This window comes from Rosistilla oblonga (assembly GCF_007751715.1).
GTDB classification, from domain to species: Bacteria; Planctomycetota; Planctomycetia; order Pirellulales; family Pirellulaceae; genus Rosistilla; species Rosistilla oblonga.
In genome coordinates, this window is the sequence record NZ_CP036292.1 from 5,709,479 (window position 1) to 5,824,821 (window position 115,343).

At 57.9% G+C, this 115,343-nt stretch carries 84 protein-coding genes and 1 tRNA gene (2 of these 85 running past the window's edge); 47 read left to right on the forward strand and 38 right to left on the reverse strand.

Annotated features, from left to right (window positions below):
- From CA51_RS20205 to CA51_RS20215, 3 genes are all read right to left on the reverse strand, one after another.
- Positions 1-215 carry the 5' portion of a Tle-like phospholipase domain-containing protein gene (locus CA51_RS20205; protein WP_145122994.1) on the reverse strand. Its footprint begins 2,338 nt before the window's first position, so 215 of the gene's 2,553 nt are visible here — the first part of the coding sequence; the start codon lies at positions 213-215; the stop codon falls past the left edge of the window.
- Positions 216-521: 306 nt separating this feature from the next.
- Positions 522-1,595: an ankyrin repeat domain-containing protein gene (locus tag CA51_RS20210; RefSeq protein WP_145122995.1), complete on the reverse strand. Its 1,074-nt coding sequence runs from the start codon at positions 1,593-1,595 to the stop codon at positions 522-524.
- A 3-nt stretch (positions 1,596-1,598) separates the two neighbouring features.
- On the reverse strand, positions 1,599-5,294 hold the full coding sequence (locus tag CA51_RS20215; RefSeq protein ID WP_145122996.1) for a Tle-like phospholipase domain-containing protein: 3,696 nt from the start codon (positions 5,292-5,294) through the stop codon (positions 1,599-1,601).
- A 521-nt stretch (positions 5,295-5,815) separates the two neighbouring features.
- Here CA51_RS20215 and CA51_RS20220 point away from each other — a divergent pair.
- The gene (locus CA51_RS20220) at positions 5,816-8,128 is read left to right on the forward strand and encodes an O-linked N-acetylglucosamine transferase, SPINDLY family protein (protein WP_197451346.1); all 2,313 of its coding nucleotides are present in this window, start codon (positions 5,816-5,818) and stop codon (positions 8,126-8,128) included.
- Positions 8,121-8,816 (forward strand): glycosyltransferase family protein, encoded by a 696-nt coding sequence (locus CA51_RS20225; RefSeq protein WP_145122998.1) that lies wholly within the window; start codon positions 8,121-8,123, stop codon positions 8,814-8,816. The genes CA51_RS20220 and CA51_RS20225 overlap by 8 nt, the downstream gene beginning before the upstream one ends.
- A gap of 274 nt (positions 8,817-9,090) precedes the next feature.
- Here the strand turns inward: CA51_RS20225 and CA51_RS26545 are convergent, their stop codons facing one another.
- The 3 genes from CA51_RS26545 to ltrA all read right to left on the reverse strand — a co-directional run bounded on the left by CA51_RS26545 (position 9,091) and on the right by ltrA (position 11,374).
- On the reverse strand, positions 9,091-9,336 hold the full coding sequence (locus CA51_RS26545) for a group II intron maturase-specific domain-containing protein (RefSeq protein WP_145122999.1): 246 nt from the start codon (positions 9,334-9,336) through the stop codon (positions 9,091-9,093).
- A gap of 25 nt (positions 9,337-9,361) precedes the next feature.
- Entirely contained in the window at positions 9,362-10,180 is an 819-nt protein-coding gene (locus CA51_RS20235) for an IS5 family transposase (protein ID WP_145123000.1), read from the reverse strand.
- A 78-nt stretch (positions 10,181-10,258) separates the two neighbouring features.
- Positions 10,259-11,374, reverse strand: coding sequence for a group II intron reverse transcriptase/maturase (gene ltrA / locus CA51_RS20240; protein WP_197451347.1), 1,116 nt, complete (start codon positions 11,372-11,374; stop codon positions 10,259-10,261).
- A 784-nt stretch (positions 11,375-12,158) separates the two neighbouring features.
- On the opposite strand from ltrA, the gene CA51_RS20245 reads away from it, so the two are divergent.
- From CA51_RS20245 to CA51_RS20260, 5 genes are all read left to right on the forward strand, one after another.
- The gene (locus CA51_RS20245; RefSeq protein WP_197451348.1) at positions 12,159-13,214 is read left to right on the forward strand and encodes a Gfo/Idh/MocA family oxidoreductase; all 1,056 of its coding nucleotides are present in this window, start codon (positions 12,159-12,161) and stop codon (positions 13,212-13,214) included.
- 154 nt (positions 13,215-13,368) lie between these two features.
- On the forward strand, positions 13,369-13,785 hold the full coding sequence (locus tag CA51_RS20250; RefSeq protein ID WP_145123002.1) for a secondary thiamine-phosphate synthase enzyme YjbQ: 417 nt from the start codon (positions 13,369-13,371) through the stop codon (positions 13,783-13,785).
- 51 nt (positions 13,786-13,836) lie between these two features.
- Positions 13,837-14,394 carry a molybdopterin adenylyltransferase gene (mog, locus tag CA51_RS20255; RefSeq protein WP_145123003.1) on the forward strand — a complete coding sequence of 186 codons (558 nt, stop codon included), beginning with the start codon at positions 13,837-13,839 and terminating at the stop codon, positions 14,392-14,394.
- 88 nt (positions 14,395-14,482) lie between these two features.
- Complete coding sequence (locus CA51_RS25960; protein ID WP_197451349.1) at positions 14,483-15,403, forward strand: hypothetical protein; 921 nt, start codon at positions 14,483-14,485, stop codon at positions 15,401-15,403.
- The gene (locus tag CA51_RS20260) at positions 15,400-16,074 is read left to right on the forward strand and encodes a class I SAM-dependent methyltransferase (RefSeq protein WP_197451350.1); all 675 of its coding nucleotides are present in this window, start codon (positions 15,400-15,402) and stop codon (positions 16,072-16,074) included. Before CA51_RS25960 ends, CA51_RS20260 begins: the two co-directional genes overlap by 4 nt.
- Before the next feature lie 501 nt (positions 16,075-16,575).
- Here CA51_RS20260 and CA51_RS20265 read toward each other — a convergent pair.
- Positions 16,576-16,648 (reverse strand) — tRNA-Glu (locus tag CA51_RS20265).
- Positions 16,649-16,914: 266 nt separating this feature from the next.
- Positions 16,915-17,112 carry a carbon storage regulator CsrA gene (gene csrA, locus CA51_RS20270; RefSeq protein WP_145123005.1) on the reverse strand — a complete coding sequence of 66 codons (198 nt, stop codon included), beginning with the start codon at positions 17,110-17,112 and terminating at the stop codon, positions 16,915-16,917.
- A 444-nt stretch (positions 17,113-17,556) separates the two neighbouring features.
- On the opposite strand from csrA, the gene CA51_RS20275 reads away from it, so the two are divergent.
- The 19 genes from CA51_RS20275 (at position 17,557) to CA51_RS20365 (ending at position 45,337) form a co-directional block, all read left to right on the forward strand.
- The gene (locus tag CA51_RS20275; protein ID WP_145123006.1) at positions 17,557-18,144 is read left to right on the forward strand and encodes a pyroglutamyl-peptidase I; all 588 of its coding nucleotides are present in this window, start codon (positions 17,557-17,559) and stop codon (positions 18,142-18,144) included.
- 446 nt (positions 18,145-18,590) lie between these two features.
- Entirely contained in the window at positions 18,591-19,952 is a 1,362-nt protein-coding gene (locus tag CA51_RS20280) for a sigma-54-dependent transcriptional regulator (protein ID WP_145123007.1), read from the forward strand.
- Positions 19,953-20,217: 265 nt separating this feature from the next.
- Complete coding sequence (locus tag CA51_RS20285) at positions 20,218-21,645, forward strand: glycosyltransferase family protein (protein ID WP_145123008.1); 1,428 nt, start codon at positions 20,218-20,220, stop codon at positions 21,643-21,645.
- Positions 21,590-23,542 (forward strand): MutS family DNA mismatch repair protein, encoded by a 1,953-nt coding sequence (locus CA51_RS20290; protein ID WP_145123009.1) that lies wholly within the window; start codon positions 21,590-21,592, stop codon positions 23,540-23,542. The genes CA51_RS20285 and CA51_RS20290 overlap by 56 nt, the downstream gene beginning before the upstream one ends.
- Before the next feature lie 166 nt (positions 23,543-23,708).
- Positions 23,709-24,446: a TetR/AcrR family transcriptional regulator gene (locus CA51_RS20295; RefSeq protein ID WP_145123010.1), complete on the forward strand. Its 738-nt coding sequence runs from the start codon at positions 23,709-23,711 to the stop codon at positions 24,444-24,446.
- On the forward strand, positions 24,443-25,810 hold the full coding sequence (locus CA51_RS20300; RefSeq protein ID WP_145123011.1) for an efflux RND transporter periplasmic adaptor subunit: 1,368 nt from the start codon (positions 24,443-24,445) through the stop codon (positions 25,808-25,810). The genes CA51_RS20295 and CA51_RS20300 overlap by 4 nt, the downstream gene beginning before the upstream one ends.
- A 40-nt stretch (positions 25,811-25,850) precedes the next feature.
- Complete coding sequence (locus CA51_RS20305; protein ID WP_145123012.1) at positions 25,851-29,069, forward strand: efflux RND transporter permease subunit; 3,219 nt, start codon at positions 25,851-25,853, stop codon at positions 29,067-29,069.
- A 162-nt stretch (positions 29,070-29,231) separates the two neighbouring features.
- On the forward strand, positions 29,232-30,515 hold the full coding sequence (locus CA51_RS20310; protein ID WP_145123013.1) for a prepilin peptidase: 1,284 nt from the start codon (positions 29,232-29,234) through the stop codon (positions 30,513-30,515).
- Positions 30,516-30,664: 149 nt separating this feature from the next.
- The gene (locus tag CA51_RS20315; protein WP_145123014.1) at positions 30,665-31,351 is read left to right on the forward strand and encodes a cytochrome c3 family protein; all 687 of its coding nucleotides are present in this window, start codon (positions 30,665-30,667) and stop codon (positions 31,349-31,351) included.
- A complete protein-coding gene (locus CA51_RS20320; protein WP_197451351.1) occupies positions 31,348-34,695 on the forward strand; it encodes a TAT-variant-translocated molybdopterin oxidoreductase in 3,348 nt (1,115 codons plus the stop codon). The genes CA51_RS20315 and CA51_RS20320 overlap by 4 nt, the downstream gene beginning before the upstream one ends.
- Positions 34,696-34,805: 110 nt before the next feature.
- The gene (gene nrfD, locus CA51_RS20325; RefSeq protein WP_145123016.1) at positions 34,806-36,224 is read left to right on the forward strand and encodes an NrfD/PsrC family molybdoenzyme membrane anchor subunit; all 1,419 of its coding nucleotides are present in this window, start codon (positions 34,806-34,808) and stop codon (positions 36,222-36,224) included.
- 139 nt (positions 36,225-36,363) lie between these two features.
- Positions 36,364-38,061 (forward strand): quinol:electron acceptor oxidoreductase subunit ActD, encoded by a 1,698-nt coding sequence (locus CA51_RS20330; RefSeq protein ID WP_145123017.1) that lies wholly within the window; start codon positions 36,364-36,366, stop codon positions 38,059-38,061.
- Positions 38,062-38,182: 121 nt separating this feature from the next.
- Positions 38,183-39,427, forward strand: coding sequence for a hypothetical protein (locus CA51_RS20335; RefSeq protein WP_145123018.1), 1,245 nt, complete (start codon positions 38,183-38,185; stop codon positions 39,425-39,427).
- Between the two features lie 125 nt (positions 39,428-39,552).
- Positions 39,553-39,867 carry a hypothetical protein gene (locus CA51_RS20340; protein WP_145123019.1) on the forward strand — a complete coding sequence of 105 codons (315 nt, stop codon included), beginning with the start codon at positions 39,553-39,555 and terminating at the stop codon, positions 39,865-39,867.
- The gene (locus tag CA51_RS20345) at positions 39,842-40,753 is read left to right on the forward strand and encodes an SCO family protein (RefSeq protein WP_145123020.1); all 912 of its coding nucleotides are present in this window, start codon (positions 39,842-39,844) and stop codon (positions 40,751-40,753) included. Before CA51_RS20340 ends, CA51_RS20345 begins: the two co-directional genes overlap by 26 nt.
- A gap of 12 nt (positions 40,754-40,765) precedes the next feature.
- Positions 40,766-41,821: a cytochrome c oxidase subunit II gene (locus CA51_RS20350; RefSeq protein ID WP_145123021.1), complete on the forward strand. Its 1,056-nt coding sequence runs from the start codon at positions 40,766-40,768 to the stop codon at positions 41,819-41,821.
- A 105-nt stretch (positions 41,822-41,926) separates the two neighbouring features.
- A complete protein-coding gene (locus CA51_RS20355; RefSeq protein WP_145123022.1) occupies positions 41,927-43,639 on the forward strand; it encodes a cytochrome c oxidase subunit I in 1,713 nt (570 codons plus the stop codon).
- Between the two features lie 121 nt (positions 43,640-43,760).
- A complete protein-coding gene (locus CA51_RS20360) occupies positions 43,761-44,918 on the forward strand; it encodes a cytochrome c oxidase subunit 3 (RefSeq protein ID WP_145123023.1) in 1,158 nt (385 codons plus the stop codon).
- 71 nt (positions 44,919-44,989) lie between these two features.
- Entirely contained in the window at positions 44,990-45,337 is a 348-nt protein-coding gene (locus CA51_RS20365; RefSeq protein ID WP_145123024.1) for a cytochrome C oxidase subunit IV family protein, read from the forward strand.
- A 481-nt stretch (positions 45,338-45,818) separates the two neighbouring features.
- Here the strand turns inward: CA51_RS20365 and CA51_RS20370 are convergent, their stop codons facing one another.
- The 5 genes from CA51_RS20370 to CA51_RS20390 form a co-directional block, all read right to left on the reverse strand.
- Complete coding sequence (locus CA51_RS20370; RefSeq protein ID WP_145123025.1) at positions 45,819-46,505, reverse strand: hypothetical protein; 687 nt, start codon at positions 46,503-46,505, stop codon at positions 45,819-45,821.
- 675 nt (positions 46,506-47,180) lie between these two features.
- Positions 47,181-48,773, reverse strand: coding sequence for an arylsulfatase (locus CA51_RS20375; protein ID WP_145123026.1), 1,593 nt, complete (start codon positions 48,771-48,773; stop codon positions 47,181-47,183).
- Positions 48,774-49,100: 327 nt separating this feature from the next.
- Positions 49,101-50,360: an outer membrane protein assembly factor BamB family protein gene (locus CA51_RS20380; RefSeq protein WP_145123027.1), complete on the reverse strand. Its 1,260-nt coding sequence runs from the start codon at positions 50,358-50,360 to the stop codon at positions 49,101-49,103.
- A 50-nt stretch (positions 50,361-50,410) separates the two neighbouring features.
- A complete protein-coding gene (locus CA51_RS20385) occupies positions 50,411-52,624 on the reverse strand; it encodes a serine/threonine protein kinase (RefSeq protein WP_145123028.1) in 2,214 nt (737 codons plus the stop codon).
- A gap of 1,116 nt (positions 52,625-53,740) precedes the next feature.
- The gene (locus CA51_RS20390; protein WP_231745804.1) at positions 53,741-54,277 is read right to left on the reverse strand and encodes an EF-hand domain-containing protein; all 537 of its coding nucleotides are present in this window, start codon (positions 54,275-54,277) and stop codon (positions 53,741-53,743) included.
- Between the two features lie 254 nt (positions 54,278-54,531).
- On the opposite strand from CA51_RS20390, the gene CA51_RS20395 reads away from it, so the two are divergent.
- The 3 genes from CA51_RS20395 (at position 54,532) to CA51_RS20405 (ending at position 56,878) form a co-directional block, all read left to right on the forward strand.
- Entirely contained in the window at positions 54,532-55,122 is a 591-nt protein-coding gene (locus tag CA51_RS20395; RefSeq protein ID WP_145123029.1) for a hypothetical protein, read from the forward strand.
- Between the two features lie 168 nt (positions 55,123-55,290).
- A complete protein-coding gene (locus CA51_RS20400; RefSeq protein WP_145124272.1) occupies positions 55,291-55,851 on the forward strand; it encodes an ECF-type sigma factor in 561 nt (186 codons plus the stop codon).
- A gap of 172 nt (positions 55,852-56,023) precedes the next feature.
- Positions 56,024-56,878, forward strand: a complete 855-nt coding sequence (locus CA51_RS20405) for a YitT family protein (RefSeq protein ID WP_145123030.1) — start codon at positions 56,024-56,026, stop codon at positions 56,876-56,878.
- Between the two features lie 21 nt (positions 56,879-56,899).
- Here CA51_RS20405 and sugE read toward each other — a convergent pair whose 3' ends face one another.
- Both sugE and CA51_RS20415 read right to left on the reverse strand, forming a co-directional pair.
- On the reverse strand, positions 56,900-57,214 hold the full coding sequence (gene sugE / locus CA51_RS20410; protein ID WP_145123031.1) for a quaternary ammonium compound efflux SMR transporter SugE: 315 nt from the start codon (positions 57,212-57,214) through the stop codon (positions 56,900-56,902).
- 45 nt (positions 57,215-57,259) lie between these two features.
- Positions 57,260-57,496, reverse strand: coding sequence for a DUF3565 domain-containing protein (locus tag CA51_RS20415; protein WP_197451352.1), 237 nt, complete (start codon positions 57,494-57,496; stop codon positions 57,260-57,262).
- Between the two features lie 302 nt (positions 57,497-57,798).
- On the opposite strand from CA51_RS20415, the gene CA51_RS20420 reads away from it, so the two are divergent.
- Positions 57,799-58,731, forward strand: a complete 933-nt coding sequence (locus CA51_RS20420; protein ID WP_145123032.1) for a histone deacetylase family protein — start codon at positions 57,799-57,801, stop codon at positions 58,729-58,731.
- 32 nt (positions 58,732-58,763) lie between these two features.
- Here CA51_RS20420 and CA51_RS20425 read toward each other — a convergent pair whose 3' ends face one another.
- Together CA51_RS20425 and CA51_RS20430 are read right to left on the reverse strand one after the other, a co-directional pair.
- Positions 58,764-61,469, reverse strand: coding sequence for a bifunctional acetate--CoA ligase family protein/GNAT family N-acetyltransferase (locus tag CA51_RS20425; protein ID WP_145123033.1), 2,706 nt, complete (start codon positions 61,467-61,469; stop codon positions 58,764-58,766).
- Positions 61,470-61,499: 30 nt separating this feature from the next.
- The gene (locus tag CA51_RS20430) at positions 61,500-62,411 is read right to left on the reverse strand and encodes a sugar phosphate isomerase/epimerase family protein (protein ID WP_145123034.1); all 912 of its coding nucleotides are present in this window, start codon (positions 62,409-62,411) and stop codon (positions 61,500-61,502) included.
- Positions 62,412-62,765: 354 nt separating this feature from the next.
- Between CA51_RS20430 and CA51_RS20435 the strand changes: the two genes are divergently transcribed.
- The 6 genes from CA51_RS20435 to CA51_RS20455 all read left to right on the forward strand — a co-directional run bounded on the left by CA51_RS20435 (position 62,766) and on the right by CA51_RS20455 (position 67,512).
- Positions 62,766-63,104, forward strand: coding sequence for a cupin domain-containing protein (locus CA51_RS20435; RefSeq protein ID WP_145123035.1), 339 nt, complete (start codon positions 62,766-62,768; stop codon positions 63,102-63,104).
- A 328-nt stretch (positions 63,105-63,432) separates the two neighbouring features.
- Complete coding sequence (locus tag CA51_RS25965) at positions 63,433-63,582, forward strand: hypothetical protein (protein ID WP_197451353.1); 150 nt, start codon at positions 63,433-63,435, stop codon at positions 63,580-63,582.
- A gap of 56 nt (positions 63,583-63,638) precedes the next feature.
- A complete protein-coding gene (locus tag CA51_RS20440) occupies positions 63,639-64,814 on the forward strand; it encodes a PAS domain-containing sensor histidine kinase (RefSeq protein WP_145123036.1) in 1,176 nt (391 codons plus the stop codon).
- Positions 64,815-64,862: 48 nt separating this feature from the next.
- On the forward strand, positions 64,863-66,275 hold the full coding sequence (locus CA51_RS20445) for a sigma-54-dependent transcriptional regulator (RefSeq protein WP_145123037.1): 1,413 nt from the start codon (positions 64,863-64,865) through the stop codon (positions 66,273-66,275).
- Positions 66,276-66,370: 95 nt separating this feature from the next.
- Complete coding sequence (locus CA51_RS20450) at positions 66,371-66,706, forward strand: hypothetical protein (protein ID WP_145123038.1); 336 nt, start codon at positions 66,371-66,373, stop codon at positions 66,704-66,706.
- A 248-nt stretch (positions 66,707-66,954) separates the two neighbouring features.
- Positions 66,955-67,512 carry a hypothetical protein gene (locus CA51_RS20455; protein ID WP_145123039.1) on the forward strand — a complete coding sequence of 186 codons (558 nt, stop codon included), beginning with the start codon at positions 66,955-66,957 and terminating at the stop codon, positions 67,510-67,512.
- Positions 67,513-67,532: 20 nt separating this feature from the next.
- On the opposite strand, the gene CA51_RS20460 is transcribed toward CA51_RS20455, so the two are convergent.
- The 3 genes from CA51_RS20460 to CA51_RS20470 form a co-directional block, all read right to left on the reverse strand.
- Positions 67,533-68,651 (reverse strand): carboxylate-amine ligase, encoded by a 1,119-nt coding sequence (locus tag CA51_RS20460; protein WP_145123040.1) that lies wholly within the window; start codon positions 68,649-68,651, stop codon positions 67,533-67,535.
- A gap of 434 nt (positions 68,652-69,085) precedes the next feature.
- On the reverse strand, positions 69,086-70,324 hold the full coding sequence (locus CA51_RS20465) for an amidohydrolase (protein WP_145123041.1): 1,239 nt from the start codon (positions 70,322-70,324) through the stop codon (positions 69,086-69,088).
- 16 nt (positions 70,325-70,340) lie between these two features.
- On the reverse strand, positions 70,341-71,249 hold the full coding sequence (locus CA51_RS20470; RefSeq protein ID WP_145123042.1) for a sugar phosphate isomerase/epimerase family protein: 909 nt from the start codon (positions 71,247-71,249) through the stop codon (positions 70,341-70,343).
- A gap of 263 nt (positions 71,250-71,512) precedes the next feature.
- Here CA51_RS20470 and CA51_RS20475 point away from each other — a divergent pair, with 263 nt between their 5' ends.
- On the forward strand, positions 71,513-72,319 hold the full coding sequence (locus CA51_RS20475) for an MBL fold metallo-hydrolase (RefSeq protein ID WP_420821473.1): 807 nt from the start codon (positions 71,513-71,515) through the stop codon (positions 72,317-72,319).
- A 17-nt stretch (positions 72,320-72,336) separates the two neighbouring features.
- Here CA51_RS20475 and CA51_RS20480 read toward each other — a convergent pair whose 3' ends face one another.
- Positions 72,337-74,040: an arylsulfatase gene (locus tag CA51_RS20480; protein ID WP_231746212.1), complete on the reverse strand. Its 1,704-nt coding sequence runs from the start codon at positions 74,038-74,040 to the stop codon at positions 72,337-72,339.
- Between the two features lie 683 nt (positions 74,041-74,723).
- Positions 74,724-77,003: an nSTAND3 domain-containing NTPase gene (locus CA51_RS20485; protein ID WP_197451354.1), complete on the reverse strand. Its 2,280-nt coding sequence runs from the start codon at positions 77,001-77,003 to the stop codon at positions 74,724-74,726.
- A gap of 648 nt (positions 77,004-77,651) precedes the next feature.
- On the opposite strand from CA51_RS20485, the gene CA51_RS20490 reads away from it, so the two are divergent.
- The gene (locus CA51_RS20490) at positions 77,652-78,608 is read left to right on the forward strand and encodes a nitrilase family protein (RefSeq protein WP_145123044.1); all 957 of its coding nucleotides are present in this window, start codon (positions 77,652-77,654) and stop codon (positions 78,606-78,608) included.
- A gap of 30 nt (positions 78,609-78,638) precedes the next feature.
- Here the strand turns inward: CA51_RS20490 and CA51_RS20495 are convergent, their stop codons facing one another.
- From CA51_RS20495 to CA51_RS20505, 3 genes are all read right to left on the reverse strand, one after another.
- Complete coding sequence (locus CA51_RS20495) at positions 78,639-79,178, reverse strand: DUF2179 domain-containing protein (RefSeq protein WP_197451355.1); 540 nt, start codon at positions 79,176-79,178, stop codon at positions 78,639-78,641.
- A 597-nt stretch (positions 79,179-79,775) separates the two neighbouring features.
- Positions 79,776-81,029 (reverse strand): outer membrane protein assembly factor BamB family protein, encoded by a 1,254-nt coding sequence (locus CA51_RS20500; RefSeq protein ID WP_145123045.1) that lies wholly within the window; start codon positions 81,027-81,029, stop codon positions 79,776-79,778.
- 172 nt (positions 81,030-81,201) lie between these two features.
- On the reverse strand, positions 81,202-81,777 hold the full coding sequence (locus CA51_RS20505) for a helix-turn-helix domain-containing protein (protein ID WP_145123046.1): 576 nt from the start codon (positions 81,775-81,777) through the stop codon (positions 81,202-81,204).
- Positions 81,778-82,543: 766 nt separating this feature from the next.
- Between CA51_RS20505 and CA51_RS20510 the strand changes: the two genes are divergently transcribed.
- The 4 genes from CA51_RS20510 to CA51_RS25970 all read left to right on the forward strand — a co-directional run bounded on the left by CA51_RS20510 (position 82,544) and on the right by CA51_RS25970 (position 89,368).
- A complete protein-coding gene (locus CA51_RS20510) occupies positions 82,544-83,704 on the forward strand; it encodes a phosphonoacetaldehyde reductase (protein ID WP_145123047.1) in 1,161 nt (386 codons plus the stop codon).
- Positions 83,705-83,746: 42 nt separating this feature from the next.
- The gene (gene phnX / locus CA51_RS20515; RefSeq protein ID WP_145123048.1) at positions 83,747-84,589 is read left to right on the forward strand and encodes a phosphonoacetaldehyde hydrolase; all 843 of its coding nucleotides are present in this window, start codon (positions 83,747-83,749) and stop codon (positions 84,587-84,589) included.
- Positions 84,590-84,641: 52 nt separating this feature from the next.
- Complete coding sequence (locus CA51_RS20520; RefSeq protein WP_145123049.1) at positions 84,642-86,783, forward strand: alkaline phosphatase D family protein; 2,142 nt, start codon at positions 84,642-84,644, stop codon at positions 86,781-86,783.
- A 470-nt stretch (positions 86,784-87,253) separates the two neighbouring features.
- A complete protein-coding gene (locus tag CA51_RS25970; RefSeq protein WP_197451356.1) occupies positions 87,254-89,368 on the forward strand; it encodes a 3-keto-disaccharide hydrolase in 2,115 nt (704 codons plus the stop codon).
- Positions 89,369-89,849: 481 nt separating this feature from the next.
- Here CA51_RS25970 and CA51_RS20530 read toward each other — a convergent pair whose 3' ends face one another.
- The 10 genes from CA51_RS20530 to CA51_RS20575 form a co-directional block, all read right to left on the reverse strand.
- Positions 89,850-91,292: a DUF1501 domain-containing protein gene (locus CA51_RS20530; protein WP_197451357.1), complete on the reverse strand. Its 1,443-nt coding sequence runs from the start codon at positions 91,290-91,292 to the stop codon at positions 89,850-89,852.
- A 13-nt stretch (positions 91,293-91,305) separates the two neighbouring features.
- Entirely contained in the window at positions 91,306-94,479 is a 3,174-nt protein-coding gene (locus CA51_RS20535) for a PSD1 and planctomycete cytochrome C domain-containing protein (protein ID WP_145123050.1), read from the reverse strand.
- A gap of 145 nt (positions 94,480-94,624) precedes the next feature.
- Positions 94,625-96,475, reverse strand: a complete 1,851-nt coding sequence (locus CA51_RS20540) for a CocE/NonD family hydrolase (protein WP_197451358.1) — start codon at positions 96,473-96,475, stop codon at positions 94,625-94,627.
- A gap of 176 nt (positions 96,476-96,651) precedes the next feature.
- A complete protein-coding gene (locus CA51_RS20545; protein WP_145123052.1) occupies positions 96,652-97,899 on the reverse strand; it encodes a hypothetical protein in 1,248 nt (415 codons plus the stop codon).
- 30 nt (positions 97,900-97,929) lie between these two features.
- Positions 97,930-100,884 (reverse strand): PQQ-dependent sugar dehydrogenase, encoded by a 2,955-nt coding sequence (locus tag CA51_RS20550; protein ID WP_145123053.1) that lies wholly within the window; start codon positions 100,882-100,884, stop codon positions 97,930-97,932.
- Between the two features lie 380 nt (positions 100,885-101,264).
- Entirely contained in the window at positions 101,265-102,242 is a 978-nt protein-coding gene (locus CA51_RS20555; RefSeq protein ID WP_145123054.1) for a DUF1207 domain-containing protein, read from the reverse strand.
- Positions 102,242-104,740: a hypothetical protein gene (locus CA51_RS20560; protein WP_145123055.1), complete on the reverse strand. Its 2,499-nt coding sequence runs from the start codon at positions 104,738-104,740 to the stop codon at positions 102,242-102,244. The genes CA51_RS20555 and CA51_RS20560 overlap by 1 nt, the downstream gene beginning before the upstream one ends.
- A gap of 1,171 nt (positions 104,741-105,911) precedes the next feature.
- On the reverse strand, positions 105,912-107,198 hold the full coding sequence (nhaA, locus tag CA51_RS20565) for a Na+/H+ antiporter NhaA (protein ID WP_261343089.1): 1,287 nt from the start codon (positions 107,196-107,198) through the stop codon (positions 105,912-105,914).
- A gap of 77 nt (positions 107,199-107,275) precedes the next feature.
- The gene (gene rnk, locus CA51_RS20570) at positions 107,276-107,710 is read right to left on the reverse strand and encodes a nucleoside diphosphate kinase regulator (RefSeq protein WP_145123056.1); all 435 of its coding nucleotides are present in this window, start codon (positions 107,708-107,710) and stop codon (positions 107,276-107,278) included.
- A 442-nt stretch (positions 107,711-108,152) separates the two neighbouring features.
- Entirely contained in the window at positions 108,153-108,533 is a 381-nt protein-coding gene (locus CA51_RS20575) for an amidohydrolase (RefSeq protein WP_231745805.1), read from the reverse strand.
- 112 nt (positions 108,534-108,645) lie between these two features.
- Between CA51_RS20575 and CA51_RS20580 the strand changes: the two genes are divergently transcribed.
- Together CA51_RS20580 and cls are read left to right on the forward strand one after the other, a co-directional pair.
- Complete coding sequence (locus tag CA51_RS20580) at positions 108,646-109,245, forward strand: hypothetical protein (protein WP_145123057.1); 600 nt, start codon at positions 108,646-108,648, stop codon at positions 109,243-109,245.
- A 32-nt stretch (positions 109,246-109,277) separates the two neighbouring features.
- A complete protein-coding gene (cls, locus tag CA51_RS20585; RefSeq protein WP_145123058.1) occupies positions 109,278-110,741 on the forward strand; it encodes a cardiolipin synthase in 1,464 nt (487 codons plus the stop codon).
- A gap of 55 nt (positions 110,742-110,796) precedes the next feature.
- Here cls and CA51_RS20590 read toward each other — a convergent pair whose 3' ends face one another.
- Positions 110,797-111,144: a hypothetical protein gene (locus CA51_RS20590; protein ID WP_145123059.1), complete on the reverse strand. Its 348-nt coding sequence runs from the start codon at positions 111,142-111,144 to the stop codon at positions 110,797-110,799.
- A 539-nt stretch (positions 111,145-111,683) separates the two neighbouring features.
- On the opposite strand from CA51_RS20590, the gene CA51_RS20595 reads away from it, so the two are divergent.
- The 3 genes from CA51_RS20595 (at position 111,684) to CA51_RS20605 (ending at position 113,888) form a co-directional block, all read left to right on the forward strand.
- A complete protein-coding gene (locus CA51_RS20595) occupies positions 111,684-112,640 on the forward strand; it encodes a GGDEF domain-containing response regulator (RefSeq protein ID WP_145123060.1) in 957 nt (318 codons plus the stop codon).
- A 63-nt stretch (positions 112,641-112,703) separates the two neighbouring features.
- The gene (locus tag CA51_RS20600) at positions 112,704-113,486 is read left to right on the forward strand and encodes a class I SAM-dependent methyltransferase (RefSeq protein WP_145123061.1); all 783 of its coding nucleotides are present in this window, start codon (positions 112,704-112,706) and stop codon (positions 113,484-113,486) included.
- A 93-nt stretch (positions 113,487-113,579) separates the two neighbouring features.
- Positions 113,580-113,888, forward strand: a complete 309-nt coding sequence (locus CA51_RS20605) for a zinc ribbon domain-containing protein (RefSeq protein WP_145123062.1) — start codon at positions 113,580-113,582, stop codon at positions 113,886-113,888.
- A gap of 177 nt (positions 113,889-114,065) precedes the next feature.
- Here the strand turns inward: CA51_RS20605 and CA51_RS20610 are convergent, their stop codons facing one another.
- Together CA51_RS20610 and CA51_RS20615 are read right to left on the reverse strand one after the other, a co-directional pair.
- Complete coding sequence (locus CA51_RS20610; RefSeq protein WP_231745806.1) at positions 114,066-114,587, reverse strand: ATP-dependent metallopeptidase FtsH/Yme1/Tma family protein; 522 nt, start codon at positions 114,585-114,587, stop codon at positions 114,066-114,068.
- 19 nt (positions 114,588-114,606) lie between these two features.
- Positions 114,607-115,343: the 3' end of a beta-propeller fold lactonase family protein gene (locus tag CA51_RS20615; RefSeq protein ID WP_145123064.1), read on the reverse strand. Its footprint extends 1,081 nt past the window's final position; the window shows 737 of its 1,818 coding nt (coding positions 1,082-1,818); the start codon falls outside the window, past its right edge; its stop codon occupies positions 114,607-114,609.

Sequence of the window (115,343 nt, forward strand, 5' to 3'; positions counted from 1 at the left end):
TTATTGACGTTAATCGTGAGGTCTGAACTGTATCCACCGATATCGAGGCGAACATTCATTGTATCCGACGCCGTTCCGTTTCCGGGCCATGGTCCGTCGTCAAAAATTGTGCCGAGATGCATTTGGAATTCATCTCCCATCAACCATCCATCATACTCAAAGGCGTACTGCTCATTGGCATCGAAAGTGCCGCTGAAGTCCTTGTCGACATGCACGACCACGTCCGTTGGCGGAACCAGTGTCCCGTCGCATTTCGGTCCATCGATCTTGCCTCGGATTCCTAGCGCCCCGCCTTCGTCAATCGATAGTGTTGGTCCGCTTCCCGACGAATTGGATTCCCAGAATTCGTGTTCAGTCAGCGAATAGCTGCCGGAAGTTGGGCACCCACCCGATGAACCTCCACTACTGCCGCCCGTGACACCGCCGCTGCTGCCGCCGGATGATCCTCCACTACTGCCACCAGATGATCCATCGCTACTGTCGCCGGATGATCTGAGATGGCAAGGCGACGGGCGAGCTACCTAGTCCGCATTCAGGTCAGCGGATGGAGGTTCGACAAGGGGCTGGTTCCAGAAGTGGCGTTCCTGCTTGGCTTGTTCGATCGATTCGCCGTGATCGGTGAGCCATGTAACGAGTTCTTCATAACCTTGTCGTTGTTGCTTGTCGTACATTTGAATGTCGTCTTCGGCGCGTTCGACGTAGTGAATGAGTTTTAAACGCAACGGGTTGCCAGTTTTTTGATTGATGCATGGCACGGAAGGGTCGGCACCGTTTTGGAGCAGCAGCAGTGCGACGTCGAATTGCCGCCCCTTATCAACCGCCCAAATCACGGCTGGCATACCCCAACTGGAAATCGCATTGACATCGAATCCTTCGGCGATGAGTTCGCGAATCCGCTGCACGCAATCGTCGCAGCCTTTGGCTCGTTGATCGATCAGTTGGTGCAGTGCATCGGGCGATTGGACCGTGATTTTGGATCCGGATTGAGATGTTTTGTTGGTCGGACCTGCGTTTCCTGTTGAGCGTGCTTCACGCTCCGCGATTTCTTGGTCACGAAGTTTGGCGTACTGGGATAGGGAGGTACCAGCATAGAGCTCCTTCCATCGTGCAAAATCGGCTCGCACTTCCGTGAATGATTCGCCGCGCGTCTCCAATAACTTGATAAGTCGCGCATGATCACGGCGTTGTTCAGGTGACCATAGACCCGCTCTGCGTTCCTCCATGACGACGAAATGTGCGAGTCGATGATTGGAATTCCGCTTGTAAATATCATATTCGGCGCCAGCACTAACAAGCATGATGGCAATGTCGTATTGTCCTCCCCAACCTGTGGCTAACACGGCTGGTGTGTTCCCGTTGTGGTCGAGTTCATTCAAATCGCCACCCTCGTCGATGAGTTCTTTGATTCGATCTAAACGGTGTCTTCCACCTGCACGAATGATATCGTGAAACGAGTGGTCATCCCATCGGTTCATTTTGACCTCAGGAATACTTTCATTCGATGGTGATCGCGTTGTCAGCGAATCGATTGCCCGATCACAACCGATAACACAAAGAAGCAGAACGGACAATATCAAAAGTGTTTTCGTGCGCATGAACTAACCTGGAAGCGTGTCTAATGGCAATGGAACACCGTAAATATTCCAGCCCGTGGACTCATCAACCATGAGACCATATTGGTAGTAATCCGTCGTATGCGCGGCAGACATAAAAATTAGCGGAACGGCTCCAGCGAGAATTGCATTTAACACGCTGCTAGGTGCTAGAACCCCCGCAAACAACGTATAAGCTAACATTTCAGCATCCAATGGCCCATCCAAAACGAATCGATTGCCGATCGCAGGCTGAAATAGGTCAACTGTGGCTGAGGAAAGTGTCGGAAAAAATGTTGCCAAAATATCGTAAAGATCTGCGGCAGGAACTTGATCTTGAATGAAGCTGAGGATATCCCAGTCCAGGTAATATGCATCCACATACCAAGGCGCATTATTATAATTGTATAGCGCACCAGGATAAATTTCTTGGTCGGTATGTGCGCCGGCGACAGGATCCCAGACTAGTAGTGTTTCACGGCGCAAACCGGCAGAATTAAAAGTATAGGCGTTTTGACCCGCGACGACTGCGCCTGCGGATGCCAAACCACCGCCAAGAGAGTGGCCCGTGAGATACATACCATGCTCGAAAACGGTTTGTGTAAAGTTCATTTCAAATGCAATCTCCATTGCCGCATCGTATTGAAGAGATGGAACGGTCAGGTTTTGCCTTAAATTGTCAATCCAATCTTCACTATCGTTGGTTCCTGCAAAGGCCAAAACATATTGCCCTGTCACGTGATCACGGTAGATGGCGGTCTCTAATCCTGGCACGGACGTTGTCCCTCCGATCAGGTCTAGGATATCGCTGCCTTCGCCAAACAATGCGTCCAACTCATCTGACGGCAACCGCTTCAAGGCGTATTGCGGCAGATCTGCTTGATCATAGACACCTTCAGAAGCCATCGCACTGCGCAGAACGACTTTTTGATTTAGATGGGGGTAAAATGTGTCTTCGTTGACGATCATGTATTTTACTTCGTCGAATGCAAGATCACCATTTCCTGGGTCGACCAGTGTAGCTCGAATCCGATCGTCCGGCTTTCCATTGTCAATGACGTGTTGCTTTGTATCGTGATTGGGGAACGTCGAGATTGCGTCAATGTAAATCGTAATTGCGCCATTGCCGGAATTGTAGTTTAGGTCCGATAACGAGTAGACGCTTCCGGGTATTAAACGATTTCCACCGTCGGGAACATCATCGTCCACGCGAGCCGGATCTGCCGCGTAAGTATTCCACATGTGAAGCACTCCCGATTGTCCAGCACCAGGGAAATTCAGGCGAACTTGAACGTCCTCAATTAATGGATTCAGGCCGGGAGTTAAGCGAAGCCGCAGCGGCGTGTAATGGGTCGCGGTGGGGAAGACGAACTTGCCTAGTCCGTAGTCATTGTCCTCCAAGTACTCTTCCCAGTCAGAATTGTCGGGGTAATTGGTCCCGTTGTTATTGTCGCTGTCGATATCCAGGTCGGGATCCCAAACGGTGACATCCAAATGGCCCAGTGGAATTTGCCAGTACGTTGCGCTCATGTCCGTTCCTTGCCACAGCAACGTGATTTGCGTGGTGCCCTGTTCAAGCCCTTCGATCCAAAAAGATTCCGTCCCCGCAAACCATGTCCCAGTCCCGTATGGAACTTCTGAGACCTTCGCTTGACTTCGCCAAATGCGAATACGTGAGAAGTCGAAATCTAAGTAGAATTCGCCGTAAGAATGATCAAATCCGGCTGGAAGAATTTCGTTCATGTCGAACTGAACCAAATCGGGATCGACGAATCCGGTTTCGTCGAGGTCGGTTACATCATTGTCGTTATCGTCGTTGTCGTTGACAGGAACATCCGCCTCACCGATCAGATACTGCGACGAGCCGGTATCATCGTCGGACAACGTGATTTGAACTGGGTACAATTGTGGTATTGGAAGTGATGTTGGTAAATCGAATTCTCGCGTAATTTCGAACTCACCGTCTGCGTTTGGTTGTGTTGAAGGAGTGGTGACACCATCTCCCCAATGCACGCTGAGCACCACATCATCCAACGGGCTAGGCTCACTGATACTGGACAGCCTTACCGATGCAACCAAGTCATCAGCATCAGTAAACCCGAAGGTGAAATTCGGTCTTGATTCGATCGTCGGTGCTACGTTTTCGACCTGCACCTCTTCAGTGACGACATTGCCGAACTCCAATTCAATCTTGAGAGCGTCGTTGGGGGTGGCATTTCCCGGCGACGGACCGTCATCCATGACTCTCCCTAAATTGACGTATCGCCATTCACTTCCATCGGTAATTTTCTGTATTATTGTTTCCTCTGCTCCCGGATCGAAAATGCCATCGAAATTTCGATCAATCCGTGCAATCAAATTCGGTGGCGCGACAAAGTTTCCTGACGAATCTCGTGGTCCGGAAATCTCCAAATATGCATATAAATCTGTATTCTCATTGATCTCATCTGCTTCATTCATGTAAGTGTCGTAAATCCAATGTTCGTCGATTTCATAAGTTGTTGGCGAAGTGCCACTACTGCCACCCGACAAGCCGCTACTGCCGTCTGTGAAACCTCCGCTGCTGCCGCCCGACGATCCGCCACTGCTGTCGCCGGTTGATCCTCCACTGCTTCCACCCGACGAGCCTCCACTGCTGCCGCCCGATGATCCACCACTGCTGCCGCCCGATGATCCACCGCTGCTGCCGCCCGATGATCCACCACTGCTACCGCCCGATGATCCACCACTGCTACCGCCCGACGAGCCTCCGCTGCTGCCGCCCGATGATCCACCGCTGCTGCCGCCCGATGATCCACCACTGCTACCGCCCGATGATCCACCACTGCTGCCACCCGACGAGCCGCCACTGCTGCCGCCCGATGAACCTCCGCTACTGCCGCCGGATGAACCTCCACTGCTGCCGCTTGATGATCCACCGCTGCTGCCACCCGATGAACCCTCGCTACTCCCCCCCGATGAACCGCCCGTTGAGTCCTCTTCGCTGCACGCTTCTTCCGCTTGCCAGTAGAGCCGCTCGGATTCGTTCCAGGCTGCGTCTAGTTCCTCTTCAGACGCCGGTGGTGTTTGGCTTTGAAGTGCTTGGAGGTACAAGTTCCAGGACTCCAAGGCGCTTTGGGCCGCCAGACAAGCTGCTTCCTCGGGGGTCGATGCGGATTGCGACGCCAACGCGGGGCCACCGGCCAACGCGACGATCGCTTCGCCGGATTGGAAATGAGGCACATCGGCCGACTCGAAAGAGACAGCCGAGTCGACATCGCTGCCGCTGGACGATGACGCCACGTCAACGGCTGGCATCACCGCCCCCATAACACCACGTTGCCCCAGCGCCGCAACGATCAGATCGGCGTCTGCAACCGTAAGCCAGGCATCCTCGTTGGCGTCCAACGCGGCCATCACTTGGTCTGCTGGCGAGACAGGCTGGTCACCTTGCCGTGCCAGGGCGTTGAGCACGATTAACGCATCGACCGGTGTAACCTGACGATCCCGATTCATGTCGAGGCGATCGAACGATTGCTGGGGTAGTTGCGTCGATTCAGCGTGACGTGGGGCTGAGTCAAGCGTGTCCTCAGTGATACTTGAAGTGACCGCAGCCTCGCTGGCACGCACTGGCCCGGCGAGCTCCGTTTCGGTTTCCACAGGCTGCGTGTCGTTGGTGGCATGCGTGTCGATCATTCCCGGCAGGGCATCAACGGCAAGCATCTTGCGCGACTGCAGCGTCTCGAACCGCAAACGACGCGGGCGTGGCGAGCTGGGGGGGGACGGGGGGTTTGCGCAGCGAGAGCGAGATCCGTTTCCATGTGTTCATCCCGCCTTCTGACATACCCAGGACCCTACATGTGTGTGATCAAGTGAACAGGTGTTATCCTATGGGTCTGCAGTTTAACTGTCAAAACAATTTTGAAAATTCTTCGTGTTATTCCGACGCAGCGATCGCAAACCCGTATTACCCCGGATTCGGTATGTGTTGATAGGGATGTTGTTTGTCTTGCCCATCCGATCAAAATGTGGCTTTTGAATCGCCTCAAACATATTTGAATAGCGGAGCGTTCATGTCGCGCACGATTCGTTGCATTCACCACCTTGCCCGATCGGGCGGCACCGTAATCAGTCGCTGCTTGGCAGCGATGCCGGGTGTCTGCCTGTTAAGCGAAATCAATCCACGATCGGTTAACCATTTCAACCCGATGCGCCAGGCTGCCCAATGGCATGGGTTAATCTCAATGGAAGAGGCTGAGGGGTTCGCGATCGAATCGGATGAGCAGTTCTGCGATGCGATCGAATTGCTGTTGCAACGATGCGACGCGCTGGGCAAGACGTTGGTGATCCGCGACTGGAGCCACGCCGATTTCCACGGCTTTCCATATTTCTCCGATTGCACTTACCAGTTGCGATTGCGTGAGGTGTTGCTGCAACGGTTTGATGTGCGCTCCGTCGCCACGGTACGGCATCCGTTGAATCATTATCTGAGCATGAAACAGCTGACCGTTCTGAAGAAGCGGTGGGACGACTGTCAAGTGCTAACGGGCATGCATCACTTTGCCGAAGAAATTCAATCGATGCCCTGGTTTCGCCATGAAGACTTTGCGTGTGATTCCGACGGCATCTTGCAACAAATCACGGTAGAGCTTGGAATTCCGTTCGCCCCAAGCTACCGAGACCTCTGGTGGAAGGGCAGCAAGATCACGGGGGATGGAACGCGGCAAAATGGACAGATCAGGGCGCCGATACGACGCAGCGTTCCGACTGAATTGTGGCCCGTGTTGTCCAACAGCACCCAGTTCCGGCAGACACTCGATCTGCTGGGCTACCGAATGCCACTGCCGCTAAAATCGCTCGGCTGGCGGGATGCGGAAGCTGACGATTCAGAATCTAGGAACCTGACCGAACGTGGCAATGAGTGTCTCAATGCCGGAGATTTCCGTACGGCGATTGCGTTGTACGAACGGCAATTGCGCAGGGATCCGATCGACGATGCAACGGCGAACAACTTGGGATTTTGCCTGATGCAAATCGGAGAGCACGAGGAAGCGGCGAGTCATTTTGAGGCGATCCTGAAGCGAAGTCCTGATAGCCCTCACCCTCTGCGAAACCTTGCCGCATGCCTGGAATCGCTCGATCGCCGGTTTGAAGCGATTCCTTTTTTACGGCGGCTGATTTCCATAAGTCCCGAGGAGCATTGGCAACGATTTCAGTTGGCGAAACATTTGCACGGCATCGGCGCGCTCGACGAGTCGCTGTCGCATCTGCGACTATTGTTTCGAGCGGGCTATCGGGCCGATGCTGTCGCGTCCGATTATCTCATGTTCCTCAACTACAGCGACTGTCAATCGGCGGAGCAAATTGCCAAGGAGCATTTCCGTGTTGGAATGCAGTTTGCCAGGCAGCCACAAGCGGCGAAGCCACGCGTCTTGCAAGCAAGGGATCGGCTGCGGATAGGATATCTCTGTAAGGACTTTTACACTCACCCAGTGGGCAAGCTGATCACGCCGATCCTCGAAGCACATGATCGACAGCAGGTTGAAATTTTTGCGTATCACGATGGAGAAAAACGGGACGCGTTGACGAAGCGAACCGAAGCGGCAGTCGAGACGTTTCGAGCGACGTGGGGTACCAACGACCGTGATCTCGAAGCAAGGTTGAGGGCCGATCAGCTCGACGTGCTGGTCGATTTGGCAGGGTTCTCAGGTGGTGGGAATCGGTTGCGATTGTTTGCCAGTCGCTGTGCGCCGCTACAGGTCGCTTTTCTGGGCTACCCGGCAACCGCAGCGGTCCCGGCAATCGACTTTCGAATCACCGACCATTACGCTGACCCACCGGGGCAAGCCGATGGTTACTACAGTGAACGCCCCTTGTACCTTGCGTGTGGATTTTTAGCATACCAGGCGCCGGATTGGATTCGGCAGATCCATGAAGAGCCTCGCAGCCGCGAGCGGTTACGCATCGGTTGTTTCAACAATGTGGCGAAGATTTCGCGTTCGGCAATGGCCTGTTGGGCTGAGATCTTGAAGCGTACGCCTGAAATTGATTTGACCTTGAAGTACGGTGATCGATACCAAGTCACGTTGGTTGCCGATCGGTTTCGAGAGATCTTCGCAGCCAACGGAGTCTGTCCAAGCCGGTTGGATTTCCGTCCGATGACGACGACCTATCACGATCACTTTCGCCAACTCGCGGAGGTCGATTTAGCTCTCGATTCGTTTCCGTACCAAGGGACAATGACCACGCTGGAGACGTTGTCGGTCGGCACACCGATCGTCTCATTGGCGGGGAAGTATTATGCCCACCGGGCGACCTCTGCGATGATAATTTGGCTGGGGATGGAGGAGTTGGTAGCGAGCGACGAAGACGAATATGTTGAAATTGCATGCCAGTTGTTGCGCAGTCCCGATCTGTTACGCGGGTTACGAGGGGAACTGCTGGAGCGATTTTTCAATAGTCCGCTGACAGATGTTCCGGGGTTTACGCAGGCGTTGGAAACCGAACTGTTGGCACAGTACCAAGCGTTTGCACCGGGGAGTATTCGCAATGGATGACCGATCGGGGATCATGCTCGTAGCAACCGGAGAAAGGTATCAATTGGAAGCGGCGCAGTGTGCGCAATCGTTTCGAAACCAGATGCCGTCGATTCCAATCTGTCTGTTCACGCGGGGCGTAGTGCCGAACGCAAATCCGTTCGACCAAATCCTACAACTCCCCGATGGCATTGATTCCTTTAGCGACAAGATCCTTGCGATGCAGGCGTGGCCGTTTGAAAGAATTTTATTTGTCGATACCGACACGTATTGTATCGAACCGGTGGCTGATCTGTTTTCGATGCTCGACCGCTGGGATTTAGCTGCGGCACATGCTCCGGTACGGCAATTCCAGCACGATCCGCCCGACGTTCCAGCCTACTTTCCCGAATGCAACACCGGCGTGATCGCAATCCGGCGCAATGAAAAGACGACAGCGTTTGTCGACAATTGGCTCGTATTGCACGCAGCCAATTGCGCGCGGATCGGACCGCGAGCAGCGGACCAGCCGAGTTTTCGTCAAGCGCTGTGGGAAAGTGATTTGCGTTTATTGACGCTCACGCCCGAATACAATCTGCGCACTTGCATGCACTACTTCATCGGCGGCAACGCGAGCGTGAAGATTGTGCACGATCGCGGCCGAGGACGGCAAAGGTTGCTGGAGCTTATTAAGAAACAACCGGTCAACAAGTTCCCGCGTGTTCGTTGAGGTGATGTTGCCGGAGGCGCAGAGCAATCGCATGTCTACCCCCGATTAAAACCTGCATAAATATTGTCGAGCACGGTCTCATCCCACTCGGCCCGAAGTCGTTCCACCGCGAATTGAGCCGCGATATCGGGGACAGCGGAACCCATTTCGTTTTCTCTCTCTCAGTCGAGTAGAGGAGGACGGCTTTCGCGGCCCTCCCCCCTCATCAAACCGGACGTGCGGATTTCCCGCATCCGGCTTACCGAAGGCATTTCATCGGGCGGCACTCGCAGGGTTAGCGAATTCCACATAGCTTCTCTAAACCCAGGTTGTAGTAGAGATGCTCGTAGAGGCTCATACCTTTGCCCGGACGACAGCCTCGTTGACTTCGACGACGCAGGTGAATGTCCATACGCCGAAACGTCTGGTAGTTCACCGACGCAAACGCCCGGCGGGGATGGCCGTAGCCAAAGTACCCGCTCCAGCCTCGCAACAAGCGATTCACTTCGTTGACAATCAGCGGTGCCGGCTTGAAACACATCCGTGGCGAGGTTAGGCACTGTTTATTAAAGCAGTTTGAGCACTCGCCGCATGGCGGCGAGTTGAACGAAAGCAAGGTACGAACAGGCAAGTTTATCGTATCGCGTCGCCACTCGGCGAGATTCTTTTAGCCAGCCGATCAGTCGTTCGATGATATTGCGGCGGCGGTAAGCTTCGCGATCAAAATTCGCATCCCGTGATTCGTTAGCCTTCGATCCGATGACCGGTTTGATCTGGCGGTCGCGGATGAACTGGCGAATCGCGTTACTGCTGTATCCCTTGTCTCCTGCGATCACTTCAGGACGACTGTCGTAGCGATGAAGACTTAGTTCACAGCTTGCGATGAGATTCTCAAGTTCCGTCGACTCGTGGCGTTGACCGCCAGTCGCCGTGATTCCGAGCAACGTTCCCTCGCCATCGCATAGCACATGAATTTTCGTCGAGTATCCGCCTCGAGAACGTCCCAGAGCCACTAATTCATCGTTCTTTTCGCTCTGCGGAATCATACCCGAAGCGCTGCGGTGAGCCCGAATGACGCTACCGTCAACGCACCAAAGCGACCGGTCAATCTTCTCCAGTGCGTCCAGTCGCTTCAGTAGTGTTTGATAAATTCTGGCCCAGAGCCCTTCCTTGGTCCATCGTCGAAATCTGGCGTAGACCGTTTGCCATTTCCCCAGTTGCTCAGGTAGATCTCGCCAGGGGCTTCCAGTCTTCGTGATCCAGAGTATCCCATCTATTACCGTGCGATGGTTGCTCCACCGTCGTCCCGGCTTACCGGGGCGCTGCTTGGGCAGCAGATGACGGATTGCATTGAACTCCCGATCTGTGAGACGATGGCGTGGCATTTGGCTTCCTCCTTGGAGCACTTTGGTAGGTACTCCGGGAGGTTGCCGAATGCGTTTCTGTTTGACCAGATCAGTTTGTTAAACAGTGCCTAGTTCGCGAAGCTTCATGCGAACTCGAGCCATCGCCGTGCGGCTCGGCCCCACGTGCAGATAGCGATCCGAATGCGGCAAGATGCTGCGTTCGTAGCGCATCGTGAACCCGAGAAAGTCCAAACCTTCACCAGCGATCTCTCCAAGGCGAACGACCTTGGTCTTCTCGCGGTTGATCGTCAGGCCGAAGCGGCCTTCCAGCGTCGTTTCGATCCACGATCTCAGACGATCGCCTTGGTAATAGGCGAGCACGACGAAGTCGTCCGCATAGCGGACCACTTCAGCCTTGGCCCAGTTTGCCGGGCCATCACTGCGGTAAAACAAAACCTCAAACCAGTGGAGGTAAAGATTCGCCAAAAGCGGCGAGATCACTCCACCTTGAGGCGTACCCGCAGTCGGCTTGTGCCGGGTTTTACGACCCGACTCGTCGACTTCTTCGATCGGGCTTTGTAGCCACATGCGGATCAATCGCAACACACTGCGGTCACTGATACGAAACTCCAGTGCAGCGATTAGTTTGTCATGTGGGATCGTGTCGAAGTAACCCTTTAAGTCCGCGTCGTACACCTCCCGTTTCCCACGCCCAAGATGCGAACGGATCGCATCGAGTGCGTCATGAGCACTACGTCCGGGCCGAAACCCGAACGAACTGTCACGAAAGTCCGCTTCAAAGATCGGTTCCAGAATCAGCAACGTTGCCATCTGGACCACTCGGTCGCGAACTGTCGGGATGCCCAGCGGACGCATGCGTCCATCGGGTTTGGGAAGCTGCACGCGACGAACCGCATCGGGCTTGTAGCTCTTGTTCCGCAAGTCGTCCTGGAGTCGTTGCAGAAAACCTCGCACACCATCTCCGGATTCTTCGATGTCGACAAACGTGACACCATCGACTCCGGGGGCGGACTTGGTCTTCCGAACGCGACGCCAAGCGGACTGCAGAACATCCGTCCGGTAGATTCGATCATACAGAGCGTAGAATCGAAACTTCGGTTCCTGCTTCGCTTTCTGATTCAGCTTCATTCGCAAACGCGAGACTTTCGGAGGCAGATCGGTTCGACCGCAGGGGTCGATTGGGTCAGCTTCGTCTTCCGTAGTGGACTTCATGGTCAAGCGGATCTCAAAACATCGTTGAATAAAACACATCCTCCGTCAGGCTCCTTCGCTCGTCGCGAGTTACCGCGAGTCGTCACTAATATGAGCCTGTCCGACTCCCGAACCGGTCTCTGCGTGGTTATGGATTCCCACGCAATGTTGAGCTGGGACTCGCCGGCTCGGGCCTCCCAGGTTCCTGACTGATCTTTCGGTGCCCGCTGTCGCCAATCACCCCGCCAAGTCGGATCGCTGCACGTGTTCGTTGCTGGGACGACCCGTGATGGCTTCACCCTCTCAGAAAGGCTGGCCACTTGGGATGAGTGTAACGAGGCTGAATCGGGTTCACGCTGACACATTACGGCTGACACCTTCGCACGGCCGAGGGCTCCGACGACCGGGTTACCGCGAGCACGCCGCCTCGTCGGCTACATGGCTAACGAACAATTACCATGCTCAACTCCTTTCATTTGAGTAGATCAGCCAGGCTTCGCCTGGCGCACCAGAGGCAAGAGCAATCCAGGGAGGCGCGCCACTCGCCCCGCCCCGACCCCGGCGCCATGAAACAGCCGCACGTGTCACAGGAGCCGGGGAGACGTCTCCGGCTCGCCTTTGCGGCGAAGCCACAGGGAACTGACATAGCTAACGTTGGCAGTTCTTCAAAACGGGGCGGAATGCAATGGGTTGGAGACCTTCCCAATTTTCGCGTGCTCTCTGATAACGCAAACCGCCCACAGCGACTATACTCATGGTCCCAACAGTAAACGTTGCCCGCCCTTTCCTTCAAAGGTATCCCACCATGCAGATCCCTACTCTGGCTCAACTTGCACTCATTCCCGCTCTGGCAGCCGCCGTATCGCTCAGCGCCGCAACCAGCGCGTCGGCCGACGAACCACTAAAAGTTGGCATCATCGGACTGGACACGTCGCACGTGACAGCGTTCAGCAAAGTCATGAACGATCCCAAAGCGACCGGCGATTTGGCGAAGATGAGCGTCGTCGCCGCGTTCCCCGGTGGCAGCCCCGACATCGCGTCGAGCCGCGATCGCGTCGAAGGCTTCACCAACCAATTGCGTGATATGGGTGTCGAGATCGTCGATTCGATCCCGGCTCTGCTGGAAAAAGTGGACGTTGTGATGCTGGAAAGCGTCGACGCCCGTCCCCACCTGGAACAAGTATTGCCCGTCTTCCAAGCCGGCAAACGCGTCTTCATCGACAAACCGCTCGCCGCTTCGCTTGTCGATTGCCTGGCGATCCAACAGCTGTCGAAGAAGTACGACGTGCCGTTTTTCAGCAGCTCGTCGCTGCGATTCAGCCCCGATATCTACCGCTTCCGCACCGGTGATCCGAAGGTCGGCGCTGTGTTGGGCGCTACCGTCTGGAGCCCCTGCTCGCTGGAACCAACTCACCCCGATCTGTTCTGGTACGGCGTCCACGGCGTCGAAACCTTGTACACGATCATGGGAACCGGATGCACGCAAGTCTCTCGCGTTTCGACAGCCGATACCGACGAAGCGACTGGCGTTTGGGAAGACGGCCGCGTCGGCACCTTCCGCGGACTGCGAGCGGGCAAACGAGGTTACGGCGGGATCGTGTTCGGCGAGAAATCGATCGCCGACGCTGGCACTTATGCTGGTTACCAACCGCTGGTTCAACGCGTTGCATCGTTCTTCTTGACCGGTGAAGTTGCCGTCGACCCAAATGAAACGATCGAGATGTTCGCCTTCATGACAGCCGCCGACGAATCGAAGAAGAAGGATGGCGCAGCGGTTTCGATCGCCGACGTAATGAAAGCGGCCGAAGCGCAAGTCGCCGACCGAATTGCGGAAGTCGAAAAGAAAATCGCGGCCAAATAAGTCGCCGCTGCGACCACGGCTGGCATCAAGCCGTGGTGCGGAACCGTATCGAAGTGCGTAGACTGTGCTGGCCGCAACGGGTTTGCGGCCAGTCCAGTCACCCGGCTCTGGACTGTCTGTCGCTTCGATCCCATCGATTCAGAAAGTCGCTGCCGTGTGGTTCCAAAAACAGATTGCCCTCGCTGCCAAACCGCGAGGCTTTCATCTCGTGACGCGTGAAATCTTGTCCGCGTTGCCCGAACTAGCCGAGGTCCAAGTTGGCCTGCTGCATGTCTTTATCCAGCACACCAGCGCTAGCCTGACGATCAACGAAAACGCCGATCCCGATGTGCGGACCGATTTCGAAATGGTCGCCAATCACCTGGTCCCCGAATCGTTGCCCTACGTCCATACGCTCGAGGGAAGCGACGACATGCCGGCTCACGTCAAAGGGGCGCTAATGGGATTCAGCCTCTCGATCCCGATCACCTCGGGGCAATTGGCTCTTGGAACGTGGCAGGGAATCTATCTCTGCGAGCACCGCAATCATGGCGGTCGCCGCCAACTTGTCCTGACGGTTCACGGCGAATAAGCCGCCCGCAACAGCGAGGCTCTCCGCGATCCAGATCAAGGGAAACGAAAGATGACACAACCCACCCCCGCGTCGATCGGTATCGTGACGGTATCGGATCGCGCCAGCCGCGGCGAATACCAAGATCGGGGCGGCCCGGCGATCGAAGCCTATCTGCAAGAAGTCCTGCAAAGCCCATGGCAGGCGATCCCACGACTGGTTCCCGACGACATCGATGCGATCGCCGACGCGCTGCAAGAATTATCCGAACAGGGATGTTGCTTGATCATCACAACCGGTGGCACCGGGCCGGCACTGCGGGATGTCACCCCGGAGGCGACCGAGCGCGTTTGCGACAAGATGATGCCCGGCTTTGGCGAACAGATGCGGCAGGTTTCGCTGCAGTTTGTCCCGACGGCAATCCTCTCGCGGCAGACCGCCGGGATCTGCGGCAGCAGCTTGATCGTCAACCTGCCGGGCCAGCCGAAAGCGATCGCCGAGTGTCTCGATGCTGTTTTTCCAGCGATCCCCTACTGCATCGATCTACTGGAAGGACCTCGCCTGGAGACCGATCCCGCCCGCTGCCAAGCGTTTCGCCCCAAGAGCAAACCGGCGACGGAGCCCCAGTAGCTGCCGAAACGGCTGGATTTACGTCGCCACAGCTGCCTGCTAATTTAGATTTCCGATTGAGGTCCGCCCGAACGAAAAAGGAAAACCGATGGCGACTGCTCTGGCCGACGGATCGCAAACGACCGACAGTCGGCTGATCGGTTCGCTGGAACTCCCCAACCGCCTCTCCCTCGACGCTCCGTCGGTGGCGGTAACGTGGCAATGGCTGCTGGCCACCGTCTACTCAAATCCCCCATCGACCGACGGCCCTTCGCGGGCGATCGATCGATCTCAAGCAGCCGCGATGGCGGTCATGTTCCTCACGGTTTGGTTGATCTACATGGCGGATCGGCTGCTGGATTGCCGGCGTTTGGATTTCAGTCGCGACGTTCCCGGTCGACACCGTTTCGCCAACCGCTACTCGCGAATCCTGTGGCCGATCTGGTTCGGGATGCTCGCCATCGACAGCAGCCTCGCCCTGCGGATGCTGGATCGGCAGCTGCTGTTTGCCGGATCGGGGCTGATGGGAATCGTCCTCCTCTACTGCTTGGCTGTGCATGGTTCCCGCTGGCTGCGAGGCGGCGTCCCCAAGGAATTTGTCGTCGGAACCGTCTTTGCCGCCGGAGTCAGCTTGCCGATCGCGGTGGCAGAGCTCTCGCTGCCGCTGGCCCTGACAACCTGCATGATGGCGGCGTTGTTTAGCCTGAACTGCTTGTGTGTCGCCAAAGTCCAAAGAGGCAGCGACCGCCAGCAGAAGATCGGATCGGCGATCTTGATGTTCCCTCGACTCGCGTCGCGGTTGCCGCTGATCGCCGGTTTGCTTTCGATTCTGGCGATCGCCCTGGGCTGCTGGGCCTTGATCCCAGCTGCGATTTCTGCGGCGACAGCGCTCAGCGCCGCCGGGCTGCTGGGAATCGCGTGGATTATCGACCGCGAGCGAAGCTGGATCGATGCAGCAAGCTGCGGCCCGCTCGCCGATTACGTGCTCCTTGCGCCGCTGCCGGTGCTCCTGCTGGCGAACTGGCTGTGAGCGATAAGCGGCGATCGGGGTACGACAGCTTGGCCCCGTGGTATCAAACGCTGGAACAGCTGCGGTTCGGCAGAGCGCTGCAAAATGGAAGAGTCAGCCTGCTGCCGGCGGTTCTCGAACACCTTCAGTCCCGATCGAGTGGCGACGATCCGGAAGTCCTGTTCCTGGGCGATGGCGACGGGCGGTTGCTGGACGCTTTTTTAACCAGCAGCCCGACGGCTCGAGTGACAAGCGTCGACATCAGCCCAAGGATGGTAGCGCTGCAGAAATCTCGAGTCGGCCAGCGGGGCAGGGCGGTGCGGTGGCATGTTGCCGACATCGAAGTCATCGAATTCTCGGCGGGCCGCTATGACCTCGTCGTGACTCCCTTTTTCCTCGACTGCTTCGATGCAGAGGAGCTCGGCCGTCTGATCCCCCGTATCGCCGGCTGGCTAACTCCCGCTGCCGCTTGGTACGTCGTCGACTTCCAAATTCCACCATCCGGTCTACGGCGGCTGTGGGGCCGATTCTGGCTTTCGATCATGCACACCTTCTTTCGCTGGCAAACCGGTCTCCGATCGCGTCAGGTGGTCGATCCGGCCCCCATCCTGCAGACGTGCGGCTTTTCCCCCAAGCACGACCAACAGGCTCACGCTGAAATGATTCGATCGACGCTCTACTGCCGCGGCTGATGAGCCGGCACCGGGCTGGCCTAAACGCCAGAACCTCGACGACGCACGAGAGCCCGATTCAACGAACTGCGATGAAACAAAGTGTGCTTCGAGATGTGCGTTCGTGCCGAACTGGCGCGCGACAGGCCGCGCGGCAGAACGCTTGCTATGCTCCACTCGGTTTCAGCAAAACAGGAATCAGAAAATCAATTCGCCAGAAGGGGCAGAGAACCACCGCACCCAAAAGACGAACCCGTTGAGCAAACTTCGTGGCAAAGCCTCAGCCAATCGCTGCCCCCCCCAAAGATGGCACAGCCTTTGCTTTAAGACTCCTCGCACACAAATCTCACAAAAAGGATGAGCGATGTCCGCGGGGCGGCAAAGAGAAGATCGACACTGGCCATGGCTGGCGAGCGGGAAGATATTCGGTGGCCAAGCGAACCGCGGCTGCGGAATAGGCACAAAAAAACCCAGCGTTTCCGGCTGTGGAAGCCAAAGAAACGCTGGGCTTAAGTCAATTAATGACCCCAATGGGGTTCGAACCCATGTTGCCGCCGTGAAAGGGCGGAGTCCTAGGCCGCTAGACGATGGGGCCGCGACAAGACAAGGTTTACCAAAGCGAGGGCCAGACCGTCAAGGGGCTCGGCACAAAATTCGCAGTTGGTTCCTGAAATTCGATATCGGTCGGGTTCAAGCGGTAACTTAAACCAATGGTTGTCAGATTCTATCAAAAAACGAAAACAGATCGTCATCCCCATCGAGTGGGTTATGACGCAGCGACTGCTGCGGTGGCAACGACTCAACCGCCCCCAGGTTTAAGTGGGAATGAGGTTTCATCGGACCGCATGGAAGCAGAGCGAATTAGCCATCGACCGATTCAGCGGAATCGTCTTGCTGGCTTCGTTGAATCGCATCGTAGACTTCGCGGCGATGAACTGGCACTTCGCGAGGAGCTTCCACCCCAAGCCGTACTTTATCGCCACGGATCTCGACGACAACGATACGAATATCATTGTTGATTACGATGCTTTCGTTTTTCTTACGTGATAGCACTAACATGGTGCATTCCTTTGTGACCGGCGTCACTCTCCTCTTAAGATCAAAAATCCCTACCCCGGTTGGGTGCAGGCTTGATGCCTTCGCTTAAATATAGGCCTCACCACGATAGGTTCTGAGCGTGAAACCGCTATTGTGACTCAATCTACTCTACGTCCACTTTAGGGAAAGTCAAGAATGTTTGTTTGTCAACCGGTCTTTTATTTTTATTTTCATTGAAGAATTGGCACGATTTTGCGCCAACCGCGTTGACTGAGCATGCTTTTGAGCTCCACGGAGCCTCGCCGCAACGGCACGATTTTTGAGGCATCCCAGGATAATAAAACGTCCTGCCGGTGACGGTGGGCTATGATTTGACCGGTCAACGACCTCGACGCCCGCGCCGCGAGGCGTGCTGCGAGAGGCCGCAAATCCTTCATAGCTCACCGAAAACGAAGCGCCACCGCGATGCCACGAGTTCTCCTAACCGCGTTTGAACCCTACGAAGAATGGCGTGAGAACAGCAGCTGGTTGACGCTGATCGAACTGACGCGATGGTTCGACGGGGGGGACGATGTCGTCACCCGCCGCTATCCCGTCGATTTTCAAGCCGTCAAACATCGGCTGGCTATCGATATGCAGCAGGATTTCGATCTGATCCTACACCTGGGACAAGCTCCCGGCGCCAGCGTGATCCGGCTCGAGAGCTTTGCCGTTAACATGGGAAGCAACCACTGTGAGCTGGTCGACGGGGGCCCTGCAGCGTACAAATCGCCGCTGCCGCTGACCGCTTGGGGCAAGAAGCTGCACGATCGGGGGGTCCCAGCCCAAGTCTCCTATCACGCCGGCACCTACCTCTGCAACGCGACTCTTTATATGAGTCACCACTACGCCGCTTGCGAGGGCCTGCAAACGCAATCGACCTTCCTCCATCTGCCCGTTGCGCCAAACCAAGTCGCGGCGAGGCAAAAACCAATGCCTTCGATGAGCGTTCCGCTGATGGCCGCTGGCGTGGCGATGCTGTTGGAAGAGTTTCTGCAACGCAGCTCCGCCTAACTCTCATCGCTAGAGCGCTTTCGCTCGCGATCTCGTCTTCCATCGATCGATCGCAACCGCGCCAGGCCAAGGCGCGCGTCCCCCAGAAAGTGTGCGTGCACATCCGCACCCCCAGCGCTCCAGACTGCACGGTTGGAGCGAACCGGAGGCGTGAGCCCCAAAATCGGCCTCCCAGCTGGAAGACTATTCTCAGCCCCCCTTCTTCTTTAGCGCTCGCTGCGCCGTGGGCATCCTCCGCTCATAATCTCGGCTCCCCTCGGAACGTTCGGCATCGAAGTTGCTCTAGGAGACCATCAGGCACGTCCCCCGACGGGATAGCATCGGCAAGTTCAAGATCCAGAGACCGGATCGGCCCACGGCGGGCCTGGCGTCTCGAACCTTGAAGTCCGGACGGGCCCCAAGCACACGAACCATCGCCTGCGACGTCTCCTGGAGCGGCTTACATTATGAATTCGATTCCCCACGCCCTTCGATCGACTCACGTGTTATTGGTCGACACAGATTCGAACCATTGCAGCGAAGTCACCGACCAGTTGTCGCAGCGGCAGTTCCACGTTTCGACCGTTGCCTCGGCGACCGAAGCAATTCAATTGACCTCCAACCAACGATGCGACGCCGCCGTCCTTTTCTGCGACGAACTGGAACCACAAGTATTGGACGACTTACGGCACCTGCAGTCGGCTCATGCGTCCCTACAAGTTATCGTTGTGTCGACAACAACTTCGATCACCGCGGCTGTCGAAGCGATGAAAGCCGGCGCCTGCGACTTCCTAACGAAGCCGATCTCGCCAAACGCTCTTGCACTAGCGATCCAGACCGCTGGGACCAACCGACCGCGATGCACCCACACTGCCTGCAGCCAACCCGCTGTCGTCCGCGAAAAGAAAAACAAAACATCGATCCTGGGCAAATCGGCGGCGATCGATTCGGTACTTCAATGGATCGCGCGGGTCGCACCAAGCGAGATGCCGGTCCTGATCGAAGGGGAAAGCGGAACCGGAAAAGAACTGGTCGCCCGTGAAATCCACGCTGCCAGCAACGTGGCAGACCAAGCTTTGGTGACGATCAATTGCGCGGCGGTCCCGGCATCACTACTTGAAAGCGAACTGTTCGGCCACGAAAAAGGGAGCTTCACCGGCGCGATCGCCACCAAACGTGGACTGTTTGAAACGGCTGACGGCGGCACGCTGTTTATCGATGAATTTGGCGAACTTGCTGGCGACCTACAAGCCAAATTACTGCGAGTGATCGAAGACGGCCGACTCCGCCGCGTCGGTTCGACTGAAGAGCGACAGGTGAACGTCCGCCTGATCGCCGCGACAAATAAAACGCTGATCGACGAGGTCCGCAGCGGTCGCTTTCGCGAAGACCTTTTCTACCGCGTCAACGTACTGGGAGCTCGACTGCCCTCGCTGCGCGAACGCACGGAGGACATCGGTTTGTTAGCTCAACACTTTTTAGGCGAAGGATGGGTGCTGGGCGATGGTGTTCTGGAACTGTTGCAACGATACACCTGGCCAGGGAATGTACGTCAGTTGAGCAACGTAATGGAGCGTTGCAAGGTTCTCGCCGGACAACCGGGAATCATCGCGATCGACGATCTACCGAGCGAGATCGTCGACGCCAGCGACCAACAGCAATTGGAGATCGGCGGCAACGTCGACCTGCACACGCTCAATCGCTCGCATGTCCTCAAAGTCCTCAAACAAAACCGTGGCAACAAAGCCAAATCGGCTCGCGTGTTGGGCATCAACCGGCGGTCGCTGTACCGGTTATTGGAAAAGTATAACGCGAAGCATTCCGCGTAGACCGGGTGGCGCCGACGGATTGGCGCTGCTTGGTCGACGCACCGGAATCGCACCGATGAGCGCAGTGTGGATCCTGCCCAGCGGCTGCGCGCGACCGGCAAATCCGGCGTAACCGGACTAGCTTCCCGAGAGATAACCTTTTCCATTCTGCTGGGGAACCCCTCAAGACGGTTGCTGGTTTTCCGCAGCTGTTTATCCTTTACAGTGAACAGTTTGAATTGTTTCACTGCGCAAGCCCGCCGATCAACGCGGGCACGGACGATCCATGAGCCAAATTCTATTCCACTATCAGCGCCCCGACCCAGTTACCTGGGTCTACCTGTCGTCGCTGCTGATCATTGGTCTATTTTTTGTTTTCTATCGGATCTGGAGCCTGCGGAACGTCGACATCCTGTTGCTGTTGCTGCTATCCCCTGGATTGCTGATGGTGCACGAGGGCCGACAGCTGCGAGTGGCGGGGGAGACGATCGTTGAAGCGACGCATTCGTCCCAGCCTCCGATGCCGCCGGAGATCGCAGAACGGATCGAGGTGGCGACCCCCGACGAATTGTTGGGGATGGCCGACGCAGCCACCCAAACACAGCCTCCCGAAGTTCTGGTGGCGGGAGTGAACGTGGCCGATGTCGAGCGGTGGGGCTTTATCTGGCTGCTGGGCGTCGCCGGGCTGATCTGCATCCGGATGATCCTCGACCCGATCCTGGTCCGGCGTCCGCTGCTGGATCCCAACCTGTCGACCGGCGGGCTGTCGTTTATTGGGATCGCGATGTTCATCTTTTTGATGGCCAACGTGATCACCAGCACCGCCGAAATCCAAGCGGCTCAGGGGCCCAAGCCGGGGCCGGGCTACCCGCTGGTCAATCGCTTGCCCGCGATTGCGACCACTCCCGACGCCGAAAACGCGGGCGTTGCCGAACCGGTTCGCTACGCCGGCGTGGCGCGAGCGTTGGCGATCGCATCGCAGCTGGCTGTCGCCCTAGGAGTCGTCTTTATCGGGCAGTTCCACTTTAAGAACATTCGCGCCGGAGTCGGTGCTGCGGCGCTTTACCTGCTGCTGCCCTATACCGCGCAGACGACAGGCCGAGTCGACCACGTGCTCCCCGCGGCGCTGCTGATCTGGGCCGTCTTCTGCTACCGCCGTCCGATCCTTTCGGGGATCTTCATCGGGCTGGCGGCTGGACTTGTCTATTACCCGCTATTCCTGCTGCCGCTGTGGATCAGTTTCTACTGGCAGCGCGGGCTGCGGCGATTCCTGTATGGCATGGGACTGACCGTCGCTGTCCTGGCGGCGCTGTTGTTCCTGGGCGAACGCGATCTGATCCTCGATCGCGTGCAACAGATGTTTGGCCTTTGGTTGCCCGTCACCAAGGGACTCGCGGGGATCTGGGGCTTGGGCTGGAATCCGATCTGGCGGCTGCCGATCCTGGTTGCCTTTGGCGTGCTGAGCGGCTTTTTCGCGTTTTGGCCTGGGCAAAAGAACCTCGGCACCTTGATGAGCTGTTCTGCGGCGGTGATGGCAGCGGCTCAGTTCTGGCACGGTTACGGGGGTGGGCTGTACGTTGCTTGGTATCTTCCACTAATGTTGTTGACTGTTTTTCGCCCCAACTTGGAAGATCGCATCGCGCTGAAAGTGATTGGCAATGGACGTAAACGTATCGGAAACCACGAGCTCGCCGCAGACAGCGAAGCCGCTTGACCCGCCAACCGCCAGCGAACCTGGCAGCGCTCGACAGCGTTATGTTCAGCGATTGGAAGAGCTAGCCGGTGAGGTGACCGCCTTTGAATCGCGGAATCGCCAACTGAATATCATCCGCGGGCTGCTCTTTTTTGGCGGCCTGATCCTGCTGATCGTCGGCTACGCCGCCGCTCAGGGATCCTTGCTGCTGGTCGTCCCCGGCTGGATCCTGATGGCCTGCTTCATGGTCGTGATCACGTGGCACGAATACGTTCGCGATTCGATGACCGCGATCCGCCGCCGTCGCTCGCTGTACCGACAACTGCTCGCCCGGCTCGACCGCCGCTGGTCGGAACTTCCCGTATTCGAGCTGCCCGACGACGTGCCGTGGATCGACCGCAATGGCCGTGCGGTCGCGAAAGACCTCGATCTGTTTGGCGTCGGATCGCTGTATCAACTCGTTTCGCTGGCCGGAACCCAGCCGGGCAAACTGACTCTCGCCCAATGGCTGTGCGGCCCGGCGATCCCCGAACAAGCTGCCGCGAGGAACCTCGCCGCTCGCAAACTCGCCAGCTTTCACCAGCAGCGGGAAACCTTTTATGCTCGCGCCCGCGACGTCGCCGGCCAGACCGCATCGCCTGAGAATTTTGAAAGCTGGGCCGTCGCACCGGCTTGGCTGGCCGGACCGCGAAGCTGGATGTTGCCGTTAGCGCGAGCGATCGCGATCACGCCGTTTATCGTCTGGCCGCTGTGCGCGATCGGACTGATCTCGATCTCCGTCGCCGCAGCGATCCAACTGGTGGCGATTGCGATTGCGATCGTCGTGACCGTCGGCTTCCTTGGGCCGGTCCACGAGATCTTCAAGTCGGTGGCGACGCGCCGCGCCGAAGTCGAAAACTACATCAATCTGTTCGAAGCTGCCGACTGGATTCCCGAAGAGATCGAGATGCTTGGCCCGGTCCGCCAGCGGATTCTCGATCCTCAATCGGGAGCGATCGCGGGGCTTCGCGCGATGGGCGGCTTGTCGATGATGACCGGATTGCGACACGCCCCGATGCTGTTCCTGCCCTACGTTCTGCTGCAATTGATCGGGCTGTGGGACGTCCATGTACTGGCGTTGATGGAGCGCTGGAAAGCTCGCTACGGCAGCGATGTGCCGGGCTGGTTCGACGCCCTGGGACAAATCGAAGCGATCCTCTCGCTGGCGGCGCTGGCCGACGAATATCCGCAGTGGGCCGCGCCAACTTGGAACCAGGCAGGGCCCGAGGGGAAGGTAGCCGCACGCAGCCTTGGCCATCCGCTGTTAAAAGACTCCGACCGCGTGGTCAACGATGCGGGGCTGGGGCCTGCCGGCACGCTGCTGCTGGTGACCGGATCGAACATGTCGGGCAAAAGCACGCTGCTGCGATCGTTGGGGCTGAACATCAAACTGGCCGGCGCGGGATCGGTCGTCTGCGCCGAGCAATTCGAACTGCCAGCCTGCGAAGTCGCAACCAGCATCCGCGTCGACGATTCGCTCCGCGAAGGCGTTTCGTTTTACATGGCCGAACTGAAACGGCTGCGCGAAGTCGTCGATCATGCAGAGCGATTGCACGCGTCGAAAGATCGGATGTTGGTCTATCTGTTGGACGAAATCTTGCAGGGGACCAACAGCCGCGAGCGGCAGATCGCCGTCTCGACCGTGCTGGATCACTTGGTCCACATGCAAGCGATCGGAGCGATCAGCACGCACGATCTCGAATTGGCTGACGATCCGGCGATGCAATCGGTCGCCACGATCGTCCATTTCCGCGAGCACATCGAAACCGACAAGTCGGGGCAGGAAACGATGACGTTCGATTACAAGATGCGCAGCGGCGTCACCCCGACGACCAACGCGATCCGGCTGCTGGAAATGGTCGGACTGGGCAAACGGTAACCGCCCACCGCCGCTCGCTTCTCGCACCGCCGCGAAACTGGACATTTGGGCAATTCAATCGTCGCGATTGCACCAAGAGTCAGCCGCAGCCTGCGTTTCCCTGCAAAAACCGCTCTCAAAAAATTGACGCCTTGTCATTTTTGACGCCGCGTCATATTTTTGAGTCATGCAAAGCCTGACTCCTAAACAGCAACAGATTCGCCAGCGGGAATCGCGAATCCTCGATCTCGCTCGTCCGATGATCGCCAGCGGCGGCATCTCGGTCCTCAGCATGGACGCCATCGCGGCGGAGCTGAAGACCGCCAAAGGAACCGTCTACAACCACTTCCCGAACAAGGAAGAGATCGTCCTGGCGCTGGCGATCCAAGCGGTCGAGTGCCGGTTGAGCCTGTTCAATCGCGCCGCAAGCCTCGACGGTTCCCCTCGCCAACGCGTCGCGGCGATCGGGATCGCATGTGAACTGTTCGTCGATCGCTTCAACGAACTGTTTCGCATCGAACAGATCATCCGCCACGATGCGGTCTGGGATAAGACATCGCCGAAACGGCAGGCGCTGCTGCGGGATTGCGAGTCGCGGTGCATGCACACCGTCGCCACGGTCGTTCGCGATGCGATGGCCTGCGGCGATCTGCAAACCCAGCAGACGCACGCTGTCGAAGACATCGTGTTTGGATTGTGGTCGCTTGTCTACGGCGGCCTGATGTTGGAACTGACAAGCCCATCGCTTGCCGATCTGGGGATCGAAAACGCTCGCCGCGCGATCCGCCGCAACTGCAACGGCCTGCTGGACGGCCTGCTGTGGCAGCCGCTACACGATCCGAAATCGTACGAGCGATGGATCAAGAAGGTGCGAACGAATCTGAACCAGTGGTTGGACAAAGAACACAAACTGGGTGAATCATGACCTCCGCACGAACCAGGTCGATGACGATGCTGGCGGCCATTCCGGTCGCCGGTTTGGCGATTTTCTTCGCCGCCAACAACTGGACCGGCGCGTCGCAAGGTCCTCCCGACGCGGCGGCAATCATCGCCTCGAGCGCCGGATCGCGGCCGCTGCCAGTAACCACACTTCAACTGGGGCAACTCGCCGCCCCGCCGCGGATCGACGATTACCGCGGCACGATTCAAGCGAGTAAAGAGGCCGACCTCGCGTTCCGACGCAGCGGCCGCGTCCTGTCGATCGCAGTCGAAGAGGGGGACATCGTCCGCCGCGGCCAAACGCTGGCTCAATTGGAAGTCGACGACCTCGACGCGATCGTCGAAGCGACCCAGGCGCGGATCGCCGAGGCCGAAGCGATGTTGGCCGAATTGGAAGCGGGGCCGCGAAAGCAAACGATCGCGGCGGCTGCGGCGGAGGTGAGCCGGTTGTCCGCAGCGGTCGAGCTGGCGCAGATCACAAGCGCTCGCGAACTGGAACTGCAGCGTTCGAACTCCTCCAGCATCCAGTCCTATGACAACGCGAGATTCCAGGCGGCGCAGCAGGAGTCGGCGTTGGAAGCGGCGGATCAACAACTGAAAGAGCTGCAAGCGGGCACGCGGCCGGAACAACTGGCCGCCCAGCGCGCTCGCGTGGCGATGCTACATGCGGAACTGAAGGGCTACCAAGTCGATCTCCGCGACGGCGGCATCGTCGCTCCGTTTGATGGCGTCGTCGGCCGGCGGTTCCTCGACGAAGGAACGATCGCCAGCCCCGATCGCATCGTTCTACGAGTGATTCAGACCGATCCGCTGGAAGCTAGATTTGGAGTCTCTCCCGAGGACGCACGAACACTTTCACCGGGGCAAGAGGTGGCGGTCACCGTCGGACCAACAACGATCCAGGCGATCATCGGCCGGATCGAACCGGAGCTCGATCGCAGCACGCGAACCCAAGCGGTGCTTGTCACGATCCCGCGCGAACAACAACGTCCCGATGGCAGTTATGCCGACGGGATCGTTCCTGGACGGACGGCCAGCCTTTCGCTAGGCGTCGCGCGGACCAGCGACAGCGATTCCTACTGGGTGCCGATCACATCGCTGGCTCGATCGACTCGCGGACTGTGGTCGCTGATGTTGGTTGTCGAAGACAGCCCGGGACACTTTGCCGTTCAACGCCGCGATGTTCAGGTTCTCGAAACCGATACGCGGCTAGCACGCATCTGCGGCGGCATGATCGCAGCGGGAGACCATGTGGTCGCGGCGGGACTGCATCGCTTAACGCCCGGCATGGCGGTCGCTCCCGTCGACAGGAAGACCCCTCACATCGTCGAAACGTTGTCGTTGAACTAGCCCACACATGCGAGGCCCGCACCTTCACCGCACAAAACCTATGAAGCAAACGCCAACTCCCGACGCCTCGCAGTCGCAAGACCCCAGCGAAACCCAACGCCATGGTTGGACCAATCGCTTGGTCCACGATAAGCGTTCGTTGATCTTGATCGTTGCGCTGGTGGCGGTTGCCGGTTTGTCGAGCGTGGCGATTCTGCCGCGGATGGAAGATCCGGTGCTGATCAAACGTGTCGCCTTGATCGTCACGCGGCTGCCCGGCGCCGACGCGTCGCGAGTCGAGGCGTTGGTGACCGAGAAGCTGGAAGATCGGCTGAGAGAAATCGAAGAGATCAAAGAGATGCGATCGCAGAGTCGGTCGGGAGTCTCGTCGATCTCGATCGAACTGCTGGATCAGGTGACCGAATCGGAGATCGTGTGGTCGAAGATTCGCAGCAAAATTGAAGACAGTTTGCCCGAACTGCCGGCCCAAGCGTCGCGGCCCGAGTTCGACGATCTTGAAGTCCGCGCGTACGCCCGGATCCTGTCGGTCGTCTGGGATCTCGACGCGCCCGTCGACTATGCCGTCTTGCGACGGAGTGCCAAACGTTTGCAGGACGCATTGCAAGGGATGCCGGGAACCGAATCGGTCGACCGCTTCGGCGATCCCGGCGAAGAGATCCTCGTGCAAGTCGATCCGCAGCGAGCCGCCGCACTGAACCTCTCCGCCGGCGATATCGCGGCGCAGCTGAAACACTTTGATGCGAAAGATGCCGCCGGGCAGATGCGTGGCGTGGGGCTGGACCTTTCGCTGGAGGTCGGCAACCAATTTGATGACCTCTCGGATGTCGGACGAGCCGACGTGCGGGCGGCTGACGGAAGGTTCGTTCGGCTGGATCAGATCGCCGACGTTTCGTTGGCCACACCGCAACCGATGCCTCGCGTCGGCTGGCACCGCGAGCGACCGGCGATCACGCTGGGCGTGCTGATTCGCCCCGAGACGCGCATCGATTTGTGGTCGGTTGCGGCCGATCGAGTAGTCGACGACTTTGCCAGCGAACTGCCGACGGGGCTATCGATCTGCCGAGTGATGGACCAGAGCGGATACGTCTCGGCGCGGCTCGAGAGTCTGCTGAGCAACTTGGCGATGGGAGGCATCGCGGTCTGTGCGGTGATACTGTGTCTGATGGGCTGGCGAAGCGCGATCGTCGTCGCGTCGGCGCTGCCGCTGACGATGCTGACGGTGCTATTTGGAATGCACATTCTGAAGATCCCCGTCCACCAGATGTCGGTGACGGGACTGATCATCGCACTGGGGTTGTTGATCGACAACGCGATCGTTGTCGCCGACGAGATCCAAGTCGAAATGATGCATGGGCTGAGCCCCAGCGATGCGGTCGCCAAGACGGTTCGCAAGCTGGCGATTCCGCTGCTTGGCAGCACGCTGACGACAGCCTTTGCGTTTGCACCGATCGTGTTGATGCCGGGTCCTGCGGGGGAATTTGTCGGTTCGATCGCGATCAGCGTGATCATGGCGATCTTCGCTTCGCTGTTCTATTCGCTGACCGTGATCTCCGCCTTTGCGGCCCTGTTCATCCGCGCTGACAATCCTAAATCGAAGCCGCACAGCGTGGCTCGCTTCTTGCAATCGGGCATCTCGCCAACGTGGTTGATCGGCGGATACCGACGCCTGCTGACGCACTTGATCTCGCATCCACGCTGGGCGATCGGCATCGCGGTGATCTTGCCGGTGGCCGGTTTCAGCGTCGCACCGACGCTGGCCGAACAGTTCTTCCCGCCGGCGGACCGCGATCAATTTCATATCGAAGTCGAACTGGCAACCGGCGTTTCGATCGACGACACGCAGCGCGTGGCCAAGTTGATCGATGAGACGTTGGCGGACGAAGCGATTGAGCAGATCGATTGGTACTTCGGCGAGAGCGCCCCGACCTTCTACTACAACGTGCTGGCGAATCGCCGCGGGACGCCGAACTTTGGGCAAGCGATCATTCGCGTCTCCGAAGGGGTTTCGGTCAACGCGATGATTCGCCGGCTGCAGACCTCGCTGGACGAAAAGGTTCCCGAGGCGCGGGTCTTGGTCCGGCAACTGGAACAGGGACCGCCGTTTAACGCACCGGTGGAGGTGCGGATTTTCGGCCCCGACCTGCTGAAGCTGCGCGAACTGGGAGAACAGGTCCGCGCGGTCCTGGCGGGCGTGCCCGAGGTGACGCACACGATGAGCCTGTTGAGCGAGACGCTGCCCAAGGTGCGGTTGCAAGTCGATCCGCAATCGGCGGCGATCGCCGGACTGTCGCCGTCGCAAATCTCGGCTCAAGTGCAAACCAACTTCGACGGACAACTTGCCGGTTCGGTGATCCAAGAGACCGAAGAACTGCCGGTTCGCGTGCGTGTCGAAGATCGGTCGCGGACCGAGATGTCGGGCGTCCGATCGATGGAACTGGCCGCGGTCGGTGAGGAGGGGGCGCGGATGCTGCCGTTGCGAGCTGTCGCCGATTGGTCGCTGGAACCGGAGACGGGAGTGATCGTGCGATTGGATCGCCGGCGAATGAACGAGGTCAGCGCATTCCTGACCGCTGGAACGCTGCCGGCCAGCGCGCTGGCGGAGTTCCAAAAACGATTTGAGGCGAGCGGATTTGTCCTGCCTCACGGATACGAGTTGGCGTATGGCGGTGAAGCCTCGAAGCGAAACGATGCGGTTGGCAACCTGATGGCCAGCGTCGGCTTGCTGATGGTGATGATGGTCGCCACGCTTGTCCTTTCGTTTGGATCGTTCCGCCTGGCGGCGATCATCGGCTGCGTCGGCTTCCTATCGATCGGACTGGGACTGGGATCGCTGTGGCTGTTCGGGTTCCCGTTTGGCTTCATGGCGATCATCGGCACGATGGGGCTGATCGGAATCGCGATCAACGATTCGATCGTCGTCCTGGCGGCGTTGCAAGAAGAACATGGCAAAGAGCCGGTAGGAACCGAGCCGATCGTGGAGACGATTGTCAGCTGCAGCCGGCATGTGATCGCGACGACGCTGACGACTGTCGCCGGTTTCATGCCGCTGATCTGGGCTGGCGGCGGGTTCTGGCCACCGCTGGCGGTTGCCATCGCCGGAGGCGTGATCGGCGCGACGCTGCTGGCGTTGGTCTTTGTCCCGTCGGCCTACCGGATTGTCTACTGCGTCACCTGCAGTGCGGCCTCCCGCGCGGCGCAGCTGCCCGCAGCGGCGACCGACGGCGAGGCGGAAGCTATCGAACTCGCCGGCATTCATTAGCCCAGCGGCCAGCGATTCGCGGCACCGTCGCGCGGCGGTGCCACTGGCGAACATAGTGTGTGTGCTTGCTTCGTGTTGCGGTTTGTGGAACCATTGTGGCTCGCGCCGCTCGCAGGGAGCGTCGCCTGCGCTCTTGGCCACACACAATCAGAATCATCCCGCGTGACTTATCTCTTGATCGTTCTGGTCGGTGTCGTATTGGGAGCGTTCATTAACTGGGCGATCTATTCTTGGGCCTGGTTTCCGCGAGCGATCAGCCCGTGGGGCAAAGCCGACGACCGGGCGCTGCCGCGAACCTGGACCGATCGGATCCCAGTCTTCGGCTGGTTCGGTCTGCGCCGCGAGACCGAGATCCACGGCCGAATCTTCTGGTTGCGGCCGATGCTGATCGAACTCCTCTTCGGACCGATGCTGGCGGGCCTATTTTGGTGGGAAGTTATCGAACTAGGGTTATTGCCATCGGGAGCCGCTGCGGGGATGCCGCCGGGAATGTTGGTGGTCACACAGCAGTGGATGCTGATCATGTATCTCGGCCACGCGCTGTTGATGACGCTGCTGATGATCGCGACCTTCATCGACTTCGACGAACAAACGATCCCCGACGCGGTCACGGTTACCGGCACGCTGCTGGCTCTGACGCTGCACGTGATCGCGGCGATGATGATGCCGCAGATCGGATCGCCACTCTGCTTACCCTGGGCAACCGAGGGCGGCTTGGCGGCGGTGATGTTCACAGCGCCAGCCCCCATCGAAACGAAATGGTTGACCCCAATGGGGCTGATCGTGGGTGAAGCGATCTTCGCGGCGTGGTGCTTCGCGCTTGCCAACCGCCGCTGGATCATGCGGAAAGGCTTCGTCAAAGCGATTCAATTTTTCGCCGCCGGGCTGGTGAAATACGAAACGATGCTGCTGGGTCGGTTCCGCACCAAGGTCTGGAAACTGCTGGTCGCGATCTGGTTGACAGGAAGCGTCGCGATCGCGGCTGTTTATTTTGGGCTAGGCGGCTCGGCTTGGCTGGCTCTGCTGAGCGCTCTGGTCGGCGTGGGACTTGGCGGTGGGCAGATCTGGGCGGTTCGCGTGTTTGCAAAACTTGGGCTAGGCAAGGAAGCGATGGGGTTTGGCGACGTTACGTTAATGGCGATGGTAGGAGGTTTTCTTGGTTGGCAAGCTGCGCTGTTTGTCTTTTTCCTGGCTCCCTTCACCGCGATCGCGATCGTCTTGGCCAGTTGGTTATTGACCGGCAATCGGATGCTTCCCTTTGGGCCCTACCTGGCCGCTGGGGCTGTATTAACCGTGGTTTTCTGGGACGCGATCTGGAATCAATGGGGTTCGGGCGTCTTTATTTTGGGGCCGCTAATCGGTGCGGTTCTGCTGCTTGCGTTGGTTGCGATGTGCGCGTTGCTGTTCCTATTTCGGGTCGTGGAGCAGAAGATCTTCGCACAGTAGTGCGGTCAAATGTCGCGAACCTCAGGTAGCCCTTGTAGAAGTGGGTGGTAAACAGCGATACTGCCCTCCACGTGGGCGCACGAAAGCGTTCAGTACCTAATCAAATTGTCTCTAACAGAGCCTTTAGCACTGGTTCTTTGAACAAAATTATGGATCGTTTTCTATTTCCCCGCTGGGTGAATCGGTTCCTGATGCTAATGGGCGCGTTGGTCGCAGGCGGTGGTGCCTACGCTGGCGTGGTGTTCATTGGCGCTACCGATCCCGGAACGTTGAATACCGGATACCAACCCGATCAACCCATTCCATTTAGCCATGCGATACACGCAGGGCAATTGCGAATGGATTGCCGGTACTGTCACAACACGGTCTTCGATGCGGCTCTCGCAGCGGTACCGCCGACAGCGACTTGCATCAACTGCCACAGCCCAGCCGACGAAGCGGGACAGACGGCGTTGTCGGCAGTTCACGCCGACAGCCCCAAGCTGAAACCGTTGCACCAGAGTTGGGAGACGGGCAAAAGCGTCGGCTGGAAACGCGTCCACAACCTGCCCGACTTCGTGTATTTCAATCACGCTGCCCACGTGAACTCCGGCGTCAGTTGCGTTCGATGCCACGGCCGCGTCGACAAAATGGATGTTGTCTATCAGGCAAAAGAACTTTCGATGGCATGGTGCTTGGACTGCCATCGCGGTGTCGATCCGGCGGACATCCGTCCCGTCGAATTCGTCACCAAGTTGGATTGGAAATCGGATGAGGATCCGATCGCCTTGGGCGAAAAGCTGATTAAAGAAAAGAACATTCACCCTCAGACCAATTGCGCTGTATGTCATCGATGAGCGAGACAACCGAACCAAAACCTCGTAGTCGCTATTGGCGTAGCTTGAACGAAATCAAGCAGACGCCCGATTTCGAGCAGTTTATGCACCGCGAGTTCCCCGTGGGCGCTTCCGAGTTTCCCGAGGGTGTTTCGCGCCGTCGCTGGATGAAGCTGATGGGTGCGTCGATCGCCCTGGGCACGCTCAGCGCAAGCGGATGCCGTTACGCCGAAGAAACGATCGCACCTTTTGTGATCCGTCCCGATGGACGCGTTCCCGGCGAACCGCACTTCACGGCAACGAACATCGAATGGGCTGGCCGCGTCTACAACCTGTTGATCACCGGCGTCGATGGACGTCCGATCAAGGTGGAAGCCAACGCGCAGCACCCATCGCCAGGTGTTGGTACCGACCCGTTCATCCAAGCGTCGATCCTACAGTTGTACGATCCCGACCGCATGGACGGCGTGATCTCGCGAGCCAAGGGGATGCGAAATCCTGGCACCGACGACTGGGACACGTTCACCGCGGCTGTCGATAACGCGATCGGCGTCAAGGGTTTTGGCGCCGTCCGCGACGGACTGGCTCGCAACGACGGCAAGGGCTTTGGCATCCTGATGCCGCCGACGCAGTCCCCTTCGGTCGTCCGTTTGCTGACCGAATTGCAAGCCAAGTTCCCGGCGATCACGATCGGTCGCTACGACGCAGTGCGCGGCGACGCGATGTCGCAAGCGACCGAAAAAGCAATCGGCCGCGTCGGCAAACCGATCCTCGACCTCGCCGCTGCGAAAGTCATCTGCAGCATCGATGCCGACATCCTCGGAACCGATCACGGCTTCATCGCCAACGCCGCCGGATTTGCCGATGGCCGATCGCCCGAAGTTGGCAAGATGAACCGCTTGTATTCGATTGAATCGAGCTTCTCCAACACCGGCATGGCAGCCGACACGCGTTATTCGCTGCAACCTTCGCAGATGCCCGCCTTCATCGCCGCTCTGGAAAAACAGATCGACGTGGCACTTGGTGGTGAGGCAAGCGAACAGGTCGCCGAATCGGAAGTCGGTTTCGACAAACTGCCGCCAGCTGAAAAGCTGACGCGTTTGATCCAAGTCATGGCCAGCGATCTGGTCGCCAGCAAGGGCAAGGCTTTGGTCGTCGTCGGCGATCACCTGGGTCCTGAAGCCCTGGCCGCCAGCATCCGCGTGAACAATAAACTCGGAAGCCTCGGCAAGACGATCCGCTTTGCCGAACCGATCGACAGCAAACTGAAGACCGTTGGCCTGGCTGACTTTGTCGCCAAGCTGAACTCGGGCGATATCGCATCGGTCGTCGTTTTGGGCGGCAACCCCGTCTTCACCTCCACCGGCGACATCGACGTTGCCGCGGCACTTGCCAAGGCGTCGGCGAGCGTTTACGTCGGTGAATACGACGACGAAACCGCTGTCGCTTGCCAATGGGTGCTGCCACAAGCTCATCCGTTCGAAAGCTGGGGCGATTGCCAAACCGACGACGGTTTCTACGGCGTCACTCAGCCGCAGATCCTGCCGCTGTTGAACGGCAAGACGATCGTGGAATACCTGGCTTGGTTCCTCGGCGAAGACAATCCCGATGCCGAAGCAATCGTTCGCAAGACGGCTGATGCCGCTGCAGGTGAATCGCTCAGCAACCGCCAATGGCGTCAATTGCTGCACGATGGTTTCGAAGCATCGATCAAAGCGGAGTTGCCAGCGGCATCTTATAGCGGCGGTGACGAACCGTTGACCGACGCTGCCGTTGTGCCGACCAGCGAATACGAAGCCGAAGGTGTCGACGTGGTGATCTCGGTCGCCGATGGCATCTACGATGGCCGCTTCGCCAACAACGCTTGGCTGCAAGAGATGCCTCAATCGGTGACCAAGTTGACTTGGGATAACGCCGCGTTGATGTCGCCTGCAACCGCCAAGAAAATCGGCGTCAGCCAAAACAAAATGGTCGCGTTGGGCGAAGGGGACTCGGCGATCGAGTTGCCTGTTTACGAACTGCCTGGTGCAGCAGCCGGTGTCGTAACCGTTGCGATGGGCTACGGCCGTCGTCGCGCCGGTGCCGTCGGTGGCAACGATGACCTCGGTACCGATCCGGTTGGATTCGACATCGCGGCTCTGCGAACTAGCAGCAGCCCGTTGATGGCCGCAGGCGTCACCGCCCGTCCACGATCGACGACCTACGAACTGTCGACCACTCAAGATCACTTTGCGATCGACGAACTCGGCTTCAACGAAACCGTTGACCGCAGCCACCGCCTGGTCCGCGAAGGCACGATCGAAAAGCTCGAAAAAGATCCCGAGTTCGTCAAACACATGGGTGTTCACAGCCCGGCGCTTAAGTCGCTGTGGACCGAACCGTTGGAGATGATCGAAAACGACGGGATCCAACGTCCGCAGTGGGGCATGTCGATCGACCTGAATCGCTGCGTCGGTTGCAACGCCTGCGTTGTCGCTTGCCAATCGGAAAACAACATTCCGATCGTCGGCAAGGAACAGGTCGCAATGGGCCGCGAAATGCATTGGATTCGCGTCGACCGCTACTTCAGTGGCGATCCCGAAAACGTCGACGAATCGCCGCAGATCGTTCAACAACCTGTCACGTGCCAGCACTGCGAAACCGCACCGTGCGAACAGGTTTGCCCCGTTGCCGCGACCGTACATACCGAAGAAGGCATCAATGCGATGGCTTACAACCGGTGTATCGGAACGCGTTACTGTGCGAACAACTGTCCCTACAAGGTACGCCGCTTCAATTACTTCAACTTCAACGAAGACGTCGGCACCGGCTACGGCATCGATGCGTTCCCCGACAAGATCGAGAACGCCAATCGCAAGCTGCAGCAACTGGTCCTCAACCCCGACGTCAGCGTTCGCGGTCGTGGTGTGATGGAGAAGTGCACCTACTGCATCCAACGCGTCGAACGCGGCAAGATCGAAGCTCGCAAAGAAGGCGGACGCCCGATCCAAGACGGCGACGTGGTCACCGCGTGCCAACAAGCTTGCCCAAGCAAGGCGATCGAATTTGGTAACTTGGCCGACCAAGAATCGGCGGTCTCGCTGGCTCATAAGGACAACCGAGCCTACTACATGCTGGACCAGTTGAACGTCAAGCCGCGGACCGCCTATCTGGCTCGCATCCGCAACACGCATCACCTGCTGATGACCCAGGACCAACTGGATCACTTGGCGGCTGAATCGCATGGCCATGGCGATCACGACGCCCACGGCCATGACGATGCGGGACACGGCGAAGAAGCTGGTCACGGCCACGGCCACGAAGAGAAGGCCGAAGCAAAGAAGTCGGCGATGCTACCCGTACTGGGCGATGTCGCTCGCGTTTAGAGTTTTGTGAGTTAAAGAAATAATGTCCCCAGGTCACGGCCTGGGAATTACCCAAACTGAATCGCGCCCCGGCATCCGCTTGGGCCCACGACACAGCAGTAGACAAAACAATGGCGATTGCCGTTCCCAACAAACTCGACAATACCTTGGAACAACCCGACCAACGCGCTCCGTTGGTGCTGGGGGATTCGACGACGTATCACACGATTACCGAATCGGTATCGACGATCGCCGAGCGGATGCCAAGTAAAGCCTGGATCGTGGCGTTCTTGATCTCCTCGCACGTCGCAGCATTTTTTGGGCTGTTGATCGCCTACCTGCTGTACACCGGTGTGGGTGTTTGGGGTAACCGCTCTCCAGTTTTCTGGGGCTGGCCGATTGTGAACTTCGTGTTCTGGGTCGGTATCGGTCACGCCGGTACTTTGATCAGCGCGATTCTGTTCCTATTCCGGCAGGATTGGCGAACGAGTATCAACCGCGCGGCCGAGGCGATGACGATCTTCGCCGTCGTTTGTGCTGGTACCTTCCCGGGTATCCACGTTGGTCGTGCCTGGTTGGCCTACTGGTTGTTCCCGTACCCGAGTTTGAACCTCTGGATGTGGCCACAATTCCGCAGCCCGCTGTTGTGGGACGTTTTTGCGGTCAGTACCTACGCGACGGTTTCGCTGTTGTTCTGGTACATGGGCATGGTTCCCGATCTAGCGACCTTCCGCGATCGATCGAAAAACAAATTCCGTCGCTTTGTCTACGGCGTCCTGTCGCTGGGATGGAGCGGTTCGGCTCGCCACTGGCACCGTTATGAAAAGGCGTACGCGTTGCTGGCCGCACTGGCTGCTCCGCTGGTCCTTTCGGTACACACGATCGTTTCGTTTGACTTTGCGGTCAGCCAAGTTCCTGGCTGGCACACGACGATCTTCCCACCGTACTTTGTTGCCGGTGCTGTCTTCAGCGGATTTGCGATGGTGGTCACGCTGCTGGTCCCCTGCCGCAGCATGTTCAAGTTGGAAAACTTGATCACGATCCGCCACCTTGAAAACATGAACAAGATCATTCTGGCGACAGGATCGATCGTTGGTTTGGCCTACGGTACCGAGTTCTTCATCGCTTGGTATGGTCAGGTTCCGGCCGAGAAGTTCGCCTTTATCAACCGTGCCTTTGGACCGTACTGGTGGGCTTATTGGATCATGGTTACGTGTAACGTGATCAGCCCCCAACTGTTCTGGTTCCGGTTCTTCCGAACCAACCTCGTCGCGATGGTGATCGTTTGCATCTTCGTCAACATCGGGATGTGGTTCGAACGTTTTGTGATCGTGGTCAGTTCGCTGTCACGAGATTATCTGCCTAGTGCCTGGGGATATTTCTCGCCGACGTGGGTCGACATCGGAATGCTGATCGGCAGCTTCGGGCTGTTCTTCACTCTGTTCCTGTTGTTCTGCCGGTTCCTGCCAATCATCGCGATGAGCGAAGTCAAAGCAGTCCTGGCTCACCAGTTGCACGTCAAACATGCACACCACGACGACAAGCACTAAGAAAACACCGGCCTAGGTGTCACCGACACTTTGGCTTTGAATAAGAACAACGGGTTAAACCCCGTACATAATTTTGGCCGTGGCAATCAACCGCCACACATATTTATCGCACCTCAACAGAACGGACGGTTTGCCGACGATGGCTGACTCCTCTGGCAATCAATCGAAATCCCGTGGTGTAGTTGCCGAATACGACACCCCCGATGCGCTGATCGCTGCGGCGAATCGCGTTCGCGAAGCGGGCTACACCAAGACCGATGCGTTCAGCCCCTTCCCGGTGCATGGCATCGACGAAGCGATCGGCATCAAGCCCACGATCCTGCCATGGATCGTGTTGGCCGCTGGCACCACCGGATGTTTGACCGGGTTGTCGATGGAAACCTGGATGAACGCGATCGATTATCCGTACATCATCTCGGGTAAGCCGTACATCAGTCTCCCCGCGTTCATTCCCGTCGCATTCGAGTTGACGATTCTGTTCTCCGCGTTCGCCGCCTTCTTCGGACAATGGGCCCTCAACGGCTTGCCGAAGTTCAGCAACGCGATGTTCACCAGCCCACGCTTCGACGCGGCGACCGATGACAAGTTTTTCTTGTACATCGATTCGGCCGACGCTCGCTTTGACGACGCTGGTGCTCGAGCCCTGCTTGACGATACCAAACCAAATGTTGTCGAAGACGTCTACGATGATAAATCGTCGCCCAATGTGCCACGGTTCATCTATCTCGCCGTCTTGGTCTTGGCTGTCTTGAGCATCTTCCCATTGCTGGTGATCGCCGACATGCGAGTCACGAAGAGCTCGAAGCCACGTTTCCATATTTTCTGGGACATGGACTTCATGCCTTCGAAGAAGCCGCAACAGAAAACGATCCTGTTTGCCGACGGCCGGACGATGCGTCCCAACGTTCCCGGTACCGTGTCGCGCGGCAACGGCGAATTCGACATCGACGACCAAACCGGCATCCAATTGGAAGCGATGGCCGGCGGTGGCCCTGACGGTTCGACGCAGCTTGTCGCTTTTGCCCAACAAGCCGACGGCGACGCCGCAGCCCAGACTCCTTGGGTGAAAGAGAATCCGCTGACGATCGACCGCGCTACGCTCGACCGTGGCCGTGAACGCTTTGATATTTATTGTGCAGTCTGCCACGGCCGCGATGGCTTCGGTGACGGCCTGGTCAATCAACGCGCAAAGAAGATCCTGGCCACCACCTGGACACAACCGACGTCGCTGCACGACGAACGACTCGCCGCCGACAAAATGCCCGATGGTCAGATCTTCAACACGATCAGCAACGGCATTCGCAAGATGCCAGGTTACGCGGGCCAGATCGCCGTCGAAGACCGCTGGGCCATCATCGCCTACCTGCGGGTTCTGCAAGCCAGCCGCGATGCGACGATCAACGAAATCCCGGCCAACAAGCGAGCTAAATTGGCTCGTGAAGCGGAACAGTTGAAAAAGCAAATCGAATCCGCCGAAGCTGAACGCGAGAAGCAGGCACAAGCGAAGAAATCGGCTGAGCCTGCAACAGAAGAAGCTGCATCCGAAGAGGCACCTGCCGCTGAAGCAAAGCCAGCGACTGAAGAAGCCAAGCCAGCTGCTGAGAAAAAGCCAGCTGCTGAGAAAAAGCCAGCTGCTGAAGAAAAACCAGCGACTGAAGAAGCTAAGCCAGCAGCGGAAGAGAAACCAGCCGCAGAAGAAGCCAAGCCAGCGGCTGAAGAGAAGCCAGCAGCTGAGGACGCACCAGCGGCGAAGGAAGAGCCAGCAGCGGAAGCGAAGCCGGAGGCTGCTGACGAACCTGCGGCCGATCAGGCGGCACCTGCTGACGACAAGAAGTAGAGAGTTCCCCAGGGGACGAACCAGACGCTGCAATCGGGCTGCTGATTGCGGCAAGCGAAACGATCTGCAATCCATCACTTAAGACGACGCCGAAAGTAACTCGGCCTTACCCAAAACAACGATGACAAAAGAACCAAACGATCGCACGTTGCAATTGCCCGAATCGCTCAGCGGCATCCAACTGCCTTTGCTGGCAGGTGGCGGAATCGCGGTGCTGGTTGGCGTGATCGCCGGCTTGATGTCACCCAATGGTGTCTCGCATTCGCTGCACGCGTATCTGACGGCGTTCACGTTTTGCCTGACGATCAGCCTAGGGGCAATGTTTTTCGTCATCATCCAACACTTAAGCCGCGCCGGATGGAGCGCTTCGGTGCGACGGGTCGCGGAGATCATCATGGCGGTCATTCCATTGATGGCGATTCTGTTCCTACCGATCGTGGTCTATGTATTGTTTTTCGATCATGGCGCGCTCTACCCTTGGAACGCCGAGGGATGGGGTGAACTGACGCCTGCCAACCACGAAAAGGCGAAGATCCTTAACCCGGTCGCCTACCTGATCACATCCGTTGTTGTCTTGGCAGTTTGGACGGTCATCGTTCGTTACTTCTGGACCAACAGCTGCAAGCAGGACGAAACCGGTGACATCGCCCTCACCGCCAAGATGCAACGCTGGAGCGGACCGGCAACGTTTGGGTTTGCGTTAAGCGTATCGGCTGCGGCGTTCGTCTGGATCATGTCATTGGATCCGCTGTGGTTCAGCACCATGTTTGGTGTCTACCTGTTCGCCGGATCGATGGTTTCGTTCTTCGCACTGATGTGCAGTTCGATCTACTTTTTGCAACAACGCGGCGTGCTGGTCGACGAGATCAACGAAGAACACTTCCACGACCTTGGAAAGTACACGTTTGGTTTTATCGTGTTTTGGGCTTACATTGCATTTAGCCAATACATGTTGATCTGGTACGCAAACATTCCAGAAGAAACGATCTGGTTCTTGCACCGACAGGGCGATGGCCTCGAAGGATGGTCGCTCGTTTCGCTGTCGCTTGTCCTAATGCACTGGTTGATCCCATTCTTCGCTGTCATGTCGCGACACATGCGTCGCTGGCCGAAGTGGATGGCATGCTGGGGTGTTTACATCTTGGCGATGCATTACGTCGACATGTACTGGGTGATCATGCCCGAAGCAGGCCACGAGAACCACCTAGTCTTTGGTGGTGCGATGGGACTGATTAGTTCGCTGTTGTGCGTGGCGGGCATGTTTGCCTTGTTCATCGGAGTCATGTTGCGAATCGGATCGGGGATTCCATTGGTTGCCGCCAAGGACCCACGTTTGCCACAAGCTCTGCAGTTTGAGAACATTTAATTAGTGACCCCCTTTACCGGGCTGGCCCTCGAGATGACGGCCCGCCCGTGGAGGACAGGTCGAGGCGAGACGACAATCGCCCCGCACTGAACACATAACCTTTTATTGAATAAGCGGCACTGGCTATGGCTCATTACGACGACTTGGACAACAAGCAGATCTACGCTTACAGCGCGATTTTTGTCGTTGGCACCGTGATCACGATCTTCTTCGTGTCGATCATCTTCCATTGGATGGATAACGGTGAGCAGACGCGAAAGATGCTCGAAACCGAATACAACCAGTTCAATCAGATCCTGGCTGAACAAACCGAAAGCTTGAACGAATTTGTGGTTGTCGATCCTGTTACCGGACGGTTCGGTATCCCGATCGAAAACGCCATCGATTCGGCGCTCAAGCAAGAGAAGAAATCCGATGAAGGAACCCGTGACGAAGCCTAAAAGACTGCCGTTGGCAATCTACTGTCTCGCCGCGATCTGTTGTTTATTCACAGATCAGCCTGCGGTTGGACAATTGATTAAGGACCTTCCAGCAAGCGTCCAAGAGGTCGGTGTCGAGCAAAGACTTGGCGAGACGCTGCCGCTGAACACCGTGTTCTTCGACGAACGCGGACAAAAGGTTCGCTTGAACCAGTTTTTTGACGGCCAACGACCCGTGTTGGTGACGCTCAATTACAGCGACTGCCCGATGTTGTGCAGCTTGCAATTGAACAAACTTGTCACCGCCTTGGACGAACTGGATTTGGAAGTCGGCAAAGACTTTCAGATCGTCACGATCAGCATCGATCCCAAAGAGACGCCTTTTAAGGCGCGAGAAACAAAGTCGAAGTACGTAAACATATTGCCTCGTGAAGGAGTTGCTGACGGCTGGCACTTCTTAACTGGCAACCAAGATTCCATTACAAAAGTTGCCGACGCGATCGGGTTTCGATACAAGTTCATCCCCGAGACCGGGCAATACAGCCACGCTGCAATGCTTGCCTTCTGCACTCCCGAAGGCATGATCAGCAGCTACCTATTACTGATCGATTACCCGGCGGACCAGGTCAAACTGGGCCTGCTGGCTGCTGGAGGCGGAAACATCGGCTCGTTGGTCGATAACTTCGTTTTGTATTGTTCTGTCTACAATCCTTTGGAAGGCAGCTATACCGCCAGCGCCTGGAAGATCATGCGGTTGAGCGCAGCGGCCACGGTCCTGCTGCTGTTGATCGGATTAGTTCCCTATTGGCTCGGACGACGCAAGACGTCGGCAGACCTCAGCAATCACGAATTACCTAACCAATCGCGAATGAACGTCCAGCAGAACGCTGCACACCATTCTCAATAGAGTTTCAAACTGATGCAAACATTAAAGAACCTCTCGTTCGTCCTCGCCGACGTCTCCGACGGTTTTTGGTTCCCCAAAACCGCGTCGAACTTCGCCACGGAAGTCGACTTCATGTACAAGGCGATCCTGTGGATCAGCGTCGCGTTTTTCGTGCCGATGATGATCTACATGGGTTGGGCGGCGTTCAAGTTCCAAAAGCCCAAGGGTGAAAAAGCCGAAGGCAAAGCAACGCACAACACCGCGCTGGAATTGGCTTGGTCGGTCGGCCCCTGCTTCCTGCTGATCTGGATGTTCTATCGCGGTAGCGTCGGATATCTGGACATGCGGCAACCGCCAAGCGATGCCCGTGAAGTCCAAGTCACCGCGCAAAAATGGTCGTGGTTGTTCGATTACGGCAGCGGGATCATGAATCCCGAACTGCACGTCGTCAAAGACCAACCGACCAAATTGATCATGCGATCCAAGGATGTTTTGCACGCGATGTACATCCCTGCGTTTCGCGTCAAACGCGACATCGTTCCAGGCCGGTACAACACGCTTTGGTTCACGCCAACGATCGGCACGGAATCGTTGACCGACGATGAGATGCAGTGGAAGAGCGATGATCCAGAAGAAGCTGGGAACATCTTGAACCAAGGCAAATACTTCGACTTCTACTGTGCGGAGTATTGCGGCAAAGATCACTCGATGATGCAGGGCAAGATTGTCGTCCACGAGACCCAAGACGAATACGACGCTTGGTTGGAATCGGCAAACCGCCGTCCCGACGATCAGACCCCCGAACAATACGGCGAGTTCCTTTATGCGACCCGCGGCTGCAAAGGTTGCCATTCGGCCGACGGGACCGCCGGTCAATGCCCAACGTTCTTGAACAGCTTCGGCGCCGAACACGAGATGGTTGACGGCAGCAAGGTTTCGGTCGACGAAAACTACATTCGCGAATCGATCCTGAACCCGAAGGCCAAGGTGGTTAAAGGTTATCCGCCGGTAATGCCGTCGTTCCAAGGCCAGCTGAACGACGACCAGATCGACTCCTTGGTCGCTTATATCAAGTCACTGAAAAAGTAAGTTGGAGAAACGACCAGCAGACGCCATCAAGCAATGCGTCGTGCGGGTTTCTTCGGTTCCGATTAACAATCACATACACCACGTTTGAAAAATGAGGACATGAGCATGTCAAGCGCAGCTACTGCAGACCATGCGTCCGACGACAATTATCTGACCAATACCAAAGGCATCATGTCTTGGATCGTCACACTCGACCACAAACGCATCGGGTTGATGTATTTGATTGGTGTGATGGTCAGCTTTGCCCTCGGGGGAACGCTGGCGTTGGTCCTGCGTGCTCACCTGTACAATCCGCAGGGCAGCTTCCTGTCTAACGACGCCTACAACCAGGTGTTCACGTTGCACGGTGCGGTGATGATCTTCCTGTTCATCATCCCAAGTATTCCGGCGGCGTTGGGGAACTTCCTGGTCCCTGTCATGCTGGGTGCAAAAGACGTTGCCTTCCCGCGATTGAACCTCAGTAGTTTCTACCTGTGGGCCGCGGGTGCGTTGTTCTTCCTGTTTGCACTTTGCACCACGGGCCTCGACACCGGGTGGACTTTCTACACACCTTACAGCACCACGACATCGACCTCGGTGATCGCGGCCACGATGGGTGCGTTTATCCTCGGGTTCAGTTCGATCTTCACAGGTTTGAACTTCATCGTCACCGTTAACACGATGCGTCCGCCGGGAATGACTTGGTTCAAGATGCCGTTGTTCTTGTGGGCTATCTACTCGACAGCTGTCATCCAAGTCCTGGCCACCCCCGTTCTTGGAATCACGCTGTTGCTGTTGATCTGCGAACGCTTGATGCACATCGGTATTTTTGATCCGGCGTTTAACGGCGATCCCGTCGCGTTCCAGCACTTCTTCTGGTTCTACAGCCATCCCGCTGTATACATCATGATTCTGCCCGCCTTTGGCGTGATCAGCGAATTGATGAGCGTTCACTGCCACAAGAGCATCTTCGGTTACCGCTTTATCGCGTTGAGTTCGATCGCGATCGCACTGTTGAGCTTCTTGGTCTGGGGACACCACATGTTCACCAGCGGCATGTCCGAGATCACCACGATTATCTTTAGTGCGTTGACGTTTACCGTTTCGGTACCGTCGGCGATTAAGGTCTTCAACTGGTTGGCCACGATGTACAAGGGCTCGATCAGCCTGACGACTCCGATGTGTTACGCATTGGCCTTCATGTTCTTGTTCACTATCGGCGGTCTGACCGGACTGTTCTTGGGAACCCTGACCACCGACCTGCACCTACACGACACCTACTTTGTTGTCTCCCACTTTCACTATGTGATGATGGGCGGAACCTTGGTCGCGTTCTTGGGCGGACTGTTCCACTGGTGGCCGAAGATGACCGGCAAGATGTTCAACGAGACCTGGGGTCGTATCTCCGCAGCGATCGTATTCATCGGATTCAACCTGACCTTCCTGCCTCAGTTTGTACTGGGCAGCCGCGGCATGCCTCGCCGTTACGCCACGTACGATCCCGAGTTCACCGGTTTGCACCGCATGTCGACCGTGGGTGCGTTCACCTTGGGACTTGGCCTGTTGGTCGCTTTGATCGTGCTTCTGCACTCGCTGTATCGCGGCAAGAAGGCACCACGCAATCCTTGGGGTGGTGCAACCTTGGAATGGCGATGTTCGAGCCCTCCACCTTATTACAACTTCGAACGTCCACCGGTCGTTGGAAACCCATATTACTTCGGCGACATTGAATATGACGCGAAGTCCGATGACTATGTGTTTACCGAACCAGAGCGTGAAGTGGTTCCGCAGACTCCCGATCCTGCTCCACAGCATGCCGAGTCGAAGAAAGACGCTTAACGAAGCGATCGTTTTGAATTGAAGATCAGCGAGTCGAGCTTGGAACCATATTCGACAGCCCCCTCCAGCTCGACTCACCAAATCAGTTTCCACCTAACACTAGAAAAAGAACGGCCAGCCAATGGCAACCGCTGAAATCGATCAACACGGCCACGCTCATGACGAGCATGAACACCCGTCGTTCCTGGCGCACCACTTCGAAACTCCCGAACAACAATACGATTCGGGCAAGCTTGGAATGTGGTTGTTCCTGGTCACTGAAATTCTATTTTTCAGTGGACTGTTCTGCGCCTACGCGATCTATCGCTCGCTGCGTCCAGAGGTCTACACCTACTGCAGCCAGTTCCTCAACACGGAACTGGGAGCGATCAACACCGGGGTGCTGCTGTTCAGCAGTTTGACCATGGCGTGGGCCGTCCGCGCAGCTCAACTGGAACAACACAAAACGACAGTCGGTATGCTGGCCGCAACGATCAGCTGTGCGATGATCTTTTTGGGTGTCAAAGCTGTCGAGTACTCGCATAAGTTTGATCTCGGCCTGCTGCCTGCCGGCTTCTATCACTACGATCCCGCGGCTCCACACCATGAAGGCCTATCGCATTATCTGGTCGCCTTATGTGTCGTACCAGCAATCGTGTTGGCTGGTATGATCTGCCTGTTGGCATACTCCAAGATCGTTGGCAACGTCTTCCTAACCAAATGTGCGATGCCACTGGTTGTTGCAGCTGCATGTTTCTTCGTTGGTGTTGGTCTGGGTACGGTCCTCGAGAACCGCGCTGCCGCCAAAGCCGCTGTAGCTCACGCTGCGGATTCCCATTCGGATGCGACGCATGAGGAAACTTCGCTAGAAGCCGACGTCGCCGCTGCCAAAGAGATCACGACAACTGCCGAGTCTTCGGTGCTTGGAATGCTGGCCACCGACGCAACGAACACCGGCGTCCGAGCGGAACTGGAAGCTCTGCAAGCTCAAGACTTGATGGCAACCGGTGAGTTCATCGAAGACTTCAGCGGTGAGGATCCGTTCTACGATCGCCCCGAATTGGATGTGAATTCGAACTCGTTGGCCGGTGTGTTTTTCAGCATCTACTACTGCATGACCGGCTTGCACGCGATTCACATTATCATCGGTATCGGCGTCTTGGTCTGGTTGTTGGTCCGTGCGGTTCGACAAGACTTCTGCAGTCAGTACTTTGGCCCAGTCGATTACGTTGGCCTGTATTGGCACATCGTCGACCTTATCTGGATCTACCTGTTCCCGCTGCTGTATCTGATCGGCTAAGCGACGAACCGAAATCCGACACATCCCATCACTTGATATTCCGTTTCGTTTAAAAGATAGGCGTTCTAAAAATGAGTTCACACAGCGAACACGATGACGGCGAATTTGCACATCCAATGCCGATCTGGATGTTGTTGGCCGTATTTTTCGCGCTCACCGCGCTGACGTTCATTACCGTCTTTCAGGCGAGTCTCCATCTCGGCAACTGGGAGATCTGGATCGCGATGACGATCGCTTCGGTCAAAGCGACTCTAGTGATGGCGTTCTTCATGCACATGTTGTGGGACAAGCCGTTTAACATTCTGATGTTCCTCAGCTCGTTCCTGTTCGTGACTTTGTTCGTCAGCTTCCTGCTGATGGACACGCACGCTTACAACCACAACGTGATCGTTAAACCAGTTGGCGAAGTCGTTCAGTAGCCGTCGAATCGACGACTCTTCTGCTGCGACCACGCAATACGCTCAACCGCGTCTCCACAAGAGACGCGGTTTTTTCGTTCGATCTCAGGTTCGATCTTTTTCCTGAATCAGACGGCCTGAATTCACCGCCTAAGCTCCTCCATTTCCGCCTATTGGCTTCGCTCCCATCAAAGTAGCCCGGCGGCCTGAGGTCATCCCCGCTGGCTTAACAGCAAGCAAGCGAGCACGGCTCGAAGATCATCCGCACTCGTCGACGCGAAACCGAGCAAGCACGTCTTACGTTGAAGAGTGTTCAACATGGAAGAGCGTGCAACCTGGAAGAGAGACTGCTTCGCATGAGCGATTTCGGCGAAGGAATCGCAGCCTATGGTCAGAAGGTACAGACATAAAAAACGGCTGGTCAATAGACCAACCGTTCGCTTCTGTTGCTGTGAGAGGAGATGACAATTCTCCTCGCTTCAGATCCTGTATTTCAGAACGCTTACTTGTCGCTCTTCTCGTCAGCAGGCTTGGCTTCCGCGGCTTCTTTTGCCTTGGCAGCAGCAGCTTCCGCTTCTTGTTTGGCTTTTGCTTCAGCAGCTTTTTTAGCTTCCGCTTCTTGCTTGGCCTTTGCTTCAGCGGCTTTCTTAGCTTCGGCTTCTTGCTTCGCCTTTGCTTCGGCGGCCTTCTTAGCCTCGGCTTCCTTCTTCGCCTTTACTTCCGCTTCCATCTTTGCTTTTTTGGCTTCGGCTTCTTTTTTAGCCTTCTCTTCAGCAGCCTTCTTCGCCTTCATGGCTTCTTCGTCGCGTTTCGCCTTGGCTTGTTCGCGTCGCTTCTTCTCTTCTTCCTTGCGTTTGTTCTCTTCAGCGATCTGCTTGCTCAGCTCGGCGTTTTTGCTGGTCAGCTGTTCCACTTTCTTGCTGGTATCGGCCAGCTGTTGCTTCACTTTCGCAAGAGCTTGTTCGTTTGCTTTTGTCGCGGCAGCCATCGCGGCTTTAGACTCTTTTAGTGCCTTCTCAGCGGCTTCGGCACGCTTGGTCTCTTTCAGCGAGTCGGCGATCAGTTGTTCCATTCGCGACTTCTGGGTGCCGACCAAAGTTTCGGCTTGCTCCAATGCTTGACTGGTTTCCGCAGCAGCGGTTTTCAGCTCAGCGACCTCTTTCCGAAGCGCGACCAATTCGGTCGTCAACAGGATGTTCAATTCGCTTGGGTTGTCATGAACGATGTTCGAAGAGGACGAACTGCAGCCCGACACAACGGATACGGGTTGCGAACAACCGCATCCGACGCGAGGCGCACAAGGGCCTTTGGCACTGCTCGTTTGAATCGTCATGGTCGCCAGAGCGACGGTGTACATTGCTTTTTTAATCATTCTCAATACTCCGCTTTGCCAACGCTGAATCGTTGTTCTTTGTGTGTAAATGCTCCCACGCAACATCGACTGGGCTGTTCTGCTCGAACCGCTAACGGTCCGACTGGAAGAATGAGAAAACCTATTCCTACGGCTTTCTCCGACGACTGAATTCTTCAGGTGGGAGAGTCGCATCCACTATGATCCGAGGGCAGAATCATTGCAAACCCTTAGGCAGCCTTTATCTTGGAAAGACTGGGGCGTCAAATCGGATGATGCAAGCTTTTCCGGCTGCCCCGATCCTGCCGATATTACAGCCATTTTGAGCCTCAAACCGGTGCTCCCCCAACACCTTCGCCACGTCCAGATTTGGATAGGATCCCGTCCCGCGAGATCGCCCCGCTTGAGCGCACCAATCCCCTCGCTGTGGTCCCAGGGCGCTGCGACTTCTGCCCCCTTAGCTCGCGACAGCCGAATCACCAGAGACCAAGTCGCTTCGGCTACCATCGAGAATCACTGCGGCTGGCGAGCGGTTTTGCTGAACTCTCGATTTTTGGATTCCCACAGCGCGACCAAACGCTTCAAATCCGCGGGCTGCCGATCCGCCAAGTCGTGTTGTTCGCTGCGATCGTCCGCCAGGTTGTACAACTCCCACGCCCCTGCTTTTCCAGCCGCGACAACTTTTAAATCCCCTTGCCGCAAACCGCGATTCCCTTCGTGAGACCACCACAAACACTCGCGGTCCAAAGACTGGTCTTGGCTGAAGAGCGGCAGCAAGCTTTTGCCGGGAGGCGATGGCGTGGCCGAATCTCTACTCGTCGGCGATGGCTCGACCTCAGCCAATTCCAACAACGTCGCGGCGACGTCGATCACATGCCCTGGCGTATGCCGCAGCGTTCCGCGGTCGGCGATACCTCCTTCTGGCCAATGGACGATCAACGGCGTGGCGATCCCGCCTTCATGGACCCAGGTCTTGTGACGGCGGAAAGGGGTATTGGAGACAGTCGACCAACCGGGGCCCAAGCAGAGATAGGAGTCGGCCGAACCGGGATCCGCTTGCGGATCGTGACCGTCGGCCCGGACCATGATCTCGGCGCTTGCACCGTTGTCCGACAGGAACAGGATCAACGTCTCTTCAAAGGCGTCCATCGATCGAATCTGATCCAACACGCGTCCCAGTTCCTGATCGATCCGATCGATCATCGCCGCGTGCACCTCCATCTTGTTCGCCTGAAACGCGCGTTGTTCATCGTTCAACGCCTCCCAGGCCAGCGGCAGGTTAACCTCGCCATCGCCCAACGTTTCCATCGCTTTGGGAAACGGATAGGGAGGTCCCAGTGTCCGCTCGACATCCGACAGCGCGACCGCGGGAAAGCCCAGTTGCTGTTGCTTGGCAAAACGTTCGGCGCGTATCTGTTCCCATCCCGATCGATAGCGATCGCGGTACTTGGCGATGTCCTCGGGCAACGCGTGCAGCGGGAAGTGGGGCGCGGTGAAAGCGAGGTACTGGAAGAACGGCGCGTCGGGATGTTCTTTTGCGTGCTGCTGCAGCGACGCGATCGCATGATCGGCGATCGCCGTCGTTCCATAAAACGATGTCCCCTTGGGAACCGCCGGCAGTTTGACATCGTCTTCGTAATGGACCAGCGGATTAAAAAACCGCCCCTGATCCTTCAGGCAATACGAACGGTCGAACCCACAAGCGATCGGCATCGAATCGATATGCCACTTACCCGAATGATACGATCGATATCCGGCCGGTTGCAGCAACGCGGGCAACAGCGGAGCCCAGGCGGGTCGCGTGCCGCGGCTCCCGCTCGGTACTCCCGGCACCTGATCGCGGCGGATTTGTTGAGCGTAGTAGCCGGTCAACAGCGAACCGCGAGTCGGCCAGCATCTTCCCGTGTTGTAGAACTGAGTGAACCGCAGCCCACCGGCGGCCAAAGCGTCCAGATGCGGCGTCGCGATCTCGCTGCCGTAACAGCCCAGATCGGAATAGCCCAAATCATCAGCCAGCACCAACAAGATGTTAGGCCGGGCGGCGGCAACGATCGGGGCGACCGAGCAGATCAGAAGGCAAAAGGTCCAACGAAAAAGCAGCGACATCACACAACACCTGACAGCAAGCGGAACAAGAGACCGATCCAGAATTAGTGTACCTCAACGTCAGGAGTCGCGCCCCGATGCTGTTCGCCCCGTTCCCGAAGGGACCGAAGATGGTAGCCGGAGGTCGTCGCGCAGCGGCGCACCTCCGGATTCCAACGGCCATAACGGACAACGCTCCCGAAGGGATCGCAGACGTTTGCAATCTGCGACCCCGCCGGGGTCGGCGATCATTCTTGCGATGCGCTCCGGTGGTGTTCGCTACGCTCAAACCACCGGCTACCCTCTGAAACCGCTCCGCGGTCCGCCAGCACTCGACCCCGGATCGCGTTACGACTTCGCCCCGATGCAATAGAGAGCTTGGTCGCTGCGTAAATAGAGCTTGCCGTCCGAAACCGCTGGTGAGGCGTTGAAATCGCTTTCGTCGTCGGCGATCTTGTTCTGTGCAATCGGTTCGAATTCATCGCCTGGATCGAAGACCAGCGTGCCGCTGCGACGCGTGACGACATAGATGTGATCGCCGATCAAAACCGGAGATGCATAGACAGGCCGGCCGCTCTGCAAATTGCCGACGCGTTTGCGATAGATCACCGCGCCATCCTCGGCCGACGTGCAATAGGCGATCCCGCGATCATCGATCCAATAGAACCGGCCATCATGCAGCAGCGGCGTCGCCACATACGAACTCGATTGGTTGGTCCACAGGACATTGGAATCGGAAACATCGTCTTTGCCTCCCGCTTTCACGGCGATGCATCCCGACGCGCGATAGCCGCCGAAACTGTAAACCGTTTCGCCAGCAACGATCACCGACGGAGTAACGTTTCCGGTCATCGGCGTCTGGGCGTACCATTTCAATTTCCCGGTACGCGGGTTCATCGACCACATCTCTTCGGGAACGCTGATCACCAGTTCGGATTCGCCATCGGCTAACGAAACGATCCGTGGCGTGCCGTAGGTCAGTTCGAGCATCCCCGCCTCCTGTCGCCACAGCTCTTTGCCCGTCGCTTTGTCCAACGCGATGATCGCTTTGCTCTCCTCTGCGGCGTTGACGATCACACTGTTTTCAAACAGCAACAGACTAGCGGCCGATCCCCAGCGTCGGTTGCTCGATTCCTTGCCGACATCGACGCTCCAGTTCCGCTGGCCGTCGAGTCCGATGCTATGGACGCCCCCTTTTCCGAGGAACACATAAACGTTTTCGCCATCGGTCACCGGCGTGTTGCTGGCGTAACCGTGTTCGGTGATGTATCCCTGGTAGCCGTCTTCGCGGTAATCGATCGGGAAATCGACCGACCACAATTGTTCGCCGGAGTTCTTGTCGAAGCAGAGAACCTGCCGCTTCGCATTGCCGTCGCCGTTGACGTAACAGGTCACAATCACGCGATTGCCGGTGATGATCGGACTAGAGGAACCCGATCCCGGCAGCTCGACTCGCCACGCCATGTTCTCCGTTTCGTTCCACGATGTAGCGACCGTATCGCTCGACCTCGCAACCCCTTGAGGTCCCAAAAATTGAGGCCAATCATCGGCGGATGTGACTAGGGGGAAAAGAAGCAGCGTTGCGGTCAATAGTGTTTGTCGAAGCATCGTCGGTCCATTCATTGGTGGAATCAGGTGGCGCTTGAAATTGTCGGCTTTCATTTTGACTTTGACTTAAACCCCAACTGGCGGCGTGCGTCTTGGTAAGTCAACAAAAATTCCACGGTTTCAAACCATGGCGCCGCCTGGGGACCAGCCTCCATTTGATCCGTTGGCAATGCGATTTCGACGGCGGCTTCCCGCGCCTTGGCTAGTTCAGCTTCGGCCTGATCGCGCTTGCCCACGTTGTCGTAAGCGATCGCCAAGCTGGCATGGATGATCGATTGCGAACGCCACCGATTTTCCTCGAGGACTTCCGTCCAAGACTGGATCGCCGCTTCGTTATCGCCAGCTCGCAGGTACGACAATCCGAGGATGTATAAGCAAATCTCGCGAGGCACCGTCGGTCGCCCTACATCGTGGCGGCGATCCGGCGGCGGCCTCCAGCGCCGCGTGTCGGATTCAAGGTGCCAAGCTTCACCGATTCGTGCGAGTTCATCGCGCGAGACCGAAAATGTGTAATCGGCCGATGCGGCGCAGTCGCGCAACAATTCCCAGTTCGGTCGCTCGTCGAGCGTGCCGAGTCTTTCGTCCAGCCGTTCGCAGATTCTTCGATAGTCGTTCGGTCGATCCGTCAACAAAAACAATGCCGGCGTTCCCCACCAGGACGACGTATTGGTCGGCGCTCCCAGTGTCAGCGCCTTGGCGTAGTCCTCCGCTGCCGCTTCCCAGTCGCTTCGTCCGGTATGGAATTGAGCCCGCGCAACCCACGGTTGGTAGTAGCCCGGTTGCAACGAGACCGCCGTGTCGAAATCGATCTGCGCCGCTTCGGTTCGGCCGGCGTTGACGTGCGATTGAGCGCTAGCGATCAACGAATTCGCTCGTGTAATGTTCTCGGCGAACTGCTCGATCTCCGCCTTGGCCGCAGTCGCTTCGCGAAGCGCCGCCTCCTTCTGATTCCGTTGGTCGATCGCCGCAGTCATCTGCCAAAGACTGACCGCCGAACCGATCAGCATCGTCACGCCGACCAACAGAACGGTGACCAACGCCGCGCGATGGCGGCGGGCGAATTTGCGAAACTGATACGTTCGCGACGGCGGCCGCGCTTCGATCGGCTCGGAATTCAGATAGCGTTTGATATCGGCAGCCAACGCGGCGGCCGATTCGTAGCGTCGCGTGCGATCCTTTTCCAACGCTTTCATCACGATCCAGTCGAGATCGCCGCGGATCGTTGCGGCCAAGCGGATCGGTTGCAGACGGCGAGTGGTAGCGACAGTCGAAAGGGCGTCGTTGAGCGTCGACAGACGCTTGCTTGGTTTGGGAGGATCCTCTTCGCGAATGATCCGCCGCAGTTCGTCGTAGCCAGCCGAATCCATCCGCTCGCGATCGAAGGGCGTCGCACCGACAAGCATCTCGTACATCAAGACTCCCAACGAATAGATGTCGCTGCGCGTGTCGATGTCCAGCCCACTCATCTCCGCCTGCTCGGGACTCATGTACAGCGGCGTTCCAATCATCGAAAAGAACCGCGTGTAGATCGTCTTGTCGGTCAACGTCTGCCCGATCGCTTTGGCGACACCAAAATCGATCACCTTCGCCACGGGCTTGGCATCGTGCAGCGTGACCATCACGTTGGATGGTTTGATGTCGCGATGGATGACACCTTTCTGATGGGCGTGGTGGACGGCGGAGCAGACGTCGACCAGCAGCGTCAACCGCTCCCGAACTGTCAATTGATGGTTGTCGCAGAACTCGGTGATCGGCAGGCCGCGAACCAGTTCCATCACGAAGTAGGGGCGATGATCAGCGGTCACGCCGGCGTCGAAGACTTGCGCGATGTTGGGATGATTCATCATCGCGACCGCTTGCCGTTCGGCCTCGAATCGAGCGATCACCTCTTTGGAACCCGATCCCGGTTTGACGATCTTCAACGCCACTTTCCGAGCGACCGGTTCGTCCTGCTGAGCGACGAAGACCAGCCCAAACCCACCTTCGCCGATCTGTTCCATCAACCGATAGGCATCGATCTGCAACCCGATGTGCTCAATCGGTTCAGCGGCAGGTGCCGCCATCGTGGCGGCGAGCCCATGGCCTCCGACGATCGGTTGGTCGAGCAATTTCGCTGGTTGATCGTGCGCAGCCAGCAACGCTTCGACCGAAGCGATCAACTGCAAATCGCCGTCGCAGGCAGATTGCAAATAAGCAGCGCGATCCTCGAGGCGCTCCAAATCGATCGCCTGCAGGAAGATCGCTCGTTCAGCCGGATTGGTCATCGCATCTCGTCTTACAGGGCGTCTCGTGTTGATCGTGAGCTACAGTCATCCAATATAGCGACTCGAAAACGCGGCCCGATGGGCACGCGGTTAAACGAGATCAACGATCCAAGTCGTTTAACCGCGTGGGCATCGCCCCGCGATCCCTACACCCTATCCACTCCAACGCGCGGCCCGATGGGCACGCGGTTAAACGAAGGCAACGGTCAAACTCGTTTAACCGCGCGGGCATCGCCCCACGCTCCCTACACCCTATCCACTCCAACGCGCGGCCCGTTGGGCACGCGGTTAAACGAAGGCAACGATCAAACTCGTTTAACCGCGTGGGAATAGCCCCCCGATCCATCTCCCTATCCCATCCAACGCGCGGCCCGATGGGCACGCGGTTAAACGAGGACAACGATCAACCTCGTTTAACCGCGTGGGCATCGCCCCGCGCTCCATCCACACCATCCAATCCAACGCGCGGCCCGTTGGGCACGCGGTTAAACGAAGGCAACGATCAAACTCGTTTAACCGCGTGGGCATCGCCCCGCGATCCATCTCCCTATCCACTTAAACGCGCGGCCCGATGGGCACACGGTTAAACGAAGGCAACGATCAACCTCGTTTAACCGCGCGGGCATCGCCCCGCGCTCCCTACACCCTTTCCACTCCAACCCGCGGCCCGTTGGGCACGCGGTTAAACGATAGCAACGATCCAAGTCGTATAACCGCGTGGGCATCGCCCCGCGATCCCTACACCCTTTCCACTCCAACGCGCGGCCCGATGGGCACGCGGTTAAACGAAGGCAACGATCCAACTCGTTTAACCGCGCGGGCATCGCCCCGCGATCCCTACACCATCCACTTAAACGCGCGGCCCGATGGGCACGCGGTTAAACGAAGGCAACGATCAAACTCGTTTAACCGCGTGGGCATCGCCCCGCGATCCATCTCCCTATCCACTTAAACGCGCGGCCCGATGGGCACACGGTTAAACGAAGGCAACGATCAACCTCGTTTAACCGCGCGGGCATCGCCCCGCGCTCCCTACACCCTTTCCACTCCAACGCGCGGCCCGTTGGGCACGCGGTTAAACGAGGACAATGCCAGGGGGACCTTCGCGCCGATTGATTATTGTGGGCGTCGTGGTCGATCGCCTTCCTCTTCGCCCGGAGCGCCGTGTCCCTGTGGGCCTTGGGGTGGCTGCTGCAACGCGACCATCTGCTCGTCGGTCAAGATCGCCGCGAGCCGTTTGTCGACAGTCGTCTGCAGCGCGGTCAGCTGTTTGCTCTGCCGATCGGTCAAGCTCAATGACTGCACAACGAAATCGGGGATCACTTGCCCGGGACGCGGCGGCGGTCCGTGTTGCCCACCGTGTTCAGGCCGTGGCTGCGTCATCTCGCCCGCACCAGGGCCGCCCTGCTGAGGCGGGCCTCCGGGGCCGCCTTGCCGACCGCCACGCATCGACTGCATCGCTTGCATGACCACCGAAAGTTCCTGTTTGGTCACGCTGCCGTCGCGATTCGTATCGGCGCGGTCAAACAGCTGGCTGATCATTTCCATTGGTGATCCGCCGGGGGGCCCACCGCGGCCTGGAGGCTGTGCGGAGACGGTGCTTGCATATGTGAGAATGCCGCTGATAGCGATCAAGCGAAGCGTTGAATTCACGATGAGGTCCTTGCGGAGAACTAAGAAGAGGGGGAGTCGTAAGACTCAATGCGTCGTCGCAAGGAGGAAAGGGACACGAATCTCTCAGCTTTTCAAAGGATTGTCTGATAGCTTTACTTCCAATCGGAATTCCAATGTTTTCCGCCATTTTCGCCGATGTTGGACAGCCGGGAAACACGAAAGTGCTTTCTGCAAACGTGCAAATTCTGCAAACGTTTGGTGCGCCTTCCATCCAAGAAATTGAGCAGCGACAAATGAGTATTTCCGCATCCGGGGCCACTTTCACTTCCCCCACAAACTTCGGCACTTCCTCCTCGCGAGGGCCCTCCGACGAGGAGAAGCAAGCGCATCTTGCGGCGGCATTGCAGTCGATCGGAGTCGATTCGTCGACGGCGTCGGATGTGTTGAGTCAGGTCGAAGAGACGCTGGAGTCGCTGCGATCCAACGGGTCGGCGACAAGTGAGTCTTCGATTCGAAGCGCCGTCGAGGAAGTGCTCGAAGCCAACGGCATCGACTCCGCAGATGTCGGCGCGGCGATCAAAGGGAACCGCCCGCCGGGACCACCTCCTCGCGGACCAAAACCAAGCGACGATGAGTCGACTGATCTTGAGTCGGTGCTGCTCTCATCGAATCTAGACGCGGGCACCTTGGATTCGTTGCTCTCCTCGATCGTCGATACGATCCAAGAGCTGAACAGCGACTCGTCGACCGAAGTCTCCGACGATTCGATCCGGTCGGCGTTGACTCAGGCGTTCGAAGCGAGTGGCGTCGACATCGATCTGCTGGAACAATCGTTGGGACAACCGATTGGATCCAGCGGAAGCCTTTTGAACCGACTCGCGTGACAGTCGACGACGATTTCCTACAATGGTTGAATGACCAGCAACAGTAAGAAGGAACTTTAGCGCCGAAGCGTTCCATGAACTCTCCGATGTTCTCCAAGCGAGCCAGCGGGGCTTTCAATCGGCAGCACTTAACCAATCCTCGCCGGAAACCATGGCATCATGAATATTGTGAAGCGCGACGTCACAAGAATCTTGTCGGCCATCCACGATGGAGATCGGCAAGCGGCCAGCGAGTTGTTGCCCTTGGTTTATGAAGAGCTTCGCAAACTGGCGGCCAGCAAGATGAATCAGGAGAAGTCGGGGCAAACGCTGCAGCCGACAGCCCTTGTCCACGAAGCGTTTTTGCGTCTTGTCGGTGGCGAGACGCCGCAGGAATGGGATTCTCGAGGTCACTTCTTTGCCGCGGCAGCCGAGGCGATGCGGCGGATCTTGATCGACAACGCTCGCCGCCGAGGCCGCAACAAACGAGGCGGCGATTATGTCCGACAGGAACTTCACGAAGAGAGTGCATTTGTCGATGCCGACGACGTCGACGATCTGCTGGCTCTCGACGATGCCCTCAACAAACTGGCCTTGGAAGACGCCGACCTGGCCAAGCTGGTCGAGCTGCGTTATTTCACCGGGCTGACGATCGAAGAGACGGCGCAAGTCCTGGGGCAGTCCTCGCGAACCGTCAAACGACACTGGGCCTTCGCCCGCGCCTGGCTGCAACGCGAGATCAATGCGTAGCCGCCGAGATCGCAATTTCTCCCAGCTCCCGCCTGCCTTACTCCCTGCTGCCCCGTAGTTGCGATTTCTCAAAACTGCATAATTGGAAAGTTGCCGCTGGCGACCGCCGTTCTTTAGGTTTCCGATTTGCCAGGTCGAGGGTTTAGTGTCTCGAGGAATTATTGATTACGCGATGATTGTGTCAGCAGGTCTGCTGTACGCGATCGCGCTGAAGTATTTTGTTCTGCCGTCAAAAGTAATCCTGACGGGCAGCGAAGGGATCGCGGCGGCTCTCTCTTATTACTTCGAAAACTACTCGCTGTTCATCGTCTTGTACCTGGTCTTCCAGGCGGCGCTGTTGGCGTTTGCATTCGCTCGCGTCGGCCGCACCTTCGCTCTCCGCTCGCTGATCGTTGTCGGCACGGTCGTCCTGGCGCTCGCCGGATTGCCCGAATTACAATTTGCCTCGCCCGAACCTCAAAACGAGCGGATCATCCTGGTCATCTTCGGCGGCCTGTTAGCCGGCTTCGCCAAAGCGCTGGCGTTCAAAAATCGCGGCTCCACCGGCGACGAAGATATCCTGGGCGCCTACTTTGCGATGAAGTACCTGAAGCCGGTCGGATCGATCGCGATCTTTGCCGCCGTCGGTTCGACAGCCTTTGGCCTCGGGATGGAACTGCTGAAACACGGGCACATCGAATCGGTCGTCAACACGCTGATGTACACCTGCATCTACATCTTCGCGTCCGCCGAGACGCTGAACAATCTGTACCACAAGTTCAAGATCACGATGCTGGTAATCATCACCCGCAATCAAGAGGCGATCGGCGAAGCGATCACCGCCACATCGGCACATCGCACCTACACCGTGCAGCCAGGAATCGGTGGCCACAGCGGCGAATCATTTTGGATGGTACGGACGATCATCACGCAAGAGGAACTTCCGCACCTGGTCGACGCTGTCGAGGAATCCGACCCAAGCAGCTTTCACTACAACTACGATATCGAAGGAATCTCCCGTCGCTACTACATCACGCCGATCAGTTAGCTGCGTGAGCGACGCGACGCATTACGCTGCCAATTTAAGTCCAACGATTCCACCGATGATCAGCCCGATACAGGCGATTCGGACCGCCGTCGCCGGTTCGCCAAACAACAAGATCCCCAGCGATGCCGTCCCAACGGCGCCGATCCCAGTCCAGATCGCGTAACCGGTTCCCAGCGGAATCTCTTTGATCGCATGCGACAGGAAATAGAAGCTGGCGATCATCAGCACGACAGTGATCATGCTGGGCACAAGCCGCGTCCAACCTTCGGTCTGCTTCAATCCGATCGCCCACGCGACCTCCAACAAGCCAGCGATCACTAAATACAACCACGCCATTGACTGGGTCCATTTCCGTTTAAGAGTGAGCCGTTTTTACGGTTTCTATTTTGCTTCGGGTCGCGCGTCGGCAGCGGCCCCTTCGTCGCACTTCTTGCATTGCAGCAGATGCCCGATCATCCCCGCGCGGCCCGCGGCGGTTGTCACCCAAGGGCGATTCATCCACGGCGGCGTATGGCGAACGTGTTGATTGTGACCACATCCGAGCTGAGCGACCCAATCGCCCTCTTCATCGGTGTGGTATCCAGTGATCGGTTGCTGCATCGATCGTCGCAGAAGCATCGGGAGAGTGGTGGGGAAGCCGACGGCAAACGCATCTATTTAGCTTTGAATCGTTCGCTGGACAACCCGAGGTCTTTGGGGGAGCGCTCCAACCGAAAGCTGTTTCGGCGACGGCGATGCCTGCGGCGGCTGAGCGTCAACCGGCAACGGCGGCGAAATCGACCGATCACTTCGACAGCGAACACGGTTCGGATCGCGAAACAAAGCGCCAAGCGATCGCTCGATAAGGCTGTTTCCAAAAAACGTCGCCTGCTTGATTGCGCGAAGTGCAGTTACGGCCGAGTCTGGTTAGAATACGCGGCATGACAATTTTGTATTACGATCCGGTTTTCATGGAACACCTGACGGGCGACCATCCCGAACGGGGCGGGCGGATTCTGCCCGCGGTGCGGAACTTGAGCTTTCTCGCTTTGGATTCGGCTTGCAAACGTCCGGCTTGGGAATCGGTTTCGAAAGACCGTTTGTTCTACGTCCATCAACACAAATACATCGAAGCGCTGCAACAGATGGCCGAGACCGGTGGCGGGTTGATCGATACCGATACCGTCATCAGCCCGAAGTCTTATGAAGTCGCATTAAAGGCGACCGGAGCGGTTTGCGACGCGGTCTGTCGTGTTGTCGCCGGCGAAGACAAGACGGCGTTTTGTCTGATCCGGCCGCCAGGACATCACGCCATGCCCGACCACGGTATGGGGTTTTGCTTGTTCAACAATATCGCCGTCGGCGCCCGCGTTGCGACCAACGAACTTGGAATCGAGCGGGTGCTGATCGTCGACTTCGACGTCCATCACGGCAACGGAACCCAAGCGATGTTCTGGGATGCCGCCGACGTCGGCTATTATTCGATGCATCGATCTCCCTTATATCCGCACACCGGCGCGGCGGACGAAATCGGGGCTGGCCCAGGCAAGGGAACGACGATGAATCTGCCCGTCGCCTTGGGAACGCCGCGCGAAGAACAGCTCGAGACGTTCACCGCCAGCGTGCACGCGTTTGCCGACAAGATCAAGCCACAACTGGTGATGGTCAGCGCCGGCTTCGACGCTCATAAAGAGGATCCGATCGGATCGCTGGGGCTCGAGAGCGAAGACTTTCGAACGTTGACGCGCGTGCTGCTGGACGTCGCCGACAAACACTCCGGCGGCCGATTGGTCAGCGTTTTGGAAGGCGGCTACAACGCCGAAGCGATGGCCGAGTGTGTGCCGATCCACCTGGAACAACTGCTCGAAGCGTAAGCTCTCGGCAGCAAATCACTTTCAGTCGACGTTCAGTCGGCGTCCAGCAAGCTCTTCTTGACCATCACGGTATCAAACGATTTGGAGCGATCGATTTCGAAACCGCGTCGCTGGAACATCTGGATCATCCGATGGTTCGACGCGGCGGTCTCAGCAACGACCGATTGGATGTTCCAACGTTTGCAAATCGTCAGGCACTTATCGGTCATCAACGACCCGAGTCCGCGTCCCTGCCAGCGATCGGCAACCAGGATCGCAAATTCCGCTTCATAATGATCGGCGTCGGCGACAAACCTAGCAACGCCCGCGATCTGCTTGACGCCGTCTTCGATCACCTCGACCACGATCGCCAGTTCGCGGTCGTAATCGATGAAGCAAAATCGAGACGCCATCGTATGCGTGGCGGTGCGAAACATGTAGCGGAACCGCTGCTGGATCGTTTCGGCGGAACAGCTTTCGATCAACCGATGCCACATCGGTTCGTCTTCGGGTTTGATCGGTCGCAGCACGACGGGAGTGCCGTCTCGCAATTCGATGTTGCGAATGAACTCTTCCGGATAGGGGCGGATCGCCAGATGCGCGAAACGAGAACTCGATTTCCGACGCATCTTCCCATCGAGGATGATTCGCGAATCGAGAGCGATCACATCGCGGTCGCTCGCCAACAACGGGTTGATGTCGATTTCGGCGATCTCGGGGCACTCCACGATCAACTTCGACATCCGCAACAAGCATTCGACCAACAGATCGACGTTCACTCCGCGACGACCGCGGTAACCTTTCAACAGAGGCCACGATTGCAGCGACTCCAACATCCGCCGCGCCAGTCGCTCGTTCAGCGGCGGCAGTTCCATGGCGTAATCTTGAACCAACTCCGCCGTGATCCCTCCCGCACCAACCAACAGCACCGGTCCAAAGACGGGATCGCGCTTCGCACCGAGGATCAGTTCGCGGCTGAGCGACGCAACAACCATCGGTTGCACCGTCACCCCACCGAAATCAAAGTCGGACCGATGTTGTGCGACGCGGCGGCCGATCTCTTGGTACGCTTCGCGAACTCGGTCGCCGCTTGTCAGGTTCAGCTCCACGCCATCGACGTCGGTCTTGTGCATGATCTGCGGTGAATAGACCTTTAAGACGACGGGGTAACCGAGCCGATCAGCGATCGCAACGGCTTCCTCCTGCGATCGAGCGATCTCGGTCTCGGCGACTCGAAAGCCATAGTTCTTGAGCACCAACTTCGATTCGTATTCGCTCAGCGGCGTCCGCTCGTCGGGCCGCGCGTCCACCGCGTCGACGACACATTTTCGCCGCTCGGCTTCGTCGACAGGAAAGGTCAGTGGCACCTCCAGCGGCGTTTCGCACAACATCTCGCGGTTCCGGCCATAACGGACCAACTGCATAAAGACCCGCACGCATTTTTCGGGCGTCTCGTACACCGGGACGCCGGCCTGTGTCAGCCGACGAATTCCTTCGGCCACACGAGTGCAGCCCATCCACGACGCCAGGACAGGTTTTGTCGTCGATCTTGCGGCGGCGATCACTGCGTCGGCAACGCCGCTGGGATCGGTCGTCGCTTGCGGTGCCAGCAACACCAAAACAGCATCGACGTTGCGATCGCGGATCACGGTTTGCAGCGCCGAAGCGTACCGCTGATCGCTCGCATCGCCGATCACATCGACCGGGTTGCAACGCGACCAAGCGGCTGGCAATTGAGCGTCCAACGCTGCGATCGTCGCGTCGGACAGCGGCGCCAGCTTTCCGTTCCGCTGCAGCAACGCGTCGGTTGCCATCACGCCCGGGCCGCCCGCGTTGGTGACAATCGCCAACCGGTCGCCGCACGGCTTGGGGTGGCGAGCCAGAAATTCGGCGCTGTCGAAGAGGTCGTCCAGTTCGTTTGCGCGAACGATTCCCGCCCGCGCGAAGGCCGCTTCATAGGCGCTGTCGACGCCGACCATCGCACCGGTATGCGATGCCGCCGCCGCCGCGGAAGCGTCGAACCGCCCCGACTTAAACGCGATGATCGGTTTGGATTGCGTGAACGCGCGAGCTGCCGAAAGGAACGCGCGGGCTTCGGTCAACGATTCGACGTACAGCACGATCGACTCGGTCCACGGATCCTCAGCGAAATAATCGATCAGGTCGGCGATGGTCACATCGGCCATATTTCCGATCGAGACAAACTGAGAGAAACCGACGTTCTGGTTGATCGCCCATTCGAGGATCGGTGTGCAGAGTGCACCCGATTGCGAAATGAAAGCCACGTTGCCCGCCGGAGGCATCTCGCTGGCGAGGCTTGCGTTGAGATGCCGATGCGGCGAGATGATGCCAACACAATTGGGACCGATGATTTTTGTCCCGGGAAAGGTCTTCGCGACCGCAACGATTTCGTCCTGCAACCGAGCCCCTTCGGCTCCGACTTCGCAGAAGCCCGCCGACTGAATGATGATCCCGCGAATGCCCGCTTGGCCACACTGCTTGACGACATCGGGAACCGTTGCCGCCGGGGTGCAGATGATGGCCAGGTCGGCCACTTCGGGCAGCGCGGCGACCGATGCGAAACAGGCCAACTGCTGGATCGATTCGTAGTTCCGATTGACCGGGTAGATTCGTCCACCGAACCCACCATCGATCAGGTTCTTCAGCGACAACCTGCCGACGCTCTCCGGCCGCTCACTGGCACCGATCACCGCAATGCTCTTGGGTGAAAAGATCTTCTTGAGGTGCTTTGAGGTCATCGGTGGAGTTCTTTTCCAATCACTGCGGGGTCAAATTCCCAGTAGGCGTCGGATTGCCCGACGGTCGTCGGCGACGGCTGCGATGCGTTGGGCAGCCAATTGCGGATCGCGATGATCGATGTATTCCATGTGCACCGAAACGGGGATCCCCGCGATCGGATCTTTCCGCAGCGAATCATAAAAGCTGTCGGCGACCAGCCCCGATCCCAACGGAACGTTCTCGACCTTCGCTTCGTTCCACCGAAAATCTTTGCAATACAACGCGCCGACATGCGCGCGCAACATGCTCCAATGTATCGGCCACGACATGCCGGCTTCAACGGTAGCATGGCGGATGTCGAACGCGACGGCCAATTGTTCTTTCGGCTGATCGGCGGCAATCCGGTAGAGATCCCACAGCCCTGCGCCGCAATACCGCGTGCCGGCGTGATTCTGGTAGAGCGCCGTGATCCCCAGCTCACGATTCAGCTGCACCAACTGCTCGACCTGGCGGGTGAATTTGTCCAATTGCGGCAGAATCGGCTGGTCGAGATCGTACCGATAATAAGCCATGCGGTAGTAGCGGATTCCCGCCTTGGCCGCCGCTCGCAATGTCGGTTCAGTCAACCGTTGATCGACGCTGTTGACATCGCTAGCAAACAGCACGACTTGCTTCTCTTTAGCAGCCAACGCATCGACCAGCTTAGGCAACTGGTCGGCAACTTTCGCCGGCTCCACCTGGCCCCCCTTGCGCACCGTCGCTTCGATCCCATCCCACTGCTGCTTGACCAACAGATCGGCCAGCTCTGGGAAACTCAACATCTGCAGCGGCTTGGCGAACACGCACAGCGGCCCCCAGGGAGACGGCGAATCGGCAGACGCCTTGTTTTCATCGGCCTGAGTCCAGCCAGCGGTCAGCCCCGCAGCGAGTGCGCCCAAAGCGACGCGTCGGTTGTATTTCATGTTATTGCAAAGAGAGTGTGAATCGCGGTGTCGTTGTAGTTCAAGAAAAGCTTTGAATAGTGTAACCGTTGCAGAGCCGGAGCGTTCAAATTTCCAGGCACGCATCGCGCGCAAATCAGAGCTTGAACTCGGCAGATTTTTGGCAACCCGACGCGTAAACGGGGCACCACGTGAATTCCTCGCTTACGCGCCGGGCTACCAATTCCTGTGACGCTTCCGTTTCGAAAAGTGATTTCGCCTGCGGCTAACTCCGACGCCGCTTGCCAATAGTACACACGCACGTATACATTAAATGATGGCTCGGCACGAACACACGCGCCGGCAACTCACCTCAATTTTTTGGAGCAGCATCGGATGGCAATCTCTCACGCAAAATCTGGCGAGATCATCGACGTCGGTCCCCTGGGCGACGAGCTTTCCGGGACGAAGACTTCCGCGCTGTTGAAGTCGGATGAAATGGAGCTGCTGCGATTGGTGCTGCCCGCTGGCAAGACGATCGCCGAGCACAAGGCGCCGGGCGAAATCACCGTGCATTGCCTCGAAGGTCGAGTGCAATTCACGACGCTCGGAGCGACGCTGGAACTGACCGCCGGCCGACTGTTGCACCTTCCCGCTGGCGAACCGCACGCGCTCCACGCCGTCGAGGATTCGTCGCTGCTGGTGACGATCGTGCGTCGTCCATCGAAAACGTAACCGACGCCGCGACGGCAAAGACCGCCACCGCAAGGCGATCCAAACCGGAGGCACTTCGCGCTGCGTCGTGCCTTGCCAGCGGTGAATGTGATGTTGGCGAAGCTGCAGAGATTGTGTCCTTAGCGAGCGCCATCGCCGACCCCAAACAGATGTCAACGCGACCGGACAGTGTCGCCAAGAGTTGACGCGATTTGTGTCGCCAAATCGCAATTCCACACAAACTTGGCGAATATGAGCCGTTTCTGGGATCTGGCATGTTGATTGCGTTGTAGTTGGGACGACACCAACGGGGGTGCCATTTCTTATCTCCGATTGAAAGAGTCTCGCTATGTTGATGCGCAATCCTGAAATGATGCTTGTCGATCCGCAGGACCGCGACGAAGAGATCCTCGCTTCGAGCGCCCGCGAAAATTTGCTCGGCCAGGTGATCGTAATCCTTGTGGTCGTGGTCGCAATTCTGTTGCGATCACTTTCCTAGTCGCGAGCTCGACTGACCGAGGGACGCGCACCGCTGCGGGTGCTAAAATAGACGCGATGAAAACCAAGCCGGAAATAAAATCCGAAGCCCGCGGAGAGATCAGCAACGACTACTTCCGGGCCATCGCGAACTACACCTACGACTGGGAAAGTTGGCTCTCACCATCGGGCCGACTGTTGTGGGTCAACGCAGCCGTTCACCGGATGACGGGATATTGGCCCGACGAATGTCTGGCGATGAAGGACTACCCGTTGCCGATGATCGCACCGGAGGATCGCGCTCGAATCTCCGCGATGATGCACCAAGCAAAAGCTGGGCAGTTCGGCAACGATGTCGAATTCCGCGCGATCCATCGCGACGGCAGCGTCCGCTGGATGGCAGTCTCCTGGCAACCGATGTACGACGAAGCGGGTAAGCACCTGGGCTTCCGAGCCAGCGCACGCGACTTCACCGAACGGCAAAAGCTGCGCGATCAACTGCGTCTGCACGCCGAACACTTGGAACAATTGGTGCAAGAGCGGACGGCGCGGATCGCTCAACTGGAACTGCATCGCCGGAAGATGGAAAAGCTCGCCGCGTTGGGGCAATTGGCCGCCGGAGTCGCTCACGAAGTCAACAATCCATTGGCGGGAATCCGCAATGCGTTTGCGCTCATCAAAGGCGATATGTCGCCCGAGCACGAGCATTACGAATTGCTGGAACTGATCGACCGCGAGATCGAACGGATCAGCTCGATCACACACCAGATGTATCAGCTGTATCGCCCTAGCGCGCAACATAAATCGCTGCTGACGATCGAACACACGATCGCCGACGTGGTGTCGCTTCTCGAACCTGTTGCGAAACAATTCGAGGTTCAGCTTGAATTCCATCCCGCGAAGCGTCCGACTGAAATCACACTTCCCGAAGGGGAGGTGAAACAGATACTCTTGAATTTGATCCGCAACGCGATCCAAGCGTCTCCGACTGGAGAAACCGTAACGATCGCTGTCGAATCGACGCAACTTGCGGTTCGGGTCGAGGTTTCGGACCGCGGCGAAGGGATCGCACCGGAAACGCTCAGCCAGATCTTCGACCCATTCTTCAGCACCAAGACGGGCCAACCGCGTCAGGGAATGGGGCTGGGACTATCGGTCTCGCGAAGCTTGATCGAAGCGATGGGAGGCTCGATCGAAGTCGACAGCGAAGTCGGGCGTGGATCGAAGTTCATCGCGGTATTCCGAAAAGACTAACCTCTGCCCCCGCATCGCCGGGGCCTCTCACAACACACAATCGAATCGATGAACCTATCTCCATCCGCCCGGATCTTGATCGCCGACGACGAACCGCTGTACCTGCGGACGACGGGCGAACTGCTGCGCAAAGCGGGCTACACCTGCGTATGCGTATCCGACGCTGGCGCCGCCTTGCAAGCACTACACGAGGCTCCGTTTGATCTTATCCTTTCGGATCTGAACATGCCCGGCAATCTGAAACTGGAACTACTGCACGAGGGGCGAGGCAATTGGCCCCAAATCCCGATGATCGTGATCACCGGCGTGCCGTCGGTCCCATCGGCCATCGAAAGCGTGCGGCTGGGAATCGCCGACTATCTACTGAAGCCGGTCAAATTTGAAGATCTGCTGGGAAGCGTGCGACGCGCTCTGGCCCAATCGTCTACGACATCCCACGCCGCCGCGGTCCCCGACGGTCAACGGCCGTTAAGCGAAACGTACCCCGAGATCATTGGTCGCTGTCCGCAGATGGTCGAACTGCTGGACATCGTCGACCGCGTCGCAGCGGTCGACACCAACATCTTGATCACCGGCGAGAGCGGCACGGGGAAGGAGGTGATCGCGCGGGCGATCCATCGACACAGCCCGCGGCGCGAGAATCGATTCCAAGTGATCGATTGCACCGCGATCCCCGAATCGCTGTTCGAATCGGCACTGTTCGGCCACGTTAAAGGCTCGTTCACCGGAGCGGTCCGGGACCAGGTGGGGCTGTTGAGCCAATGCGATCACGGCACCGCGTTCTTCGACGAGCTAGGCGAATTGCCCTCCACGTCGCAGGCGAAACTGCTGCGTGCAATTCAAGAGCAGACGTTTACGCCGGTTGGGCAGAGCACACCGATCCAAGTCGACACGCGATTCATCTGCGCCACCAACCGGAATCTGGAAATGGAAGTCGCCGCGGGCCGCTTCCGCCGCGACCTCTTCTATCGGCTGGGCGTGATCCACATCGAACTGCCGCCGCTGCGAGACCGCGGCGACGACGTGCTGTTGCTGGCCGAACGGTTCTTGCCTCAACTGAAGCCAGCAAATTCGACGGTCTCGCGATTCTCCGATTCCGTCTTGCAATGCTTCCAGCAATACGACTGGCCCGGCAACATCCGCGAACTGCGAAACGCGATCGAACGCGCCACGGCGCTGGCGCGGACCGATTGTGTCGAGATCGGCGACCTTCCCGAAGCCCTCCGGCAAGCCGCTTCCGGAGGGACGCGAAAATCAGCCGACGCATCGAGCGTTTCGGCACTAAAAAATGCATCGCGAGACGAAGCGATCGATAGCGCCGAACATGCCTACCTTGCCTCGTTGCTCGAAAAACACGTGGGCAACATTTCCCAAGCCGCCCAGCAAGCGGGACTCTCGCGGCAGGGGATGCATAAACTGCTGAAGAAGCATGGCATCGCTGCTGCGGATTACCGCAGATAACAACGTTCGCCGCATGTCGGCCCGCGATGGCACCACGATTGCTCTGCAGTATGTCGTGACTATTTCTTCACGCATCACTGACAGGGACGGTGCTAATGAATATGGATCGCTGGAGCCAAAAGAACGATTGGCTAAACCAATACAACGAGATGTTAGTCGAAGAAACACACGGCCTGGTGCAGCAGCTCTGGCTGGACGCCGAGGGCGATTCGGCAGTGGTTCATGGCAGGGCAGCCTCTTATTACGCTGTCCAGTTGGCGATCCGCGCCACGCAAACATTTGGCCACCGGCACCCCGTCTTTGACGAAACGCGGTTGTCGCTGACCGTAGCCCAACGGCAGCTCAAACTGACGATCCCGCATCGTCGTCGTAAAGGCAGAGCGTCAACACAGGCCGACACTCGCCAGCGCGAGTTGACACTCGTTTCGTAGCGACCGCTGGCGACGCGGCCCGTCGGCGCGGCATGCATTGGCAGGCCGCGCTTGCGAATACCGGCCCGCGACGTGTGCGGATCAAATTCGCCACCGCTAGCGGTCAGCCGAAGCAAATCGGGTTTTCCCAAGAATTGATCTGTACGCAGCGACAAACGACTTGGTACGGTGGCTCGCAAGATCCCGCACGCAGTTCGGGAGTATGAGGTGCCCGAGAGATCTTCAAACCATACCATGACTTGATTGCAATGCGTCATCAAACTTATTCGCTTGTTGCCCTGATCGCACTTGTGGCCCTGGCCACCGGATGCCGCCAGGGCACGCCCGTCCCTAATCCGCTGACCGCGCTCACGCCTGCCAGCCGTGTACCGCCACCAGCGACGGGCAGCTACCCGATCCCCGATCGCTACTACAAAGGCCAGCCTGCAGCCGGGCAAGCCAATGCGACCGCGGGTGGATCGGAAGTAAGTTTGGCTAGCAACAATGCAGCTGTTGGCAGCGGCGCGATCGGCAGTGGCGTCGTCCAATCGTCGTTTGTCGACCGCAACAATGCGGCCGCAGCCCCAACGCCAGCCCCAACGCCAGCCCCAACGCCAACCCCAAGCGTCACGCAAAGCGGTGGCGACCTGAGCGGTTTCCGCGGCTTTGCCGAAGCGAGACCAACAACTCCCGCTTCCAACTTTGCCCCCACACCGCAACCCGCGACGACCACGTCGCAGTACGCGGGCATGCAGGACGCTCCTCCCGCTCCCGCACCGGCGATGCCATCGACCTCGCCACTGAACTGGCAAAAACCAATTCAGTAACCGCCAACCGCGTCCCCCGATCAGATCAGCCGCGATCGATCGGTCAGCTCTCGGACGACTTCCGCTTTATCGCCACGCAGCTCCAACAGATCACGTTGCCGCTGTGCCCAACTGGGGCCTCGGGCGATCCTGGAAATCTCAGCCAGTTCGTCCTCGCAGCCCAATTCTTGAGCGATCGGTTTGAGCCACTCAGCCAAGCTGTCGGCTACTTCCTTCACCGGCTGGACTTCGTAGCTGTAGGTGTTGACCAGCCCGGCATCGATTCCATAGCGAGCGGCTCGCCATTTGTTCTGCTGGACCATCATCGGATGGCAATCGAACTGGTAGGTCCCTTCGTCGATCTCATCTGACAACTGCTTGACCAGACACTGGATCAGCGCCGACAGCGCGCAGACATCATCCATGCTGCCGGGCATGTCGCAGACGCGGACCTCGACGGTGCCAAAGTTATGGTGAGGACGAACGTCCCACCAGATCTCGCGGATCGAATTGATGAATCCGGTTTCGATCATGTGGTTGACCAACCAAACGTATTCGCTCCAGTTCCGCATCAGCGTCGGCAGGCCAGCCGTCGGCAGCCCCTCCATAATTTTGGAACGGTGCGAATGCAGGCCGGTGTCGCGATCCTCCCAGTAGGGACTGCTGCAGCTGAGCGCCAGCAGGGTCGGCAAGTGCTGCATGATCCGGTCGCAGATCATCACCGCCTTGTCACCCGAATCGACACCGATGTGAACGTGCAGCCCGAAGGTCGCCATCCGCCGCGCCATCTCTTGCAGAAGGACGACCAGATTTTGATACCGCTCGGTCGGCGTGATCACCTGATCTCGCCAATGGCTGAACGGATGCGTCGATCCCCACCACAACCGCATGCCCAACGCATCAGCTGTCGATTCCAAGACCTTTGCTTTTGCGGTGAGATCCTGCCGCACTTGAGCCACGGTGTCGCAGACCCCGGTGTTGATCTCGACGCAGTTTTGCATCAATTCGGGTTTGTACTGACCGGCGAATTCGGGCGGCAGTCGGCTGATTAAATCATCCGACCGGTTGGCCAACGCAAACGTATTGGCGTCGACCAGAGCGAGTTCGATTTCGACGCCGATCGTCTTGGAATCGTTGCCGTTGAAATGCAATTTACCCATGGGCCAGCGTTCCTCTGCCGAGCGGAGTAGTTATCGATTCAGCTCCGCCGGCGCGAGACCAACGTTTTGACGACGTCGGACCGGTTGCCTGCGGAGGCCTGAACAGCAAGCATCGAATATCTAGTTTAACCGCGTGGGCAACGCCCCGCGGTTTTACTGGCCGCGCGGCCCAGTGAACTCGCCGGTCAACGTTATTCGTTTAACCGCGCGGGCATCGCCCCGCGTTTTTGCTGGCGGCACGGCCCAGTGAACTCGCCGGTCAATGTTATTAGTTTAACCGCGTGGGCAACGCCCCGCGGTTTTGCTGGCGGCACGGCCCGACGAACTCGCCAATCAATGTTCTTAGTTTAACCGCGCGGGCAACGCCCCGCGGTTTTCAGGGCCGCGCGGCCCGATGGGCTCGCGGTTTGGCGAGGAAATACAATACGGTCTTCTCAGTCGCTGCGGCGGGGATCAAAGTATTCGATCACCGTCGCTGCCAATAATCGTACACCACCGGCGATCGCCCGTTGGTCGATATCGAAATGAGGCGAATGCAGCGGCTCTTGGCCAATCTGTTCGCTGCACGTTCCCAGGCGGAACATCGCGCCGGGAAGATGCTCCAGATAATAAGAAAAGTCTTCGCTCCCCATGCTGGGACGCGGGATCGGCTCAACCGCATGCTTGCCCAGCGTTTGCCGAGCCGCGTGGGAGATGACTTCAACCAATGCGGGATCGTTGTCGACAGCCGGCGCGGAGAAGCCGAGCTCAAAGTCGATTTCGCAGCCCGTCGCCAGCGTTACCGCTTCGCTAACCTTGCCGATCGTTTCAAGTGCGGCAGCTCGCGCGCCGGAATGAAACGTCCGCAACGTTCCTTCGAGGATCGCGTTATCGGGGATCACGTTGGCCTTGTTTCCCGCGTCGAAGCGGCCGATCGAGATCACCGTCGCTTCGTGCGGATCAAACCCTCGCGATACCGATCGGTAGACAGATTGCACCCACTGCGTCGCCGCATCGATCGGGTCGATCGTCTGATGAGGCCGAGCGCCGTGCCCGCCACGGCCGCGGAACTTCGCTTTGAACATATCGCAATTGGCCGTCAGCACGCCCGGGCTGATCCCGATCCGGCCGACGCTGCGACTGGGGTCGCAATGGATCCCAATAATCGCCGCCACATCGCGCAACGCGTGGTTGCTGATCATGTAGCGGGCGCCGACGGCCGTCTCTTCGGCGGGCTGGAAGATGCCGCGAACAGCAATCGGCCAGGGGAGATGATCGCCCGCCGCCAGTTGCTTCAGAACCCGCAGCGCACCATACAGCATCGTCGTGTGAACGTCGTGACCACAAGCGTGCATCACGCCTTCACAACTGCTGTGGTAATCGACCTGCTTGGCGTCCTGGATTGGAAGCGCGTCGATGTCGGCTCGTAGCGCGAGCCGAGGAAGATCGCTCGCCGATTCGGGAGCTATTAATTCGCAGGTCAGGCCGCGCTGTTGGTCCGCAATTTTCAGCGGCAGCCCGAGCCCTTCGACCAAACGGGCGACGTGGGTCGTCGTTTCGAACTCTTCGCCCGAGAGTTCCGGGTGCTGATGCAGATAACGCCTCAGCTGGAACAGTCCCTCGAGCGATTCTTCGACGGCGACGTCAAGCGGCCCGCGCCAGGCGGCGGGCTCGTGCGATGCCTGCGATTCCACGTTGCCTCGGTTGGTTTTATTCCATCATGTCGACAACGATGTCGGAGATGGTGTCCATGGGACGCGGTGCTACGGTCAAGCCAGCACCGGTGAAGATTGCGTCCAAAGCTTCTTGAGCCTTGTTGCTGACGGTCTCGCGAGTTCCGCCGCGGACGTTGCCGGGAGCGGAATAAGCGGAAACCGGACCGCTGTAATTGCTTGCTACCAGGTGCGTAGCCAGTCCAACGAAATCGATCTTTTCGTTGATCTCTGGCAACGTGCGGTCGGCACGCTTGATCGCGTCGGCTTCGGCTTCTTCGCAGATGCCCGACAGGCGAACGGCAAAGATCTTCTCGGCATCCAAAGCGGTCAACTGTTCCAGCGTTCCAGCACCAGCGAACCAGTTGAAGGTATCGATCAAGAAACCGATGTTGTCGCCAGCTCCTTTAACCAATGGCAGGAAGCCTTCGACGTTGCGGATGAATTCGAACTGCTTGCCTTCGCTCAATTCCGATGCGGCTTGGAAGCCAACCGCCAATTGGATCTCTTGTCCGCCAAGGCATTCGGCGATCTGGTTCAATCGCTTGGTGATCGCTTCGAAGTACTCGTGGTAGGGAAGACGATCGGTCGCTGCGGGAACAACAACGCTGGCAACTTTAGCGTTCAACTTGCCCGCAACTTCCGCTGCCGGATGCAATTGAGCAACTTGAGCTGCAAACGCATCGTCGTCGGCGTCGAGGTCGACGGGGACGTCAAATCCACTGACCACGATGTCCGCAGCGTGCAGAAAACGGGCGGCGCGATCGAAGTCGCTGCGTTGAACGCGGCGGTACATGTCGCTGAGATCGATGTCCAGTCCGCGGAAGCCGTAGGTGAGTGCCAACTCGATCAATTCGCTCTGGCGACCCGAAATCCCTAAACCCTGTGCTGCGAAATTCTTGTACACAGATCTACTCCGTACCAATTCTTATCTATTAACGTTTGTTCGTGTCGCCCACCGCGGGCAGTTGTTTTTGTCGATTCAGAACGCAGAAGTATGGCAAAAAGCACGCAAAACGTATAGTGGGTTTTGGCAAATCGTTGCGGTTCGGCGTGGAGAAAGCCGGTCCGATCCCGGTTGGAGCCGAGAGCAAACCCGGTTAGGCTTGCGAATTGCAACGATTCAGCGTGTTTCGTCCTCCTCGGTCGCTCAAATTTTTGGCCACAATCGTGAAAAAGAAACTGGTCTCCACCGACTTTTCGGGCCAGATGATCATGCTGGGAACCGGAACCAGCGTCGGAGTTCCCGCCATTGGCTGCGGATGTGACGTCTGCCAGAGCTCCAATCCGAAGAATAATCGGACCCGTTGTTCGGTCATTCTAGGGCTGCCCGAGGGGAATCTGTTGATCGATACCCCACCCGATCTTCGCGAACAATTGCTCCGCGAACGGATCGGGCTGGTTCACGCGGTCGCCTACACCCACGAACACGCCGACCATTTATATGGTCTCGACGATCTCCGACTGTTCCCCTTTTATGTCGGCCATCCGATCCCGATCTACAGCGAACCGCTGGTTCAGCAACGGATCTACTCCGCCTTCGACTACGCCTTCGCCGACCGCGACGACACGCATCCCGGTGCCCGGCCGTCGCTGACGATGCTGCAGATCGGGCTGGAACCGTTTGACGTTTTGGGTTCTTCAGTGACGCCGATCCGCTTGCGTCACGGGCCGCACTTCGATGTTTTGGGCTTTCGCGTCGGCAACGTCGCCTATTGCACCGACACCAACGAGATCCCCGACGAGAGTTGGCCGCTGCTGGAAGGGCTGGATGTGCTGGTCATCGATGCCCTCCGCTACACGCCTCACGCCACCCACTTTAGCGTCGACCAAGCGATCGAAGTCGCCCGCAAAACGGGAGCCAAGCAGACCTACCTAACCCACATCTGCCACGAATTGGATCACGACATCGACGACGCCAAACTGCCGCCGGGAATCAACCTCGCCTACGACGGGATGCGAATTCCACTGACGTAACGTCGGCCCGCTCTTATCTAATGTCCCAGTGGCCGTGGCTTCAGCGGAAACACGTTGGCCCGCTCGGCGTACGCCTGCCATAGCGCCGCCAGTTCTTTGACGATCTGCGGCTGCTGCGTCGCCAGGTCGTTCTGTTCGCTGCGATCGGCGGCGATGTTGTACAGTTCCCATTGTCCCTCAGCTCCCTTGGCGACCAGTTTGTAGTCGCCGCGGCGAACCGCTCGGTTCCCTTCGTGCTCCCAGTAGATCGCTTCGCGCTGCAGCGGTCGGCCGGCAAAGGCGGGCAGCAAGCTCTTTCCCTCCATCGGTTTGATCGACTGGCCCTCGTGAAAGGTCTCGGGATAGTCCGCCTCGGCGACATCGACAGCTGTCGCCATCAGATCGATCAAATGGCCCGGCGTCTTTTCCAGCTCTCCCCGTCGGTCGATCCTGGCGGGCCAATGGACGATCATCGGCGTCGAAACACCTCCCTCGTGCGTCCAGTGTTTGTATTCGCGAAACGGCGTGTTGGAGACAGTCGCCCAGCCGCGACCGTATCCGATATAGGTGTCCGCCGGACCCGCCATGACCCCCTTGCCGACGCGGACCGGATATCCGTCGCGCGTCTGTTTGGGCTGCATGTCGGGTTGCAGATAATCGTCAGCCAATGGCGGCAGTGTCGGCTTACGTTCTCGTTGTGGCCCGATCTTGCCACGGCCGTAGTTCTCCGCGCAACCACCGTTGTCTTGCAGATAACAGATCAGCGTGTTGTCGAACTGGCCGGTCGCTTTCAGCGAAGCGATGATCCGCCCGATCCCCTGATCCATGTTGTCGATCATCGCCGCATAGACTTCCATGTTGCGAATATCCCAGTCGAGAAACTTGGTCAGCTTCCAGGCGTCGGGGATCGGCCAATTGATCGTGCTCTCCGCATCGATCACTCCCAAATCGATCATCCGCTGGTACCGAGCGTCGCGGATCGCCTGGTACCCCGCGTCGTATTTGCCTCGATATTTGGCGATGTCCTTTTCCAACGCGTGCATCGGCCAATGCGCCGCGGTGTAAGAAACGTACATGAAAAACGGCTGCCCGTCGGCTTCTTCGCGATGCTCCTCGATAAACCGCACCGCGTGGTCGCTAATCGCGTCGGTGTAATAATAGGTCTCGGGCTGGTACTGCGGGTCGGCATAAGGGGAGATCAATTGGTTGTCGCGAGTCAACGAATTGGGATCGTAGAAGCTGCCGGCGCCGTGGATTGTGCCATAGAAGCGATCAAATCCGCGCTGCCGAGGCCAGTTGTGTTTGCCCGACTCCTCTTTAGGTCGAACCGTTTTGGTCACATGCCATTTGCCCGCCATATAAGTCCGATAGCCCGCCTGCCCCAACACCTCGGCGATCGTCACACAATTCCGATTCAGGTCGCCGCGATAGCCTTCGTGCCCGCGGTCGTCCATCATGTGACCGATGCCCGCTTGATGCGGATAGAGCCCCGTCAGCAGGCTCGCTCGCGTCGGACAACACCGCGCCGTGTTATAGAACTGAGTGAACCGAATCCCATTGTCGGCCAACGCATCCAAGTTGGGCGTCGCGATCTCGCTGCCATAACAACCGATGTCGGAGTACCCCATGTCATCGGCCAGGATGTAGATAATGTTCGGCCGATCACTGGCCTTGCTCTGCTCAGCCACCACATCGCGCTGCGCCCCGGCCAACAGGATGCCGACGATCCCAGCAAACGCCACAATCCGCAAGCGACTCCTCCAACAAGTCGTCCGACGGTGCGCAAACACTCCGCGAATTCGCATCGACGTGGAAACAAACAAACGCATACCGAACCCCTTAGAGTTTTGGATCGATCGGGAGAAAGCGACGACTCGATTCCGCAATTCACTCTCGCGACTGATCGATGAGGCATACCACCCCCATCGCGCCGGCAACTCGCCACATCCCCGAGCTTCAAATGAACAGACCTCGCGACCCAATAGTGTCGTTGGTCGCAAATCACAAATCAATTCGCTGGCGTACGCAACTGCCGGGCGTTTGTTGTTGCTGGCCCTCCAACTCTTTATGATTGTGTGGCAATTCAGACCGTCGCTACCAACCTTGGCGGGGAATGCACAAGAGCCGAGGACGGGCTCCGTTTCTTGGGAACGCTCGCGCTGGCAACGATTCAAGTTGCGGGGACAACGGGCGGGGGTATTGCTTTGTTGGAGAGCGTCAATACTGGCGTCTTCGTCGTGTCGGGGCAACCCAGGATGCCTGAAGGGGCTAATGTTCGCTCTATATGAACTCTTCGTTGCCAAGGCAGAAATGCCTGCATTAGTCCAAAGCTTGACTTCCCAAGATGCAGGAAATCTTTGCTGCGCCCACAATGGATTCTCGAAATCTGAAAGATCGAATGCATAGTAAGTGTTGGCGAGAATAACTATTTGCACAATGAGGCTAGGATGTCGTATACCTTCCTTTGCTTTGACTCTCGTTCTGATTGCCAAATACGTGTTTCGTCTCGCTCTTCCTCCGAATCCGATTCTTCTTGTTCGGACAATTCGCGTGATTGCTCCTCGGCGTCTTGAAAGTCAAAGATAGATTCGTCGATTTTCAGTTCCTCGGCTGTACGACGAACCTCGTAGATTGCATCGTCAACTTCCTCGGCAGAAGACACATCATCGAGCGTTTGCTGCAGCCATAAAGCGTACGACTTCAAGAATCGTTCGCCGATAGCTCTGACGCGTTCGTCGTAGTTATCATCATTAACAAAGAGTTCAACCACTTCGCGAAAATCCGTGGGCGTTTCACATCCTTCCAGCAGCATTAAACCAATTTGACTTCCCGGAAACGCTAGCTTGGCCTTTGTTTTGAAGCACAAACTCACATACAATGAATACAGCCTATCGACATCGTCGACTTTTACTTTTCCTGGTTCAAGGGCCGCAAAAAAAGATTCGCACGCTTCGATTGCAGACAGGTCACCATCGCGCTGATCGAAGGAAAGCAATATCTCCGCCCAAAGCCGAATAGCAATCTCGGGGCGAATTACTTCTTCCATCGAGTTCCGGAGGACGAGATCGCGAACGCAGTACTTCGTGGTTCGATCACAGCGGGACATTGCATCAATGCAATCTTCCAATTTCACTCGGTTCGGATGACGTTTAACCAATTGGCCCGCGGCGAAAAGCAGGACTCCTTGATACTCGAATGACTTCAGAGCAATCTCCAAGGCATCACTGTCGCGTTTCAGCAAAGCATCAGTAAAGTCTTCAATTGCCGGGTTGTGATAGCTGACACAGTGGTAATCCTTGGTGCGGTCAATGGTCAAGAATGAGCCATCAAGCTCTTTCAAGCAGCGAACAAACGTATCGTTGAAACCGATTAAATTCTTCCCCATTTGCTTGACAAAAATTCTAAAATGGTGAGCAAGCCCGTCGACGCTCACGCTGGAACCATGCATTGCAAAAACAAGCAGCAACCATCTTGCCATTTCGCTCAATTGATTCTGATAGGCATGGTCCCAAATTTCACCGGGATCATCGAGTTTCTTGATGAACGTTTTTCCAAATTCTTGGGCTGAGAGATCACGGATGCCTGGCATTTGGCAGACAGTCTCGATAATTCGAGGATTGTAGTTCGGGTGATGGAGTGTCAATTGAGCTTGGCCAGACTTCACGAAGGCGGAGCAAACATCTGGAGCGATTTCGTAGAAGTGAAGATGGTTGACCAATATCTGAGCACGAATTTCATGATTATAGTCTTCCAGTTGTACGACTGACTTCGCTGCTTCGACGCGAGCCCGCTTGGAAAGAACTTCACTCAATTGGATGGCCTGTGAGAAGAGGCTTTCTCGGGTGGTCAACACTAAACGCTTCTTGTTTGGATTCCGTTGGCATGCTTGGATCAGAACATGCAAATCTTTGTCGTCGTTTTTGGTCATTCGATCCTGCAGATCGAGAACGCCCAGGAAATCGTCGTAGAACACAATCTGCTTCCGCTCTGGAACAAACACTTTCATTGCGTCGCGGGTTTGACTTGTCATGTACACGCCGTCCCAGCCATCTTGCAAATGCTGGGCGACAAGCAATCGCGCCGTCGTGGTTTTGCCAATGCCGGGAATTCCCGTCAGCATGCATAGCCCACTGTCACGGAGCATTTCCTCGGCACGTCGCAGCGCATCAGTTGGCACGAACATCGCGATCTGACGTTTGATCGTTTCCATTTCAAAATGGGACTGCCCATAGATTCCGTTATCGAGCAACGATTGGAGCACCGAGGTGCTGGTCAACCAGAGCTTGAAGTGGCGTTTTTCAACGTTCGGATATTTCCCAAGAAGATTGTTCAAATCCTCCGCGCTGAAGATGTCACCCGACGACGTGCAATATGGATCCAACGTCTTTACGAGCTTGTCTTTCTGAGTGGGATCCATGCTGACCGATGTTGTGACAATGTATCTGGAGGGATTCAGCTCTTTGGCTTTCGGTTTCTCCGTCCGTCCGAGACAAGATCTCAGAGCGGAAAACCCAGACCGCGCGAAGTGCTTGGCTTGAACGATCCAGCAATTACCGCATTCTGGTTTCGAGTATCGAAGGTCAATTCCTTTGTCGCGTCCAGTGCGGAAGTTCTCCAAGTGAACGCCAAACTCTTCTTGCAAAAGATCACGCGATAACTCCTCGAAATCAGTCGGCGACAGGGTTGAAAAATCATAGTTCGACATAGTTTCGGCGAAACGGTTCCGGATTAGCCAGTGCAAGTCGGGAGCGAACGACGTGCATTTCCGGCAAGGTATGGCGGGCGAGAACATTTTGGCAGCGTTTATTGGCTACCAAACATAACGAGGAATTTGAGGCGACGAAACGGGCGAAAAGGAATGTCGCGAACGGCAATTTTGGCATGGCCGAGTTGGTGCACGATCTATCGGACGCGGCACAGTATCCGTGTGGTTCGATCGAGCTGGCGTTTTACACGCGACAGGCAGACAGTGCCAGGCATAAAATACTTGCCTCGCGTTTTCGATAGCGCTCCCAAGTTTGGCTGCCCCTTTCTGCGCGTCGTGCGACACTCGTCGCTGAATGACAAGTGCGTCACGACGCGAATTTGCCCCCTTCCTGGGAGGCTTAATTGTGAAGATCTCGTGAGCCGCACGTGTCGTTGGTCGCAAATCACAAATCAATTCGCTGGCGTACGCAACTGCCGGGCGTTTGTTGTTGCTGGCCCTCCAGATCTTTATGATGGTGCAATAATTCAGGCGGCCTGTGTTAATTTGCTTCACTGAATCGGCGGGTTTGACGGAGTGCATGCCGGCCGGTTCGACGATTCGTTTGGGCGGCGAACTTACCATTTCACCAGAGAGGCTAAGGGGCTGATGAAAAACTTTCGCGTTGCTTCGGTGCAATTCAACCATCTGCCAGGCGACAAGGCGGGGAACCTGGCGATCATGCGTCCGTTTGTCGAAGCGGCGGCGGGGCAAGGTGCCGAACTGGTTTGTTTTCCCGAGTGCTGCGTGACCGGGTATTGGCATTTGCGCAAGCTGTCGAGTCAACAGTTGGCCGAATTGGCTGAACCGATTCCCGACGGACCGACCACGCAAACACTGCTCGCTTGGGCTGCCGAACATCAGATCACGATCGGAGCGGGGTTGATCGAGGTCGACGCGGCGGGTGTGCTCTACAATTCTTATGTCGTTGCGACTCCCGCCGGCGAAGTTTACTGCCACCGCAAATTGCATTGCTTTATCAGCGAGTTCATGGAGTCGGGAGATACCTACACGCTGTTCGATCTCCCCAATGGATGGCGCGTCGCCGTGCTGATCTGTTACGACAACAACATCCTCGAAAACGCGAGAGCTTGCGCGCTGGCGGGGGCTGAGGTGATCTTGGCACCGCACCAAACCGGCGGTTGCAATTCGGGAAGCCCGCAGGCGATGAGCGTGATCGATCGCCAAGTCTGGGATGCGCGAGAGACCGATCCCGAGGCGATCGAGGCCGAGATCACTGGGGACAAGGGACGCGGGTGGCTGATGCGATGGCTCCCCTCGCGAGCCCACGACAACGGCGTTTTCTATGTCTTCAGCAACGGCATCGGCCCGGACGACGACGAGGTTCGAACGGGCAACGCAATGATCCTAGATCCCTACGGCCGCGTGATCGTCGAAACGTGCAAGGCTGGCGACGATATGGTTGTCGCCGACCTCGATCCCACGCTTCGCGATCGCTGCACCGGCGTGCGTTGGATGCGTGCCCGCCGGCCCGATCTCTATAGGTCGCTAGCTCGCCGCCGCGGCGACGAACAGGATACCCGCGCCGTCCGCTTCGACAAATGATCGCAGGCCGCCAGCGCTTCCCAACGTTTCCTATTTCCGAACGCTCAGCGCCGCGGTGGTCGCCAACCGCAGCGGCGTCGTTTCTTCGTAGGTGATAAACGCTTGCGGATTGATCCGGTGGATCATCGACATCAGGCTGGGGACCATTTTCCGCGGGATGACGCTCAGATTGACTTGCACGTCGCCATCGCGTCCGCGAGCGTCGACGGTCGTCACGTAATAGCCCGCGTCGCGCATCAGTTGCGACAGTTCGGGAGTCCCCGACGGAGTCACGATTCGGACCAACGCATCGCCGATCGCCAACCAACTCTCCACGGTGCTGCCAAGCATCGTCCCGGCAGCGTATCCGCTGGCAAAGGCGATGAACTTGATCGGGCTGTCGAGATTCCCCAACACCAACGAAGCGGCGATCAGCCAGGTGAGTGCTTCAAAAAAGCCAAACATCCCCGCCAGAGTGCGGCGACCGCGAAACAGCATCGAGATACGCAAGGCTCCCAGGGAAACATCGACCAGGCGCAAAACAAAGATCAGTGCGGCACTGGCTAGCGGCACGCTGAAACTTTCGATCACTTCTTCTCCAATCTCGGATAGTCAAAAGGGTGGCGCAAGTTCCCCACAGAAATGTGCAGGAGGATTTGCAAACGGAAACGCAACAACAGGCGAAACGCTAGAGCAGACAGCAAACAGCAAGCAGAAAACAACCGCGACAGATCCTTTGGCGGACTGGCGACGGTTTCACGTCGATCGACGTGTGTTAGAGAGCATTCAAACGCGAAAGTTCAACAATCGGAGCGCACCACAACGGAGCCAGGCCGAACGACCGATGGCAGAATTGGATGCGCGAACAATTACTGTGGAAGCGTGTGAGCGGCGAAAGGTTCACGGTCCGGCGGGGACTCCGAGAACCTCTTTGTGAAAATAGAGTGTTCTTATGTTTGATTTTTGTTGTTGTATCGACAGCCCCCGCCGGTCAGCAATGCCAAATCGTTGGGGATCGATCCGATTGCAAACAATTTCTGCCTGCAGTCGCTACATTCGACGGTGAGCCACCGTTTTGGACGCCGCCAACATCAACAGCGCGGGCAATTTTGATCGGTGCGAGTGGCATCGCCCCGTCGCGACGGAGCCTTCAGCCGCGCGGGGATATTTGCTGTCGCGGTCTTCCGATCAATTGGCGATGCAGAACAGATGCCGCTCGCCGCGGATGAACAGTTCGTTGTCGATCGGCGCGGGAGTCGCGTCGACGGTTTCGTTCATCGCATTGGTCGCCACGATCTCCAGTTCCGGCGAATCCTTAATCACCACAATCCTGCCGCTGCGGCCGCTCAAGAAGACGTACCCGCCAGCAGCCACGGGGGAGGCGTAGGTGCTGTTGATCCCGGCGATCCGCGAAGCTGCGTAGTGCGGCTCGCCCGTCTTCGCGTCCAGGCAACTCAACAACCCCGACCTGCCTTTGTAGAAGTACAGCCGTCCCGAGGAGAGCAGCGGCGAGGCGATGTCGGGCGTGTTGCGGCCGAGCGACCAGACCACCTTCCTTGTCCCTTCGATATCTCCTTTGCCGTCGGGGGTGAAGGCGCCGAGATACGCGCCGCGAAAACCGCTGGCGACGTAGATCATGCCGTCCGCCGCGACCGCCGATGCACCGGGACGCATCGTTTGCCCGCCGCAACGCCACAGTTCTTCCCCCGTCTCCAGATCGTAGCTGCGAGCATACCCGTCGCCGTTCATGACGACTTGCTTTTGCCCGTCGTGCTGGACGATCAGTGGAGTCGCCCAACCGGATGGCTCCTCGCGTGCGACGTTCCAGATCGTCTGCCCGGTCAACTTATCCAACGCCATCAGCGCCGAAGGGCCTTCATGATCCCAGGGGACGATGATCTTGTTACCGGCCAGGACGGGGGAACTCCCTTCGCCAAAACCAAGTCGAGTGTTCATCTTGCCAAGGTCGTCGCGTTTCCAGACCAGTTGGCCGTCCATCGTGTAGCAATAGAGCCCGCGCGATCCGAAGTGGGCGTAGACATGTTGGCCGTCGGTGCAGGGAGATGCCGACGCAAAGCCGTTGGTCGCGTGAGTCCCTTGATGCGGACGGGCGGTGGTCGCTGTCTGCTGCCACAACAGTTTGCCGTTGGCCCGATCAAAGCACATCAGCAGAAAGTCGAGCGTCTCGGCGGGAGCGTTCGCCGCGGGAGCTGCCGTGACGACAAAGACTTGGTTCTCCCAAACGACAGGCGATCCCGAGCCTTTGCCTGGAATCGCGACTTTCCATTTCACGTTCTCCGTGTCGCTCCACTGCGTCGGCGGCGACGCGTTGGCCGCGGCACCATTCCCATCGGGTCCGCGCCAATGTCCCCAATTGTCAGCCCGAGACGTGGAGATGGCAAAAGAGAAGCTGATGGCCGTTGCGAGGAGCATCAAACGCATGAACGTATCCTGAAAGGGAGAATCGATAGGTTGATTTGCGAATTGGATTATAACCCCAACTTTTCAGGATAGGGTCGCTCCATTTTGCCTGCCGCTACGGGCGGCTTGCGTTGGCAGAGGCACTGCTGCACCGGAAGCTTCTGTTTAGAACAGCCTCACTCGCTGCGAACGATCAGGTCGCCGCGGTGCCCGATGGGCCGTGGAAGACGCACAACACGACAGCCGGTCGCTTGTAGGAGTTGATGATCCGATGCGGAACGCTGCTGTCGAAGTAGACAGCGTCGCCTTGGCGAAGCACTTCGCACTGGTCGTCGAATTCGAACTCGATCGTCCCCTGCTGCACCATCAGGAACTCTTCTCCATCGTGAGCGAGCGATTTTTCGCGAGCCACGCCCGGCGGGATCGTCAGCAGGAAAGGATCCATCGCCCGGTTGGGCCGCTTGTGAGCTAACGCTTCGTAGACCGTGGTGTTCTCGCGACTGCGGTCCCGCTCGACCAGCTTGCGTTCGTTCGCGCGAACCAAAACCAACGCCGGTTTATTGTCCAGACCAGCGACCAGGTCCGCCGTCGAAACACCGAGCGCTTCGGCGATCTTCGCCAGGGCGGGAAGCGACGGCGTGATCCGAAAGTTCTCGACTTTGGAAAGCCAGCCCGGCGTCAGACCAGCGCGCGATGCGACTTCATCGAGCGTCAAGCGACGCTCTAATCGAAAGGCGCGGATTCGTTGGGCGAGTTCGACAAGATTCATGGCGGGATGATACGCGAATCCCACCGCAATGACTACAGTCGGAAACACTCGGTTATCAACTCGACTCTCCGTCACCTAACGTCCTCAACACCCCGCACGCGATGCTTTGCTTGTGTAGGCAGATGTCAGACCAGCGGGGCAAATCGCTCGCAATCCCTTCAAATCCCAACGGTTTGATTCTGGGAAGCTCTGCAGGTCTCGCTGTGTTCTCCAGTCGCCGCGCTTGCGTCGATCGTTCATCGCTCCCATCACCTAATGCGGTCCTCTCCCGGAATTCTTGCAATCTTCATCAACCAGAAGAGCGGGCTGCTGCAAAGCACGCTACAACCTAACGATACGCTCCAGGTCGATATTGGCGGCCGATCCGTCGGCGAAGCTAGAGACTGCATCGAGGTAGGAAATTCTGCTGGTTGGGGCACGGAACTTGCGACTATTGTCGCGGCGACTGCGGCGCTCGGTCGCTCTGGATCGCCGGGCCGGAAACTTGCCTACGGACCGATGTCATATCCATCGCGAGGCGCTCAGTGCGGCGGGAGCTCACGAACCGGATCCCGGAGAGTTGACTCACAGTCACATTTTGTGCATCGTGGCGAAATAAAAAGTGTTTGCTTGCCCCATGGTGCATCGCATTGAAGCTTTGATTGCGTCGAGAGTGGTGACGGTTCATCGACTCGGTTTTACCGGCGCAGCGGATTGGACTCTCGCTTTTCCGCGACGCTCCATACGCGAACAACTCACAGACCGCAAAACACCCGCTGGAAGACCGATGACCGATCAGAACGACTCTGTTTTCTTAGAACCAGGCGATCTCGCCAAAGTAGCGCAGATCGTCCAAGACCTGGCTGCCAAGCGGATCATGATGGTCGTCGATCGGGCGGCCTACGACGCGAGCGGCGCCGCCGCGGTGTTGCAGCCGATTCTGGATGCTCTCGAAGTTTCTTGGTTCTCCGATTTTGAGTTGAATCCGAAACTTGCCGACGTTCAACGCGGCGTCGATCAAGCGCGAGCGTTTGATCCCGAGCTGGTGATTGCGTTGGGAGGAGGAACGGCGATCGATCTGGGCAAATTGATCAGTTCGCTTTCCCATCAAGACGCATCGCCTCGCGAGATCGTGACCGGGCAGGCGTCGATCGAACGTGCCGGGACGCCGCTGCTGGCAATTCCAACCACCTCGGGGACCGGCAGCGAAGCGACTCATTTTGCTGTCGCCTACGTCGGGCACGATAAATATTCGATCGCGGACCGGTCGCTGTTGCCTCGTTACACGATCGTCGATGCTCAGCTGACCTACAGCCTGCCGGCGACAATCACCGCAGCGACGGGGCTGGATGCGTTTTGCCAAGCGATCGAATCGATCTGGGCCGTGGGATCGACCGACGAATCGATTGGTTATGCCGTCGCCGCGGGCCGATTTGCGTTGCAACACCTTGTCGCCACGACTCACCGTCCCACGCCAGCAGATCGATTGGGGATGTGTCGCGCCGCGCATCTGGCGGGCCGCGCGATCAACATCAGCAAGACGACTGCTTCGCACGCCCTTTCGTATCCGTTGACCTCGCTGCACGAAATTCCGCATGGGATCGCCGTCGCGATGACGCTCAGCCCAATGCTGGCCTATAACGCTCAAGTCTCCGATTTGGACTGCACCGACCCGCGTGGTGCCGAAGCGGTCCGACGACGAATCGCGATCATCGTCGAACTGCTGGAAGCTGCCGATGTCGCCGACGCTTGCCAGCGGATCGAAGCCTTTTTTGCGGAACTCGGCTGCCCGGCGTCCCTTGCCGAAGCTGGCATTTGCGACGAGCAGGCGCTGCGACAGATCGTCGACAGCGTCAACACGCAACGGCTGTCCAATAACCCGCGCAGCGCAAGCCCCGAAACATTGCTGCAGTTGCTCAAAGGCAACCTCGCGGAAAACGAAGCCTAAAAACCTCTGCAACCTTCAACCCTCAACCGCTACGAAACTCTCATGAACAACGAAACGGCAAATCCGATTCGCCTGGTCGTCTTCGACTGGGCCGGCACCACCATCGACTTTGGCTCCCAAGCCCCCGCGGCCGCCTTCACCAGCGTCTTCGCCGCTCGGGGAATCGAAGTCAGCGGCGATGAATCGCGCGCTCCGATGGGGCTGAATAAACGCGAGCATCTGATCGCGATGCTGCGTCAACCGGAGATCGCGAAGCGATGGCGAGATGTCTATCAAAAGGATTGGACCGACGACGATATCGATGCGATGTATCACGAGTTTGTGCCGTTGCAGCTGAAGGCGATCGAGCAGTTTGCCCAGTTGGTGCCACAGCTGACCGAGACGGTTCAACAATTGCGCGACCGCAACCTGCAGATCGCGGGAACGACAGGATACTTCCGCGCGGCAGCCGAAGCGGTTGCCGAACGCGCCGCCGCGGCTGGTTTTGCCCCCGACACCAACATCTGCGCCGATGACGTTCCCCAGGGCCGCCCCGCCCCTTGGATGATCTATCGCGCGATGGAACGCTTGGGCGTCTATCCGCCAGCCGCTGTCGTCAAAGTGGGCGATACGGTCGCCGACATCCAGTCCGGCCTATCCGCCGGTTGCTGGTCGATCGGAGTCTGCGACAGCAGCAGTCTGACCGGACTTTCGGTCGAGCAATTCGCTGCGTTGACCGAAGATCAACGCAGCGATCAGCTGGCTCAAACCGCTGCGGCGTTTCGAGCTGCCGGTAGCCATGCGGTGATCGATTCGATCGCCGACCTGCCCGCGTTGATCGATACGATCAACGAACGCTCGCTGGAGTATCCGCAAGTCATCGATCCCGTCTCTGCCACGCTCTGATCGTCACACGCCGGTCCCATCCACCCCCTTCAATCACCCGAGAGCCCGCCCGATGTCTGCACTGAATCGTCCCGCATCTGTTGAAACGCTCGCCGACCGCATCGCACTTTTCGCGTCTACCAGAGTATGGCGCGTCGCGCTGTTGGTCGCTCTGATCGCCGCGATCCAACCGGCGGCCCGCGCCAACGATGTCGTGGGGCCTATCGTCGGTGCGGTCGAATCGACGACGGCGCATCTTTTGTATCGTCCCGCGGCAGCGGAAAAGCGGATGCGGTTGACGCTCCTTTCCGAAACGGGCGACGTGATCAAGACGGTCGATGCGAACAGCGAACAGGCGAACGACTACGTCGCCAAGTTTGCCGTGGCGGGACTGCAGCCCGGCACAACGTATCGCTATAAGATTGAAGAACTGACGGAAAATTCAAATCGCCAATCGAAATCAGTCGCGTTGGTGGAGGCCGATGAAAAGCATGAGTTCACAACCGCCACGCTGGCACGCGACGACAACCGCGTGAGTGTCGGATTTGTCTCGTGCGTCGATATCGAACCCAACGGGATGTGGGCCGACATGCGGAACCTGGGGATCGATACGCTCTGCCTGATGGGCGACACGCCCTACATCGATACCGCCGATCTAAAGGTCGTACGCGACCGACATCGCAAGTTCATGCAGATGGATGACCTGGCCGCCCTCGCCCGATCGACTCCGGTCGTCGGCACCTGGGACGATCACGACTTTGGCTTGAACAACGGCAACGGATTGAACATGCAAACGGGAAAGCCGGCCACGCGTCGCGGCTTTGTCGAATACCGCGCCCACTCGCAATACGGCAACGGCGGCGAAGGGGTTTATCACAAGGTCGACCTCGGAATGATCGAGGTCTTCCTGCTGGATCCGCGTTACTTTTCGCAGACCGAACCGTCGCCGGTCGATCCAAGCCAACCGACTTGTTTTGGCAAACAGCAGTGGGAATGGCTGTTGGAAGGCCTGCGGCAATCGAAGGCGCCGTTCAAGGTGCTGGCGATGGGAGCGATCTGGCAGGACAAGAAGAACCGCGAAACCGACGACATGTTCACCTATTGGTACGAACGCGACGCGCTGTTGGATTTTGTCAAACAGCAGAAGATCGGGGGCGTCGTGTTGTTGGGAGGGGACATTCACGTCGCGCGACATCTACGGCATCCGCAACGCGTCGGTTACGATCTGCACGACTTTGTGATCTCGCCCGGGCACACCCGCGTGATCACGGAACTGGACGTCTATCACCCGTCGCTGGAATGGTCGCTTGTCGAAGGCTGGCAGTTCTTGACGCTGACTGCTTCGGGAAAGGGAGACGATCGCAAACTGGTAGCTCAGTTTCGTCAGCCCGACGGAATCGTGAACCGCGAGGTCGTCATCGATCTCGAATCGGCAACGCCAATCACAACCGAAGAGAATGGCGACACGGAATCTCTGTCGCGTGAATTGCGAGCGTATTGGAGCTTCGACGGCGACCTCTCCAATGCGTCGGTCTTGGGAGATCGAATCGATGCGTCGGCGAAAAATGGAGCTGCCGTCGTCGCGGATGCTGGAATCCGCGGCGGTGCGGTTCAACTGAAGCGTTCGCAGCAACAGTTCCTCAACGTCCCTCGCAGCTTCCTCGACGAGACCTCCACCGCTCACACCGTCTCGGCTTGGTTCCGATCCGACAGCCTGCCGGCTCACGGTTCTTCAGAGCGTCAGTTTCTCTTTGAGAGCACCGCCGAAGGGGCTCCCGACGGCCAGCGCGCCTGGCACTTGTCGCTCGGTTTGCGAACGGGCGAAAATCCAGATCAGGTCAATTTGCAAGTCCATACTGTGACGCTGCAGCCGGCGGCCAAGCCCGAAGCCGCTCCGCAAGCGATCGCGCAAACGCCGTTTGGCGCGATGCTCGACCGCGACCAACTGAAAGGCCAATGGAATCATGTCGCTTTGACGTTTGATGGCCAACGGATGCAGATGTTCTTCAACGGACAAATCGCGATCGATCAACCGCTCCCCATCCCCGGGCCGGCAGCCGAATTCGGCGGCTTGATCCTCGGCGGACACCGCGCCGGCGTGGGCCGCAATTTTGATGGCGCGATCGATGAGGTGGCGATCTGGCAACGGGTCCTCTCAGCAGCTGAACTGCAATCGCTGTACGGGAACGGCAAACCGGCCAAGATCGGCCAATAGCAGGCGTTGCGGAAAACGCAGCAGGTTGCCGCGCCGCGGCACAGATTTCCCTGGGTGGAAAGATAGGCCATTTGGGTGGAATCCGAACGCGGCGCTTGCCAGGATGTCAGACAGCAAATAGCATGTGGTTTGAAGGAATGGAACCGCCAGGGTCTCTTGGTCCGATCCGACGACGCAGACGTTCAGCGAATGGCATGTGGTTTGACCCAATGGAAAACGCCCTCGCAGGGCTTCAGATTTCGATCGAGATCGCCCATGAAAAACCGCTTGCCTTCCACTTCTTTGCCTACCCCTCGTGATGGTTCTGCGGCTTTCGCCCAGGATCGAATTCCCGCCTCTCGCTTAGCCTCTCGCCCGTTCGCGTTTTCTAACAGCGACCGCCCCGCATCCGCCTTTGCGTGCGGCCATCGGTTGCCTTGAATAATCGAAGCGAGTTGCGCCGGCTTGCACATCCTTTGGAGAAAAAAACGATGAGACGAATAGGTCCGATGGCCTTCGCAACCCTTGTCATGCTGTCGCTGACAATTGGAATCCATTCAGCCCAATCGACCGCCAACGCGGCGGCTCCCGAAGGCTTTACGCCTCTGTTCAACGGCACCGATCTGTCGGGCTGGAAGGGTTTGGTTGGGAACCCCAAGACGCGAGCGGCGATGAGCGCCGACGAACTGGCCGCGGCTCAAAAGGAAGCTGACCAACTGATGCGCGACCACTGGTCGGTCGAAGATGGCGTGCTGAAGTTCGACGGTAAGGGGAAGAGCCTGTGCACCGATAAGGACTACGGCGATTTCGAAATGTACGTCGACTGGAAGATTTTGGAGGGAGGCGACAGCGGGATCTATCTGCGTGGCAGCCCCCAGATCCAGATCTGGGACACCGAGTTTGAGAACTATTTCCGCCACGGTGCCGAAAACGGTTCGGGTGCGTTGTGGAACAACCAAAAGAACCCACGTTTCCCGCTAGCCAAAGCAGACAAGCCGGTTGGCCAATGGAACAGGTTCTACATCCGCATGGTCGGCGAACGCGTGACCGTCAAGCTGAATGACACGCTGGTCTTCGACGACGTCGTGATGGAAAACATCTGGGACCGCGGCCTGCCGATCTACCCTCGCGGCCAGATCGAACTGCAGAACCATGGCAACACGCTCTACTTCCGCGACATCTCGATCCGCGAGATCCCGACCGAAGAAGCCAACGAGATCCTGGCAGCTCGCGAGCCATCCGACTTGTTCACGCCGATCTTCAATGGCAAAGACCTGACCGGATGGAAAGGTAAGTTGGACGAGCACGAAGTCATCGACGGCGCGATCGTCTGCAAGCCAGGCAAAGCGGGAACGATCTTCACCGAAAAAGAATACTCCGACTTCGTCGCTCTATTCGAATTCAAACTGCCACCGGGCGGAAACCATGGCCTGACCCTGCGTTATCCGGGCACCGGAGCGCCGCACTTGGACGGCTTGGAACTGCAGATCCTCGACGACGAAGATCCTAAATACGCCAAGCTCGACCCACGCCAATACCACGGTTCGGTCTACGGCCTGGCCGCCCCTCACCGCGGTTACCTGCGTCCGACCGGCGAATGGAACTTCCAAAAGGTGACGATGGTTGGTTCGAATGTCAAAGTCGAACTCAACGGAACGACGATCCTGGAAACCGACCTGTCGACGATCAAAGAATCGAAGGATGGCGAAGTGCCTCCGGGAGCCAAGCGTAAGAGCGGCCACTTCGGTCTGTGCGGCCACAACGATCAGGTTGCGATTCGCAACTTGCAGATCCGCGAACTGCCAGGCGAACCAGCGACGCCGCCTAGCCGCGACATCGCGATCAGCCCAACCGATGGCCCGATCAAGCTGTTCAACGGTCGCAACCTGGAAGGTTTTTACACCTGGATCCGCGACACTGCCTACGCCGATCCTCGCAAGATCTTCACCGTCAAGGATGGCATGATCCACATCACGGGCGATGGCTGGGGTGGACTGATCACCAACGATTATTACCGCGATTACCACTTGATCGTCGAATTCAAATGGGGCGAGCGAACCTGGAGCACCCGTAAGGACCGTGCTCGCGACAGCGGCGTTCTGCTGCACTGCTGGGGTCCCGATGGCGGATATGCCAAGACCTGGATGGCATCGATCGAAGCCCAGATCATCGAAGGAGGCGTCGGCGATATCTTGGTTCTCACGGGAACCGATCCCGAGACCGGGCAGGTCCTGCCGACTTCGTTGAGCGCTGAGATCACCAAGGATCGCGACGGCGAGAAGATCTGGAAGAAGGGTGGCGAGATGACCTCGCTTTCCCGCGGCCGCGTCAACTGGCTGAAACGTGATGTCGATTGGGCCGACAAGGTCGACTTCCGCGGCAAAGACGACGTCGAAAGTCCGTTCGGTGAATGGACTCGGATGGAAGTCATCGCCGATGGAGATCACTTGATCTACAAAGTCAACGGCGTTGTCATCAACGAAGCCTTCGACGCTTCGCCAAGCTTCGGCAAGCTGCTGTTGCAAACCGAGTTGGCCGAGATGTTTGTCCGCCGCTACGAACTGTGGCCACTGGGCAAAGCTCCCAACGACGAGCTGAAGCAATAATCAAAACGTTGATCGTTCATTCCGCAAAACCAGTCGCAGCCTAAGCGGCGGCTGGCCGATGGGTAAACGTCAACGGACGAGAATTCGAAACGACGCGCTGCGATCCGCAGGGCGTCGTTTTTTTGTGCGCACACTGAGATCCGTTTAACCGAGTTGCCAGCAGGGCCGCGAATCGAGCTGCACCGTTAGGCCGCACGGTCCACGCGATCACGTGATCACGCACGAGATCCCATACGCCAACGGCGTTATCGAAGGTAGCCGGTGGTCGAGCGAAGCGAGGCCACCGGAAGCTAAACGAAGATTAAAGCATTGACCGCGAAGGCGGTCACAGAACGTCCGCCATCGATGTGTGCCCGCCTTCGGGGGCAACTTGAACCGAGAATCTTAGACCGGTGGCCTCGCTTCGCTCGACCACCGGCTACCGTCTGTAACGCTTCCAGCGTTGTACCACCGGCTAACGTCTGTAAAGCCAACGGCGTCGTTATGCGATCACTTCTTTGACGACTCGGGCTGGCCGATGAGCGGTGACGATCTGTTGCTGGTTGCGGTGGGGGAAGACGACTTGTTCGTGATCGAGCCCAAACAGATGCATCACGGTCGCTTGGAAGTCGTTCGGCGTGACGATGTTTTCGACCGCGTGATGACCAAACTCATCGGTCTTGCCAAACGTCATCCCGCCGCGGACACCGCCACCGGCCATCCAGATGCTAAAGCCCTGGCCGTTGTGATCGCGGCCCGCTTTGTCCGCGGCTCCTTGCCCCTGCGTCACGGGCAGCCGGCCGATCTCGCCGCCCCAGTGGACCAGGGTGCTGTCGAGCATTCCGCGTTGGCGAAGGTCGGCGACCAACGCGGCGGTCGGTTGATCGGTCTTCTCGCAGACCGAGGTCAGGCCGCCTTTGAGATTGCTGTGATTGTCCCAAGGCTGGCCGCTGTGGAACAGCTGCACAAACCGGACGCCTCGTTCGACAAGCCGCCGAGCCAACAGGCACCGCGTGCCGTATTCGCGCGACTTGGGATTATCCAAGCCGTACATCTTGTGCGTCGCGGCGGTCTCCTGCGAGATGTCCAATGCTTCGGTCGCGGCGGTTTGCATCCGGGCGGCAAGTTCGTAGCTGGCGATCCGGGCTTCGAGATCCGATTCGCCCGGATGCGCGTCCAGATGCTGGCGATTCAGTTCTTGCAAGAAGTCGAGGTTCTGACGTTGGTAGTCTCCAGCCAGATGCGATGGCGGCTGCAGGTTGAGGATCCGCGGCTCCTTAGGTCGCAGGACCGTTCCCTGGAACATCGACGGCATAAAACCGTTGCTCCAGTTCGTTGCCCCGTCGACGGGATGGCCGCCGGGATCGGCGAGGACCATGAACGCGGGAAGGTCTTGCGTTTCGGAGCCCAGGGCGTAGGTCAGCCACGAACCAAACGTCGGCCGCCCCAAAACCGCGGGGATGCCGCCGTGGAAATAGCGGATCGAAACCTCGTGCCCATTGGCACCGGTATGCATACTGCGGATCAGGCACAGTTCATCGGCCACGCCCGCGGTGTGCGGCAGCAATTCGGACAGCTCCATCCCGCATTGGCCATGCGCCTTAAACTTGAACGGGCTGCCGAGCAGTTTTTTGCTGGCGTCGTTGACAAACGAAAAATGGATATCGCCCGAGTATTCGGTGCCGTCGTATTTGGTCAGCTCCGGCTTGGGATCGGTCAGATCCATGTGCGACGGGCCGCCGTGTTGGAACAGCGAGATCATCGCCCGAGCCCGCGGCTGGAAGTGCGTTTGCCGCGGCAACAGATCGTTGTGCGGCGTCGCCTTCAGCACCGGCGGCTTGGCCGTCGCGGTCTCTTGAGCCAGCATCCACTGCAGCGCCAGCGAACCGACGCCCATGCCGGTGCTCTGCAAAAATTGCCGTCGTGTTTTGGGAAGCATAGTCATGCGAAGCTCGCGGTTATTCGATGTACAGGAATTCGTTGGAATTGATCAGCATCTGGCAGATGTTGATTAACACCTGGCGTCCCGGTGTTTTGTCTTGCGGTGTGCCCTGAGGGTCGGCAAACAGCTGAGTCAGTTGGCGGTTGGCAAACTGCAACGCGGTTTGCATCTCGGAATCGGTTGGCGAGCGCGACAACACGATTTGCCAAGCGGCAGCGATCTGAGCTGGCAGCGGCGCGATGTCCTCCGATTTGGCGGGGCCGCCAAAATCTGCGACCGAATCGTAGACGTGCGGCTTGCCGTCGGAGGGTGTAAAGTCGAGCTTTACTTGCCAGCTGAAGGAGTCGGACGTTTCGCTGGTCAAACAATCGGTGACAAGGTCGATCGTTTCGCCGCTGGCGACAGCAAAGGTCGCGACGTCGGTAGCCGTCGAATTGTGAAACGCGTTCCAGCTGCCTCGCAGTCCGCCGGCCGAAAGGATCCGCCCGCGAACGCCATCGCCGTTTTCGCTGCTATGCTGCAGCGATCCAGAAATACTCAACTGGCCGTCGGCCGGAGCGGTCCAGCGTCGGATGGCGGGATTCTTCGGATTGCCAGGATGACCACCGGTTTTAGTCAGAAAGACCCAACCGAAACCAGGAGCTGGCACTTTGGGGCCTCCCTGATACTGCGTCCCTGTAAAGTTCGGCAACGCTTCGAAACGAGCCAGCATGCCGGTCGCTTCGTCGACTTCTCCCGTGCCGTAAGTCCAGATCGGTTTGGGGATCGCCGGCATCCACGAACTGTCGACCGCTTCGCTAGCCGCAGCGTCTTCGTTTGACGCCGACCGTTTGGCTTGTTCGGCGGCGACGGCGCGCTGCGCGACCAAGGCGGCTTGTTCGAGGATGAAGTCGCCGTTGAGCATCATCAGCGACTGGGGAGCGACGGTCGAGACCGAGCGGACGTCGCAGTTGATGCTCATCACCGGGGCGTCGAATGTCTGCAACATGCCGACCGGCTGGCTGCGTCGCGCCCGGACGTAGATGCTGCGCCGCGGCCGCTTGGCATCGACGCGGACCTGTCCGGTTTCATCTTCGGCGATATCGACGGGAGGCCCAAACCGATCGACGTCGAGATTGCCGGAGACCGACAGGATCGAATCGCGAAGGATTTCCGCGTCGACTCGCTGCAGCGACTTTCGCCAATAGTAATGGTTATCGGCATCGATCGCCTCGCGCGTCGGTTCGCGATACGACGACTGACGCCACGCTGTCGATTTCAGGATCTGACGATGCAGGTGCTTCAAACTCCAACCGTGCTGGACAAAATCGTTTGCCAACCAATCGAGCAATTCCGGATGCGTCGGTTCCCCGCCCAAGCGACCAAAGTCGCCCGGAGTCGACACGATCCCGCGACCGAAGTGATGCATCCAAATCCGATTCACGATCGCTCGCGGCGTCAGCGGATTGCTTTTGGCGTCGGTCAACCAACGAGCAAAGGCTAGCCGCCGGCCGGTCGTTGGCAATTCGGGATCGTTGCTGGGGAATTGGGCCACGGCGCCTTCGGGAGCGACGACGGTCAGCCCCGCCGGCAACACTTCCTGCTTGGGTTGGTTGAAGTCGCCGCGGTGAAACAGATGCGTGACCGGCGCGTGATTGGGCGCTTCGACCAACGCGTGGATGAACTCTTCGACAGGCTTCTTGGCTCGCATCTCGCCGATCCGTTTGTCGATTTCCTTCAGTTCCTTCGCCGCATCGGGCCGGTATTGGTACAGAACGCCAGCGGTGATGTTGACGGCGGGGTTGGCCGCCAGCAGCTTCTTCTGCTCTTCCGTCCGTTTGTCCTTGGCGGTGTTGTAGGCCTCGCGAAGCTGTGAACGCTGTGGCTCTTCAAATTTCAGCAGCTCTTCTTCAAAGACCTCTTGGATAAACGCAGCCTGCTTCTCCGCTCGCTCCTTCGCGACCAGCTTGACCTCCTCTTCGATCGCCGCTGCGGCAGCCCGATCGGCGGCGGTGTACAACGAGACCAATCGGCTCCTGGGTGCCTTCCAAGCTTTCCAGTCCAGCGCCGGTTCGAAGACCGATCGGATTGCAAAATAATCGACATGCGAAATCGGATCGTAACGGTGATCGTGGCACTGGGCGCAGTGCACGCTGGAACCCAACAGCGTGCTGCAAACGATCTGCATCGTGTCGGCGATCGTCTTGTTGCGAGCTTCGGGACTGTTGTCGCCGCTGCCAGTTCCATCGGCTGCCATCCGCAGAAAACCGGTTGCGCTCAGCAGTTCGATCTGCTCCGCAGTCCAATCGCCGTTGGCAGGCCCGGCGAGTTCATCGCCAGCGATCTGTTCGGTGATAAAGCGGTCAAACGGTTTGTCGGCGCTAAACGACCGGATCACGTAGTCGCGATACCGCCACGCCCAATCGCGACTGCTGTCCTTGACCGTGTAGCCGTCGCTGTCGGCATAGCCCGCTGCGTCCAACCAATGCCGGGCCCAGCGTTCGCCATAATGCGGCGAACGCAGCAGCTCTTCGACGAGCTGTTCGTACCAATCGGGATCGGAATGCTGCATCCATTGGTCGACTTGTTCCGCGGTCGGCGGAAGACCAATCAAGTCGTTAAACAGGCGCAGGATCGTGGTGAAGCGATCGGCGTCGGGCGAAAAGCTTAAGCCTTCGGGCATCGCGGCGGCCAACAACGCATCGATCGGCGTGCGGATCGTCCCTCGCGCTTCGGGAAGCGGCGTCTGCGGCGGCGCGATCGGTTGGTAGGCCCAGTAGTTGCGTTCCTCTTCGGTGATCGGGATCCCCGGCCCGATCTGTTCCGGTTCGGGACGCAGCGTCGCGGCGCCGCTGGCGATCCATTGTTCCAGGATCGCAATTTTGTCGTCCGATACGCGAGCTTCCCCCGGTGGCATGTCGCCGTCGCGAACGCGCGTCAGCAACAAACTCTCCTCGGGATCGCCCGGCACAAGCGCCGTTCCCGAATCGCCTCCCGATTTGATGAAGCGAACCAGTCGCAGATCGAGCCCACCTTCCAGCTCTTCGGTCGCGCCGTGGCAATCGAAACAATACTCGCGCAAGATCGGCCGAATCTGCGTTTCAAAAAACGAAGGCTCTTCAGCCCGCGCCACGCCGGAACTCAGCAGCGTCAGCGTCAGGAAAGCGGCGGCAACACGATCACAGCGAAACGGAACCCAACATGCAATCATGTCTTTTGTGCCGAAGGGGAATGGGGGGGATTTGGGGGAGGGCTGGCTCTTAAAAGAACCAGATCGATTGATTATGACCCTCGCTGAGGCATATATCAACGCCGTATCGAGCGTTGATATCAAATCCCACGCCGCTGCGAAACGGTTATTCCGCTGGAATCACCGGCAAAATGATCCGGCTAGGACGCGTTGCGTCGTGGTGGATCGTTTGCGTCGCCACGACGGTTCGGCGATGACGGTTCAACGGCTCGCCGGTGTTGGGGTTCACGTCGAAGCGAGGGAAGTTCGAACTGGAGATGTCGACGCGAATCCGATGTCCCTTTTTGAAGACGTTCGACGTCGGATACATCTTGATCGTGAATTCGTACGTCTCGCCCGGTGTCATCAGGACTTCCTTCTTCAGCGACTCGCGGAACCTTGCTCGCACGATCCCGTCGGCGATGTTCATATCAAATCCGCCCGGCCAATCGGCCGAAGGAGGATAGACATCGATCAGCTTGGCGGTGAAGTCGGTGTCGACGGCTGAGCTGGACGCGAACAAGCGAACTTCCAATTCGCCGGTGACTTCCAGATCTTCGGTCAGCGGTTCGGTTTGGAAGACCAGGACATCCTTGCGAGCCGACAGCGGAATCGGATTCTTGAAGTTCCAAATGTGGCTGCCTCCCTTTTGATCAAAAGCCCCTTGGAGCATGATGTCGTTGGCCGACGAGATGTTCCCGCCGATGTTGGGGACCGGATTCTTAGGATCGAAATCGTATTGGGTGACCGCTTCTTCGACCGCCGGCTTTTCCGTCGCGAGCCCGCCATCGGGTTGCAGATAAAAGTCGGTGTACTGTGTCCGTTCCAGGGGCCAATCCAATTCGCTTCGCCAGTAGCCGCCGTGCTGCAAGCGGCCCTTTTCATCCTTGCCGCCATCGCCGGTTCCCATCACGAAGATCCGCACGGGAGTCTTGAAGGGATCCGCTTTGCCGACGGAGTTGTCGATTCCTTTGAGCCAGTGGTCGTACCACTCGCGTCGCCACGCCCATTGATCCGCGATCGCGGCCTGCTTGCCAAACGAAACCTGTCCGTGAGCGTAACCGGCTTGTTGGCCGTGAATCCACGGTCCCATGATCATATAGACCGGGCCCTTGATCTCCGGTCGCAGCGCCTTAAATGTGGCGGTGTTGTTGCCGCCCCAAGAGTCGTACCAACCCGAGACCAGGTAGACGGGGATGTCTTTGTATTTGTGTGGCGCATCGACGATATTGTTTTGCTCCCAGAATTCGTCGTTCGGACCATTCTCCATCGCTGAGATCAACCAGTCTTCGTATTCGGGAGCCAGTCGCAGCGGAGTCATCCCGCGGCGTGTCGGCAAATTCTGCAGATAGGTATGGCGTTGAGTGGCCATCTCTTTCAACACCTTTTTGGTGCCGGGATCTTGTCCGGCGCGGCTGCCATTGCTCGCGTTCAAGAAGATCCAGTTCCAGAAACGCAACTCGAACGCACCCGCGTTGCGAATACTCTGCCGCCCCATGTTCGCCATCGCATCGACAGGAATCACTGTCTTCAGTTCCGGCGCGCCAGCCATCGCCATGGCGTGTTGGGTGCCGCCGAAATAGGACGTTCCGATCATTCCGATCTGACCGTCGCTCCAAGGTTGTTTGCCGATCCAGGCGGCGCAGTCGACGCCGTCGGGGCCATCATCGGTCAACATGTGCCAGACTCCTTCGGATGCGTAGCGTCCGCGAGTGTCTTGCGCGACGTAAACGTAACCGTGCTTTGCGTAATAAGCACCGCGCGACTTGGCTCCGTTTTTGTTGTACGGCAGACGCGACAGGATCACCGGCAACCGCTCCTCCGACGGTTTGCCATCGACCATCGGCCGATAGATGTCGGTCGCCAGACGAACGCCATCGCGCATCGGGACCATCACGTCCTTTTCCACGTGATAATCTTCGGCTGCGGCGACGAAACCGCTGGCGACCAGCAGCGCGATGATGGGGATTTGAAACATGAAACGACGATTGCATGTGAGCATGAGGGATCTCCTGAGAAGTAGCTCTTGGTGAGTCTGTTCGAGGTGGGAGGGGCGGGCGGGGAAAGGCAAGGTTGTTGCAAGTTGGTCGCCTTTCGCTCCGCGAAAGTGCGAGACTTGCAAACGCTCTTTCGCGGAGCGAAACGCGACCTATTCTAACCGCTGAGTCGCGGGAGGGGAGCGTGGCCGTAATTTGCCGGCTGGTAAGCGATCTCCAATTCGGGAGTCATCCGTTTGGTTTGCCCTTCGGACAGCGAGGTAAGGGCACGATCTAAGATCCCGCTGGTCAGCAGCGTCCGCTCAACGGGATAGGTCGGCCGGCCGGTGTGAACCATCGTTTCGATCCCTTTGAGCAACCAGGCGAAGTGCGGGTAGCGCGGCTCCCTCCGCTCGTCGAACCGCGTCGCCAACGGCTCCGTTTTGCCAGCCACTTGCAACGCAACCGACGTCCCGCGGGCGTAGGTCGGCAGCATAAAGACGGCTCCCAACAAACCGTCGGTATATTGGAACAGGAACAGCGTGGCATCGTCGCTCTGCCGCACGTCGCCGTCGCGATGCTCGATCGTGGCCAACGCGGCATCAAAAAGATCCTGGCTGATCAAACCATCGTCCAACGTCTGCCAGACCGCATCGCCTTGCAGGCATTGCACCCAGCGAACGCCCTGCTCGGCGCCGGGTCGCTGTTCGACGTGACACTGGAAAAATTCCAACGCGTGGCTGCCGTAGATATCGAGACCGGAGTAGCCGATGCCCACTGCGGCTTCGATGGGGCTGCCCGGCGGAACGGAGATCTCGGGCGTGCGGTAGCCGACCGCCATCGAAGAACCCGCCATAAAAGGAATGTTCAGTTCCACAGCGCGGTCGTACATCCATTTTGCATCTTTCCAGACCGGCCCGAGATGCTTGTCGTTGAAGACCGGGACGACCCGATCGTATTTCACAAACGTATCGGTGATCTCTTTGAAAAAGCGACGGCGAGGATAAAGATGTTGCTGTTTGTCGTTCCACGGATAATCGCCGTGCTCCCCGATGCTGATCACGCCATCGACCGGGATCGTGTTGCCCCCGACAGTGACAGCTTCTTCGATCGTTTCAAAAATTGGAAAGCCATATTTTTGAGAGAGCCCGCGAGCCATGTCCCTATCGGTGAACTGGTCGACGTACATCGAGGCGAGCGTCAAACGCGGCCCCGGTCCGCCGTCCTGTTTCCAACCTTCTAGGATCTTGCCGATCAAAACGTCGGCGTGCAAACCGTGTTCGTACGCGGTGAGGACCGCCGCCACCGATTTCGTTTTTGCCGAAGATGTTTCGGCGGTGGCGACGTTCAACCACGGGCTACTGGCGGCTGCGATCGCCGTGCTGGCTAAGAAGGCTCGACGCGTGGGCTTTGATGGAGATGGCATGATTCCACTCGTTGATTTCTGAGGCGGGAATTACTTTAACGAAATCAGGTAGGACAACAGGTCGGCGACCTGTTGGGAGGTGAGGTCGCGGACCAACAGTTCGGGCATCAGCGACTTCCGCTGCGGAACCAGTTGTTCGATATCATCGGCAGCGACGACAACAACGGTACCGGTCGCTTCGCGAAGCGTCATATGGTTGTCATCCTTGCCGATCAGCAGGCCACTTAAGACGCGGCCATCGATCGTTTCCAACAGGTAGGTCAGGTAGGGAGCATCGATTCGCTTGGAGGGTTCGAGGATGCTTTCGAGCAATTCGGCGGCGGAGAGCTTTTTGCCGATCGTTGTCAGGTCGGGCCCAACCGCCGTTCCGGCCTCTCCGATTCGGTGGCAGTTCTTGCACGATACGCCCGCGGTTTCGAAGAAGACCAATCGGCCGCGATCTGCATCGCCCGAGAGTGCAAGGATTTGATCGGTCGCAACGACATTGCCCAATCGCTCCACGCGTTGGTCCGCCGGCAGAAAGCGTTCGAAGAGATCGCGGATGCCGGCGTCGGGATGCTTGGCAGCACGAGCGATCGTCAGCGAAGCGACCGCCTCGGGGAGCGTCTTCTGCTGCAGCGACCTCATCAACAGCAGGCCGCCTTCGGTTGTCGACAACAGTTTTTCCAGCGACGCTTCCGCGTCGGTTTCCGTTTCCGCCGACTGTTCTAATTCAGCAAGTGCCGCCAGCGCATCGGATTGGCGCCGGAGCGCCGCCGCATCGGAGGACGATTCGCTTGGCGGCAGCTGATCGATCCAATCTCCGATCAACTCCAGTCCCGCCACGTCGACTTCGCTGCTGCCGATATGTGGCATCCGACCGCTGCCGAGCTTCGCCATCCGGTACCAGAGGACCGAACGGAGCGGATCGCCGGGTGTGATCACATGCGCCGAGTGGATACCAAACGTCCCCTGCGACGGTCGGGCGTCGAGCATGTTGGTTTCGGAAAGGGGAACGTCGGAATGCATCTTCGACAACACCGCTCCGCCCGCATGCTGGCGATGGCAATGGGCGCAATTGGCTTGCAGATAGGCCCGAGCTCGCGGAGCGGTTTCCGCGGACGTATCGCTTGGATCGACCAAGCTTTCGCGATCTTGGGGATCGATCGGTTTGTCGAGCAATCCGATCTCGGCCAGTCGATCCAGCTGCGAAACATGAGCGTCGCCGATATCGAGATCGCAGTTCAATTGCAGCGAATTAAAACCGAGCGGCGGACCGGACCACGAGTTGTGGCATCGCTGGCATTCAGCTCGCCCCGCAAAACGCCAGGTCTGATTTCGCAGACCGCCGGGCGATGCGGGGTCGACGATTTCGAACGCGCGTTGATCGCCATCGCTCGGGACCAACGTGGCATCGGTTTGCTGTTGGTTCCAGGCGTAGGTATACGGCAGCCAATCGATGCCATCGTAGTGCAAGATCTGCGTTTCGACGTGTTGCCGCGTCGCGGGGTTTCCGTGCTCCATGTCGAGCGACAGCGTTTTGACCAGGACGGTTCCCGTCGGAAATGCCCACGTCTTCGGCTTGGGCTCGATCATCTCGCTGCCGGGAACCGCGACAAACCGCTGGGCGACCGCATGATCGGCCCACGGTTGGGCGCTGATAGAATAAGGGATCACGCCAGGCATCGGAGTTTGATCGACCACGGAATCGAAGAGCCCGGTTTCGCTGAGCTTTCGCGGAAAGCGGCTCGGTTGCTCGCTGGGGCGATTGGCGACCAGACGGTGGATCGTTCCGGCCGTGTGATCCAGCAGGTACATCGCGTTGTTATTGTCTTCGCCAAACGAGACGATCCGATGCGTGGTGTCGGCTAGTTCGCGGTGCTCGACAACTTGGCCCGCTTCGAAGCGGAAGCCCCAGATTTTTCCGGTGTCGTAGTCGCCGTAGATGTGCGTGCCGCGGAGCTCGGGCAACCGCGAGCCGTGGTAGGTCAGGCCGTCGGTGATCGAAGAGGATTCGGTGTGCGAATGTTCGATCGTCGGTGGCAGGATCGGTGTCGGACCGCGTTTCCGTTCGGGGTTCGACGGGTGGGAACCTTCTAAAACCGACCAGCCGTAGTTGCCGCCGCGCTCGACACGATTAAGCATCTCCCAAAGTTCCCAGCCGACATCGCCAACCCACAGGTCGCCCGTTTCGGAATCAAAACTCATCCGCCACGGATTTCGCAAACCGTACGCCCAGACTTCGCCTCGCGCGCCGGCGAGGTCGACAAACGGGTTGTCGGGCGGGATCTGATAGTTCCGGTCTGCGGTCTGTTGGTCGACGTCGATCCGCAAAATGGAGGACAGCAAATTGCTGATGTCCTGCCCCGCGTGCTTCGGATCGGGCGGATTGGCTGGGCCCCCATCGCCGGTGGAAATGTAGAGGCAGCCGTCGGGGCCAAACTTCAGACAGCAGCCGTTGTGGCCGCCGGAGAGCCAGGTGAGCAGAGTCGTTTCGCTGGCCACGTCGATCGTCGGCGGGTCGGCGTCGGTCATCTTAAACCGAGCGACGTGAGTGCCATCGGGCTCACCGACCTTTTTGATGTAACAGACGTAGCAGTAGCGATTGGTTTCAAAATCGGGATGGAAGGTCAGCGAATAGACGCGGCTAACTCCGGGGATCGCTTTGGCCAAATCGATCACGAGATCAGCTGATTCCACATCCGACCGATTCGGAAACGAAAAGACTTTACCCCGTTCCTCGACCACAAAAATTCGGTCGCTGCCCGGGGCGGCGGTGAGCTCCAAACAGCGATTGAAGGTCAGCGACGGGAAGGCGCGCTCGGTCGTGTAGGGAAGAGGCGGTTCGGGGGAGCCCGAGATTTGCGAAGTCGTCCACGCCGCGCGAGGCTGGCTCTTTGCCAACGGTTGCTCGGCCGATGCATTCATCGGAAGCGTCGACAGCATCCCAACAACAAGCCCCCATCTGACGACAGTGGCCGCGGACTCGCGGGGCGTTCGATCCATACAAGCATTCCTTGGGGAATGAGGCGGCGGGATGTGGTGGCGCGGAGGGAGGAGAGCTGGCACCAAGATAGCGGCCCAAGCCGCGAGAGTCCAGAAAATCGTGCCACCGCGGTCTTGCAACCGTAGTCCCGCCACTCCGCTGGCGGGACGTGAGGCATTTGAACTGCAGATCCAAGACTCTCGGTGCTAAATAGAGTTCTCCCCGAACCGCAACAGAACCCGCTAACAGCAGATTCTTCGAGTCGCATCTACCCGCTGGCCAGCCGATCACGATCCCCAACCATCCACCCGTTCCAAACATGCGATCGGAATCGCAAGAGACAAGTCGGCTGGGTTAATTCACAAGCTCGACTGAAGGCTCGTGGTCGAGTTGCAGAACTCTAGTAATCGTGCCATATGCCAATTCCAAGCTGTTGCTCAAACCGGTCGTGGAGCGCGAATTGATTGCTCATTCCGTTCGCATACTGAGCGCCGATCCGAAACAGTCGTCCATTTTTTTTACGCCATGCCCAACCGGCTTGCAATGTTAATGTCCCACCGAAATCGACCTCTTCCCTGAGGTAAGCGTTGGCGGCGATGAAAGGTGCACCGAAACAGCTGGTTGGCATCACCGGAGCGTATTCAGCACCAAACTGGAGTTCCCATTTTTTGCTGATCGTCGACTTGAAGGCATAACCCGCCTCGCCGTACAACCGAAATCGCTCAGCAAAGTACCGAGAATGTCCGAGGACGAGCGATTGACGTTGAAAAAAATCTTCATTACGGAGCGCGGGAATTCTATCGATCAAACGGTCGGTGGGATGTGAACGCAAAAAGTAGACACCGAGCTTGGTTTGATGGTTGTTACGCCCAAACGAAACAGGAAACCCTACACGAATATCACTGGTGAGGAGATCGAGGGAGGCAAGGTTGGTTTGACGCATTTGTGCGGACGCTTCAAGATCGAACTGCACACCGGTAGGAGAGTAAGGATCGTCCGAACCGACGCGTAAGAATCCCCATTGGCCTCCGATCGAAGAATCGTAGATCCAGCCAAAATCATCGTTCTTAAGCAGTTCGACACTCGTTCGCGATTCTTTCGGTCCAGCGAGGTAGGGATGATAGATCAATCCCTCGGGAAGAAAGTGCCATCCCCATTGAGGCAGGACAACGAGCGGCTCAGCCACCGGCGTCGCAAAAGGGTCAAATTCATCTGCCCGCGCAAGTGGTATTGAATCGAGCAAGCATCCCCACGCAAGCGTGAGAATCAATAGCTTCACCCCCGTTGTCGGCAAGAATCCTAATGCATGCGTTTGCTCTAACCGTTGGGTTCGAATACTGCGCCGCAACTGCTGAATCCGTGTGTGCCAAGTCTTCATCAACGTCGAAAACCATTGCTTGCGGAAGGCGGTGCGTAGCTCGAGGGTGGCGATGCAAGCAATGTCGGTGCCGTTTCGGTGGGGACAAAGAGCGTGCTTTCCGCATGCTGTTTCAAAGTCCGTTCAACCCAGTGCACCAGATTCACGTCTTGCGAATCGGGCACACCTGCAGGATGTTCGTTGCGTTGGTTGACTGGGCCGCTGTCTTTGAATGCGAGCCAACTGTCACCTAATGATCGAGATGTGGGATAGATGACGACATCCGCAAAAATGATGTTCTCCTGACTCGTTGTCACCAGACTCTCGCGTGGACGGAACAGTCCGCCAACAAGAGGAATGTTTTCCATCAACGCAACTCCGTTGCCCTGTTGCTTAGAGCGAATTGCGACACGAAATCGACTGACTTCGCTGAAGTCGTGGCTTTGTGCATGGACCTGAGACTCGACGTAGTGGCGTCGAATACCTGAAGTGCTGGAGGCGTCTTCGTCGGACGATTCGACACGAGGCGAATGCGTATAGAGCAGATGAAAAGCAACACTGGTGCCGTCTGGTTGGATGACCGGGGTTAAATCGATCTCATCCCCAACGGCTACTGTCCGACGCGAGGTTTGGGTTGTCAATGCTTCAAGGTGTTTACCTGGCGCCTGCGTAACGCCTGCGGCTGACAGCAGACCGCTGCTTCCCGGGACCAACGTTTCACTTGCCCCCTGGGCTGCAATGGACAGGCCGACGCCACGCGCTTCCTGGGCCAGACCGTTGGCGACCTCTAACCCCTCTTGCAACAAAATTGCTCGCTTAGGTTGATCCAATACCGCAACTTGTTCCGGGCTAACGCGTGCTCGCTGCCGGTCGTTGGTAACGATCGTCGTCGTTTGGAGTTGCCCCATCTGCACCTTCCAACCGTGCGATGCACCACGTAGATCCCCGAGGACAGGCTCATAAAACTGTCGTCGAACATCCTCTTCGAACGCCTCGGCAAGACTTCGCAAGTGCCCGTCAAGCATTGCCACTTCGCCTCGGAGGCTTTCTTGAAGATCCAAGTATTTCTTTTCTCGCTCGTGAAGGACTCGATCCGTCAGTTGGCAAAAGGCCGCGATGCTCATCACTTCTCCCGAAATCGGATGAGCTGTGGTGGTGGAACCATCGCGTGTTTGTGAGGCTTGAAAAAGCACTCGATGGTCACGCATTTTCGCAATGGCCGCGCCGGTGGTTTGTAACGCTATACTCGCGCGTTGATAACGTACTAACGCAACCTGAACACTATTTGCCGCTGCATCGTCCCGTCCCAGTGATTGAAGGTAAGACGTGATTCGCGAGAAAGAAAAATCGGCCTCGTGAACTTCGATCGCTGGGGTGTCGGGTTCGCTGGAAGTGAAGCCCGGTATGCGAAAACCGCGAGCGCTTTGATTCTTTGGCACCGACGCTAACATCGTCATCCGGTACCGTTCGTGAAAACGCGGGAATGCGTTGGCAACCAGTCGATGGAATTCAGCAAGTACCTTTTGTCGTACGTGAGCCTTAGCGATTGCCACAAAAAAGAGTGTGCTAACGATGTCCCGCGAGTCAAATGCCTCGACTGAGATTTCGCCTTTGTTGGCGTTGTGTAGTTCGCGAAAGTTGCTGATGCACGAATCAAAAAAGAACGCTTCGGCGAAGCTGTTTGGATTTTCGGCATGTATCTGGCTGACCACGGTCCGAAACGCAAGATGAAACAGTTGCTGAGACTCCCGGGCCATGAAGCGCGCGTGATAGAGAACTTCATTGATAGCAATGTGCATGTCTTCGATGTCTTCATCGTTGGAGCCATCCAGTTGCAGAACGTGGATGCCAATCTTGACCTGTCCCACGGGTTGATCAAGCTTGTGCAGCATTCGAGTGATTGCATTGACGCCCTCCAACGGTCCTCGAAGATGCAATCGGCCCTGCCCTGCGACACCAATTTGCACATGTTGGGTGATGTCGGAGGAATTCGCGCTCGGTTCCGACATCTGGTTGTTTGTAATCACTGGCGATTCGTTGCCCCGCCTAAAAGCTTCGGCGCGAATCGCTTGCTCGTTGGCGCTGATCTGTGCGAGCGACTGATCGATCCGTTGCAACTCAGCATCCTTTGGATCAGCAGCGTTTCCGATTCCGAGCGCGGATGCCAAGGGTTCCTGAATGTTGCTGCCGGATGGCGCATCGCCGGCAAGCATTTCCCGACGAGCGAGCAATTTCTGACGCTCCGCGCTCAGCTGCTGCAATGCGGCGAATGAGGGATCGACTGGTGGCACGACCTTTTCCGGCAAGTGCCCTCGCACCAATGACATGACTTCCGCGACGTCTTGGGCATAGTAGAGAGGTACGATGCGAGTGGTGACGCCGGACGAATTCGCGGCCCCAACAGACAATGCCTGCCCAAACGCAATTGCCGATGGCAAGTATGTGCCAATGAGAACCCATTGAAGTATGCGCATCGTTTGCCCAATTTCGGCAGGGCAGCGCCAACGTACGGAATTCATGTTATTGCGTTGGGTGTTGCATGGAAAACGGTTCTCGTGCGTGATTCCATCTATATCAAATTGAAGCGTCACAATGCCTCGTAAGCTCTAAGGCTTGAATCCTTTCCACTGCAACGAACTTTGCTTATAGACGAAGCGTTTAGCGTGGCATAGGGAGATCTGTGCCAGTGTACAGAAGGACACGAACCAGGGCACTCACAAGGCTATTCAGTGTTTGGGTTCAGGCACTCTTGATAACCCGACGCGCATGAGAGACGCCTGGTGAATTCTTCGCTTACGCATCGGGTTACCGTTTCCTGAGCCGCTCCAGTTAGAAAAAGTGATTAGCCCTGGGGACGCCCACAAAATGATCGCCACTTCGGTGTCGGTCGTACTGGATGTTTGAAGTTCGGGCGCTGCGGGAAGAGCAGGCGGCTCGGTATTTCACGAGGTTGACCGCTGGAGGACTTGGAGATGTCTCGGCAAACGTGGGATGAGTTGATCGATACTGGGCAGGTGCAGATCGTGTTTTGCATCGAGCGTTGTGCCGGATTTATCCAGCACTCGTAGAGTGGACAGGGCGTCCGATGCGCGACGATATGCGAGACTTGCCCCCGCATATTTTGCACGGATTCTGGCTCGACGCACCCGCCTGGTGCGATCTGGTCGAAATCGCTGGCACAGCCCTGAGTGTCTGTAAAGAAGCCGCTCAGCGCGGGCAAGTCTTGCTTGACGCGTCAAGAACCGTCCATGCTCTTGATGGCCCGTTCGCCACAGATTTCTTGCGAGCGCCTGTCCCCACACCGCCGAATGCTTGGCCCGCGAATGACGAGAATCAACGCGAAAATGTATCGGATGATTCAAGATTGATTTTATTGGCGCGCGTTCGCGCTATTCGCGGGCAACTCTTCGTTGTCCCGCCCAAAACTGTTCGCGTGACGTGCGTCCTTGATGGCCCGTTCGCCTAGGCCATCAAGGACACGCATCAAACGATAATTCTTAGAGGTGAACTTTGGATGCCGCAGTGAGTGCGGCGTGGCGTTTGGGGCGGTCGCGGTGGATGAAAACCTTCGGGATAAGCGGCTTCAACAGGACTTTTAAGCGTGTGGGGATGCAGGGGACGCGGTAGAGTTTTTTGATCGCTTAGTTCTTGAAGTGGGTGCACGTCGGCTGTGGTGCGTGCCGGGGCACTTTAAGACGATTGAGCTGTGGGTTTGGGGAGTGTCCACAACAGGAACGTCATCCCCAACACGGCGCTGACGCCCGATCCGACCAGGATGCCGGTCTTGGCGTTGTTGAAACTATCGCCGCCAAAGGCGAGCCCTTCGATGAACAGAGCCATCGTGAAACCGATCCCCGCCAGGAAGCTGCCGGCAGCCAAGACGGACCAATTGAGTCCCTCGGGCAACCGCGCCAGGCCGCTTTTGACCGCCAGCAAACTGAACGCAAGCACGCCCAACGGCTTGCCAACAACCAAGCCCAAGATGACGGCGAGCGCCACCGGGTCGTTGACGTTGCTCAACTGAAACGCGACGCCAGCGTTAGCCAACGCAAAGATTGGGATCACCAGATAGCTACTCCATTGGTGCAGCGCCGTTTCCAAATACTCCAACGGCGAGATCGTCTCGCGCGATATCCGCTGCAGCATCCGCACCTGTTCGCCGCGTCGCACTCGCACTTCCGATTCGTCCGCTTCATACGACTTGCTGGTTTGATTGAGGTAGACGCGAAAGCGCTCGGGAACGATCGACGCTTTGGCTGGCGTCATCAGTCCCAGGATCACGCCGGCAAGCGTGGCGTGGACTCCCGATTCGTGGAATGCATACCAAGCGATCATGCCGGCGACGATGTAGGGCGGGAAACGCCGGACGCCGAGATACGAAAACAACTGCACGACACCGATAACCACCGCAGCCATGCCCAGAAAGCGAACGTCCAAGTGGTCGGTGTAGCCGATTGCGATCACGATGATCGCACCGATGTCGTCGACGATCGCCAACGATAGCAGCAGCACGCGGAGACTGTTGGGAACGCGCGATCCCAGCAGTGCCAGACAGCCGACGACAAACGCGATGTCGGTCGCCATCGGGATTCCCCAGCCGCGAACCGCAGGCTGGCCGTACTGCATCGAAAGGTAGATGCCGGCCGGAACGATCATCCCCCCCAGCGCAGCCGCTATCGGCAGCGTGGCTCGGCGGATGTCCGAGAGCGAGCCGTGAACGAGTTCGCGTTTGACCTCCAGCCCGATCACAAAAAAGAACAACGCCATCAGGCCATCGTTAATGATGTGCTGAAGCGAATGCTCAAATTGAAACGAACCAAACTGCAGATTGACTTTGGTCTTCCAAAACCCCAGATAGGTTTCGGCCCAGGGAGAATTTGCCAGCCCGATCGCCACGGCGGTGCAGATCATCAGCACGATGCCGCTAGTCGCTTCGATATGTAAGAAGCGGGCCAGCGGACGGGCGAGACGATCGATTGGTCGCCGCGGCAACAGCGGCCCGGATTGGTTTTCAGAATCGGAACCGCTGTGGTCTACTGGCAATTGTACGTGCATCAAGTCGTTAGGCTTGTCGGATTTTCGGCTGGCTGATCTCGTTCGGGTTGGAACAAGACCTCTTCGATACGTGTTCGGCTTTCGCCGCTAGGGACTTTCCAACATACCATATCTCCCACCCGGTAGCCGAGGATGGCGGTCCCGATCGGCGCTAGGACCGAAAGTTTTCCTTCGGCGATGTTCGCTTCGTCGGGATAGACCAACGTAAACGTTTCCAGTTCGTCGCAGTCGAGATCCAACAGGCGGACTGTCGACCCCATGGTGACTACATCCGGGGGAACTTTTTCGGGTTCTACGATCCGCGCCAACGCGAGTTCGCCGCGTAAATTCTTAATATTTTCCTTGTTGCAAAGCGCTTGCGTGAAGTCGCTTGCGAGCAGGCTCTCCAAGCGTTGACAGTCTTGACGAGTGACGACAATTTTTCGAACAGCCATGACCGAATCCCGGTTAGGAAGAAATACCGATGGACACATGCATTGGAAATGCAAGCGTTAGGGGCCGATACATATTTGCCCTGTCGGTCGATGACGTTGCAAGCGGCGGACCAAACCATCACTCAAACCGTCCCCGTTTTCGCCACCCGACAAAAATGCAAGTTGCATCGCAGTGGAGTGACAAACATTTTTTGTTTTTTTGTCACAGCATTTGCGGTGGAGGAAGAATCGCTAACATCCGCAGGGTCGCAACGTCGGAAATCGCGTCAACATTGGTTGTCAGTTGTCGGCTGGCGTTGGCACCGTCGAGCCCCAAAAAACGCCGCGCCAGCGGACCGCTGCGGCCATCAATTCGGGGACTTGCGGGGGCGTAACGGGAGCCATCACCGAGAGGAAACAAGCGGGGGACGGGCCCTAGAATTGAGCCCCGAAGCGAGACGCGTTAGCCTCGCACCAAGACCACGATTTGCTCGACAGCGGTCTGCAGCGAACGGGCCGCCATTTGAAAGTTGGTGTGCCCGCTGACCTCCGGCTGTATCGCCACAAACAGTTCGGTCGCCTTGCGCAGCTTGCTGAGCTTTTTCTTCGCCTGCTTTAGGTAAGCCGCGTCGTCTCCGCTGGCCAACGCCGGCCCCAGAGCGAGCATGAAATCGTAGAGGTCGCGATGGATCTCTTGCAGTTCCTCGTCGTCGACAGCTTCTTCGCAGTGCTTGAGAAACGCCCGAACCATCCAAACGTGACTCACCAAGCGATCGATCTCTGCCACGCGGGACGCCGCAGTAGCTGGTTTTTCAGGAATCGACGGGGGCAAGGAATCGTTCATACAGAAGAGGGATATGTGGGTGGGGTCGCTGTCAGATTTGCCTCCAATCACTATACTTCAACGGCGCCAGTCCGCAGACATACCGACATTAAAAAGACTTGAGGTCAACCGAATGAAGATATTTTTACCCGTTCTGTTTGCTTTGTGCACCGCGATGTGTTGGGGAATGTATGGCCCAACGATCGGTAACGCGCAAAGCAAATCGTGGTCGCCATTCAAACCTTATGTGTTTATCGGTATCGCTTACCTGGTGCTGGCGATCATCGGCGGTCTGATCGCGATGCGGTTGAAAGGGGATACGTTCTCCTATACCGGCGAACACTTTGCGCCGGCGAAGTGGGGATTCTTGGCCGGTTGCTTGGGTGCTTTGGGAGCTTTGTTCCTGACCTCTGCGATGATGACCAGCAAAGGAAACGCGTTGTTGGTGATGCCGATCGTCTTCGGTGGAGCCGTCTCGGTCACCGCACTTTATTCGACATGGCGGTTGTGGGGGCACGTTCAGATCAGCCCCGTGCTGTGGGTTGGAATCGCGATGGTGGCGGTCGGCGTCATTCTTGTGGCGACCAATACACCCCACGGTCATGCGGCCGCCAAACCCGCTCCTGCTGCAGGAGCTGTCGAACATGGGGGATCCGAGCAACCGGCACCGGCGGATGACGGTGCCGATAGCGCGGCGTCGGAAGCGACACCCGAGCTCGATCCTAATTCCTAGCCCGAAAAGCATTTAGCGTTGCGGAGTCCGTTTTGATTCATCCAGGTGCGTTGTCGATTGCGTTATCGGTCCTACATCTGTTAGTAGCGATTGCGATCTCCTTCCGAGTGATCATGCGGAAGCCACCGGTCGGAGTCGCTCTGGCATGGCTGTTTTTGGTCGCTGCGGTGCCGCTGGCAGGTGTCGGTTTTTATCTGTTAGTCGGCGAACGTCGTGTCGGCCAACGTCGGGCTCGAAAGATTGCCCGCCTGCGGATCGATTACGAACGCTTGGCGGAACTGGCGATCACCGAAGGCTTGACCGATGTCGATTGGACCACGCATCGCCGCGAGGCGGCCGCCATGGATCGGCTGGGGGTGAGCCAAGTCGGAGTGCCGACGGTCTCGGGCAGCCGAGTCGAGCTGCTCAAGGATGCCGATTCGATTCTTCGCGGGATTGCCGCCGACATCGATCAAGCTCGCAACAGCGTCTTGATGGAGTTCTATATCTGGAACCAAGGTGGCGCGGCGGAGCTGGTCTTTGAGGCTCTAAAGCGTGCCGCCCAGCGTGGCGTCTCTTGCCGGCTGCTTGTCGATAGCGTCGGCGGACGGCCGTGGTGGAAGGGTCCGCAACCGGCGGAGCTGCGCAAAGCGGGAGTCCTCTGTCGGCCGGCGCTGAAGGCAGGACTGTGGCGAACGATCTTTGCTCGCAACGACCTTCGCCTGCATCGCAAGATCGTTGTCGTCGATGGCGAGGTGGCTTGGACGGGCAGTATGAACTTGGTCGATCCCAAGTTCTTCAAACAGGATGCCGACGTTGGCCAATGGGTCGACGCGATGCTGCGTCTGCAAGGTGCCGCGGTCTCGCCGTTGGCGATGACGATGATCGGCGACTGGATGTTGGAGACCGATGAATCGGTCGATGAGATCATCCGCTGCGCCGAACTGCGGATGGTCGAACGCGAAGGAACTGGCGATATCCAAGTGATTCCTTCGGGACCGTCGGAGACCGACGACGGACTGCTGCAGATGCTGCTGGCGTTGATCAATTCAGCTCACGATGAATTGGTCTTAACCACCCCTTATTTTGTTCCCGACGATTCGATGGTCCGCGCGATTCGCGGCGCCGCCGGACGAGGCGTGAAGGTGCATCTGGTAGTACCGAACCGCGTCGATTCGATGCTGACACATTTCGCCAGCCGGTCCTACTACGATGAACTGTTAGAGGTGGGCGTGCAGATCTATCTGTACGACCAGGGCCTGTTGCACACCAAGTCGGTGACGGCCGATGGTGACATGGCGATGTTCGGAACGGTGAACCTGGACATGCGCAGCTTGTGGCTGAACTATGAAGTCTCGTTGTTCCTGTACGGCCAGGATTTGACCGGTCCGGTTCGCGACCTTCAAGGAACCTATATCGAAGCCAGCAAGCGATTGGATCCGGCGGAATGGACCAATCGGTCGCTGCGTGAACGCTTTTTAGAGAACGTCCTGCGACTGATTGGTCCGGTGTTGTAGTGCGAACGCACCGATTTAAGATCTCAGCGATGGTCGATCGCTGCAGGCGGAAAGCCTAGTGACCGACCTGGCGAATCAGATCATCGATGTCGGCCAACATCCTTGCCTCGCAACGCAAGACTCCCAGATCTTCGCCGCCAGCGTGTACCGGTTCATCGCCGGTCACGATCACTCTGCCAGCCAGCCGCTCGGAGGAGTCGGCCAGGTGCTGATAAAGATCGCGGCTGTCGCCGGTCTCGACTGCTTGGTCGACGACAATCACGTCGTAGCGATTGCCCAGCAGCCGCTGTTCGGCGGTCTGCCAGTTGTGAGCGGTTTCACAAGCGAGGCCTCGCGAGTTGACCTGCTGACGCGTTCGATCTGTCAATTCAATACTCTGATTGACTACCAACCATCCACTCATCTTCCATTCCTCGACATTGAAAGTAATCGTGCATTTGTTGCACAGCCAACCCAATAGCCGATGACTCGCTTCCACCGCAACGCCGCTTCAGGCCCCATCAACCAAACCGAAAGGCGGGCTACGCATCATTGAGCCACAGAAAGCAGGTACCCTTCGTGCAACCTATCTCTAGTTCGTCGACAGTAATCGGGCGATTTCTGAAGCCGTACCGAAAACATAGCTAACCAATAGAACCCAAGTCGACGGCGAACTGCTATTATTACAAAGCAATCCGAGGCAACGTTGGTAGATTTGGCAGAATCGGCCCGATCTGCATAACGCACCCCCACCCCGCTGCGGGTTGACGTTGACTCCCCAGCAGAGACGAAGTGCGCGGACCGCGGTGTCCTATAGTTATGCAGCGAGCGGCCACGGATCGGCGCGGATGATTGGGCGGATTGCATCCCCCTCCTCGCCCGATTGAAATAGACCGCATCCGCAACCGGCTAACCGCGGCAGAAGAGACACGCCAGTCGACATTTAAGACGCGTTGGATTCCTTTGAACACATCTCGATTGCAGATATTACTGGTCGAACATCGCGACGCCGATGCCATGCTGTTGCATCGGATGCTGCAGCACGCCCCCACGAACGGCTTTGAAGTTTGCGTCTGCAAGACCGCCGAAGCCGCGATCGATCGGCTGGGCGATCATCAATACGACGGCGTGATCATCAACTTGGATCACGAAGACCAAGATCCGTTTGAAGTCCTGCTGCGAATCCGTAATCTCGATCCACGACTTGCGATCCTGGGGATCACCGACCGCAGCGACGAATCGTTTGGTTTGCGAATGGTCGAATGCGGTGCGCAAGACGTGATCGCCAAAGAGATGCTGAACGGGCAACTGCTGTACCGCGCGATGCGATATGGAATCGCGCGGCAGCGTCAGATCAGCTGCCTCAAGACCGCCGCTCATACCGATGCGTTGACGGGGCTGGGAAATCGACGCGCCTTGGATCAAGCCCTCGACCAAGCGGTCGCCGACTTTGCTGTCGATCGCCAGCCCTTCGGTTTCTTGATTCTCGACGTCGACAATTTCAAACAGTTCAACGACCAACATGGGCATCGCGCGGGCGATTATGTGTTGAGCCAGCTGGGCAGTCTGTTGCGAACGGCGGTGACCGGCAACGATCTCTGCTCGCGCTACGGTGGCGAGGAGTTTGGGATCCTGATCCCCGCGACCTCTACCGCAAAAGCTGTCGCCAAGATGAAAGATCTACTGCAAAGAATCGCGGAACACTTCGTCGAATTCGAGGGGACTCAATACCGCGTCACGTCGAGCGCTGGTTTGACGATATCCCGCCCAAATGATACCGTTGGCAGCATCATCGAGCGCGCCGACATCGCGTTGTATCGGGCGAAATCTGATGGTCGGAACCGTGGCGATCTGAATCTTCCATTGAGCGCGGCGGTTCCCCTGTCCTGCGAGACGATCGCGGGCGGCAACCAAAAATAAAGAACGCGGCCCATCTACCAGCGGTTCGCGCCGCCGCACCGCCCTACGCAAGTTTGTCTTCGCATGCAAAAAAGTCTCTACGATTACCCGCAGTATTACGACCTCGCCTTCCGCGATGAAACCGATGACGAAGCCGACTTCATCGAGGCGGCGTGGGCCAAGTTTGGCGACGGTCCGCTGAAACATCTGCTGGAACCTGGTTGCGGCAGCGGACGCTTAGTCGTCGAACTCGCCCGCCGCGGGTACGACGTGACCGGGTTTGATCTCAGCGAACCCGCCCTCCGCTACACCCGTTCGCGACTCCGCCGCATCGATCGCACCGCCGAGGTGCTCAACGCCGACATGATCGACTTCTCGCTGCCGCGGAAATTCGACATGGCCTACTGCACGATGAACACCTTCCGGCATCTGTTGACCGAAAACGATGCCCGATCCCACTTGCAAATGGTCGCCGATCACCTGCGTCCCGGCGGACTGTATCTGTTGGGCTTTCACTTGATGCCCCCCGACGCCGACGAGGAGTGTATCGAACGCTGGCGTGGCAGCAGCGGCAAGACGTCGGTCTGCTTCACCTTGCGCGTGCTCGATTTCTGTCGTCGCACCCGGCTCGAATCGCTCCGCATCTCGATGCTAGCCAAGACGCCACGCGGCGAGATCCGCGGCCGCTCCGAATTCCAATTGCGACTCTACAAAGCCGCTCAGTTCAAGACGCTGATCGCCAAAGTCCCCGATCTGGAGTTGGTGGAGGTCTTCGATTTTGATTACGACATCGATGAACCGCAGCCTTTGGACAACGAATTAGCCGACGCCGTCTTCGTCTTCCGCCGACGCGATTCAAACGCTTAAGATCGGAACGCCCCCAGCTCGCGAACCCTTCCGACCAACCATCGGTTTTGTTCGCGCAGCGACTGGGGCTCTTCAACGCATCAAGGATCAAACATGTTTGCCAAATGGTTCCGACGCAGCCGCCGTCCGGTGGTCGATCGCACCCCCTGTCCACATTGTGGTGCGATGATTCTGGAAACGGCAACGTTTTGCCGGCACTGCGGCGCATCGGATGCTTCGGGATGGCAGGACGAAACCGAAGGCTACGCCGACGACATGGCGGACGATGATTTCGACTACGACGAGTTTTTGCAGCGCGAGTTCCCCGACGAAGCCCCACCCCGCCGCGATTTCAAATCGTTTGTGATCATCGTGCTGCTGATCTGTTTTGTCGGCGGATTGCTGCTGTCGCTGGGGATGTGAGGGTGCGCTCGGTCGGCTGAAAGCCTCAACTCCAGCGCGGCCCGTCGTTTTCGTTTAACCGCGTGGGCAACGCCCCGCGCGTCGGTGCGTAACGTACAGAAGGTGCGTTCGGTCGGCTGAAGCCTTCACTCCAGCGCGCGGCCCGTTGGGCACGCGGTTAAACGATGGGGCGGCACGTTAATCGAACTGTTGTTGGGCTTGCTCGAACAGGTGCCGGACGGCTCGGCCGCTGATCGTTGTCTTTTCGATCAACTCCTTCGCGATCCGTTCGATCGCCACCGCATGAGCTTCATCGCTTAACAGATGTTCGGTCTTGTCCAACAGTCGCCGCTGCAAGCGTTCAAATTGCCGCTGGGTCTTCGCGCGGCCTTCTAGAACACGCTCCACAGTTCGCAGATCCTGGGCGGCACCGCGCGGGCAATACCGTCCCGTGAAGCGAGCTTCGGCGACCATCCCGGCCAGCAGGATCAACGCCTCGTCTTCGATCACATCTTGCGACGCCCGGCCGCGTCCCTTCCGCAGCTCGCAAACGCCCAACCGATAGCCGCCGGTTTGCAGCGGCCCCGGAGCGATCGTCACCTTTTGAATCGGCCGGCCCAACGAGATCGCCATCACCGCATGCCCCGCCTCGTGATAGGCGGTCGCTGTCAATTCGATCGCCGCTTGGCGAGCGGCCGGGTCGGCAGGCGGTTCGTTCATCATCGTTTCCCAGACAGACCTACAGCGAACGCAGATAGGCGATCAAATCGTCGACTTCATCGTCGCTCAACTTCGGCAGCCCCGAAACCTTCTCAGGACTGTGCAAGTCGGTCAGCACACGCTCCAGCGATTTCGCTCGGCCGCTGTGCATCCAACGCACCTTGCGATAGGTGCCACGCAGCGTCGGCGTGTTGTAGCCGTCGTAATGATCCGACTTGGAACCGGTTCCCACATCGTGGATCTCGCCGTCGGTAAACTGCGGTCCGCTGTGGCAATCGGCACACGCGGCACGGCTGCTATGAAACAGTTCCTTGCCCCGCTGCGCCGCGGCCGAAAGCGTACCATCGGGCCCGATAAACGGATTCGGCGGGCTCGGCATCGTGCTCAGAAACTCGATCAACGCATCGGTTTGCGTCTGCGTCGGCTGCTTCCCCTGCATCGTCACCGTAAACGACTTCTTCATCGCATCGTCCAGATCCTCCTGCCAACCGTGCCACGTCCAAGGGCCGGTCTGCGTCAGTTCATACAACGGCAGGACAGTCTTCAACGTCATCTCGGTGCCATCGTTCCAGGTATCCATCGGTCGCGAATTGATCCCGCCGTTTTGATGGCACGAGTGACAGCTGTACCATTGATCCAGGCTATGCTGTGCGTCGTAGAAGATCGCCATCCCCTGCCGCGCGGGCGATGGAGTCGACGGCCCACCGAGATCGATCTCGCGGACAACTTGTTTCGTATTCAAGTCGACCGACTGCA

Bases quoted from the DNA above. Each gene is read 5' to 3' on its own strand.
- CA51_RS20210 (WP_145122995.1), bottom strand. From the start codon at position 1,595: ATGCGCACGAAAACACTTTTGATATTGTCCGTTCTGCTTCTTTGTGTT.
- csrA (WP_145123005.1), bottom strand. From the start codon at position 17,112: ATGTTAGTGCTATCACGTAAGAAAAACGAAAGCATCGTAATCAACAAT.
- CA51_RS20560 (WP_145123055.1), bottom strand. From the start codon at position 104,740: ATGAATTCCGTACGTTGGCGCTGCCCTGCCGAAATTGGGCAAACGATG.
- CA51_RS20450 (WP_145123038.1), top strand. From the start codon at position 66,371: ATGAATATGGATCGCTGGAGCCAAAAGAACGATTGGCTAAACCAATAC.
- CA51_RS20405 (WP_145123030.1), top strand. From the start codon at position 56,024: ATGATTGTGTCAGCAGGTCTGCTGTACGCGATCGCGCTGAAGTATTTT.
- CA51_RS20485 (WP_197451354.1), bottom strand. From the start codon at position 77,003: ATGTCGAACTATGATTTTTCAACCCTGTCGCCGACTGATTTCGAGGAG.
- CA51_RS20490 (WP_145123044.1), top strand. From the start codon at position 77,652: ATGAAAAACTTTCGCGTTGCTTCGGTGCAATTCAACCATCTGCCAGGC.
- CA51_RS25965 (WP_197451353.1), top strand. From the start codon at position 63,433: ATGTTGATGCGCAATCCTGAAATGATGCTTGTCGATCCGCAGGACCGC.
- CA51_RS20550 (WP_145123053.1), bottom strand. From the start codon at position 100,884: ATGGATCGAACGCCCCGCGAGTCCGCGGCCACTGTCGTCAGATGGGGG.
- CA51_RS20355 (WP_145123022.1), top strand. From the start codon at position 41,927: ATGTCAAGCGCAGCTACTGCAGACCATGCGTCCGACGACAATTATCTG.
- CA51_RS20605 (WP_145123062.1), top strand. From the start codon at position 113,580: ATGTTTGCCAAATGGTTCCGACGCAGCCGCCGTCCGGTGGTCGATCGC.
- CA51_RS20425 (WP_145123033.1), bottom strand. From the start codon at position 61,469: ATGACCTCAAAGCACCTCAAGAAGATCTTTTCACCCAAGAGCATTGCG.
- CA51_RS20285 (WP_145123008.1), top strand. From the start codon at position 20,218: ATGAGCCAAATTCTATTCCACTATCAGCGCCCCGACCCAGTTACCTGG.
- CA51_RS20335 (WP_145123018.1), top strand. From the start codon at position 38,183: ATGACAAAAGAACCAAACGATCGCACGTTGCAATTGCCCGAATCGCTC.
- CA51_RS20235 (WP_145123000.1), bottom strand. From the start codon at position 10,180: ATGCCACGCCATCGTCTCACAGATCGGGAGTTCAATGCAATCCGTCAT.
- CA51_RS20360 (WP_145123023.1), top strand. From the start codon at position 43,761: ATGGCAACCGCTGAAATCGATCAACACGGCCACGCTCATGACGAGCAT.
- CA51_RS20510 (WP_145123047.1), top strand. From the start codon at position 82,544: ATGACCGATCAGAACGACTCTGTTTTCTTAGAACCAGGCGATCTCGCC.
- CA51_RS20365 (WP_145123024.1), top strand. From the start codon at position 44,990: ATGAGTTCACACAGCGAACACGATGACGGCGAATTTGCACATCCAATG.
- CA51_RS20610 (WP_231745806.1), bottom strand. From the start codon at position 114,587: ATGAACGAACCGCCTGCCGACCCGGCCGCTCGCCAAGCGGCGATCGAA.
- CA51_RS20330 (WP_145123017.1), top strand. From the start codon at position 36,364: ATGGCTGACTCCTCTGGCAATCAATCGAAATCCCGTGGTGTAGTTGCC.
- CA51_RS20535 (WP_145123050.1), bottom strand. From the start codon at position 94,479: ATGATTGCATGTTGGGTTCCGTTTCGCTGTGATCGTGTTGCCGCCGCT.
- CA51_RS20430 (WP_145123034.1), bottom strand. From the start codon at position 62,411: ATGAAATACAACCGACGCGTCGCTTTGGGCGCACTCGCTGCGGGGCTG.
- CA51_RS20575 (WP_231745805.1), bottom strand. From the start codon at position 108,533: ATGAACGATTCCTTGCCCCCGTCGATTCCTGAAAAACCAGCTACTGCG.
- CA51_RS20540 (WP_197451358.1), bottom strand. From the start codon at position 96,475: ATGTTTCAAATCCCCATCATCGCGCTGCTGGTCGCCAGCGGTTTCGTC.
- CA51_RS20545 (WP_145123052.1), bottom strand. From the start codon at position 97,899: ATGCCATCTCCATCAAAGCCCACGCGTCGAGCCTTCTTAGCCAGCACG.
- nrfD (WP_145123016.1), top strand. From the start codon at position 34,806: ATGGCGATTGCCGTTCCCAACAAACTCGACAATACCTTGGAACAACCC.
- CA51_RS20345 (WP_145123020.1), top strand. From the start codon at position 39,842: ATGAAGGAACCCGTGACGAAGCCTAAAAGACTGCCGTTGGCAATCTAC.
- CA51_RS20580 (WP_145123057.1), top strand. From the start codon at position 108,646: ATGAAGATATTTTTACCCGTTCTGTTTGCTTTGTGCACCGCGATGTGT.
- CA51_RS20375 (WP_145123026.1), bottom strand. From the start codon at position 48,773: ATGTCGCTGCTTTTTCGTTGGACCTTTTGCCTTCTGATCTGCTCGGTC.
- CA51_RS20315 (WP_145123014.1), top strand. From the start codon at position 30,665: ATGGATCGTTTTCTATTTCCCCGCTGGGTGAATCGGTTCCTGATGCTA.
- CA51_RS20245 (WP_197451348.1), top strand. From the start codon at position 12,159: ATGCAGATCCCTACTCTGGCTCAACTTGCACTCATTCCCGCTCTGGCA.
- CA51_RS20590 (WP_145123059.1), bottom strand. From the start codon at position 111,144: ATGAGTGGATGGTTGGTAGTCAATCAGAGTATTGAATTGACAGATCGA.
- CA51_RS20520 (WP_145123049.1), top strand. From the start codon at position 84,642: ATGTCTGCACTGAATCGTCCCGCATCTGTTGAAACGCTCGCCGACCGC.
- CA51_RS20445 (WP_145123037.1), top strand. From the start codon at position 64,863: ATGAACCTATCTCCATCCGCCCGGATCTTGATCGCCGACGACGAACCG.
- CA51_RS20300 (WP_145123011.1), top strand. From the start codon at position 24,443: ATGACCTCCGCACGAACCAGGTCGATGACGATGCTGGCGGCCATTCCG.
- CA51_RS26545 (WP_145122999.1), bottom strand. From the start codon at position 9,336: ATGTGTTTCAAGCCGGCACCGCTGATTGTCAACGAAGTGAATCGCTTG.
- ltrA (WP_197451347.1), bottom strand. From the start codon at position 11,374: ATGAAGTCCACTACGGAAGACGAAGCTGACCCAATCGACCCCTGCGGT.
- CA51_RS20350 (WP_145123021.1), top strand. From the start codon at position 40,766: ATGCAAACATTAAAGAACCTCTCGTTCGTCCTCGCCGACGTCTCCGAC.
- CA51_RS20385 (WP_145123028.1), bottom strand. From the start codon at position 52,624: ATGACCAATCCGGCTGAACGAGCGATCTTCCTGCAGGCGATCGATTTG.
- CA51_RS20340 (WP_145123019.1), top strand. From the start codon at position 39,553: ATGGCTCATTACGACGACTTGGACAACAAGCAGATCTACGCTTACAGC.
- CA51_RS20295 (WP_145123010.1), top strand. From the start codon at position 23,709: ATGCAAAGCCTGACTCCTAAACAGCAACAGATTCGCCAGCGGGAATCG.
- CA51_RS20290 (WP_145123009.1), top strand. From the start codon at position 21,590: ATGGACGTAAACGTATCGGAAACCACGAGCTCGCCGCAGACAGCGAAG.
- CA51_RS20320 (WP_197451351.1), top strand. From the start codon at position 31,348: ATGAGCGAGACAACCGAACCAAAACCTCGTAGTCGCTATTGGCGTAGC.
- CA51_RS20420 (WP_145123032.1), top strand. From the start codon at position 57,799: ATGACAATTTTGTATTACGATCCGGTTTTCATGGAACACCTGACGGGC.
- CA51_RS20215 (WP_145122996.1), bottom strand. From the start codon at position 5,294: ATGCTTGCCGTTGATGCCCTGCCGGGAATGATCGACACGCATGCCACC.
- CA51_RS20460 (WP_145123040.1), bottom strand. From the start codon at position 68,651: ATGGGTAAATTGCATTTCAACGGCAACGATTCCAAGACGATCGGCGTC.
- CA51_RS20435 (WP_145123035.1), top strand. From the start codon at position 62,766: ATGGCAATCTCTCACGCAAAATCTGGCGAGATCATCGACGTCGGTCCC.
- CA51_RS20280 (WP_145123007.1), top strand. From the start codon at position 18,591: ATGAATTCGATTCCCCACGCCCTTCGATCGACTCACGTGTTATTGGTC.
- CA51_RS25970 (WP_197451356.1), top strand. From the start codon at position 87,254: ATGAGACGAATAGGTCCGATGGCCTTCGCAACCCTTGTCATGCTGTCG.
- CA51_RS20455 (WP_145123039.1), top strand. From the start codon at position 66,955: ATGCGTCATCAAACTTATTCGCTTGTTGCCCTGATCGCACTTGTGGCC.
- phnX (WP_145123048.1), top strand. From the start codon at position 83,747: ATGAACAACGAAACGGCAAATCCGATTCGCCTGGTCGTCTTCGACTGG.
- CA51_RS20220 (WP_197451346.1), top strand. From the start codon at position 5,816: ATGGAAGAGGCTGAGGGGTTCGCGATCGAATCGGATGAGCAGTTCTGC.
- mog (WP_145123003.1), top strand. From the start codon at position 13,837: ATGACACAACCCACCCCCGCGTCGATCGGTATCGTGACGGTATCGGAT.
- CA51_RS20415 (WP_197451352.1), bottom strand. From the start codon at position 57,496: ATGCTTCTGCGACGATCGATGCAGCAACCGATCACTGGATACCACACC.
- CA51_RS20500 (WP_145123045.1), bottom strand. From the start codon at position 81,029: ATGCGTTTGATGCTCCTCGCAACGGCCATCAGCTTCTCTTTTGCCATC.
- rnk (WP_145123056.1), bottom strand. From the start codon at position 107,710: ATGGCTGTTCGAAAAATTGTCGTCACTCGTCAAGACTGTCAACGCTTG.
- CA51_RS20530 (WP_197451357.1), bottom strand. From the start codon at position 91,292: ATGACTATGCTTCCCAAAACACGACGGCAATTTTTGCAGAGCACCGGC.
- CA51_RS20380 (WP_145123027.1), bottom strand. From the start codon at position 50,360: ATGCTTCGACAAACACTATTGACCGCAACGCTGCTTCTTTTCCCCCTA.
- CA51_RS20395 (WP_145123029.1), top strand. From the start codon at position 54,532: ATGAGTATTTCCGCATCCGGGGCCACTTTCACTTCCCCCACAAACTTC.
- CA51_RS20275 (WP_145123006.1), top strand. From the start codon at position 17,557: ATGCCACGAGTTCTCCTAACCGCGTTTGAACCCTACGAAGAATGGCGT.
- CA51_RS20225 (WP_145122998.1), top strand. From the start codon at position 8,121: ATGGATGACCGATCGGGGATCATGCTCGTAGCAACCGGAGAAAGGTAT.
- CA51_RS20555 (WP_145123054.1), bottom strand. From the start codon at position 102,242: ATGAAGACTTGGCACACACGGATTCAGCAGTTGCGGCGCAGTATTCGA.
- CA51_RS25960 (WP_197451349.1), top strand. From the start codon at position 14,483: ATGGCGACTGCTCTGGCCGACGGATCGCAAACGACCGACAGTCGGCTG.
- CA51_RS20305 (WP_145123012.1), top strand. From the start codon at position 25,851: ATGAAGCAAACGCCAACTCCCGACGCCTCGCAGTCGCAAGACCCCAGC.
- CA51_RS20505 (WP_145123046.1), bottom strand. From the start codon at position 81,777: ATGAATCTTGTCGAACTCGCCCAACGAATCCGCGCCTTTCGATTAGAG.
- CA51_RS20600 (WP_145123061.1), top strand. From the start codon at position 112,704: ATGCAAAAAAGTCTCTACGATTACCCGCAGTATTACGACCTCGCCTTC.
- CA51_RS20440 (WP_145123036.1), top strand. From the start codon at position 63,639: ATGAAAACCAAGCCGGAAATAAAATCCGAAGCCCGCGGAGAGATCAGC.
- sugE (WP_145123031.1), bottom strand. From the start codon at position 57,214: ATGGCGTGGTTGTATTTAGTGATCGCTGGCTTGTTGGAGGTCGCGTGG.